98 protein-coding genes (2 of these 98 only partly in view) are annotated in these 115343 nt (G+C 71.9%); 47 read left to right on the forward strand and 51 right to left on the reverse strand.

What is annotated here, in order from left to right:
- From ACH4U8_RS02600 to ACH4U8_RS02615, 4 genes are all read right to left on the reverse strand, one after another.
- Positions 1 to 30, reverse strand: partial view of a hypothetical protein gene (locus tag ACH4U8_RS02600; protein WP_360310225.1) — the 5' portion only. 1119 nt of this gene lie to the left of the window's left edge; the window shows 30 of its 1149 coding nt (coding positions 1-30); the start codon lies at positions 28 to 30; its stop codon lies off the left edge, out of view.
- 135 nt (positions 31 to 165) lie between these two features.
- On the reverse strand, positions 166 to 1095 hold the full coding sequence (locus ACH4U8_RS02605) for a 3-oxoacyl-ACP reductase (RefSeq protein WP_360310227.1): 930 nt from the start codon (positions 1093 to 1095) through the stop codon (positions 166 to 168).
- Positions 1096 to 1243: 148 nt separating this feature from the next.
- Entirely contained in the window at positions 1244 to 2320 is a 1077-nt protein-coding gene (locus ACH4U8_RS02610; protein ID WP_360310229.1) for a Zn-dependent alcohol dehydrogenase, read from the reverse strand.
- A gap of 463 nt (positions 2321 to 2783) precedes the next feature.
- A complete protein-coding gene (locus ACH4U8_RS02615) occupies positions 2784 to 3644 on the reverse strand; it encodes a MaoC/PaaZ C-terminal domain-containing protein (protein ID WP_395775616.1) in 861 nt (286 codons plus the stop codon).
- 149 nt (positions 3645 to 3793) lie between these two features.
- Here ACH4U8_RS02615 and ACH4U8_RS02620 point away from each other — a divergent pair, with 149 nt between their 5' ends.
- Positions 3794 to 4495: a PaaI family thioesterase gene (locus tag ACH4U8_RS02620; RefSeq protein ID WP_360310233.1), complete on the forward strand. Its 702-nt coding sequence runs from the start codon at positions 3794 to 3796 to the stop codon at positions 4493 to 4495.
- 61 nt (positions 4496 to 4556) lie between these two features.
- Here ACH4U8_RS02620 and ACH4U8_RS02625 read toward each other — a convergent pair whose 3' ends face one another.
- The 4 genes from ACH4U8_RS02625 to ACH4U8_RS02640 all read right to left on the reverse strand — a co-directional run bounded on the left by ACH4U8_RS02625 (position 4557) and on the right by ACH4U8_RS02640 (position 7642).
- Positions 4557 to 6122: an ABC transporter substrate-binding protein gene (locus ACH4U8_RS02625; protein ID WP_360310235.1), complete on the reverse strand. Its 1566-nt coding sequence runs from the start codon at positions 6120 to 6122 to the stop codon at positions 4557 to 4559.
- Positions 6123 to 6525: 403 nt separating this feature from the next.
- Positions 6526 to 6639 carry a DUF397 domain-containing protein gene (locus ACH4U8_RS02630; RefSeq protein ID WP_360310237.1) on the reverse strand — a complete coding sequence of 38 codons (114 nt, stop codon included), beginning with the start codon at positions 6637 to 6639 and terminating at the stop codon, positions 6526 to 6528.
- Positions 6609 to 7340, reverse strand: a complete 732-nt coding sequence (locus ACH4U8_RS02635) for a DUF5753 domain-containing protein (RefSeq protein ID WP_395775990.1) — start codon at positions 7338 to 7340, stop codon at positions 6609 to 6611. The genes ACH4U8_RS02630 and ACH4U8_RS02635 overlap by 31 nt, the downstream gene beginning before the upstream one ends.
- A 5-nt stretch (positions 7341 to 7345) precedes the next feature.
- Positions 7346 to 7642 (reverse strand): hypothetical protein, encoded by a 297-nt coding sequence (locus ACH4U8_RS02640; protein ID WP_395775617.1) that lies wholly within the window; start codon positions 7640 to 7642, stop codon positions 7346 to 7348.
- Positions 7643 to 8021: 379 nt separating this feature from the next.
- On the opposite strand from ACH4U8_RS02640, the gene ACH4U8_RS02645 reads away from it, so the two are divergent.
- The gene (locus tag ACH4U8_RS02645; RefSeq protein ID WP_395775618.1) at positions 8022 to 8858 is read left to right on the forward strand and encodes a hypothetical protein; all 837 of its coding nucleotides are present in this window, start codon (positions 8022 to 8024) and stop codon (positions 8856 to 8858) included.
- 134 nt (positions 8859 to 8992) lie between these two features.
- Here ACH4U8_RS02645 and ACH4U8_RS02650 read toward each other — a convergent pair whose 3' ends face one another.
- Positions 8993 to 9607, reverse strand: coding sequence for a TetR/AcrR family transcriptional regulator (locus ACH4U8_RS02650; RefSeq protein WP_360310243.1), 615 nt, complete (start codon positions 9605 to 9607; stop codon positions 8993 to 8995).
- 536 nt (positions 9608 to 10143) lie between these two features.
- Between ACH4U8_RS02650 and ACH4U8_RS02655 the strand changes: the two genes are divergently transcribed.
- The 5 genes from ACH4U8_RS02655 (at position 10144) to ACH4U8_RS02675 (ending at position 13656) form a co-directional block, all read left to right on the forward strand.
- Positions 10144 to 11004, forward strand: a complete 861-nt coding sequence (locus ACH4U8_RS02655) for an SDR family NAD(P)-dependent oxidoreductase (RefSeq protein ID WP_395775619.1) — start codon at positions 10144 to 10146, stop codon at positions 11002 to 11004.
- 99 nt (positions 11005 to 11103) lie between these two features.
- Entirely contained in the window at positions 11104 to 12114 is a 1011-nt protein-coding gene (rarD, locus tag ACH4U8_RS02660) for an EamA family transporter RarD (protein WP_395775620.1), read from the forward strand.
- Complete coding sequence (gene merB, locus ACH4U8_RS02665; RefSeq protein ID WP_395775621.1) at positions 12111 to 12761, forward strand: organomercurial lyase; 651 nt, start codon at positions 12111 to 12113, stop codon at positions 12759 to 12761. Before rarD ends, merB begins: the two co-directional genes overlap by 4 nt.
- 267 nt (positions 12762 to 13028) lie before the next feature.
- On the forward strand, positions 13029 to 13394 hold the full coding sequence (locus ACH4U8_RS02670) for a type II toxin-antitoxin system RelE/ParE family toxin (RefSeq protein ID WP_395775991.1): 366 nt from the start codon (positions 13029 to 13031) through the stop codon (positions 13392 to 13394).
- Positions 13309 to 13656, forward strand: coding sequence for a helix-turn-helix domain-containing protein (locus tag ACH4U8_RS02675; protein ID WP_395775622.1), 348 nt, complete (start codon positions 13309 to 13311; stop codon positions 13654 to 13656). The genes ACH4U8_RS02670 and ACH4U8_RS02675 overlap by 86 nt, the downstream gene beginning before the upstream one ends.
- Positions 13657 to 13729: 73 nt before the next feature.
- Here ACH4U8_RS02675 and ACH4U8_RS02680 read toward each other — a convergent pair whose 3' ends face one another.
- Positions 13730 to 15412 carry a long-chain-fatty-acid--CoA ligase gene (locus ACH4U8_RS02680; protein WP_395775623.1) on the reverse strand — a complete coding sequence of 561 codons (1683 nt, stop codon included), beginning with the start codon at positions 15410 to 15412 and terminating at the stop codon, positions 13730 to 13732.
- Between the two features lie 193 nt (positions 15413 to 15605).
- On the opposite strand from ACH4U8_RS02680, the gene ACH4U8_RS02685 reads away from it, so the two are divergent.
- Positions 15606 to 16892 (forward strand): NYN domain-containing protein, encoded by a 1287-nt coding sequence (locus ACH4U8_RS02685; protein ID WP_360310480.1) that lies wholly within the window; start codon positions 15606 to 15608, stop codon positions 16890 to 16892.
- Between the two features lie 34 nt (positions 16893 to 16926).
- On the opposite strand, the gene ACH4U8_RS02690 is transcribed toward ACH4U8_RS02685, so the two are convergent.
- The 3 genes from ACH4U8_RS02690 to ACH4U8_RS02700 form a co-directional block, all read right to left on the reverse strand.
- The gene (locus ACH4U8_RS02690; protein WP_395775624.1) at positions 16927 to 17430 is read right to left on the reverse strand and encodes a hypothetical protein; all 504 of its coding nucleotides are present in this window, start codon (positions 17428 to 17430) and stop codon (positions 16927 to 16929) included.
- A gap of 306 nt (positions 17431 to 17736) precedes the next feature.
- Positions 17737 to 18939, reverse strand: coding sequence for a lipid-transfer protein (locus ACH4U8_RS02695; protein ID WP_360310259.1), 1203 nt, complete (start codon positions 18937 to 18939; stop codon positions 17737 to 17739).
- 76 nt (positions 18940 to 19015) lie between these two features.
- Positions 19016 to 21220, reverse strand: a complete 2205-nt coding sequence (locus ACH4U8_RS02700) for an acyl-CoA dehydrogenase (RefSeq protein WP_360310261.1) — start codon at positions 21218 to 21220, stop codon at positions 19016 to 19018.
- A 205-nt stretch (positions 21221 to 21425) separates the two neighbouring features.
- Here ACH4U8_RS02700 and ACH4U8_RS02705 point away from each other — a divergent pair, with 205 nt between their 5' ends.
- The 7 genes from ACH4U8_RS02705 (at position 21426) to ACH4U8_RS02735 (ending at position 29260) form a co-directional block, all read left to right on the forward strand.
- Complete coding sequence (locus ACH4U8_RS02705) at positions 21426 to 22064, forward strand: class I SAM-dependent methyltransferase (RefSeq protein ID WP_360310263.1); 639 nt, start codon at positions 21426 to 21428, stop codon at positions 22062 to 22064.
- 214 nt (positions 22065 to 22278) lie between these two features.
- Positions 22279 to 23541, forward strand: coding sequence for a hypothetical protein (locus ACH4U8_RS02710; RefSeq protein WP_379988399.1), 1263 nt, complete (start codon positions 22279 to 22281; stop codon positions 23539 to 23541).
- Positions 23531 to 24643, forward strand: a complete 1113-nt coding sequence (locus ACH4U8_RS02715; protein WP_395775625.1) for an N-acetylmuramoyl-L-alanine amidase — start codon at positions 23531 to 23533, stop codon at positions 24641 to 24643. Before ACH4U8_RS02710 ends, ACH4U8_RS02715 begins: the two co-directional genes overlap by 11 nt.
- 238 nt (positions 24644 to 24881) lie before the next feature.
- Entirely contained in the window at positions 24882 to 25874 is a 993-nt protein-coding gene (locus tag ACH4U8_RS02720) for a hypothetical protein (protein WP_395775626.1), read from the forward strand.
- A gap of 111 nt (positions 25875 to 25985) precedes the next feature.
- Positions 25986 to 26990, forward strand: coding sequence for a hypothetical protein (locus tag ACH4U8_RS02725; protein ID WP_395775627.1), 1005 nt, complete (start codon positions 25986 to 25988; stop codon positions 26988 to 26990).
- A gap of 180 nt (positions 26991 to 27170) precedes the next feature.
- Entirely contained in the window at positions 27171 to 28055 is an 885-nt protein-coding gene (locus tag ACH4U8_RS02730; RefSeq protein ID WP_395775628.1) for a hypothetical protein, read from the forward strand.
- A 191-nt stretch (positions 28056 to 28246) separates the two neighbouring features.
- The gene (locus tag ACH4U8_RS02735) at positions 28247 to 29260 is read left to right on the forward strand and encodes an LLM class F420-dependent oxidoreductase (RefSeq protein WP_379991970.1); all 1014 of its coding nucleotides are present in this window, start codon (positions 28247 to 28249) and stop codon (positions 29258 to 29260) included.
- Between the two features lie 82 nt (positions 29261 to 29342).
- Here ACH4U8_RS02735 and ACH4U8_RS02740 read toward each other — a convergent pair whose 3' ends face one another.
- From ACH4U8_RS02740 to ACH4U8_RS02755, 4 genes are all read right to left on the reverse strand, one after another.
- Positions 29343 to 31142 carry a serine/threonine protein kinase gene (locus tag ACH4U8_RS02740; RefSeq protein ID WP_395775629.1) on the reverse strand — a complete coding sequence of 600 codons (1800 nt, stop codon included), beginning with the start codon at positions 31140 to 31142 and terminating at the stop codon, positions 29343 to 29345.
- A gap of 504 nt (positions 31143 to 31646) precedes the next feature.
- Entirely contained in the window at positions 31647 to 32780 is a 1134-nt protein-coding gene (locus ACH4U8_RS02745) for a prenyltransferase (protein WP_360310279.1), read from the reverse strand.
- Positions 32777 to 33544: a class I SAM-dependent methyltransferase gene (locus tag ACH4U8_RS02750; RefSeq protein WP_360310281.1), complete on the reverse strand. Its 768-nt coding sequence runs from the start codon at positions 33542 to 33544 to the stop codon at positions 32777 to 32779. Before ACH4U8_RS02750 ends, ACH4U8_RS02745 begins: the two co-directional genes overlap by 4 nt.
- Before the next feature lie 65 nt (positions 33545 to 33609).
- Positions 33610 to 35025 (reverse strand): glycosyltransferase family 4 protein, encoded by a 1416-nt coding sequence (locus ACH4U8_RS02755; protein WP_360310482.1) that lies wholly within the window; start codon positions 35023 to 35025, stop codon positions 33610 to 33612.
- A 197-nt stretch (positions 35026 to 35222) separates the two neighbouring features.
- Here ACH4U8_RS02755 and ACH4U8_RS02760 point away from each other — a divergent pair, with 197 nt between their 5' ends.
- Positions 35223 to 35828 (forward strand): TetR family transcriptional regulator, encoded by a 606-nt coding sequence (locus ACH4U8_RS02760; protein ID WP_360310283.1) that lies wholly within the window; start codon positions 35223 to 35225, stop codon positions 35826 to 35828.
- Between the two features lie 54 nt (positions 35829 to 35882).
- Here the strand turns inward: ACH4U8_RS02760 and ACH4U8_RS02765 are convergent, their stop codons facing one another.
- Positions 35883 to 36113 (reverse strand): ferredoxin, encoded by a 231-nt coding sequence (locus ACH4U8_RS02765; protein WP_380017961.1) that lies wholly within the window; start codon positions 36111 to 36113, stop codon positions 35883 to 35885.
- Between the two features lie 81 nt (positions 36114 to 36194).
- Complete coding sequence (locus ACH4U8_RS02770) at positions 36195 to 37658, reverse strand: aldehyde dehydrogenase (RefSeq protein ID WP_360310286.1); 1464 nt, start codon at positions 37656 to 37658, stop codon at positions 36195 to 36197.
- A 311-nt stretch (positions 37659 to 37969) separates the two neighbouring features.
- On the opposite strand from ACH4U8_RS02770, the gene ACH4U8_RS02775 reads away from it, so the two are divergent.
- Complete coding sequence (locus ACH4U8_RS02775) at positions 37970 to 39010, forward strand: MBL fold metallo-hydrolase (RefSeq protein ID WP_395775630.1); 1041 nt, start codon at positions 37970 to 37972, stop codon at positions 39008 to 39010.
- Positions 39011 to 39124: 114 nt separating this feature from the next.
- Complete coding sequence (locus ACH4U8_RS02780) at positions 39125 to 40456, forward strand: prenyltransferase/squalene oxidase repeat-containing protein (protein WP_395775631.1); 1332 nt, start codon at positions 39125 to 39127, stop codon at positions 40454 to 40456.
- Between the two features lie 60 nt (positions 40457 to 40516).
- On the opposite strand, the gene ACH4U8_RS02785 is transcribed toward ACH4U8_RS02780, so the two are convergent.
- Both ACH4U8_RS02785 and adh read right to left on the reverse strand, forming a co-directional pair.
- Positions 40517 to 40948, reverse strand: a complete 432-nt coding sequence (locus tag ACH4U8_RS02785; protein ID WP_360310292.1) for a DUF779 domain-containing protein — start codon at positions 40946 to 40948, stop codon at positions 40517 to 40519.
- On the reverse strand, positions 40948 to 42465 hold the full coding sequence (gene adh, locus ACH4U8_RS02790; protein ID WP_360310294.1) for an aldehyde dehydrogenase: 1518 nt from the start codon (positions 42463 to 42465) through the stop codon (positions 40948 to 40950). Before adh ends, ACH4U8_RS02785 begins: the two co-directional genes overlap by 1 nt.
- A gap of 332 nt (positions 42466 to 42797) precedes the next feature.
- Between adh and ACH4U8_RS02795 the strand changes: the two genes are divergently transcribed.
- Complete coding sequence (locus tag ACH4U8_RS02795; protein ID WP_395775632.1) at positions 42798 to 45092, forward strand: collagenase; 2295 nt, start codon at positions 42798 to 42800, stop codon at positions 45090 to 45092.
- 64 nt (positions 45093 to 45156) lie between these two features.
- On the opposite strand, the gene ACH4U8_RS02800 is transcribed toward ACH4U8_RS02795, so the two are convergent.
- On the reverse strand, positions 45157 to 45435 hold the full coding sequence (locus ACH4U8_RS02800) for a hypothetical protein (protein WP_395775633.1): 279 nt from the start codon (positions 45433 to 45435) through the stop codon (positions 45157 to 45159).
- Positions 45436 to 45650: 215 nt separating this feature from the next.
- Between ACH4U8_RS02800 and ACH4U8_RS02805 the strand changes: the two genes are divergently transcribed.
- Positions 45651 to 45971 carry an antibiotic biosynthesis monooxygenase gene (locus tag ACH4U8_RS02805; protein WP_360310300.1) on the forward strand — a complete coding sequence of 107 codons (321 nt, stop codon included), beginning with the start codon at positions 45651 to 45653 and terminating at the stop codon, positions 45969 to 45971.
- Positions 45972 to 46012: 41 nt separating this feature from the next.
- Positions 46013 to 46216 carry a zinc ribbon domain-containing protein gene (locus ACH4U8_RS02810; RefSeq protein WP_395775634.1) on the forward strand — a complete coding sequence of 68 codons (204 nt, stop codon included), beginning with the start codon at positions 46013 to 46015 and terminating at the stop codon, positions 46214 to 46216.
- Between the two features lie 82 nt (positions 46217 to 46298).
- Here the strand turns inward: ACH4U8_RS02810 and ACH4U8_RS02815 are convergent, their stop codons facing one another.
- Positions 46299 to 46943, reverse strand: a complete 645-nt coding sequence (locus ACH4U8_RS02815) for a restriction endonuclease (protein WP_360310304.1) — start codon at positions 46941 to 46943, stop codon at positions 46299 to 46301.
- Positions 46944 to 47160: 217 nt separating this feature from the next.
- Positions 47161 to 47982, reverse strand: a complete 822-nt coding sequence (locus ACH4U8_RS02820; protein ID WP_360310306.1) for an SDR family oxidoreductase — start codon at positions 47980 to 47982, stop codon at positions 47161 to 47163.
- A 226-nt stretch (positions 47983 to 48208) separates the two neighbouring features.
- Here ACH4U8_RS02820 and ACH4U8_RS02825 point away from each other — a divergent pair, with 226 nt between their 5' ends.
- From ACH4U8_RS02825 to ACH4U8_RS02840, 4 genes are all read left to right on the forward strand, one after another.
- A complete protein-coding gene (locus tag ACH4U8_RS02825) occupies positions 48209 to 48514 on the forward strand; it encodes a GNAT family N-acetyltransferase (RefSeq protein WP_395775635.1) in 306 nt (101 codons plus the stop codon).
- Positions 48515 to 48543: 29 nt separating this feature from the next.
- Complete coding sequence (locus tag ACH4U8_RS02830; RefSeq protein WP_379991441.1) at positions 48544 to 49077, forward strand: hypothetical protein; 534 nt, start codon at positions 48544 to 48546, stop codon at positions 49075 to 49077.
- An 11-nt stretch (positions 49078 to 49088) separates the two neighbouring features.
- On the forward strand, positions 49089 to 49901 hold the full coding sequence (locus tag ACH4U8_RS02835; RefSeq protein WP_360310312.1) for a serine hydrolase domain-containing protein: 813 nt from the start codon (positions 49089 to 49091) through the stop codon (positions 49899 to 49901).
- A gap of 129 nt (positions 49902 to 50030) precedes the next feature.
- Positions 50031 to 50891, forward strand: a complete 861-nt coding sequence (locus tag ACH4U8_RS02840; RefSeq protein WP_395775636.1) for a hypothetical protein — start codon at positions 50031 to 50033, stop codon at positions 50889 to 50891.
- Positions 50892 to 51013: 122 nt separating this feature from the next.
- Here ACH4U8_RS02840 and ACH4U8_RS02845 read toward each other — a convergent pair whose 3' ends face one another.
- Positions 51014 to 51274, reverse strand: a complete 261-nt coding sequence (locus tag ACH4U8_RS02845) for a hypothetical protein (RefSeq protein ID WP_020554669.1) — start codon at positions 51272 to 51274, stop codon at positions 51014 to 51016.
- A 272-nt stretch (positions 51275 to 51546) separates the two neighbouring features.
- Between ACH4U8_RS02845 and trxA the strand changes: the two genes are divergently transcribed.
- Complete coding sequence (gene trxA / locus ACH4U8_RS02850; RefSeq protein WP_360310316.1) at positions 51547 to 51918, forward strand: thioredoxin; 372 nt, start codon at positions 51547 to 51549, stop codon at positions 51916 to 51918.
- Positions 51919 to 52267: 349 nt separating this feature from the next.
- Here trxA and ACH4U8_RS02855 read toward each other — a convergent pair whose 3' ends face one another.
- The 8 genes from ACH4U8_RS02855 to ACH4U8_RS02890 all read right to left on the reverse strand — a co-directional run bounded on the left by ACH4U8_RS02855 (position 52268) and on the right by ACH4U8_RS02890 (position 60118).
- Positions 52268 to 53434, reverse strand: coding sequence for a PrsW family intramembrane metalloprotease (locus ACH4U8_RS02855; protein ID WP_379991443.1), 1167 nt, complete (start codon positions 53432 to 53434; stop codon positions 52268 to 52270).
- Positions 53431 to 54018, reverse strand: coding sequence for a hypothetical protein (locus ACH4U8_RS02860; RefSeq protein WP_360310320.1), 588 nt, complete (start codon positions 54016 to 54018; stop codon positions 53431 to 53433). Before ACH4U8_RS02860 ends, ACH4U8_RS02855 begins: the two co-directional genes overlap by 4 nt.
- Before the next feature lie 152 nt (positions 54019 to 54170).
- Positions 54171 to 54626, reverse strand: a complete 456-nt coding sequence (locus ACH4U8_RS02865) for a tellurite resistance TerB family protein (protein ID WP_360310322.1) — start codon at positions 54624 to 54626, stop codon at positions 54171 to 54173.
- 172 nt (positions 54627 to 54798) lie between these two features.
- Positions 54799 to 55509 (reverse strand): hypothetical protein, encoded by a 711-nt coding sequence (locus tag ACH4U8_RS02870; protein WP_395775637.1) that lies wholly within the window; start codon positions 55507 to 55509, stop codon positions 54799 to 54801.
- Complete coding sequence (locus ACH4U8_RS02875) at positions 55464 to 56312, reverse strand: serine/threonine-protein kinase (RefSeq protein WP_395775638.1); 849 nt, start codon at positions 56310 to 56312, stop codon at positions 55464 to 55466. Before ACH4U8_RS02875 ends, ACH4U8_RS02870 begins: the two co-directional genes overlap by 46 nt.
- Positions 56313 to 56497: 185 nt before the next feature.
- Positions 56498 to 57553, reverse strand: a complete 1056-nt coding sequence (locus tag ACH4U8_RS02880; protein ID WP_360310328.1) for an Ig-like domain-containing protein — start codon at positions 57551 to 57553, stop codon at positions 56498 to 56500.
- A 414-nt stretch (positions 57554 to 57967) separates the two neighbouring features.
- The gene (locus ACH4U8_RS02885) at positions 57968 to 59536 is read right to left on the reverse strand and encodes a DEAD/DEAH box helicase (RefSeq protein ID WP_360310330.1); all 1569 of its coding nucleotides are present in this window, start codon (positions 59534 to 59536) and stop codon (positions 57968 to 57970) included.
- A 378-nt stretch (positions 59537 to 59914) separates the two neighbouring features.
- Complete coding sequence (locus ACH4U8_RS02890; RefSeq protein WP_020554660.1) at positions 59915 to 60118, reverse strand: cold-shock protein; 204 nt, start codon at positions 60116 to 60118, stop codon at positions 59915 to 59917.
- Positions 60119 to 60412: 294 nt separating this feature from the next.
- Here ACH4U8_RS02890 and ACH4U8_RS02895 point away from each other — a divergent pair, with 294 nt between their 5' ends.
- Positions 60413 to 60889 carry a hypothetical protein gene (locus ACH4U8_RS02895; protein ID WP_360310332.1) on the forward strand — a complete coding sequence of 159 codons (477 nt, stop codon included), beginning with the start codon at positions 60413 to 60415 and terminating at the stop codon, positions 60887 to 60889.
- On the opposite strand, the gene ACH4U8_RS02900 is transcribed toward ACH4U8_RS02895, so the two are convergent.
- Positions 60880 to 61638: a rhomboid-like protein gene (locus ACH4U8_RS02900; protein WP_395775639.1), complete on the reverse strand. Its 759-nt coding sequence runs from the start codon at positions 61636 to 61638 to the stop codon at positions 60880 to 60882. The genes ACH4U8_RS02895 and ACH4U8_RS02900 overlap by 10 nt on opposite strands.
- A 218-nt stretch (positions 61639 to 61856) precedes the next feature.
- On the opposite strand from ACH4U8_RS02900, the gene ACH4U8_RS02905 reads away from it, so the two are divergent.
- Together ACH4U8_RS02905 and ACH4U8_RS02910 are read left to right on the forward strand one after the other, a co-directional pair.
- Positions 61857 to 62819, forward strand: a complete 963-nt coding sequence (locus ACH4U8_RS02905) for a DMT family transporter (protein WP_395775640.1) — start codon at positions 61857 to 61859, stop codon at positions 62817 to 62819.
- An 18-nt stretch (positions 62820 to 62837) separates the two neighbouring features.
- Positions 62838 to 64493, forward strand: a complete 1656-nt coding sequence (locus tag ACH4U8_RS02910) for a tetratricopeptide repeat protein (RefSeq protein ID WP_395775641.1) — start codon at positions 62838 to 62840, stop codon at positions 64491 to 64493.
- Positions 64494 to 64550: 57 nt separating this feature from the next.
- Here the strand turns inward: ACH4U8_RS02910 and ACH4U8_RS02915 are convergent, their stop codons facing one another.
- Positions 64551 to 65036, reverse strand: a complete 486-nt coding sequence (locus ACH4U8_RS02915; protein ID WP_395775642.1) for a DUF1269 domain-containing protein — start codon at positions 65034 to 65036, stop codon at positions 64551 to 64553.
- An 80-nt stretch (positions 65037 to 65116) separates the two neighbouring features.
- Positions 65117 to 65620 (reverse strand): hypothetical protein, encoded by a 504-nt coding sequence (locus ACH4U8_RS02920; protein ID WP_395775643.1) that lies wholly within the window; start codon positions 65618 to 65620, stop codon positions 65117 to 65119.
- A gap of 212 nt (positions 65621 to 65832) precedes the next feature.
- Here ACH4U8_RS02920 and ACH4U8_RS02925 point away from each other — a divergent pair, with 212 nt between their 5' ends.
- Both ACH4U8_RS02925 and ACH4U8_RS02930 read left to right on the forward strand, forming a co-directional pair.
- The gene (locus ACH4U8_RS02925; protein ID WP_395775644.1) at positions 65833 to 67074 is read left to right on the forward strand and encodes a hypothetical protein; all 1242 of its coding nucleotides are present in this window, start codon (positions 65833 to 65835) and stop codon (positions 67072 to 67074) included.
- Complete coding sequence (locus ACH4U8_RS02930; protein ID WP_395775645.1) at positions 67071 to 67946, forward strand: YhjD/YihY/BrkB family envelope integrity protein; 876 nt, start codon at positions 67071 to 67073, stop codon at positions 67944 to 67946. The genes ACH4U8_RS02925 and ACH4U8_RS02930 overlap by 4 nt, the downstream gene beginning before the upstream one ends.
- Here ACH4U8_RS02930 and ACH4U8_RS02935 read toward each other — a convergent pair.
- The 4 genes from ACH4U8_RS02935 to ACH4U8_RS02950 form a co-directional block, all read right to left on the reverse strand.
- Positions 67937 to 68755 (reverse strand): AraC family transcriptional regulator, encoded by an 819-nt coding sequence (locus ACH4U8_RS02935; protein WP_360310348.1) that lies wholly within the window; start codon positions 68753 to 68755, stop codon positions 67937 to 67939. The genes ACH4U8_RS02930 and ACH4U8_RS02935 overlap by 10 nt on opposite strands.
- A 46-nt stretch (positions 68756 to 68801) precedes the next feature.
- On the reverse strand, positions 68802 to 69716 hold the full coding sequence (locus ACH4U8_RS02940) for a carbohydrate ABC transporter permease (protein WP_360310350.1): 915 nt from the start codon (positions 69714 to 69716) through the stop codon (positions 68802 to 68804).
- The gene (locus ACH4U8_RS02945; protein WP_379989634.1) at positions 69713 to 70579 is read right to left on the reverse strand and encodes a carbohydrate ABC transporter permease; all 867 of its coding nucleotides are present in this window, start codon (positions 70577 to 70579) and stop codon (positions 69713 to 69715) included. Before ACH4U8_RS02945 ends, ACH4U8_RS02940 begins: the two co-directional genes overlap by 4 nt.
- A gap of 184 nt (positions 70580 to 70763) precedes the next feature.
- Entirely contained in the window at positions 70764 to 72176 is a 1413-nt protein-coding gene (locus tag ACH4U8_RS02950; protein WP_395775646.1) for an ABC transporter substrate-binding protein, read from the reverse strand.
- A gap of 351 nt (positions 72177 to 72527) precedes the next feature.
- On the opposite strand from ACH4U8_RS02950, the gene ACH4U8_RS02955 reads away from it, so the two are divergent.
- Positions 72528 to 74318, forward strand: coding sequence for a beta-galactosidase (locus tag ACH4U8_RS02955; protein WP_395775647.1), 1791 nt, complete (start codon positions 72528 to 72530; stop codon positions 74316 to 74318).
- Positions 74319 to 74350: 32 nt separating this feature from the next.
- On the opposite strand, the gene ACH4U8_RS02960 is transcribed toward ACH4U8_RS02955, so the two are convergent.
- Positions 74351 to 75238: a LysR family transcriptional regulator gene (locus ACH4U8_RS02960; RefSeq protein WP_360310358.1), complete on the reverse strand. Its 888-nt coding sequence runs from the start codon at positions 75236 to 75238 to the stop codon at positions 74351 to 74353.
- A gap of 502 nt (positions 75239 to 75740) precedes the next feature.
- Between ACH4U8_RS02960 and ACH4U8_RS02965 the strand changes: the two genes are divergently transcribed.
- The 7 genes from ACH4U8_RS02965 to ACH4U8_RS02995 are packed head-to-tail and all read left to right on the forward strand — an operon-like array spanning position 75741 to position 93080.
- The gene (locus ACH4U8_RS02965) at positions 75741 to 82931 is read left to right on the forward strand and encodes an SDR family NAD(P)-dependent oxidoreductase (RefSeq protein WP_395775648.1); all 7191 of its coding nucleotides are present in this window, start codon (positions 75741 to 75743) and stop codon (positions 82929 to 82931) included.
- A 53-nt stretch (positions 82932 to 82984) separates the two neighbouring features.
- A complete protein-coding gene (locus ACH4U8_RS02970) occupies positions 82985 to 87973 on the forward strand; it encodes a beta-ketoacyl synthase N-terminal-like domain-containing protein (RefSeq protein WP_395775649.1) in 4989 nt (1662 codons plus the stop codon).
- A complete protein-coding gene (locus tag ACH4U8_RS02975) occupies positions 87970 to 88281 on the forward strand; it encodes a phosphopantetheine-binding protein (RefSeq protein ID WP_360310364.1) in 312 nt (103 codons plus the stop codon). The genes ACH4U8_RS02970 and ACH4U8_RS02975 overlap by 4 nt, the downstream gene beginning before the upstream one ends.
- Positions 88278 to 89153 (forward strand): alpha/beta fold hydrolase, encoded by an 876-nt coding sequence (locus tag ACH4U8_RS02980; RefSeq protein WP_395775650.1) that lies wholly within the window; start codon positions 88278 to 88280, stop codon positions 89151 to 89153. Before ACH4U8_RS02975 ends, ACH4U8_RS02980 begins: the two co-directional genes overlap by 4 nt.
- The gene (locus ACH4U8_RS02985) at positions 89150 to 90313 is read left to right on the forward strand and encodes a glycosyltransferase (RefSeq protein WP_395775651.1); all 1164 of its coding nucleotides are present in this window, start codon (positions 89150 to 89152) and stop codon (positions 90311 to 90313) included. The genes ACH4U8_RS02980 and ACH4U8_RS02985 overlap by 4 nt, the downstream gene beginning before the upstream one ends.
- Positions 90307 to 92181 carry a methyltransferase domain-containing protein gene (locus ACH4U8_RS02990; RefSeq protein WP_395775652.1) on the forward strand — a complete coding sequence of 625 codons (1875 nt, stop codon included), beginning with the start codon at positions 90307 to 90309 and terminating at the stop codon, positions 92179 to 92181. Before ACH4U8_RS02985 ends, ACH4U8_RS02990 begins: the two co-directional genes overlap by 7 nt.
- A complete protein-coding gene (locus tag ACH4U8_RS02995; protein ID WP_395775653.1) occupies positions 92178 to 93080 on the forward strand; it encodes a hypothetical protein in 903 nt (300 codons plus the stop codon). The genes ACH4U8_RS02990 and ACH4U8_RS02995 overlap by 4 nt, the downstream gene beginning before the upstream one ends.
- 44 nt (positions 93081 to 93124) lie before the next feature.
- Here ACH4U8_RS02995 and ACH4U8_RS03000 read toward each other — a convergent pair whose 3' ends face one another.
- Complete coding sequence (locus tag ACH4U8_RS03000) at positions 93125 to 94009, reverse strand: LysR family transcriptional regulator (RefSeq protein ID WP_395775654.1); 885 nt, start codon at positions 94007 to 94009, stop codon at positions 93125 to 93127.
- Between the two features lie 246 nt (positions 94010 to 94255).
- Positions 94256 to 94573, reverse strand: coding sequence for an Ig domain-containing protein (locus tag ACH4U8_RS03005; protein ID WP_395775655.1), 318 nt, complete (start codon positions 94571 to 94573; stop codon positions 94256 to 94258).
- Positions 94574 to 94863: 290 nt separating this feature from the next.
- Between ACH4U8_RS03005 and ACH4U8_RS03010 the strand changes: the two genes are divergently transcribed.
- From ACH4U8_RS03010 to ACH4U8_RS03030, 5 genes are all read left to right on the forward strand, one after another.
- On the forward strand, positions 94864 to 96348 hold the full coding sequence (locus ACH4U8_RS03010) for an alkaline phosphatase family protein (RefSeq protein ID WP_395775656.1): 1485 nt from the start codon (positions 94864 to 94866) through the stop codon (positions 96346 to 96348).
- Between the two features lie 115 nt (positions 96349 to 96463).
- Entirely contained in the window at positions 96464 to 97843 is a 1380-nt protein-coding gene (locus ACH4U8_RS03015) for an MFS transporter (RefSeq protein ID WP_395775657.1), read from the forward strand.
- A complete protein-coding gene (locus tag ACH4U8_RS03020) occupies positions 97840 to 98835 on the forward strand; it encodes a TolB family protein (protein WP_395775658.1) in 996 nt (331 codons plus the stop codon). Before ACH4U8_RS03015 ends, ACH4U8_RS03020 begins: the two co-directional genes overlap by 4 nt.
- Positions 98836 to 98920: 85 nt before the next feature.
- Positions 98921 to 99538, forward strand: coding sequence for a dihydrofolate reductase family protein (locus ACH4U8_RS03025; RefSeq protein WP_395775659.1), 618 nt, complete (start codon positions 98921 to 98923; stop codon positions 99536 to 99538).
- Between the two features lie 4 nt (positions 99539 to 99542).
- On the forward strand, positions 99543 to 100385 hold the full coding sequence (locus tag ACH4U8_RS03030) for an alpha/beta fold hydrolase (protein ID WP_395775660.1): 843 nt from the start codon (positions 99543 to 99545) through the stop codon (positions 100383 to 100385).
- Positions 100386 to 100418: 33 nt separating this feature from the next.
- Here the strand turns inward: ACH4U8_RS03030 and ACH4U8_RS03035 are convergent, their stop codons facing one another.
- The gene (locus ACH4U8_RS03035; protein ID WP_395775661.1) at positions 100419 to 101936 is read right to left on the reverse strand and encodes an amidase; all 1518 of its coding nucleotides are present in this window, start codon (positions 101934 to 101936) and stop codon (positions 100419 to 100421) included.
- A 499-nt stretch (positions 101937 to 102435) separates the two neighbouring features.
- Here ACH4U8_RS03035 and ACH4U8_RS03040 point away from each other — a divergent pair, with 499 nt between their 5' ends.
- Positions 102436 to 102756 carry a hypothetical protein gene (locus ACH4U8_RS03040; RefSeq protein ID WP_395775662.1) on the forward strand — a complete coding sequence of 107 codons (321 nt, stop codon included), beginning with the start codon at positions 102436 to 102438 and terminating at the stop codon, positions 102754 to 102756.
- A gap of 271 nt (positions 102757 to 103027) precedes the next feature.
- Here the strand turns inward: ACH4U8_RS03040 and ACH4U8_RS03045 are convergent, their stop codons facing one another.
- The 6 genes from ACH4U8_RS03045 to ACH4U8_RS03070 form a co-directional block, all read right to left on the reverse strand.
- Complete coding sequence (locus ACH4U8_RS03045) at positions 103028 to 103801, reverse strand: SDR family NAD(P)-dependent oxidoreductase (protein WP_395775663.1); 774 nt, start codon at positions 103799 to 103801, stop codon at positions 103028 to 103030.
- A 131-nt stretch (positions 103802 to 103932) separates the two neighbouring features.
- On the reverse strand, positions 103933 to 105447 hold the full coding sequence (locus ACH4U8_RS03050; RefSeq protein ID WP_395775664.1) for a M1 family metallopeptidase: 1515 nt from the start codon (positions 105445 to 105447) through the stop codon (positions 103933 to 103935).
- Positions 105435 to 109319 (reverse strand): Pls/PosA family non-ribosomal peptide synthetase, encoded by a 3885-nt coding sequence (locus tag ACH4U8_RS03055; RefSeq protein WP_395775665.1) that lies wholly within the window; start codon positions 109317 to 109319, stop codon positions 105435 to 105437. Before ACH4U8_RS03055 ends, ACH4U8_RS03050 begins: the two co-directional genes overlap by 13 nt.
- A gap of 411 nt (positions 109320 to 109730) precedes the next feature.
- A complete protein-coding gene (locus ACH4U8_RS03060) occupies positions 109731 to 110933 on the reverse strand; it encodes an NAD(P)/FAD-dependent oxidoreductase (protein ID WP_395775666.1) in 1203 nt (400 codons plus the stop codon).
- A gap of 155 nt (positions 110934 to 111088) precedes the next feature.
- Complete coding sequence (locus ACH4U8_RS03065) at positions 111089 to 111991, reverse strand: RNA polymerase sigma-70 factor (RefSeq protein ID WP_395775667.1); 903 nt, start codon at positions 111989 to 111991, stop codon at positions 111089 to 111091.
- A 134-nt stretch (positions 111992 to 112125) separates the two neighbouring features.
- Complete coding sequence (locus ACH4U8_RS03070; protein WP_395775668.1) at positions 112126 to 113007, reverse strand: sigma-70 family RNA polymerase sigma factor; 882 nt, start codon at positions 113005 to 113007, stop codon at positions 112126 to 112128.
- 236 nt (positions 113008 to 113243) lie between these two features.
- On the opposite strand from ACH4U8_RS03070, the gene ACH4U8_RS03075 reads away from it, so the two are divergent.
- The gene (locus tag ACH4U8_RS03075) at positions 113244 to 113921 is read left to right on the forward strand and encodes an NAD(P)H-dependent oxidoreductase (protein WP_360310402.1); all 678 of its coding nucleotides are present in this window, start codon (positions 113244 to 113246) and stop codon (positions 113919 to 113921) included.
- A 102-nt stretch (positions 113922 to 114023) separates the two neighbouring features.
- Here the strand turns inward: ACH4U8_RS03075 and ACH4U8_RS03080 are convergent, their stop codons facing one another.
- A complete protein-coding gene (locus tag ACH4U8_RS03080) occupies positions 114024 to 114689 on the reverse strand; it encodes a nitroreductase (protein ID WP_360310486.1) in 666 nt (221 codons plus the stop codon).
- A 286-nt stretch (positions 114690 to 114975) separates the two neighbouring features.
- Here ACH4U8_RS03080 and ACH4U8_RS03085 point away from each other — a divergent pair, with 286 nt between their 5' ends.
- Positions 114976 to 115343, forward strand: partial view of an isocitrate/isopropylmalate dehydrogenase family protein gene (locus tag ACH4U8_RS03085; protein ID WP_395775669.1) — the 5' end (the start) only. It continues 658 nt past the right edge of the window; only the first 368 of its 1026 coding nucleotides appear in the window; the start codon lies at positions 114976 to 114978; its stop codon lies off the right edge, out of view.

The raw sequence follows: 115343 nt of genomic DNA on the forward strand, positions 1-115343 counted from the left end.
GATCGGGAAATCGTCGGCGGAGGTCAGCACGGGGAACCCCTTCTCGATGCGGTACGGGGAGCGCTTGATGACCCCTGCGCGGGCCGCGTCCCGACACGTGTCAACGGTGTGGGCGAAAGGCGGGGCCGGGGGTGATCCGCCACCTCCGGCCCCGCCTTTCGAGAATCAGCGCGGGTCGCGCTTGAGGAAGAGCAGGTCGTCGGCGGTGTAGCCGGCGCCCAACTTCTTGTCCGCGTAGTGCGCGGAGAGCACCTGGTCCAGCTCGTCCGGCGTGAAGGTGGCCTGCTTCGAGTCGAACTTGGCCTGGAGCGTGGGGCGTTCGATCACCGCGACGAAGCCGCCGTGCACCACGAACGCCTGACCGGTGACCTGCTCGGCGGCCGGGCTGGCCAGGTAGGCGACCAGCGGCGCGACGTGCTCGGGCGCCAGCGGGTCCATCTCGCCCTCGGCGACGTTGTTCGCGCTCTCGCCGAACACGTGCGTGGTCATGCTGGTGCGCGCCCGCGGGCAGATCACGTTGGCCCGCACGCCGTACTTGACCAGCGCGTTCGCGGTGGACATGGTCAGGCCCACGATCGCCGACTTGGCCGCGGCGTAGTTGGGCTGTCCGGCGGAGCCCGCCAGCCACGCCTCGGACGCGGTGTTGATCACCCGTGCGTACACCGCGCCGCCGGTCGCCTTGGACTTCTCCCGCCAGTACTTCGAGGCGTGGTGGGTGGTGTTGAAGTGGCCCTTGGCGTGTACCGCCAGGACCGAGTCCCACTCCTGCTCCGTCATCGAGAAGATCATCCGGTCACGCAGGATGCCCGCGTTGTTGACCACGATGTCGATCGAGCCGAAGGTGTCGATCGCGAGCCGGATCAGCTTGCCCGCCGCGTCGAAGTCGGAGACGTCACCGCGGTGTGCGGCGGCCTTGCCACCGGCCGCGACGATCTCGGCGACGACGTCGTCCGCCGGGTTGGGGCTGCCTTCGGGGGCGAAGTCGTTGATCACGACGGCCGCGCCCTGCTTCGCGAGTTCGAGTGCTTCGGCGCGGCCGAGGCCGCGGCCGGCGCCGGTGACTACGGCGACCTTGCCATCCAGCGACGTGGTCATGCGGGTGCTCCCGTGGGGTCTCGGTTGATTGCTGCGGTGACGTGTCAGTCGGCTCGGGATGCGTTGCTCCCACCCGCCCACCCGTTGCGTCGGGTGGGCGGGTCGCGGATGACGACACCGCTTGTTGCGGGTCGGGGGTGCTGCTCGGTCAGAGGGTGACGATGGTGCGGATCGACTCGCCGCTCTTCATCAGGTCGAACGCGTCGTTGATGTTGGCGAGGGTCAGGCGGTGGGTGATCATCGCCTCCAGGTCGAGTCGACCGGCGCGCCACAGCTTGGTGATCCGCTCGTACTCGGTGACGATGTCGCCGCCGCCGTAGATGCTGCCGATGATGCGCTTCTGGTCGAAGAACAGCTCGAACATGTTGAACGAGACGTTGTCGTCCATCGCGCCCGCGCCGACGATGATCACGTCGCCGCCGCGGCGGGTCAGGTCGTACGCGCTGCGGGCGGTGAACGACTTGCCGACCACCTCGAACACGTAGTCGAAGCCCTGGCCGGCGGTCAGGTCGCGCTTGGCGTCCGCGGCCTGGTCCGGGGTGATCGCGTGGGTGGCGCCGAACTTCTTGGCCCACACGTGCTTGGACTCGGCCGGGTCGATGGCCACGATCTCGGCGGCACCGGCCGCGCGCAGACCCTGGATCACCGCGATGCCCACGCCGCCCGCGCCGATCACCGCGCAGGACGCGCCCGGCTCGATCCGCGCGCTGTTGAACACCGCGCCGACGCCGGTGGTGACCCCGCAGCCGATCAGCGCGGCGATCTCGTACGGCACGTCGTCGGCGACCTTGACCGCGCACGGCGCGGCGACCACGACCTCCTCGGCGAAGGTCCCGGTGCCGGTGAAACCGAACGACGGGGTGCCGCCGAAGGTGAAGTTCTGGGTGCCGGCGTTCATGAACCCGGCCAGGCACAGGTTGGACTGGCCGCCGCGGCAGTAGTTGCAGGTGCCACAGGGCGGCGCCCAGCAGATGATCACCCGGTCGCCGACCGCGACGGTGGTCACGCCGTCGCCGACCTCGACCACCTCGCCCGCGCCCTCGTGGCCGGGTACGAACGGCGCGGGCTGGGGCAGGACGCCGGTCATCGCGGACAGGTCCGAGTGGCACACGCCGGTCGCGTGCAGCTTGACCCGCACGCGTCCCGGGCCCATGCCCACGGCCTCGACGTCATCGCGGACGTCGAGCTTGTCCTGGCCGGTCTCGTGCAGAACCGCAGCGCGCATGGGGGCTCCCTCGTCTTTCCTCGAACCAATACTTGGCCCGGTCAAGAACTATAACTTGTTCTCGTTTTGACTCAAGACCAATGACACAGTCAAGGTATCTGCCGCCGAGGGAAGGCGAAAGCCATCCACCCCCGTACAGGGCAAGCTCACACCTCGGAACGTCGAACGCACGCGCCATCCGGGCGCGGACGGCACGATTGCGGGCGCGACGGCGGGCGAGAGCGCGGGGGCGGGCGCGCGGCTGCGGGGCATGCGGGCGGACAGGGCGGCGCCGGGAGCGCTTCACCGCGTGGGCCGGATGCTCGGCGCGGACGAAGGTCATCCGGCGATCGAGGTCACCCCAATGGCAACGGGGCCGCGCCCGCCGAGCGCGCCGGGCGGGGATACAGGCCGGGGAGCCTCGGGGTCGGGTGACCCCGGGGCTCCCCGGCCTGCCTTGCCGCTTCGGCGGCGGCGCGTGTCGTCAGGCGCTGTACTCGACCACCGTGTCGGAGAGCACGATCGCGTCGTCGCGCTCCACGGCGGAGGTGTTGATCAGCAGCTTGCCGTCCTCTTCCCAGACTCGGATCCGCATCGTCTCGCCCGGGAAGAAGATGCCGGCGAACTTGGTGCGGTAGCGCTTGACCCGCGAGACGTCGCCGCCCAGCACGTTGTCCACGACCGCCTTCAGCGTCAGGCCGTACGAGCACAGGCCGTGCAGGATCGGGGTGTCGAAGCCGGCCGCCTTGGCGAAGTCCGGGTCGGCGTGCAGCGGGTTCCAGTCGCCGGACAGGCGGTACAGCAGCGCCTGGTCCGCGCTGGTGGGCACGTCGATGGTGTGGTCGGCCGGCCGCTCGGGCACGTCGATCTTGGTCACCGGGCCGCGCTCGCCGCCGAAGCCGCCCTCGCCGCGCACGAAGATCTCGGCGCGGGAGTCGTACAGCTTGGTCCCGTCCTCGAGTTCGGCCGACGACTCCAGCACGATCACGGCGGCCTTGCCCTTGTCGTACACGTTCGAGACCCGGCTGGTGGCCTTGACACCCTTGGCCTTGGCCGGGAGCGGGTTGTGCACGACGATCTCCTGGCCGCCGTGCAGCACCGCGCGCAGGTTGATGTCGATGCCGGGCAGCGCGGAGAGGCTGCCGCCGACCTTGGTGCCGGCCACCGTCGCGAAGGTCGGCAGGACGTGCAGGTTCTTCTCGTACGTGTAACGCAGTTCGTCCGCGCCGGTGGCCGGGGTGCCCGCGCCCAGGCCCAGGTGGTAGAGGATCACGTCCTTGTTCGACCAGGCAATCTCACCCGTGCGGGGCTCGGCTCCGGTGGCCTTCGCGGCATCGATCGGCATGACGTCTCCTCTACTGTGACTGCGGTTCGGTACTACGACGGCGCCACCTGCGACGGCGGCCCGTCAAAACTAGAACTCGTTCTTTTTACATGCAATGATCGGCCATTCGCCCGGCTGAAGCCAGGGCCACTCCACCTCCGGGAGCCGTCATGACCGCCGCCGCCCCCGACCCCACGGACATCCGCGAGCCCGACGAGGCCCTCGCTCCGCCGCCGATACCGGCCGACGTGTTGCGCGAGTTGCGGCTGACCTGGACCCCCCGACCGGAGCCGGACAGCGCCGGACGCGCGGCGCGGCACCGGCTGGCCGAGGCGACCCGCCGCCTGATCGAGGCGGTGAAGTCGGTCGATCCGGAGGACGCCGAGAGCACGCTGGAAAGCGTAGCTGACGATGTATCAGATTTGGCCGATCGCATCGCCGCACTGGTTCGTGTGGGCGACCGCACACCGAACTCGCGCGATCTGGCCCTGCACGAACGCAGCCCGCTCGCGGGCGCGGCGAACCCGCTCGCGCCGCCGATGCAGATCACCGGCGACGGGCCGCTGGTCCGGGCGCACGCCACCTTCGGCGCCGCCTACGAGGGGCCGTACGGGCGGGTGCACGGCGGCTATGTCGCGGCTGCCTTCGACGAGGTGATGGGCTGCGCGCAATCCGGCTCCGGGGTGCTCGGGATGACCGGGTGGCTGACCGTGCGGATGCGTCGGGCGACGCCGCTGTACACGCGCATCGACTACGAGGCGGGCGTCTCGCGCGTGGAGGGACGCAAGGCGTGGGTCACCGCCCGGTCGTACGCCGAGGGCGAGCTGGTCGCCGAGGCCGAGGCGCTGTTCATCCGCCCGTCGCGGGCCTGACACGGCGTCAGGGACGCACGGTGGGTGCGTCCCTGACGTGGTGTCACTTTTCTGCCGGCGACTACTTGAGCGCGATCCGGTCGAAGAGGATCAGACCGTCCTCGAACAGCGACAGGCCCTCGATCTTGCTGTTCTTGCCCTGGACCGCCGCCGCGAAGGACTTCTCGTAGGAGAAGAACGGAACCTCCTTGACGATCTCCGCCTGCACGCTCTGGTAGGCGGCCTTGCGCACCGCCGGGTCATCGCTGTTGCGGGCGTCGTCGAGCGCCCTGTCCACGACGGGGTTGCTCCACTTGGTGCGGTTCTCCGAGCCCTTGGAGTGGGTGAAGTTGTACAACACCGGCTCCGGCTCGTCGAAGGTGATCACGAACTCCGAGGCCTGGAAGTCGTTGTTGATCAGCACCTTCTGGATGTAGGCCGCGCCCTCCAGGAACTCGGTCTTCATCGTGATGTTCTTCATGCCGTTGATCTGGGTGAGCCAGTACTCGGCCGTCATCCGCGCGCTCGCGCTGCTGTTGGTCGTGTAGGTGAAGCTCAACGGCTTGCCCTCGGCCGCCAGTTCGTCGAGCAGCTTCTGCCCCTCGACGCGGTTGTTGGTCGCGTACACCGCGTCCGGGTTGGCGAACGGCGACGCGGGCTGGAACCAGCTCTTCAGGGTCTGGCCCGGCGAGCCCTGGATGGTCTGGTTGCGGTCCTCCGGGTTCATGATCAACGCGAACGCGCGGCGCGCACGCGGATCGTTGAACGGCGGCTTGGACGTGTCGAACATGGTCATGAAGCCGCCGCTCTTGGGATCGAGCGTGACCGTCATGCCGTCCTTCCTGGCCTGCTCGGTCGACGGGAAGTGCGCCGTCGTCATGAGCTGGGCCTGACCCGAGGACAGCGCGGCCAGGCGCTGCTTCTGGTCCATCACCGGCTTGAAGATCAATTCCTTGAGCGCGGGCTTGCCCTGGCCCCAGTACGAGGCGTTGCGCTCCAGGGTGAGCTGCGAGTCGCGCATCCACGTCTTGAGCTTGAACGGCCCCGCGCCGACCGGCTTTTGCGCGAACAGCTTCGGGTCGGCCCGGATCGCGGTGGGCGATCCGATGAAGGCCAGGTTGTGCGCGACGACCAGGTCGAAGTGGGCGTTCGGCGCGGGCAGCGTGACCTTGACGGTCTGCGCGTCGACCGCGTCGAACTTCATCCCCTTGACGGCGGTGAACTGCACCGACTTGTTCGCCGGGTCGGCGTGCCGCTCCCAGTTGAACTTGACCGCCTCGGCGTCGAGCGCGGTGCCGTCGGAGAACTTGACGTTGGGCTTGAGCTTGATCGTCCAGACCGAGTTGCCCTCGCCGGCGGTCGCGCTCTCGGCGATCTGCGGTTCGGCCTTGCCGGTCTTGGGGTTGATCCAGAAGAGCATGTCGAACACGGCCGCGGCCTGGTTGCCGCCGGTGAGGGAGGACACCGTGGTCATGATCGGGTCGATGCCCTTGGCCTCCTGGGTGATGAGCACCGTCATCGAGCCGGAGGCTCCGCTGCCGGAGTCGTCGTCGCCACCACACGCGGTGGCGCCGAGCGTCAGGCCGACGAGGCCCGCCAGTACGCCGGAGCGGCGCAGCAGGCGGGTTTTGAAGGGTGTGGAGTTCACGGTTCGCACGGGACGCTCCTGCGTTCGGGAAGCACAAGGCACGCCGTCCCGGGAGCGGGGTGGCGTCGATTCCTTGATCCAGACGTGGATATACGGCCACGGTATGGAGAAATCTGACGGTCCGTCAAATAACAATTCGGCACCGTCCGTGACGGTACCGCAGCCCCAATCCCCAAAATCCACCGATCGAAGTGACGCTCCGTCAGGAAGCGTCCACCATGGGGGCTGGGGCGCGTCGCAGGGCTACCGGAAGCCGTTCGGGAGACTCACCGCAGCCACGTTGCCCTTACCTGTTCCCGGACACACCGAACGGACCGCCGTCGACACAAGGACCTTGTGAAGGTCCGACCATGGCCGACTGAACGTCCCGACGGTCGATCGAGGTCCACTCCGATGGTGTCGGTCAGCGGCCGGCGCGCTCTACAAGACGAGCCCACGCAGCCGCGTTGACGGTGATCACCGGTGAATCGGCGACTTTGCTGTCCTTCACTCCGACAGCGGCTCCCAGGGACGCCACCTCGACGCAGTCTTCTCCTCCGCTGTGACTGCTGATCTTCCATCGCCCGCGAGCATCCATGCCGTCTCCAATTCCGCGAGCCTCTGCGCAACACGTTGCATCGACTCATCCGCAGTAAGCGCTGCTGCTTGGAGTCGATCGTAGGCGAGCGAGTACGCAGCGAGACAGGCCGGCCGAGAAGACCACGAAGCCCCGGTAAGGGCCTCGACATACACCACGCGCCGATCCCCGAAGTCGAAGATCGTGAACGGCCCGGCCATACCCGGATGACCGCCGGCGGACAACGGCAGTACCTGAAGTTGAACATGAGGCAGCGCGGACACCGTGATGAGCAGATGCGCGAGTTGCTTTCGCAGGATCGCTTGGTTGCCCACGGGACGATGCAGGACAGGCTCGTCAATTATGTACAACAGCGCGCGTGATCCCTCGGGACGCGCTTGCAAGTCGCCCAGTCGTTCGGTGCGCCTTTGCGCTCGCTGAATCACCTCGTCCTCGGGCAGTGCGGGCAAATAAGCGCGAATCGCCGCTACCGCATATTCATAGACCTGAAGAGGACCAGGAATCAGGCTGGATGCGTATGCCCGCGTCACGATCGCCCGTTGCTCCACCCGGACGAGGCGATCGACGCGGGCACCGGAGCCTTCACTCGGGTCGGTCCGCCACCATCCGGACTGCTCGCCCTCGTGCAGGCCCTCGACCATGTCGATCACCTGTGCACTGGCAACCTCGTCCTCGAACCGGCGCGAGCCGACCGGTGCGAGAAGCCCAGCATGGTCAGCGGCAATCCGAACAGCGACTCCAGAACCGTTTGATAGTCGCTCGACGGCCACGGCGGCTCGGCACTCTCCCAGCGCCGCACCTGCCGCACGCTGACGGCGATGCGAAATCCGCATTCGGCGGCTCGCTGCTCGAACGCGTCTGCGAGCCGCTGTTGCGAGTGCCACCCACGCTGGTGCCGCGCGGCGACGAATACCGGATTGCCCGGCTGGATCGAACGTTTCACAACGCCCCCAAGGTGGTCACCAAACACACGGTAACAACCTTGATCGGCCGATTTAGTCGGTTCACGATATTTCACAGACGGCAGACGGTGACAATGCGCCGGCACGGCTCACCCAGAGCCGTTCCTCCCCTGCGTCGCCGCCCCGACCCATCCACCCAGCCCCTCATGGTCCGGACCCGGCTCCCTCGGCACGGCCAAGTTGCGGTCGTGCAGGGCCCGCGAAGCCCGGCGCCGCGCGACCTTGGCCGATCCGGTTCGTCCAGGCTGCGGCTTTGTCGCCCCCGCTGCGGACAGGTCGGCGGGCTCTCCGTTGGGCGTGAGCGTCGGTGCACGCGGCCGAGAGGTCGCGATCGCTCGCCGGTGGTCAGGGTCCGTCGTCGTGGACGCCGCCGAGCTCGACCGACGCTTTCGTACCTGCCGTGGCTGGATCCCGCCGGAGGTGGCGACGTTGCTCGTCGAGCACGGCCATCTCGGCGAAGTGCGCCGGCGTGCGGGCGACTGGGACTGGTATTGCGCGCGGGAGTTCGCGAACGTCCTGATCGGGCAGGGCCGGCGCGATGCCGGCCTGGAGGTCCTTGCGCCGTTCGTCCGCAGTGGCTGGTGGGAGGCGGTCGGGACCGCTGCCGGGCTCCTGGACGCATGGGGGCGTGCGGACGAGGCGATCGCTCTCGTGCGCCCACTCGTGGACGCACGGGACGGCCACGCACTGCGCCGACTGGCCGAACTACTGGCGCGGCGGGGGCGCGTCGACGAGGTGATCGCGTTGTTGGGGCCGCGCGCCGAGGACCGGAACATCGCCGAGGCACTGGTCGAGTCGACCGCAGGGTGTGGTCGGGACCAGGAGGTGGCAGCCCTCCTGCCCACCGTTGCCGCCGATACGTGGTCCACCCGGGGGTGGGAGGTCGTGGGTTCGGTGGCCCGGGTGCTGGAGCGACGCGGGCGGGTCGAGGAGGCGATGGCGCTACTGCGGGCCTACGTCCATCACGAGGGCGCCTTCTACCACGACGTGCTGGAGGACCTCGCCGACATGCTGGTCCGCCACGATCGATGGGACGAGTTGCGGGAGTTGCCGGAGTGCGACGACACGTGGGTTGCCTGGCGGATGGCCGACGCGCTGGAGGAACAGAGGCGGGTGGCCGAGGCCGTCGAGGCGCTGCGGCCGTTCGTGGCGCGAGGTGGGCAGTTCGAAGTGGCAGCTCGACGAGAGCGTACGTAGCCGCCCAGAGCGCGGCCCCACCCGGCATCCGGCCGCGCGGCGGACGAGCAGCCTCGACGGCGGCGTGGCCTTGGCCCGTCCCGCCGGCCCGTGGCGCGCCCTTGCCGGTCGTGGGTCGGCGGTTCGCGGGTCGGTCAGGGGCGCAGGGCCTTGAGGGTCAGGGCGACGAGGCTGTCGGCGTAGTCCTGGGTGAGGGGGCCGGAGCGGAGTAGCCAGCGTTGGTAGAGGGGGGCGTAGAGGAGTTCGAGGGCCAGATCGAGGTCGAGGTCGGGGGCGATCTGGCCGGCTCGTTGGGCGCTGCGGAGGCGTTCCTTTTTGGCTTCGTCGACGGGGGCGGCCATTTTCTCGTGGTAGAGCCTGGCGAGTTTGGGGTCGTTGATGATCTCGGCGTTCAGGGCGCGGATCGGGCCTTCGAACGCGGGGTCGGCGAACTCGGCGACGGTCTCGCGCATCAGATGCCTCAGGTCCGTCTCGACGTCGCCCGTGTCGGGCAGCACGATGCCCTCCCCCGGGTCGCTCAGCGCGAGGAACGCCTCGAAGACGACCTCGCCCTTGGAGCCCCACCACCGGTAGATGGTCTGCTTGCCGACGCCCGCGCGCGCCGCGATGGCCTCGATCGAGAGCTTCGCGAAGCCGACCTCGGAGACCAACTCGCGGGCGGCGGCCAGGATCGCGCGGCGGGACTGCTCGCTGCGGCGGGACGGGTTCGGCTTCGCGGCGGTGCCGGCATCGGTGTTGTCGGTGGTCATGGGCACAGCATAGCCGATCTGCGAGACGAACCGTCTCGTCTTGACTTGGAGCCGCGGACGGTGCATGCTGAATCTCGAAGCGAGACGAACCGTCTCGTCTCACTTGGCATTGATCCCGCATGGCGCACGTCATCGCATCTCCGAGGAGTTGTCGCTCTTGTTCCGCACCCCGGCCACCGCCGCACCGCTCACCACCTCCACCTCCACCACCACCTCCGCATCCGCATCCGACACGTTCTCCGTCGTCGACGTGCGCACCACCACCGGGACCGGTCTGCGAATCACCGCCGAGGCTGCCGCCGCCCGGGGCGTCGCCGTACCCGCAACACCCGCCGGGCCGCGCCCTCGGCGCGAAGGGCGGATCGCCGGGTCGCGGATCGCCGCCCCGCGACCCGTGCGGACCGACCACCGCACGGCGACCTCGTCCGGCTGTCGACCGAGGTGAGTGCGATCCCGACGACTTCACGAACCGTCTCGCCGACACCATCCGAACGCAGTGCCCGTTCCGACCCCGCAAAAGCACAGGAGCCCACCTCATGACCACCGCCACCCTCACCACAACCACCACCGACCCCACCGACCGCGAACCCCGCGTCTGGTTCGTCACCGGTGCGTCCCGGGGTCTCGGGCGCGCCTTCGCCGAGGCCGCGCTCGCGGCGGGCGATCGGGTCGTCGGCGCGGCTCGCGATGTCGGGCCGCTCGCCGACCTCACCGCCGAGTACGACGGCCGCTTCGTGGCCCTCTCCCTCGATGTCACCGATCGCGACGCGGTGTTCCGCACCGTGGCCCGCGCCGTCGCGGCCTTCGGTCGGCTCGACATCGTGGTCAACAACGCGGGCGTCAGCCTGATCGGGATGATCGAGGAGGTGACCGAGGAGCAGGCCCGGGCGCACTTCGACGTCAATTTCTTCGGCGCGCTGTGGGTGAGCCAGGCCGTGATTCCCCACCTGCGCGAGCAGGGTTCGGGGCACATCCTCCAGATCGGTTCGATGGGCTCCGCCGTCGGCTTCGCGTCCACGGGTCTGTACAGCGCGGCCAAGGCCGCCCTCGACAGCGTGACCGGCGCCCTGGCCATGGAGGCGGCGGGCTTCGGGGTGCACGTGACCCTGGTCCAGCCCGGTGGCTACGAGACGGCGCTGTTCACCCACGGCCTGACCATGACCACCGAGAAGGAGGCGTACGCACCGCTGCGCGCCGAACTGGCGCAGATCTGGGGCGAATCGAAGGACGCCGACCCGGCCAAGGCGGCGGCCGTCCTGCTGCGCGTCGTCGATCTGCCCGAGCCACCACGTCGGATCATCCTCGGCGGCGCGGCCTTCGACATGGTCGCCGACCTCGACCGGGCGCGCCGGGAGGAGTACACCCGATGGGAGGCGTTGAGCCGCGAGGGCGACTGAGCCCCGGAGCACGCCTCGGGGGCGCGCCCGGGCGTGGTGAATCCACTCATTCCGGATTGGCTCCTGACGGCAGGCCAATTCGCCAGTACGGTCGGCGGCATGGGTTCAGAACGACGCGGATTGCTCCTGGGCACGGCGGCCTACGCCATGTGGGGCCTCTTCCCGCTCTACTGGCCGCACGTCAAGCCGGCCGGCGCCGTGGAGATCCTCGCCCACCGGATGACCTGGTCGCTGCTGTGCATGGTCGTCCTGCTCGCCGCACTCCGCCAGTGGTCGTGGATCCGCGAGATCGTCCGCACGCCGGCCAAGCTGGTCACGGTCACGCTGGCGGCCGTGATGATCTCGATCAACTGGGGCGCCTACATCTACGGCGTGAACCACGACCAGGTCGTGGAGACCTCGTTGGGCTACTTCATCACGCCGTTGGTGCTGATCGGCATCGGTGTCGTGGTGCTCGGCGAGCGGTTGCGGGCGATCCAGTGGACCGCCGTGGGGATGGGCGTCACGGCGGTGGTGGTGCTGATCGTCGCCTACGGCCGGGTGCCGTGGATCGCGCTGACCCTGGCCTGCTCGTTCGCGACGTACGGCTACATCAAGAAGCGGATGAACCTGCCCGCGACCCACTCGATGACGATCGAGACGGCCGTGATGTTCCTGCCCGCGCTGGGCTACCTGACCTGGTTGGCCTGGACCGGGGAGGGCACGTTCGGGCACGAGGGCACGCCGCAGGCGCTGATGTTGATGACGGCGGGCCTGATCACCGTGATCCCCATGTTGTGCTTCGCGGTGGCGGCGAACACGGTGCCGCTGAGCACGATCGGCATGCTGCAATACCTGGCCCCGATCATCCAGTTCGGGATCGGAGTCGCGGTCTATCACGAGCCGATGCCCGCCGCGCGGTGGGCGGGCTTCGCCCTGGTGTGGACGGCGCTCGCCGTGCTCACCTACGACGCGATCCGCCAGTCCCGGCGCAATCGGGTCGCCACGATCCCGACCGCGCGGGTGCCCGAGGCCGCAGGCGCCGCCGAACCGGCCCCGAAGACTGCGGCCCCGAAGTCTCCGGCCCCGATCACGGTCGTGCCCGAGCCCGAGCGGGAGGTGGCCTCGTGAGCGTCGAGCAATTGCGCCTGGCGGTCTACCGAGGCTTCGCCGAGACCGGACGGGCGCCGTCCGACCCGGAGTTGGCAATGACCTTGGGGGTCTCCGAGGCGACCGTGCGGGCGGGGCTGTGGGCCCTGCACGAGCAGCGACACATCGTGCTGCGCGACGGCGCGATCGTGATGGCACACCCGTTCAGCGCGGTGCCGCTGGGCTTCTCGGTGATGGGTCCGCGCACGCTGTGGTGGGGCGGCTGCGCGTGGGACTCCTTCGCGGTGCCGCACCTGGTGGGCGAGGAGGTCCTGGTCGCGACCCGCTGCCCCGGCTGCGAGCGGGCCCTCGCCTGGACCGTCGGCACCGAACAACCGCCCAAGGGCGACGAGGTGGCGCACTTCCTGGTGCCGATCACCACGCTGTGGGACGACGTGGTGCACGCGTGCGGCAATCAACGACTGTTCTGCGACGAGGGCTGTGTGGACGACTGGCTCGCCCACACGGGCCAGACACGCGGCTACGTCCTGGACCTCACCAGGCTGTGGCGGCTGGCCGAGCACTGGTACGAGGGACGCCTGCACCGGGGCTACGAACGCCGCGACCCGGCCTCGGCCGCGACCTACTTCGCCTCGGTGGGCCTGGAAGGCCGCTTCTGGGGCCTGTGAGCGCACCCGGACGACGCCGCACCGCGCGACCCGGCTCCTTTCCGCCGTCGTCCGACGTCGCAGCCAGGACTCGATCATGATGGTGAGCGCGCCCGGCGCCCGGATTCACCCGGACGAGCGACACAAACCGAGCCGTTTATGTAGGATGCGTCATATAACTTCATCGTCATGGCTGCCCGGTATGACATCGGGATCGAGCCGAAAGTGCAGGCATGGCTCGCGCGCCTGACACCGGCCGAGTACGGTCACGTCGAACGCGCGGCCGACATGCTTGCCGACCGGGCCACAACACTCGGAGAGCCCTACGCCAGGCACCTGGGCGGCGGACTGCGTGAACTCCGCTTCCACCTCGATCGGCGGCCGATCCGCATCACATACCGGCTCGCGGCCGGGCGTCGAATCATCCTACCGACCGTGTTTGCCAAGACCCGGATAGTCGAACAGCTCAAGTGGAGCGCGCCCGGCGCGCCCTGCACGAATGCGAGACGACGCACAGTGCGGCAACGCACATCTACAGCAGGTAGGCCGGCGCTCAGGAGGACTGATCATGGAAGCCCGTCACGCGATCCGAGGTGGCCACGCCCGTTGGGAACGCGACGCCGAGCGCGATCCAGCCCAACAGGCGGCATATGACGCGGCCGGCGCCGCCTTCGCTCTCGGCCAGGCCGTCTACGACCGACGCACCGAACTGGGCCTCTCCCAGACGGCGTTGGCAGAACGCGCCGGGATGCACCAGGCGGCGATCTCCCGGGTGGAAGGCGGCGGCACCATGCCGACTCCCCCCGTGCTGCACCGTTTGGCCCGCGCTCTACAGGCGGACCTCAATGTCGTTTTCGGTATGGACGACTCCACCACCGCCGTCTTCGTCCCTCACGGCGACCTTCGAAGCGCCTGAGGCGTCTCGGGTCGTCGACCGCCTGCGGTATCCCAGGACGACACAGGACACTCCGACCGACCCCAGCCCGCCCCTACCCCTCCCGATCCAGCAGCGCCAGCACATGCGCCCGCCCCCGGTCGGCGAAGGCCGTCTCCAGGGTCTTGCGGTCCGCCTCGGTGAAGGGTCGGTACGGGCCGTCCTTGCCCTCGCGCCACCACAGTTCGTCGGATCCGGTGTACCAGGCCTGGCGGACCAGGACCCGGGTCAGGATCTTGTTCGTGCTGGTCTGCGGAAGCGTCGCGGCGATCCGGACGTAGCGCGGGTGCCAGGCCCCGGACAGGTCCGACTGCGCCGTCAACCACTGCGCGAACCGCGCCGGTTCGAAGCTCGCGCCCTCGCGCAGCACCAGGGCCGCCATCGCCTGGTCGCCCGCCGCCTCGTCGGCCACGCCGTACACCGCGGCCACCGCGACGTCCGGATGCCGGGACAGGATCCGGGTGACCGGCGCCGCGCCGAAGTTCTCCCCGGCGACGCGCAGCCATTCCCCGCTGCGGCCGGCGAAGAAGACCAGGCCGTCCTCGGTCCGGTAGGCCAGGTCGCCGCTCCAGTACCAGCCCTCGCGCATGCGCTGGGCGGTCGCCGCCGGGTTGTTGTAGTAGCCCTCGAAGGAACCCGCACCGCCGATGTTGACGAGTTCGCCGACCGCGGCCTCCAGGTTGGTCATCCGGCCCTCGGCGTCGAAGGCCGCCGGCGGGCACTCCTCGCGGGTGTCCTGGTTCAGGATCCGGATCTCGCCGTTGGGCCGCCCCAGCGCACCCGGCGGCATGCCCGGGACCGGCTGGAACGACAGGCCGCCCTCGGTCGAGCCGAACCCGTCGCGCACCGTGCAGCCGAACCGCCGGGCGAAGCGCTCGACGTCCTGCGGCCCGCCCTCGTTGCCGAACACCCGCGCCAGCGAGTTGTCCGCGTCGTCCGGACGCTCGGGCGTGGCCAGGATGTACGACAGCGGCTTGCCCACGTAGTTGGCGTAGGTGACCCCGAAGCGCCGCATGTCGGGCAGGAAGCCGGACGCGGAAAAGCGTCGACGCAGCACCAGTTCGGCCCCGGAGGCGACCGCCGGCGCCCAGCACGTGACGATCGCGTTGGAGTGGAACAGCGGCATCGCGCAGTACGCGACGTCCGCGCCGGTGAGCCGTTCCAGGTCCACCACGCTCGCCCCCTGCACGGCGATCTTGCCCTGCGAGCAGATCACCGCCTTGGGGTGTCCGGTGGTCCCGGAGGTGAGGATCAACATGAAGGTGTCGTCGGCGCTCGGCTGCTCGGCCGGCGGCTCGGCTCCCGCGTACGGCTCCAGCGCCGCCGCCCAGGACGCGTCGTCCACGCACAGCAGCCGGTCCGCCGGGAAGTCCGGCGCCGCAGTGCGGAGCTGCGCCAGGTGCGCGGCGTCGGTGATCACGAGCGAGCAGTCCGTGTGGTCGATGTCGCGGGCGAGTTCGGCGCCGACCCGGGTCGGATTGAGCCCGACGATCACCGCGCCGGACAGCGCCGCGGCGCCCAGCAGCAGCGGAAACTCCGGCACGTTCTCCAGCATCACCCCGATGTGCCACGGCCGACCCTCGACCCGCAGCGCGCGCAGCAGGGCCGCCCGCCGGGCCGACTCGGCGACCACCTCGGCCCACGACCAGACCCGGTCCTCGTGGCGGAGCCCGGGGCTCGCATCCGCGGCCCGCTCACGCAGTAGTACGTCCAGGGTGGTGCTCCAACGTCCGGACACGGCACGACTCCTGACGGACAGACACACGTACATGGCACGATCAAGCTTTCGCTTCGCAACCTAACCCGGGTGCGCGTGGATCGGAAGACGACCAAGATCGAAATCGGGGCGTAGGTGGTCTCGCTTGCCCACACGTGACGCGTCGGACAGATTGAAGCCGTACGCATCGGGGGAGGCAGGCATGGACATGAGTATGGATTCGGGCATACCAGGCAGAATTCGCAGCGCGCTTTTTCTTGACTTTGACAATATTTACAGCGGGCTGCGTGAGACGGATCGGGCTTCGGCGGAGATTTTCGCCCGTAAGCCCTCCCAGTGGTTGGAGTGGTTGGAGAACGAGGCGATCGAGCGTGGCCTGCGCCGATCCCTGCTTGTGCGCAACTGTTATCTCAACCCGGTCATGCACGACCGTTACCGGGCCTTCTTCACGCGGTCGGCCTTTCGCGTGATCGACTGCCCGCCGTTGACGGGGCGGGGCAAGAACAGCGCCGACATCCACATGGTGATGGATGTCCTGGATACGCTCCAGCACTCGACCCGTTTCGACGAGGTCATCATCATGAGCGCGGACGCGGATTTCACGCCCGTGCTGCTGCGACTGCGCAGCCACGATCGGCGCACCATGGTGATCGCCAGCGGCCCGGCCGCCCAGGCGTACGTCGCGGCGGGCGACGTGGTGATCAGCGACCAGGAGTTCATCGAACGGGCGCTGCGCGACGAGATCGACGTCGCGCCGGCCGACGAGGGCGTGCGCGAGCAGGTGATGGCACACGTGCGCGCGCAACTCGGCGGATCCGAGGAGCCGATCGTGCTCGCGACGCTGGCCCACTCGGTGCTCCAGCAGGTCGGCCGCGAACAGGTCACCCGCACCCGCTGGGGCGGGGCGGCCACCTTCTCGTCCCTGCTCGAACTGATGCTGGAGCAGGGCAGCGACGAGAAGCTGCTGATCAGCCGGGTGCCACCGGGTTACATCTACGACCGCACCCGACATCAGGCGCCCTCGGCCCGCCCCAACGGCCAGGGCCGGATGGACCACGTGCGCGAGCCGGTCCGCGACCTGATCGACCGGGTGGCCACGGTCACCGGGGCACCCCGGCTCTCCCCGGAGGAGTACCACGTGCTCTTCGAGGAACTGCACGCCGAGGTCAGCGAGAACGGCTTCCAGGGCAACCAGACCTCGGGCGCGGTCCGCGACCGATGCGCCGAACGCATGCAGACGATCGCCCGCAAGGCGATCGCGTTCGTGACCACCGGGCTGGTCTACTCCGGCTACTGGTCCTCCACCGCGCACCCGGTCGCCTCCGCCGACGACCTGGCCGACGCCTTCCTGCGCAACGTCGAAACCCTGTGCGCCAACGCCCGCCTCTACCTCAACGACACCGAACGCGCCCTTCTCACCGAGTGGCTGCACGGCACCCCCGCCGCCCCGACCCTGATCGCCCCCGACCTGACCACCGTCCCGGGCGTCAACGGCACCTGACCCCACCGACGGGTGCGGTCCCGCACCGCACCCGTCAGGACGTCGGAGCCGGCGGAACCGACGGCGAAACGGACGTCGAAACGGACGTCGGAGTCGACGACGAGCCCGACGACGGCACCGATGCCCCCGCCGCGGTGAAGCACGGCGACGTGACTTCGATCACGATCGCGTCGGACACCGGCCGATCCGGCGTAACGAGCGCCGAGAAGAGCCGAAGCCCATAGCCACTCTTGCGGTCACTCGCGTTCAGCACCGCAGCCGGTCCCGGTCCGCCCGCCCCGTCGAACCAGATGTCGATCCCGCGCGCCCGCATCCCGGCCCGCACCCGCTCGTAGGCGTCCGGGTGCGACGGGCCCGCAAGCGGCACCCGGAACACACTCTCGACCCCGGATCCGCCCGCAGCCCAGTCGTCGTAGCACTGCACCGGATCCGACCACACTTTCGTGGACACGGCCTCGAAGGGTCCGTTACCGATCCACCCCGTGATGTCCGACGCATATCCCGAAACGTTCCGCCGCATCTCCTCGACGTTGTGCACCGGCGCCGGCTCGGTCGACCGCTTCGGCATGTCGAACGCACTGCCCAGCCCACATCCCGCGCCGGAAACCATCAGCGCCGCTGCCAGGACCACCGCACGAACTCGCTTCGGGAACACGGGGTTTCACTTTCGTCGGGGCCTCGGGAACAGCTCCACCCTGGCTCTCGACGCCGCCCCGTCGCGTGAGCCCGCGTACTCAATCCCGTACCCGAGGCCCCCGGAACGACCCGACCGGGGCCGCCCCGGGAGCACCGTCCGCCGCCGTGACCGAGACGAACACGGTCACGGACGGCGGACCGGCAAGCCCTAGAACTGCCCGCGGCGGTACAGCCCCACGACCGCGGCGCCGCCGAGGCCGATGTTGTGCGTCAGACCGACCTTGGCGTCGGCGACCTGGCGACCCTCGGCGAGGCCGCGCAGTTGCCAGCTCACCTCGGCGGCCTGGGCCAGGCCGGTGGCGCCGAGCGGGTGGCCCTTGGAGATCAGCCCGCCGGACGGGTTGACCACCCAGCGACCGCCGTAGGTGGTGGCGCCGTCGGCGACCAGCTTGCCGCCCTCGCCCTCGCCGCACATGCCCAGCGCCTCGTAGGTGAGGATCTCGTTGATCGAGAAGCAGTCGTGCAGCTCGATCACGTCGACGTCCTCGATGCCCAGACCGGACTGCTCGAAGACCTGTCGACCGGCCGCCGCCGACATCGGCTTGCCGACCACGTCGATGCACGACTTCGAGGCGAAGCTCTCCTCGGTGTCGGTGGTCATCGACTGCGCGACGATCTCGATCGCCTGGTCCTGCAGGCCGTGTTCGCGCACGAAGCGCTCGCTGACCACGAGCGCCGCGGCGGCGCCGTCCGAGGTGGGCGAGCACTGGAGCCGGGTAAGCGGCGCGTGGATCTCCTTGGCGCCGAGCACCTCTTCGAGCGAGTACTCGACCTGGAACTGGGCGTACGGGTTGTTCACCGAGTGCCGGTGGTTCTTGACGCCCACGTGCGCGATCTGCTCGGCGGTGGTGCCGTAGCGGGCCATGTGCTCGCGGGCCGCGTTGCCGAAGATCTGCGCGGTCGGCGGCGCGGTCATCGAGAACCCGTGCGCGTCGCCCATGATCTTGTAGTGCGCGGCGACCGGCGACGTGGAAAAGTCGCCCTCGCCGCCCCCGCCCAGCGAGCCGCGCTTCATCTTCTCGAAGCCGATCGCGAGCACACAGTCGTTCAGCCCACCGGCGACGAACTGACGAGCCATCATCAGCGCGGACGAGCCGGTCGCACAGTTGTTGTTGACGTTGTAGACCGGCACCCCGGTCAGACCCAGCTCGTACACCGCACGCTGCCCGGCGGTGGACGCCTGGAAGCAGTAGCCGACCGGCGCCTGCTCGACCAGGTCGTAGCCGACGCCCGCGTCCGCCAGGGCCTTGTCGCCGGCCTCCTTGACCATGTCCCAGTACTGCCAGTCGCGGCTCTCCGGCTTCTCGAACTTGGTCATGCCGACGCCGACGATGAATGCCTTTTGTGCCATGTCGCGAACTCCCACTGAACGAATGCGGAACGAGGACGAGAGGAACGAGGACGAGAGGAACGAGAACGAAAACGGACTACTTCTCGGTGGGCTGCGGGTCCCTCGGCAGCCCCAGGATGCGTTCGCCGACCACATTGAGCTGGACCTGCGTGGTGCCGCCGGCGATGGTCAGGCAGCGGCTCATCAGGAACCCGAACGCGGCCTTTTGCCCCGCCCCCTCGTCCACCGCGCCCAGCGGGCCCAGCAGTTCGAGGGACAGCTCGGACTCGCGCTGCTGGTGCGGCGTGCCGACCAGCTTGCGCACCGAGGCACCGGCGCCCGGCTCCAGACCCGACAACCGGGCCAGCGTGGTGCGCAGTTCGATCAGCGCGAGCGAGGACGCCTCGGCCACCAGCGCGCCCAACCGCTCCCGGAAGCCGCCGTCCACGAACTCGCCCGCCGGCCCGTTCACCGAGGCGACCAGATTCGCGATGCCCGCGCCGAACGAGCTGCCCGCGCCCATGTGCACCCGCTCGTTGCCGAGCGTGTTGCGGGCCACCTGCCAGCCCTCGTCGACCTTGCCGACCACCATGTCGTCCGGCACGAAGAGGTCTTCGAGGAAGATCTCGTTGAACATCGCCAGGCCGCTGATCTCCTTGAGCGGCCGGATGTCCAGACCCGCCGCGGCCATGTCCACGATGAAGTAGGTCAGGCCCTCGTGCTTGGGCTTGTCCGGCGAGGTGCGCGCGAGCAGGATGCCCCACTGCGACTCGCGGGCCCGCGAGGTCCACACCTTCTGGCCGTTGATCAGCCAGCCGCCCTCGGTCCGGGTCGCCCGGGTGCTGATCGCGGCCAGGTCCGAGCCCGCGCCCGGCTCGGAGAAGAGCTGACACCACTGGATCTCGCCGCGCAGCGTCGGCGGCGCGAACCGCTCCTGCTGGGCCGGGGTGCCGTAGGCGATCAGCGACGGGATCACCCAGTTGCCCATGGTGATGTCCGGCAGCCGCACGCCGAGCGCCTTCATCTCCTGCTGGATCACCAGTTGCTCGACCGGCCCGGCGCCGATGCCGTACGGCTTGGGCAGGTACGGCGCGGCATAGCCCAGCGGGGCCAACCGGGCACGCTGCTCGGCGCCGGACTCGCCGGCCACCTCGGTCAGGATCGCCCGCGCGGTGTCGCGCAGGTTCTCCGCCTCCGCGGGCAGGTCCAGGACCAGCTCGCGGCGCGCCCCGGCGCTCGCCAGCTCGGTCACCCGCAGCCGCCAGAACGCGGCGGGCCCGGCGTACTGCCGCAGGGTCAGGCCCCGGCGCAGGTAGATGTGCGCGTCGTGTTCCCAGGTGAAGCCGATCCCGCCGAGGATCTGCACGCAGTCCTTGGTGGTGGTGAAGGCCGCCTCGATCGCGTACGTCGCCGCGATCGCCGCGGTCAGCGACCGGGTCGGCGCGTCCGAGCCCGCGTCGATCGCGCGCGCCGCGTCCCAGGTGACCGCTCGCGACTGCTCGACCCGCACCAGCATGTCCGCGCACAGGTGCTTGATCGCCTGGAACTGCCCGATCGGGCGGCCGAACTGCTCGCGCACCTTGGCGTATTCGGTCGCCGTGGTGAGCGCCCACTCGGCCACCCCGCAGGCTTCGGCGGACAGCAGTACGGCCGCCAGGTCGCGGGCCAGGTCCTCGTCCACACCGCCGAGCACCCGCCCGGGGGCGACCACGGTGTCCACGGTGACCTCGGCGCTGCGCCGGGTCGGGTCCACGCTCTTGAGCGCCCGGATGCTCACGGCCGCGGCGTCCACGACCACGTGGACCGACGTGCCGTCGGCCCGGCGCGCGGCCAGCACCAGCACGTCGGCGAGCGCACCGCCCAGGATCGGCGTGGCCACCCCGCTCACCCGCAGGCCGCCCGCCTCCTCGGCGGCCAGCACGGTGCCCGGGTTCGGGGCGACCGCGCCGATCAGGGTGCCGTCCACCAGTCCCGGCAGCAGTTCCTTGGCCGCGTCGCCGCCGTCCGCCTGGATCAGCGCCGAGGCCAGCACGGTGGGCAGGAACGGGCCGGGCAGCATGCCCTGGCCGGCCTGCTCCAGCGCGACGGCGGTCTCCACCAGGCCGTAGCCCGCGCCGCCGAACTCCTCCGCGACATGCATGCCGAGCAGGCCCTGCTCGGCCAGGCCGGCCCAGTGACCGGGCCGTTCCTCGGCCTCCGCCTCCAGCACCCGGCGCACCTCTCCGATGGGTGCAACACGTTGCACCCATCCGCGTACCGATTCCGCCAGGGAGCGATGCTCCTCCGTGATGCCGATGGCCATATCGCGCCTTCCATGACTTCCGTGACTCGGTCCAGTACTTGCGATAGTAGAACCCGTTTCAATTAATCGGGAGACCGAAGTCGGGTCGAGGACCTCGAATGTGGCCCCCGACACGGTGCCGCGACCCGGGCTGCGGCAGCATGGCCGCCCGGGGTCGCACCGACCCGGAGCGCCGCGCACGGCCTCGATCAAGGAGAACCCCAGGATGAGCACCATCGACCCCGCCGTGCGGGCCGCGTTCGAGGCCGCCACCGGATTCATGCCCGCGAACGAGGGCGACGCGCTGTACGCGGCGGCGGCCGAGGCCGCCAAGGTCGGCCCGCTGGTCGAACTGGGCAGCTACTGCGGACGCTCGACGATCCTGCTCGCCGCGGTCGCCCGCGACGCCGGCACCGTGGTGGTCACCCTCGACCACCACCGCGGCTCCGAGGAGCAGCAGCCGGGCTGGGAGTACCACGACCCGACCCTGGTCGACCCCGAGGTCGGCGTGATGGACACGCTGCCGCGCTTTCGGCGCACGCTGTACAAGAGCGGCCTGGAGCCGTACGTGGTGGCCCTGGTCGGCCACAGCCGGGTGGTCGCGCCGCTGTGGAACACCCCGGTGGGCCTGGTGTTCATCGACGGCGGGCACACCGACGAGCACGCGCAGGGCGACTACGAGGGCTGGGCGCCGCACGTGGCGGTCGGCGGACTGCTGCTGATCCACGACGTGTTCCCGGATCCGGCCGACGGTGGCCAGGCGCCGTACCGGGTCTACCTGCGCGCGCTGGCCTGCGGCGCCTTCGAGGAACTGCCCGGCGACGGGTCGCTGCGGGTGTTGCGGCGCATCGCGCCCGGCATCTGAGCGGTACGACGACCGAACGCCCGCGCGGCACGACGGCCGGCGGCACGACGCCCGAGCGCCGAGCGGCCACGTCGCCATGTCGACCAGGTGACGGCACATCCGGTCAAGATCGATTCGAGCCTGATTCGATTCCCGAAAGCAATCGGATCCGGTCCCGCGCGGGTCCGGTTTGCTGGGACAATGCCGATCCGGGGAAGGACGCGGGGGGATCTTGATGTCCGATCGACACCAGCACGACGACCGGCCCGGTGAACCCGCGGCGGACGGCGAACAGTTCGAGACCGTCTGGGACCGGTCCGCCAACGGCGGCGTGGGCGGCTGGGTGCGCCGCCGGGTCACCGCGGCCCCGACCGCGGTGAATCCGGACGTGCCGCCACGCCCGTACCACCAGCCGACCGCACACCTGCCGGCCGCCGGCCCGCCCCGACCGGGAGGGCAGCCCGGTCCGCCTGCTCCGCCGCAGGACCAGGACACAGTGGACAATCCGGCCGCCCGCGGCCTGCCCGCCGGCCCACCGCCGCCCGCGTGGCCGGTTCCCGCCCCGCCGGCGGCGCCCCGGCCGACCGAACCGCCCGGCGAGCCGGCGCCCGCCGACTGGTTCCAGCACGAGCGCGGCCCCTCGCCGCTGCCCCCGGGCGGCACCTTCGCCGACGCGGCGCACACGCCCGTGCACGGCTACGGCATGCCCCCGGCGCGCGACGTGCCTCCCGCGCCGGACTGGTATCGCGGCGCCACCCCGCCGCCGCCCGGCCCGCTGTCCCCGGCCCCGCCCGGCCCCTCGTTCGAACGCACGCTGCTGTTCATCGTGGTCGCCGTGGTGTTCGTCGCCGCGCTGGGCACGCTGTTCGCACTGCGACCGTGGGAGGACGACAAGAAGACGCCGGCCGCGCACGGCGCGACGAGCCCCGGGCAGTCCGCGCCCGGCTCGCCGATCCCCTCCGACGGCGGTTCGGGCGGGCAGCAGGGGCTGCCTCCGGCCACGCCCCCGTCGCAGAACCCGGTGGTGACCACCCAGCCGCCGACCAGCGCGCCACCGGACGCCCGCACGCAGGCCGCCGCGCTGGACTCGCTGCTCTCCCGCAGCGGTTCGTCCCGGCAGTCGGTGATCGACGCGGTGAACAACGTCGGTTCCTGCTCGGCGCTGGCCGCCTCCCGCACCGCCCTGCTCGACGCCGCCACCCAACGCGACCAACTGGTCGCCCAGTTGGACACGATGCGCTTCGACGGGGTGCCCCAACTGCAAGCCGCCGCGCCGACGTTGCGCACCGCGTGGACCGCCTCGGCCCGCGCCGACCGGGCCTTCGCCGCATGGGCGCAGTCGGCCGCCGACTCGGGCTGTCCGGGCACCCGTTCGTTGTACGACGACGGGGCCACGATCAGCGCCGAGGCGTCCGGCGCCAAGAAGTCCTTCGTCGACACCTGGAACTCCGTCGCGCCGCAGTACGGCCTCACGTCCAGGAGTGAACTTGACCTCTGACCGCCGCGACGACCGCGGCCGTCCCGACGACCCGCACGCCGCGCACTCCCGCGCCGCGGACGGCTTCTTCGGCCACTCCGCCTCGCACGAGGCCCGACTGGAGGCCGCGCACGACCGGTTGCGCCGGCGCCGACGGGTCACCCTGACCGTACTGGCGCTCGCACTCGCCGCCACCGGCATCACCACGATCGCGGTGGCCTGGCCGGACGGCTCCGACGCCCGGCACGCGAGCGCCGACCGGCCGACGGCGAGCGGCACGACCTCCGCCGTGCCGGGCTCCGGGCCCGATCCCGCGGCGGCCGGCGGTGCACCGGTCCCGGCGCCGACCACCCCGGCGGGTGGGCAACAGCCGTCCGCCGCACCGACGACCGCCGCCCCCGCCACCTCGGCCGGCCCACCCGCACCGCGCGCCGGAACCGCCGGACTGCCGCTCTCCGGGCGGGTCGTGATGATCGACCCGGGCCACAACCCGGGCAACGGTGCGCATTCCCGCGAGATCAACAAGCAGGTGTACGCGGGCGGGCTGACCAAGGAGTGCGACACCACCGGCACCGAGACCGACAAGGGCTACACCGAGGCCGAGTTCACCCTCGACGTGGCGCACCGGGCCAAACGCCTCCTGGAGGCCCAGGGCGCCACGGTGCTCTACACCTGGGAGACCGAGGCGTGGGGCCCGTGCGTGAACGAGCGGGCCGCGCGCGGCAACGCGGCCGCGGCGGACGCGATCGTGTCCATCCACGCGGACGGCGGGCCGGCGGGCGGACGCGGCTTCCACGTCATCCTGCCCGCCACGGTCAAGGACAAGAACGTCGACACCACCCCGATCCTGGCCTCCTCACGCGCGCTGGGCACCAACCTGGCCGCCGCCTTCCGGGCGGCGACCGGCACCGGCCCCGCGACCTACCTGGGCACCCAGGACGGTCTGGTCACCCGCACCGACCTCGGCGGGTTGAACCTCTCCACCCGACCCAAGGTGTTCATCGAATGCGGCAACATGCGCAACGCCACGGACGCCGCGCAGTTCACCGACGCGAACTGGCGCGAACGCGCCGCGTCCGGGATCGCGACTGGCATCACGGCCTATCTGCTGAAGGGGACGTGAGCCCCGAGTCGGCTGTCCCCTAGGGTCTTTCCGACCGTCCTCGTCGCCCCCGCGCCGCTGACGGTCCCCGGTTCGCGGCGCCCACGCGCGCCATGTACCACCGGACGGTTCCGGGTCGGGCAACGACCGCCGTGAACCGCACGATCGGGCCCGGCGCGAGCCGTCCACGCACCGCATGTCGTCCGGCGCGCCCCGCGCCGCCGACACACGTCCCCTCCGTACCTGTTAAGGAGAAACGTTGAACCGGAAAGGGATCACGAGGGGCGATGCGATCGTCATTCTCGCGATCGTCCTGATCTTCATCTTCTCGTTCTTCAAATACTACGAAATCAGCGAATCCCTGAGCAGCGACGACAGCGACAGTCCGTTCAGCGGGCGCAGCCGGAGTCAGGGCTGGAACGCCTGGACCGTCAACTTCTATCCGCTGATGCCCGCCGTGGTGCTGGTCCCGCTGCTGGCCGCGCTGCTCCTGGTGATCGGCCGCTTCGTGGCCCAGCCGGACCGGCAGGTGCTCGGCCTGGCCCCGCGCCAGTGGGCGATCGCGTTCGGCGTGACCGGCGCGATCAGCGGCTTCTTCGCCCCGTTCGGGGCGGGCGGCGTGATCGGCGACATCGTCAAGGGTTCGGACACGGTCGATGCCGGACCCACCGTCTTCGCCTGGTTGATGATGGTGGCCGGGCTCATCGCGGCGCTCTTCCTGCTCATCGGGGATCGCATCCCCAGCCTGGCCGCGCCGCTGTTCAGCCCGGTCCCGCAGCAGCCGTGGGGCTACCCGCCGAACGGCACGGGCGGCTACCCGGCCCCGGTCGACCCGAACACCGGCTACCCGCTGCCGAACGCCACCGGCGCCTACCCGGCGCCCGCCTACCCGGCACCGGGCACCGGCACGGGCGCGGGCGCGGGCGCGCCGATGGCGGGCGTGCCGGCGCACATGCCCCCGCCGGACGTCACCGGCGCCGCCGGCACCGGGACCGGCGTCGCGCCGGTCCCCGGACAGCCGGCTCCGGCCGCGACCGGGTCGAGCGCACCGGAGTTCGCCCAGTTCTGGTTCGCCGTCCCGGAGGCCCGGACGCTGGCGCCCGCCGAGGGGCTGTCCAAGGAACCGGTGGCCACACTGCAGACCGGCCAGTGGTACCTCGCGGTCGCCCCGCACCCGGGCGGCGTCCTGGTCGAGGTGGACGGTGTTCGAGGGGTCCTGAGCAACGTCTCCGGCATCCAGCGCGGAGAATGACGGTACGTCAACCGCCGGTGCCGGCGCGGGCGACCGCGCCGGCACCGGGGACGGTCCGGCCGCCGCACGGCAATTCCGAGCAGTACGAAAGCCCTGTCAGGGAGGAGCACGATGCCACGCAAGGGCGTCACCCGAGGTGATCTGATCGTCGCCGTGGCGGCGATCGGAGTTCTGGTCTTCTCGTTTCTCCCCTGGTACACGGTGACCGCCAAGGGCAAACAGATCGTCGGGGGAACCACCGACTACTCGGCCTGGATCGGCGACTTCACGCCGCTGGCGCCCGCGGTCGTGCTGCTGTCCTCGATCTCGCTGGTGCTGCTGCTGATCGGCCGCTACACCTTCCGGCCCGGATCGCCGCAGCCGACCGAGATCCAGTTCTGTGGGCTGGCTCTTCGGCAATGGGGCGTCGCGCTGGGCGTCGCGTCGGCGTGGAGCGCGGTGTGGGCCGTGTTCGGCGCGGACGGCGGCTACGAGAAGTTGGCGCGCTACGCCCAGGAGGTCGCCCGCGCCGGCGACCCGCAGGCGAGCGTGGACGCCGGACACGGCTGGGGTGCGTGGGGGTTGGCGGGCTTCGCCGTGCTCCAGGCCCTGTTGCTGTTGACCGTGGATCGCATCGGCGGCCTCAACGCCCCGCTGGTGCGCCCGCGCGAGAACAACTGGCAGGGCTACCCCGGCGGCGGCTTCCCCGGCGCTCCCGGCGGGTATCCGCCCGGCCCGCCCGGCACCGGTGGCTTCCCGATCCCGCCGCCCGTCGCGCCGCCGGTCTACGGGCCGTCGGGCAACACTCCCCCGCCGCAGACACCGCCGATACAGCCGATGCAGCCGCCCGCGGTCCAGCCGCCGGTACTGCTGTTCAAGCAGGACGACTCCCCGGAGCCCGCCGCCCTCGAACGCGAGCCGGAATCCGGCGACCCGGGCACGTTCGAGCAGTACTGGCTGGCCGTTCCCGAACCGAGGCCGCTGCACCCGCTGGACCACGCCGGTGACGCGCCGGCCACCCTGCATCCGGGCGTCTGGTATCTCGCGGTGGGTGTTCGAGACGGCGGCGTCGTCATCGATCTCGACGGACTACAGGGCCTGTTGACCGATCTGACGGGTGTTCAGCGCGGCGAGTAGACATCTTCGAGAAAATGCCCCCATACGGCGCGTCGTGTGGGGCCGGGACACAGATCGTTCCCTCGTCTGGCACAGTGTCCCCGGACCAATGCACCGAGGACGCGCGGGGGCGACGTCGGTGGCACGACATGGGTCGCCCCCGTACGCTGTCGGCGCCCATCCCCCTCGGGAGGAGTATTAGTGGACGTCAGAAAGCTTTCGCGTGGCGACGCGGTCATCGGGGTCGCCGCCGTGCTCATCTTCATCTTCTCGTTCCTGAACTACATCAAGTCGACGCGTTCGGAGGATGGTGTCAACGCGTGGTCGTCGCACCTCGCGCCGACCCTCTTCGCCGTGGTCCTCACGCCGATCATCGCGGCCGTCCTGTTCATCCTCGGTGGCCTGCTCCCGCAGCTCCAGGACAAGCAGATCCTCGGTCTGACCGCACGTCAGTGGGCGTTGCCGCTCACGATCCTGGCGCCGATCTCCGCGCTGTGGTCGATCGCGCAGGCGGACAGTGACCTCGGCATCGAGATGGGGATCGGTGGCATCTTCCTCATCCTGCTGGTCATCGTCCTCGTCGCGACGATGATCGCCACCACCGTGGCGCCCGCCCTCCAGGCGCCGCTGCTCGGCGCGGCCGGCCCCGCAGCGGCCCCGCAGGGTCAGTACGGCGGCCCGCAGGGTCAGCAGCAGCAGTACGGCGGCGCGCCCTTCGGCGGTCCGCAGGGCCCCCAGGGCCCCCAGGGCCCGCAGTCGTACGGCGGCGCCCCGCAGCAGGGCGGCTTCGGCGGCCCGGCGCCGCAGGGTCCGCAGGCCGGCTTCGGCGGCCCCGGCCCGCAGGGTCCGCAGGGCCCCGGCGGCATGCAGCAGCCCGCCCCCGGCGGCCAGGCACCCTTCCAGCCCTTCTGGTTCTCGGTGCCGGACTCGCGTCCGATGCTGGACGAGCACACCAACCAGGAGAAGGGCGTCCTGAACACGGGCGTCTGGTACCTGGCGGTGGCCGAGCACCCCAACGGCCTGCTCGTCGAGGTCGACAACGTGCGCGGCGTGCTCCAGAACACGATCGGCATCCAGCGCTCGTGACACCGGTGCTCCCGAGGAACCGGTAGTACCGAGACACCGCGACTCGGCAATACGACAGGGCGTCGTCCACATCGGACGGCGCCCTGTCGCATGCCCGGAGCGGGCGCCCGAGGGAGGCGGCCTCCCAGGAAAGTAAAACGTGTTCTAGTCTGCGGAGGCGATTCGCCGTGCTACTCCGTGGAGGTAACGCCATGAGGCTGGGTCTGACGTTCGGATACTGGGGCCGAGGCCCGTCCGCAGGCTTCGTCGAGTCGGCCCAAAAGGCCGAGCAACTCGGGTTCGACGCGGTGTGGACCGCCGAGTCCTGGGGCTCGGACGCCTTCACGCCGCTGACCTGGATCGCCGCCCACACCTCACGCATCAAGCTGGGCACGGCGGTGACCCAGATGACCGCACGCACGCCCACCGCGACCGCGATGCACGCGCTGACCCTGGACCACCTCTCCGGCGGCCGGGTGATCCTGGGCCTGGGGCTCTCCGGCCCGCAGGTGGTCGAGGGCTGGTACGGACGGCCGTTCCCGAAGAGCCCGCTGACCTTCACCCGCGAATACGTGGACGTGATCCGCCAGGTGTTGCGCCGGGAGGGACCGGTGGTCGCCGAAGGCCGCTACGCCCGCCACCCCTACACCGGCGAGGACGGCAGCGGACTGGGCAAGTCGCTCAAGTCGATCACCCACCCGCTGCGGGCCGATCTGCCGATCTTCCTCGGCGCCGAGGGGCCGAAGAACGTGCACCTGACCACGCAGATCGCGGACGGCTGGTTGCCCCTGCACTGGGCGCCGACCCGCCCCGAGGTGTACGCGGACGCCCTGCGCGACAAGCCGGCCGGCTTCCGGATCGCGCCGATGGTGCAGGTGGCCCTCGGCGACGACGTCGAACAGGCGATGTACCCGATCAAGGCGGCGATGGGCTTCTACGTCGGCGGCATGGGCGCGAAGAACAAGAACTTCCACGCCGACCTGATGCGGCGGTTCGGCTACGCCGACGAGGCGGACCGGATCCAGGAGTTGTTCATGGCCGGCAAGCGGGACGAGGCGATCGCCGCCGTCCCGAGCGCCTTCGTCGACGAGATCGCGCTGGTCGGCCCGGCGGCCCGAATCCGCGAGCGCTTCACCGCCTGGGCCGCCGACCCGCACGTCACCGACATGATCGTCACCACCCGCAACCTGGAGGCCCTCGAACTCCTGGCCGAACTCGCCACCTGAGCACCGGGAGCGGCCGGGCCGCCGATCCACCCGCCGGCCCCGCCGCTCCACCGCCCACCCCGGTCAGGGGCCCGGACAGGGCCTAGGGCAACGGCGCCATGCACAGTTCCTGATTGCGCGACGGCAACGGGTAGTAGACCGGCGAACGACCCGGGCAACTGGTCGCGTTCGTGGCGGCCAGCGGGTGCACCTCGTCGATCCGCAGGCGGCCCTGGCGATCCGGCGGGAGGGGGCCCTGGCACGCGACCAGCGAGGCCAGGAAGGCCCATTGCCGACCGTCGCGCGTCTCCGCGGGCACACACTCGCCCGGGTGGAAGACCCGCTCCAGGCACAGCGCGACCACGCCGGGGGTCGTCGGCCAGCGACTGCGCCCGTCGGTGCTCATACAGTCCGTCGTGCCGGCGCCGGCCGAGGTACGCGCCAACACCCGCTGCCGCGCCGCCGGGTCCTCGCAGGGCAAGGTGCGAAACGCGGCGGGTCGCCATCCCGGCGTGCCGTCGCTCGCGAAGTCCACACACGCGCCCACCGGGGCGCTCGCCACGAACGCGGCGATCGGATCGGTCGGCGCGCCGGAGGAACGAGCATCGGCCGCACCCGCCTTGCCCCGATCCCGGTCCTCGCGTCCACGCTCGTAGGCGACACCGCCGAACAGGCCGCCCACCAGGGCGATCACCACGAGCACGGCGACCAGCCACCAGCCGGCCCCGCCACCCTCGTGCGGCTCGGGTGGGGCGGGCAGGTCGTAGGTGTCCGGCCGATCGTCGCTGTCGTCGATGCGCGGCACCATCGCCTCGACGATCCGGGCCAGTTGCATCGTCTCGGCGACCGCCGGCTCGTCGGCCGAGGCCCCGGCCGGCTCCGCCGCAGCAGGCTTCGTCGACGCTCCCGCGTCCGCCGGTTTCGCCCCGACCGGCTTGACCGGGCCGACCTTGTCACCGACCGAACCCCCGTGCGCGGAACCGCCCTTCGCCTGGGCGTCGAGTCGATCGGCGAGCGGCACGGTCGGCGGGTCACCGACCAGGCGCCCGCGCCGGTGGTACGCGTCGATCAGCTCCAACGCGGGCCCCGGCAACCACGAGGCGGCGCCGTACGCCCCCCGACGATCCACCGAATCCGGTGAGTCCGGCGAATCCGCCGAACCCGGTGAATCCAGCGCCACCTCGTCGAGCAGCGCACGCGGGGTCGGCCGATCCGCCGGGTCCCGGGCCAGACAGGAGCGGATCAGCGCGATCAACTCTTCCGGCACATCGGCCAGTTCCGGCTCGCCGGTGGCCACACTGCGTCGGATCGCCGCCTCGCCGGTACCGGAGTGTGGGGGTCGCCCGGTCGCCGCGAAGCAGAGCAGCGCGCCGAGCGCGTAGACATCGGACGCCGGCCCCGGGTCCTCGCCTCGGGCCTGCTCCGGCGCGAGGTAGCCGGGCGCGGCGAGCGGACTGCCCGCGCCCTCGATCCCGAATCCGGTCACCCTCGGCCCGTCCGAGGCCACCACGATCTGCGCCGGTCGCAGATCTCCGTGCGTCAGCGACGCCTGATGAATCGTCACCAGCCCCTCGGCGATCCCGGCGGCGAGCCACCGCACCGCGTCCGGCGGCAGCGGTCCGCACGAGATCACCAGGTCGCCGAGCGACGGTGCGGGCACGTACACCGAGGCCACCCACGGATTGCGGGTCGCGCCACCGGCCGAGATCACCTCGATCACGCCGGGCCCGCGCACCTTCTGCGCCCGCTTGATGCCCTGCTGCTCGCCGTACAACATCCGCACGGCCATCGGCCGCCCGGCAGCGGTTCGCGCCAGATACACCCACCCGGGGCTGCCGGCGCCCAGCAATCCCACCACCGTGTAGGGACCTATTCGATCCCCCGGCTCCAACCCAGCCGCCATACCCACCCTCGTCACGCGAGTCGCCCAGCCCCCCACGCGAACCCTATTGCCGCCACGACCTGCCCCAACAACCGAGCACACCGCCCCCACTCGTCACCCAAGCAAGAACAGCCCACCCGAAGCCGGCAACCCAGCCCGCCCCCACTCAAGGACAAGCCCGCAAACCACCCCACACACCCCCAAGCCAAGCAAAACCAGCCCGCCCGACACCTGAGGACAAGCCCACACCCCGCCCCACGACACCCAAGCCAAGCAACTCCAGCCCGTCCGACACCTGAGGACAAGCCCGAAACCCGCCCCATCACACCCGAGCCAAACAACCCCAGCCCGTCCGACACCTGAGGACAAGCCCGAAACCCGCCCCATCACACCCGAGCCAAACAACCCCAGCCCGTCCGACACCTGAGGACAAGCCCGAAACCCGCCCCATCACACCCGAGCCAAACAACCCCAGCCCGTCCGGCGCCTGAGGACAAGCCCGTCCGGCGCTTGAGGACCCCCGACTCAGACCCCGTCCACACACAGCTCCGACCCACACCGCACCTGAGCCGGATCCAGCCCCACCGGCAGGAAATCCCCCTCGAACGCCGAAGCCGCCCCGCCGAACACCGCCGTCGTGGCCGGCTCCCCGCCCAGCACGGCGGTAGCCAAAATCATCGCGCCCGCCGTCCACGCGGTCCGCTCCACCGGCCAGATCGCATCGTCCTCGAACACGTACCCGGTCCAGTACAGCCCGTCCTCGTGCCGCAGCCGCTGGATCCACGAGACGATCTCCACCGCCCGGTCGCTCTCCCCCAACGCCCAGAGCGCGATGGCCAGTTCGCAGCTCTCCGCGCCGGTGACCCAGGGCCGGTCGGAGACACACCGCACGCCCAGCTCCGGCACCACGAAGGTGTCCCAGCCGGCCTTGATCCGCTCGTCCGCCGCCGGCCCCCGCAGCGCGGTGCCCAGGATCGGGTAGTACCAGTCCATCGAGTATCGGTTCTTGTCCAGGAACCGCTCGGGATGCGATACCACCGCATGGCCCAACCGCCCCGCGGCCAACTCCCAGTCCGGCTGCGGCTCGCCGAGGTGCTCGGCGATCGCCAGCGCACACCGCAGCGCCTGGTACATGCTCGCCGACCCGGTGAGCAACGCGTCCGGCACCGGCACGCCGTGTTCGTCGCGCTTCCAGCGGATCTCCCCGCCGGGCGCCTGGAGATCGAGGATGAAGCCCATCGCCGCGCGCAGCTTCGGCCACATCCGAACCAGGAACTCCTCGCTCCCGGTGAGCAGATGGTGGTGCCACAGGCCGACCGCCAGGTAGGCCGTGAAGTTGGCCTCCTTGTTGCGATCGGTCACCACGCCGTCCACGTACGCGGCGTACCACGAGCCGTCCCGCTCCTGCCGACTCGCCAGCCAGCGATACGCCCGCTCGGCCTCGTCGTGCCGGCCGGCCACGTCGAGCGCCATCGCGGCCTCGGTGTGGTCCCACGGGTCCAGGTGTCCGCCGACGAACCACGGGATCGACCCGTCCGGTCGCTGTACGGCGGCGATCCCGTCGATCGTCACGGCCACCTGGTCGAGCGTCAACACGCCTTCCAGGGCCAGCAGTTCGAGCGCGGGCTCGGAGCCGCGACGGCGGCCCGCGACGCTCACGCGCTCGCCCCGGCGAGGTCGCCGTCCGCGCCGGCCTCGGTCTCGCCGTGCGGCCGGGGCTTGGTCGCGTAGACCACCAGGCTCTTGCCGATCAGCGGGTCCAACGCCTTCTCCGCGAGGCGGGTGGCCAGCGGGCGCTTCATGATGTCCCACACCAGGAGCTTGTGCCAGGCCCGGACCGGGAGCGCCTTGTCGTTGTCCACGCCCACCGCGCACTTGATCCACCAGTACGGCGAGTGCAGGGCGTGCGTGTGGTGGGTCCCGTACGGCCGGAGCCCGGACTCGCGGATCCGGGCCGCGAATTCGTCGCCCTTGTAGATCCGGATGTGCCCGCCCTCGACCTCGTGGTAGGCGTCCGACAGCGCCCAACAGATCTTCTCCGGCCCGTAGCGCGGCACGGTCATCGCGGCCAGGCCGCCCGGCTTGAGCACCCGGAACAGCTCGTTCAACACGCCCTTGTCGTCCGGGATGTGCTCCAGCACCTCGGAGATGATCACCCGGTCGAAGCTGTCGTCCGGGAACGGCAGCGCCAGCGCGTCCCCGACGAGCGCCTCGGCTCGCGCACCCTCGGGAACCTCACCGGCGGCCAGCATCGAGGCGAACATCGCGTCCACCTCGGCGATGTCCTTCGCGTTCTGATCGAGCGCGACCACGTCGGCGCCGCGCCGGTACGCCTCGAAGGCATGCCGGCCGCCACCACAACCCATGTCCAGGACCCGATCCCCCGGGGCCAGGGGAAAGCGGGAGAAATCCACGGTGAGCAAGTCGGCGACTCCGTCTCGTATTGCGCGAACCGGTTGCGGGGGCGGCCGGCGGGGATGGGCTGTGGTCAGCGGTTTGCGGATCCGACGCCGTGCGACGCGGGCGGCGGCAGCCGGCGGCCGAACGGCGAGCGGCCGAGCAGTACATCGCTCGCCCGTTCGGTGAGCCCGCGTCTACCGGGGCCGGCCGTGGTCGGCGCGGTGGGACCGGCCGCGAGTGCGGCCCGGTAGCTCTCCACGGTACGCACTGCCGTGTTGCGCCAGGTGAACCGCTCCAGCACCCGGGCCCGGCCCGCCTCGGCCAGTCGGGCGCGCAGTTCGGGGTCCTCCAGCAACCGGGTGAGTGCGGCGCGCAGGGCCTCCGGGTCGCCCGGCGGCACCGCGAGGCAGGTCTCCCCGTCCGGGCCGGCGACCTCGGGGATCGCGCCGCCGGTGCTGGCCACGAGCGCGGTCCCGCAGGCCATCGCCTCGGCGGCGGGCAGCGAGAAGCCCTCGTAGAGGGAGGGCACGCAGGCGACCTCGGCGCTGCGGATCAGGTCGACCAGTTCGTCGTCGGTGAGTCCGGACACGAACCGGATCGCCGAAGTCAGGCCCAGCCGGTCGATCGCACGCAGCACCGGCCCGTCCCCCTTGGGACGGCCGACCACCACGAGTTCGACGTGGTCGTGGTCGGCGCGCAGCTTGGCGAGCGCCTCGACCAGGTGGATCAGGCCCTTGAGGGGGACGTCCGCGCTCGCGGTGGTGACGATCCGGCCGGGCACCTTGGCCACCGCGGGGTCCGGCGCGAACCGATCGGTGTCGGCGCCCACCGGGACCACGGTGACCCGGCTCGGCGAGACGCCGAGGTGGTCGACGATCTCCGCCTTGGAGGAGCCGGACACGGTGAGCACGTCGCTCAGCCGCGCGGACACCCGCTTTTGCATGGTGGTGAACCCGTACCAGCGGTGCAGCGTGGCCTTGCGCCGCAGCGTGGTGGCCTCGCCGATCTCCAGCGCGCGGTCCACCGTGATCGGGTGGTGGATCGTGGTCACCAGCGGGAACCCGAGTCGGGGCAGCGCGAGTTGGCCGTAGCCCAGCGTCTGGTTGTCGTGCACGATGTCGAACTCGCCGCGCCGGGCCGCCAGGTGCCGCCACGCGCGCAGCGAGAAGGTGAGCGGCTCGGGGAAGCCCGCGGTCAGCATGCCGCCGACCTCCAGGACGTCGATCCAGTCGCGGTATTCCTTCAACCCGGGCAGCCGGAACGGATCCGGGTCGCGATACAGGTCCAGGCTGGGCAGTGTGGTGAGCTTCACGCCCTCGTCCACGACCGCGTACGGCGGGCCGGAGATCACCTCGACCTCGTGGCCGAGCCGGGTGAGTTCGCGGGACAGGTGGCGGACGTAGACTCCCTGTCCGCCGCAGTACGGATCGCCGCGATACGCCAACAGGGCGATTCGCAGGGGTCGCTCCGGGGAGGTCCGCGCCGGGTCCACCCGGGCGTCCACGGCGGTTGCGGTCTCCCGGATCACGAATGGCCCCCTATCGCTGCCCTCGTCGGAGCATAGTAGTCGCGTAATCTAGAACAAGTTTCAGTAACTGCTCGTCGGAGACCAGCCAAGATACCGCCGGGTACCCACCGCGACGGGCACCGCGTGACCCGTAACACACCGGCCGGCGAACCGCCGCGCACCGAGAGGCTGACATGACGACGTATACGAAGGCCGACCGGGCGCCGCTCACCGAGCGGCAGGAGGCGCGCCGCCGGCGGATCCTGCGGGCGACCACCCAGCTTGCCGCCCGTGGCGGCTACGAATCGGTCCAGATGCGCGAGGTCGCCGAGCTGTCCGAGGTCGCGCTGGGCACGCTGTACCGGTACTTCCCGTCCAAGGTGCACCTGCTCGTGGCGACCATGTACGACCAGCTCGACCAGTTGCACGCCCAGCTTCGCCGACGACCGCCGCGCAGCGCGAACTCGCGCGAGCGGGTGGTGGACACCCTGCTGCGCGCGTTCAAGGGCATGCAGCGCGAGCCGCACCTGACCGAGGCGATGATGCGCGCGCTCCAGTTCGCGGACCGCTCGGTGGGCGCGGAGGTGGACACCGTCAGCCGGGAGACCACCACGATGATCCTGGAGGCGATCAGCGGCGACGAGCCGGCGGCCGAGCCGACCGCCGAGGACCTCGCGGTGATCCGGGTGATCACCCACACGTGGCACTCGTCGTTGATCGCGTGGCTGAACGGCCGCGCCTCGATCGCCCAGGTCCGTACCGACATCGAAACGGTCTGCCGGCTGATCCCGGAGGACTGAGCCCACGCCAGGGGCGGGCCGCTCCGACCCGCCCCGGCGTCGCAGCCGCCTCGCCTAGTCCGGCGGAAAAACGACCTTGCCCGAGCCCACCTCGATGATCGAGATCGCCTCGACCGGGCAGCTCTCGGCCGCCTCCAGGATCGCGTCCGAGGCGTCCATCTCCTCGGCCCTGGGATGCGACTGCCGACCCGCGTCCAGCTTGAAATCGGTCGGGGCGCTGCCGATGCACATGCCCGAACCGATACAGACGCCTCTGTCGACCTCGACGCGCCAGCGATCACCCATCAGGAACACCTCTTCTTGGCTCGGCCTCGCGGGGCCTGGAACCGCCGGCCCACCCGCGCTTGGGCGGGCCGGCGGCGACGGTCAGATCTGCGCGTCGTAGCCCGCGGGCAACGCGATCGACTTGGCCTCGGTGTACGCGCCCAGGCCCTCGATGCCGAACTCGCGGCCGATGCCGGAGTTCTTGAAGCCGCCGAACGGGCCGAAGAAGTCCAGGCCGAACGTGTTCACCGAGTAGGTGCCGGTACGGATCCGGCGGGCGACGTCGATGCCCTTCTCGGTGTCGTTGGTCCACACGCTGCCGGACAGCCCGAAGTCCGAGTCGTTGGCCAGCGCGATCGCGTGCTCCTCGTCGTCGTAGGCGATCAGCGCGACGACCGGGCCGAAGACCTCCTCCTGGGCGATCCGCATCGCGTTGTCCACGTCGCCGAACAGCGTGGGCTCGACGTACCAGCCCTTCTCCAGCGCCTCGGGCCGACCGCCGCCGGCGAGCAGCTTGGCGCCCTCCTCCTGGGCGATCCGGATGTAGTCGAACGAACGCTGCTGCTGCCGCTTGGCCACCAGCGGGCCGACCTGGGTGTCGGCCGCCATCGGGTCGCCGACCTTGAGCTCGCCGACCCACGCGGTGAAGCGCTCGGCGATCTCGTCGTAGCGGCTGCGCGGCGCCAGGATGCGGGTCTGCGCGACGCACGCCTGGCCGTTGTTCATGTACGAGTTGGGCAGCAGCGTCGTGGCGGTGTGCTCCAGGTCGGCGTCCGGCAGGATGATCGCCGCCGACTTGCCGCCCAGTTCCAGGGTGACCCGGGTGAGGTTGCGCGCGGCGACCTCCATGATGCGCTTGCCCGCGCCGACCGAGCCGGTGAACGCGACCTTGTCGATGCCGGGGTGGCCGACCAGGTACTCGCTGACCTCGCGGTCGGCGGCGACGATGCTCAGCACGCCGTCCGGGAGGCCGGCCTCCCGGCAGATCTCGGCCAGGATGTACGAGTCGAGCGGGGTCTCCGGGGACGGCTTGAGCACGATCGTGCAGCCGGCCGCGATCGCCGGCGCCAACTTGGCGGCGGTGACGAACTGCGGGACGTTCCACGGCACCACGGCGGCCACCACGCCGACCGGCTCGCGGCGGATCAGCAGCGGGTTGAGCAGGCCGGCCCGCTTCTCCTCCCACTGGTAGTCGCGGGCGATCTTGGCCACCGTGTCGTAGATCATCCCGGCGCCGATGGCCTGCGCGAACAGGCCCCAGCCGACCGGCGAACCGTTCTGCGAGCCGACCACCTCGGCGATCTCCTGCGAACGCGTCATGAAGCCGTCGCGGATCTTCTCCAGGATGGTGATCCGCTCGTCCAACGACATCCGCGGCCACGGGCCCTCTTCGAACGCCTTGCGCGCGGCGGCCACCGCGGCGTCCACGTCCGCGGTCGAGGCGTGCGGAACACGCGCGATGACCTCTTCGGTGTGGGGCGAGACGACCTCGATCGTGTCCTTGCCAATCGGGTCCACCAGCTTGCCGCCGATGACCAGTTGGCTGTGCTCCACGATATCCGTCATCACGGTCCTCCTCGGTGCGGGCGTGCACACACGCTGCGCGATACAGGGGCTTGCGGGCTATGAGCAGAACTCTGACTAGAACAGATATCAGTTTGCCGATGAGGGAACAACGCATTCGGGGCTCGAATGAGACTGGAGTCTCATCGGCTGACAGGTAAGGATCGTACGTGTCGGATCTCGATCTGACGACCCCTCAAGTCACCCGTGCGGTGGTGTATGAGAGAACGTGTTCTATGGTGATCAACGAAGCCGGGCGGGCATCCGGCCTTCGGCTGGCGCCACTTCGAGAACCGTCGAGAAGGAGGCCGCCCGTGACCACCGCGCCCGACCGCCCCATCCCACCCGCTCCCCGTGTCGCCGATCTGGGCAACGGAGTGTGGACCGTCCCGGTTCCGATCCCGAACAATCCGCTCGGTTGCACGCTCGTCTATGTGCTGGAAACCGACGCGGGACCGGTCCTGGTCGACTCGGGCTGGGACGACCCGGTCTCCTACCGGGCCCTCGTCGACGGCCTGGTCGAGGTCGGCACCTCGATCGAGGACGTGCACGGCGTCCTGGTCACCCACGCGCACCCCGACCACCACGGGTTGTCCGAGAAGGTGCGCGAGGTCTCCGGCGCCTGGGTCGCGCTGCACGCGGCGGACGCCGAGCAGGTCGAGCAGATCAACAGCGCGCCGCGCGCCGCGTGGCTGCGGCACCACCTGGAGGTGCTCACCCTCGCGGGCGCACCGCAGGAGGCCCTGGACGCGCTCACCGGCCTGCGCACCGCCGCGGTCGGCAACCGCCCGCGCCTGCACTACGCGGTGCCGGACCGCGAGTTGGTGCACGGCGAGCTCGCGCCCGTGCCCGGCCGCACGGTGCGCACGGTGTGGACGCCCGGCCACACGCCCGGCCACGTCTGCCTGCACCTGGAGGGCGGCGACGGGCGGTTGCTCTCCGGCGACCACCTGCTGCCCTCGATCACGCCGCACATCGGACTCTACGACGATGCCGAGGAGGCCGACCCGCTGGGCGACTTCCTGGCCTCGCTGACACGTGTCGCGCGGTTGCCGATCACCGGCGTGCTGCCCGCGCACGAACACGCCTTCGCGGACGCCGCGGGCCGGGCGGCGGAGGTGGCCGCGTTGCACGAGGTGCGGCTCGCGGCACTGCACACCCGGCTGCGCGCGGCGTCGCTGACCCTGTGGCAGATCGCCGAGGGCATGGACTGGAACCGGCCGTGGGCGCAATTGGGCGCGCAGAATCGGCAACTGGCCCTCAGCGAGGCCGCCGCGCACCTGCGTCACCTGGTCAAGCGCGGGCGGGCGACGGCCGAGTCCGGTGCCGACCCCGTGCGCTATACGGCCGTGTGACGCTCGGGGCCCGCGGGACACCCGGGTAGGGTGGCGAGGACTCTCGACAGTCGCCCCGCGGTGCGATCCGTGGGGCGCGGTGCGATCCGCACAGCGTTCAGCGAAAGGCCATGCATGCCCTCCCCCCGACGTCGCGGGCGCGCCGCGGCGGCCTCCGTGCTCACGACGGCGCTGTTGTGCTCGGTCTGGACGGGGGGTGTGGCCGGCGCCGCGCCGACGCCGCCGCCACCCGGCGGTGCGCTCGGGGCGGGCATGGGCGCCTCGGCGCCGCCCACGACCGTCTCCGGGTCCACCGTCCGGCCGATAGTGGCGCTCTCGCCCGTTCCGGCCCGCAAGGCGCAGTCCGGCCCCGTGCCGCCCGCGCTGTACGGGAAGAGCGATCCGAGCGCGGACGGGGTCTACCGGCAGTCGCTGGCGATCCTGGCGCTGGCCTCGACCGACAGCACGCCGGCCCCGACCGCGATCGAGTGGCTGCTCGGACAGCAGTGCGCGGACGGCGGCTTCACCGCCTACCGCGCCGATCCGGCCGCGCCGTGCGACGCCGATCGGGAGGACACCGTCGCCACGGCGACCGCGATGGAGGCGTTGCGCGCGCTGCGTACGTACGACACGCGGGTCGCCCGAGGGGGCGACTGGCTCCGGTCCAAGCAGCTCCCGGACGGCTCGTTCGCGGCCGTCCCCGGTCCGAACGCGATCGGCGATCCGACCGCGACGGCGGCGGCGATCAGCGCGATCGTCACCGCCGGCCGCTCGCCGGAGTTGCTCAAGTCGCCGCAGGGCCGCACGCCGACCGACGCGCTCAGGGCCGCCCAGTTGGGCTGCACCGCGCCGGAGCCGGACCGGGGCGCGTTCGCGGCGGGCCCGGGGGCACCGGTCGACCCGCTGCTGAGTGGCCGCTCGGTGCTCGCGCTCGGCTACGGGACCCAACCGGCGGTCCCCGCACCCTCGATCGCGATCACGCCGCCGGTGTGCCCCGGCGCCGAGCCGAACCGGCAGGCGGCGGCGCAGGGCGGCGCGGCGTGGCTGATCGCCAAGCTGAAGGCGGGCGGCAACCACATCGGTGGGCCGACCGACTTCGATGCCACGGTGGCCGCGGTGCAGGCGCTGTCGGCGACCGGGCACCCGGCCGAGGCGGGCGCGGCGGCCGACTGGCTGGCCGCCGGCGCCAAGACGATGGCGGGCAACGACCCGGTCCGGCTCGCGTCGCTGATCCTGGCGGCCGTGGCGACGAACCGCACGGTGACCACGTTCGGCGGCCTGGATCTGCCGAACCTGCTCGCGGCCACCGGCCCGGCCGCGACGCCGACCGCGGACATGACCAATCAGAGCAATCTGATCGACGGCCCGGAGGACCACACGCTGCGGGACACGGTGGGCGCGGTGATCGCGGTGCTGCTGGCCGCCACCTTGATCCTGGGCATGCGGCGGGGTCGCCGCGAGGACTGAGCGCCTGCCGGAACGGGGGCGGCCCGGCCGGGCCGCCCCCGTTTCGGTGTCCGGGTCCGCTCAGTGCCTGCGGCCCGGCGTCACCTCGTGCGTCTCCAGTCGGCGTGCCTCGTCGTCGGTGAACACCCGGGAGCGGATCAGGAATCGCCTGCCGGTGGGCGCCTCGACCGAGAATCCGCCGCCCCGCCCGGGCACCACGTCCACGGTCAGGTGGGTGTGCCGCCAGTACTCGTACTGCGCCGCGGACATGTAGAACGGCTGCTCCGCGACCCAGCCCAGCAACACGTCGGCGTCGCCGACCAGGAACTCCCCGCGCGGGTAGCACATCGGCGACGACCCGTCGCAACATCCGCCCGACTGGTGGAACAACAACGGCCCGTGTTCGGCCGCGAGTTCGGCCACCAGGTCGGCGGCGGCCGCGGTGATCGCGACCTTCTCCACCGAACCGGCCCACCCCTCGGGCCCGCTCGGCGTCCGCACCGGTTCGTCCATCAGAAGAATCCGAGCTTCTTCGCCGAGTAACTGACCAGCATGTTCTTGGTGTTCTGGTAGTGGCCGAGCATCATCCGGTGGTTCTCCCGACCCATGCCGGACGCCTTGTAGCCGCCGAACGCCGCGTGCGCGGGGTAGGCGTGGTAGCAGTTGGTCCACACCCGGCCGGCCTTGATCTCCCGGCCGAACCGGTAGGCCCGCGTCGCGTCCCGGGTCCACACGCCCGCGCCCAGGCCGTACAGCGTGTCGTTGGCGATCCGCAGCGCCTCGGCGTCGTCGCGGAAGGTGGTCACCGAGACCACCGGGCCGAAGATCTCCTCCTGGAAGATCCGCATGTCGTTGCTGCCCTTGAAGATGGTCGGCTCGACGTAGTAGCCGTCCTCGAAGCCCTCGACCACCTTGCGCGCACCGCCGGTCAGGATCTCGGCGCCCTCCTGCCGGCCGATGTCGAGGTAGGAGAGGATCTTCTCCAACTGGTCGTTGGACGCCTGCGCGCCGACCATGGTCGCCGGATCGAGCGGGTTGCCCTGCACGATCGCCCTGGTGCGCGCCAACGCGCGCTCGATGAACCGGTCGTAGATCGACTCGTGGATCAGCGCCCGGGACGGACAGGTACAGACCTCGCCCTGGTTGAGCGCGAACATCACGAATCCCTCGATCGCCTTGTCGAAGAAGTCGTCGTCCTGGTCGGCCACGTCGGCGAAGAAGATGTTCGGGCTCTTGCCGCCGAGTTCGACGGTCACCGGGATGATGTTCTGCGAGGCGTACTGCAGGATGAGCCGACCGGTGGTGGTCTCGCCGGTGAAGGCGACCTTGGCCACCCGGTTGCTGCTCGCGAGCGGCTTGCCGGCCTCGAAGCCGAAGCCGTTGATCACGTTGAGCACGCCGGGCGGCAGCAGGTCGGCGATCAGTTCGATCAGCACCAGGATGCTCACCGGGGTCTGCTCGGCGGGCTTGAGCACCACGCAGTTCCCGGCCGCGAGCGCCGGTGCGAGCTTCCACGTGGCCATCAGCAGCGGGAAGTTCCACGGGATGATCTGCGCCACCACGCCGAGCGGCTCGTGGAAGTGGTACGCGACGGTGTCCTCGTCGAGCTGCGAGATGGAGCCCTCCTGGGCCCGGATCACCCCGGCGAAGTAGCGGAAGTGGTCTATCGCCAGCGGCAGATCGGCGGCCAATGTCTCGCGGACCGGCTTGCCGTTCTCCCACGACTCGGTGACCGCGAGGCGTTCGAGGTTCTGCTCGATGCGATCGGCGATCCGCAGCAGGATCAGCGACCGCTCGGTGACGCTGGTCCGTCCCCACGCGTCGGCGGCGGCGTGTGCGGCGTCCAGCGCGAGTTCGACGTCCTCGGCGGTGGAGCGGGCCACCTCGCAGAACGGCTGTCCGGTCACGGGGGTGATGTCGTCGAAGTACCGGCCCTGCACGGGCGGCACCCACTTGCCCCCGATGTAGTTGTCGTACCGGGGTTCGAAGGTGACGATGCTGTCCGGTTGGCCGGGCTGACTGTAGACCACGCGAGCCTCCGCTTCCGTTGCCGTGCAGTGGGCATGACGGACCATCAGCGGCATTCACCCGGGCCGTGCCGCGGCTCGGGGCGCCTGCGGCCGACGCTAGTCGCTCGGGAGCCGGCGGTCACGGGTTCGCCGGGGGAATACCCGCTTCCGGCGCAGTGGTCGGTCGCCGATTCAACGCGTATCCATCTGGATGTCACGTGTGACATATGCCATTGTACTCGTCGTCGTGTTCTCACCGTGGACCACCGACCGTGGTCCACCCGTGCCCCGAAGGGCCGTACATGAGTGCTCACGTACGCCGGAGAAAGTGGTTTGCCACAAGCGTTCCCCTCTTGGCGCTGGCCGTCGCGGTACTGCCGATCGCAGTACCGGCGGCGGCCTCGGCCGCCCCCGTCCCGAGCGCGAACTCGCGGGTCGGGCAAGCGAACACGGCGACGGCGGCCGATCCGGGCGACGAGGTCGACCGGATCGGCTCGCCGCTCTCGCTCGGCCCCGACCGAGGTCCGGGGCCGGCCGACGCAAGCAACGCCGAGGCACCCGGCCGAGGCCCGTCCCCGGCGGACCTCCCGCTCGGCCCGCCCGCGCACCAGCGCGCCACGACCGCCGCCGCGGTGCCGGGGTGCACCCTCGCCGAGTTCTCCGCACTGTCCCCACCGGCGCTGGTCGACTTCCTCACCCGCGCCGACGTCGGACCCGATTGCCTGCGCGGCTTCCTGTGGACCTATACGCCCGAGTTGGGCCGGGTGCTGACGCCGGCTCACCTCCAGGCGGTACTGGCCCGGATCACCGCGCTGGCGCCCGGTTACGACGGCACCAACGGGTCGCACCTGTACGAACTCTGGTACTTCACGCACGCCGCGCTCTATCTCGACTGGGACAACCCGGCGATCGACCTGCGCGGACCGGCGGTGGTGGCGGCGATCAACACGGCGGCCGACGCCTTCCGCGCCGGGCCGCACGCGTTCGACGTCACCCCCACCTCGGGCGCGCTGCTGCGCGAGGTGCTGATCAGCGCCGACGTCGACGGCGTCCGTCAGCACCAACTGCCGCTGCTTACCCGGGTGTTCCGGGACATGGACGGCACCACCAACGCCTGGCAGAGCCCGAACCGCCCGGCCGCCACGCTGGCCGCGCAGAACATCGCCTACCACGGCATCTACAACCACGACGCGGGCTTCATCGCCGCCGTGCAGGCCGATCCGGCGTACCGGGCCGGGCTCAAGGCATTCGTCGGCTACCGGCACCTGAACACGCCGGGCACGTCGGGGCTGCTGCGCAACGGCGTGCTGGAGTACGGCCGACTCGGGCAGATCGGGAGCCTGACCGCGGAGACCGTGGCCGGCCTGGGCACGCTGCTCACCGACACGGAGGGTTGGTACGGCCGGTTCTCCGTGCCGTGGAGCGAGGTCGCGCACTGGCTGGAGAACTACGGCAGTTGCCATGCCGCGGGCGTGTGTCGGGCCGACGTCGAGGCGATGGTCTTCCCGAACACGTACACCTACGACCTGGGCGACATCGAGGTGCACACGTCCCTCGACCGGGCCACCGTCGAGCAGTTGTACTACGCGTCCAAGCAGGTCAAGGAGCAGTTCTTCCGCACGATCGGCAGCGACCTGCCGCTCGCCGGCGACCCGAACCACAAGCTGACGGTCCGGCTCTACGCGAGCATGGCCGACTACCACACCTACCAGCCGTTCCTGTACGGCTACTCGACCGGCAACGGCGGGTTGTACATCGAGGAGGGCGCGACCTTCTACACGTACCAGCGCGTCGTGCCGCGTGATTCCCTCCTCCAGTTGGAGGAGTTGTTCCGCCACGAGTACACCCACTACCTCAACGGCCGCTGGGCGGTGCCCGGTTCGTTCGGTCAGGGACCCTGGTACGCGGAGAACCGGACGACCGCCTTCGACGAGGGCATGGCCGAATACCTGGCCGGCTCGACCCGTGACCAGGGCGTGAAACTGCGCAAGTCACTGGTCACCAAGGTGATCTCGGACGTGCAGAAGTACGGCAGCCGCCCCACCGTCCGCGAGACCCTGCACTTCGAGTACGACGACGACGGCTACTTCTTCCGCTACTACGCCTACTCCGGTTCGTTCTTCTCGATGCTCGGCCGCGACCACCCCGACCTGCTCACCGAGATGTACACCCACCTGCGCGGCAACGACGTGGCCGGCTACGACGCCTTCCTGGACCGGGTCAGCGGACCGACCTTCCAGGCCGAGTTCGACACCTACCTCGACCGGCAGATCGCCGGCGTGGACAACCTGATCGTCCCGGTGGCCACGTATACCCCGACCGCCCGACTCTCGGCGACCGGGCCCGACTACATCCGCCAGGTCTTCCGCCAGGCCACCGCCAACGACCCGACCTCGTGCACCGCGACCCGGGAAGCCCAGCCGCGCTTCACCTGCAAGGGCTCGATCACCGCGAACATCGGCTCGACCGACCCCGGCCGCATGCACAAGGACATGGCCGCCACGGTCGACTACTTCATCCTCACCCGCGCCGGCGCGGCCCTGAACAACCTCGCCGACATGAACTGCCACTTCGCCCCACCGGTCCCCTGGCCCAACACCCTCGCCGCCACCTCCCCCTACACCTGCGAAGGCCCCCTCCGCCCCTGACCACACCCCCGATCGACGGCCCCGAGCGCTGCCCACCCCGCGCCCGGGGCCGTCCCACGCCCGATCAGGTGGAGGCGGTCCCGGACTGCTTCAAGCCGTCATAGGCGGCCCTGAGGTCGGCGGCCTCCGGCATACGGCGGCCCTCGACCACCTTCACGACTTCGAGCACCCGCCAGTGGCCGGACGGCACGACCCTGCGCGAGGAGATGGCGCGTCGGGCTGCGTCGCACGCCTCGTCGATTTTGCCGATGCCAGGCAGAATCAAGGCCAGGTCGAGATGCGCGACTGCGGCCCGGCGCACCAATTTTCCTTCCGGCTCCTTCGGTGCGAGCCGAGCAATCACCTCTCTGGCATATTCCTCGGCAGCCGGATCTCCGAGCGTACGTCTCGCGCGACAAACCCAGACGCGCGGATGCCCGACCCTCCTGGGCGGTCGCTTGGATGGCCACCCTGGAACCCCGGGGCCTGGCACGACCGTTCCGAATGACCGGCGATCCTTGAGCCGGCGCCACACCGGGCGGGGGCGGCACGCCGGCGCGTGTCGGGCACACTGGGGTCATGTCTGTGGTGAAGATCAACGCGCTGACCGTACCCGCCGAGATGCGGGAGACCCTGGAGCAGCGATTCGCGTCGCGCGCCGGGATGGTGGACTCGCAGGACGGCTTCGAGTGGTTCGAGCTGCTGCGCCCGGTCGAAGGGACCGACAAGTACCTCGTCTACACCCGCTGGCGCAGCGAGGAGGACTTCAAGGCGTGGATGGCCGGGAACATGCAGGCCGCCCACGCACAGGGCGACGGCGCCGAGCGCCCCAAGCCCGCCTCCACCGACTCGGCCCTGTGGTCCTTCGAGGTCGTGCAAAGCAACGGCCCGAAAGCCTGACCCGCTCCGCCGACGCCTGCCCCGGTACTAGCCTTGGCGCCATGCCTCGCTATGACTACCGCTGCCGCGCCTGTGGACTCACCTACGAACTCAACCGCCCGATGTCGGCGGCGAACGACCCCGCCACCTGCCCGGACGGCCACACCGACAGCACAAAGCTCCTGTCGACCGTCGCCGTGGCAACGGGCGCCTCCGCCCCCAGCACGGGCGGCGGAGGCTGCTGCGGCGGAGGTTGCTGCGCCTGACCTTCGGCCCGACCGACACATCGCGCCGAAGCCCTCGACGATCGGCACCGCCCGGCGGTAGGACCCACCGGGTGGACCACGCCTACGCGGCCAGGACCTCCGGGATCTCCTTGTCGCATTCCCAGTGGGCGAGGGCCGAGCGGTCGAGGAGGATCACCCCGGCGCCGGCCGCGAGGGCTTCGGCCTTGGTGGAGAAGCAGCCCGCCGTGGTCGCCAGGAGCAGTGGCCCCGGCCGCTTCGTGTCCGGGCCGGCGGCGAGCGCGGATACGAAGTCCTCGACCACCCCGCCCGCCACCGGGCCCGGGCCCTCCGCGCTGCGGCAGCGGAGCAGGGCAGGGGTGCCGTCGCCGCGCCTGGCGTGGATGTCCACCGCGTACGCGTCCTCGACCACGCGCACCGTCTCGACCTCGGCCAGCCCGTCCCGCTCGCACAGTTCGGCCACGTGCTCGGCCAGCCGGGTCGGGTCCATCCGGTCCAGGCGGGCCTTCGCGTCCCGCAGCGCGGTGTCGTCGCAATATTCGGCCGACTCCCCGGCCCGAGGCCGATATCCGACCAGCCAGATGACCGAACCGAGCACCGCCGCGGCCGCGACGTAGACCACCATCATGGCGTCGGACTGGTCGAACCGAAGACCCTCGAGGACGAACCAGATCCCGACGGCGAGGAGTTCGAGCCCGGCGACCAGGATGGCCAGATTGAGGTAGGCCCTCACCCTCGTACGTGCCATGTCCGTCGTCCCCCCGGTGACGCTTCGGCCGGTCGTGCACGTGGTCGTACTCATCGTCGTATTCGTGGTCGTGCTCGTGTCGTTCACGCCGTCCCGATCCGATCGGCGCGACCGACTCGGTCGGTCACACCATCGTTCCCCTATTGCTGTCCCGACGTTTGGGACACCTGCTCGGTTCCCGCCCCGAACAACAACCGGACACCCTACGAAATGCCACTCACGCACCATCCGGCAGGTTGGTCCACCCGCGACCGTCCGCCTTGCCGTACCAACCGCTCGCGGCGGTCGTACCGCCGTCCACCGGGATCAGATGACCCGTCACATACGACGATGCGGCACTCGCCAGGAAGAGCACAACCTTCGCGTAGTCATCGGGTTCGCCGAATCGCGCCATCGGCACCCACGAACCGATCAACTCGGGGTCACGGTCCCGCAATTTCGCCTCATATGTCGTCTGCGGCGTGTTCGCCATGTCCGGCGCGATCGCGTTGACCCGGACCCCCTTGCGCGCCACGTCCACCGCGAGGCTCTTGGTGAACGCGATGATCGCCGCGTTGTAGGCGGAGTACACCGGGCAGCCCGGGATGCCCCGCAGCGCCTCGACGGTGGACACGTTCACGATGCTTCCCGAGCCACGCTCGATCATCTGCGGCAGCACCGCGTGGGTGACCCGCAACACATGCTCGAAGTTGATCGCGTGCAGCGCCCGCCACTGCTCCTCCGTGCTGCGCAGGAAGGTGGTCGAGGGCCGATAGTCGCCGACGTTGTTCACGAGTACGTCCGCGCCGCCCGCCGCCGCGGCGGCGTCCCGCAGCCGTTCCACGGTGGCCGACTCGCGAATGTCGCCGAGCACCACCCGCACCCGGCCGCCGGCCGCCTCGATGTCCTTTCGGGCCTGCTCGGCCCAATCCGCGTCGATGTCGTTCAGCACCACGAGCGCACCCGCTCGGGCCAGCAGCCGGGAGACCCCGCCGCCGATGCCCGCGCCGCCTCCGGTGACGACCGCGACCTGACCGGCGAGGGGTTCGGGATCAAGCATGGATGGTGCCTCCTCGGCGAATATGACGATGCGTCAGATCTGCGCATGCTCTCCCAGGTCGCCCACGAGGTCAACGGCGGTGCCCGGGCAAACGATCACCGAAGTGCCGATCGACGCGGTACCGATCGACCCGGTCGCGACCCGCCCCGGTATACGTTCGAATGGATTCGAGAGACCGACGGGTCGGCACCCGCCGACCCCCACACCGACGCAGACGAGGGATCACATGGACATCACGGTCGAGGACGTCCCGGCACAGAACCGCTTCGAGGCCCGAATCGACGGCGACCTGGCCGGCTTCGCCGACTACATGACCACCGACGTCCTGATCGTGTTCACCCACACGGAGGTGGACCCGAGGTTCGAGGGCAAGGGCGTCGGCAGCGCACTCGTCCGCGGGGCACTCGATCGGGTACGCACTGGCGATCGCAAGGTCCTGCCGCTGTGCCCCTTCGTCAAGACCTGGATCGGCAGGCACCCCGACTACTTCGACCTCGTCTACGACGCCCCGCCGAGCAAGGTCACCGACTGACCCCGCACCCACGAGGCCATGATGTGCGGATGACCTCGCTGCTCTTCGTCTGCACCGGCAACGCCACCCGCTCGGTGATCGCGGGCGAGCTCGCCCGGACGGCCCGACCCGATTGGCCGGTGGCCACGGCCGGCACCTTCGTGGTCGAGGGCCTGGCGATCAGTTGGCGCACCCGCAGCGCCCTGGCCGAACTGGGCCTGCGGGCGCCCGGACACCGCAGCACCCAACTCACCGACGCGCACGTGGCCGCCGCCGACCTGGTGATCACCCAGGAGTACCAACAGGTCCAGTACATCCGTCGGCACCACCCGCACGGCGCCGCCCGCACCGCGACGCTCAAACGCCTGGTCCGCGACCTGCCCGCCGCCGGCCCGACGGACCGACCCCTGGCCCCTCGGCTCGCCGGGCTCGACCTCGCCTCGGTCGAACTCGAACCGGACTGGGAGGACGTGGTCGACCCGGGCGGCGGCGAGGTCGCCGATTTCGTCGCGTGTGCGCACGAACTGGCCGCCCTGATGCATGATCTGCTCCCTCGGTTGGGCGCCCGCGTGGGCTCACCGTAGGCTCGACTCCCGTGAACAGCCTGCGCATGATCGACACCTGGCCCGTCGGGAAGGCCGCTGCCGCCGTGATCACCCGGGACGGGGTGGTCAAGGGTGAGCACGGCCCGGTGGACGAGCCGTTCCGACTCGCCTCGGTGACCAAGTTGCTCACCGCGTACGCGGCGCTCGCCGCGATCGAGGAGGGCGCGATCGATCCCGGCGACGCGGCCGGACCACCGGGGTCCACGATCCGCCACCTCCAGGCGCACACCTCGGGCCTGGCCTTCGACGAGGACCGCGTCCTCGCCGGGCCCGGTCGCAAGCGCATCTACTCGAACACCGGCTTCAACCTGCTCGGGGCCACCATCGAGAAGGCGTGCGACATCCCGTTCGGCGAGTACGTCCGCCAGGCGGTCTTCGCGCCGCTGGGCATGACCGAGACCACGATCGGCGACTCCCCCGCGGCCGGCGGCATCTCCACCGTGCGCGACCTGAGCCGGTTCGCGGCCGAGCTGCTCGCCCCGCGCCTGCTCGCCCCGGAGACGGTGCGCGAGGCCACCGGTGTGGTCTTCCCCGGCCTGGACGGCGTACTGCCGGGCTACGGCACCCGGCGGCCCAACGACTGGGGGCTGGGCTTCGAGATCCGCGGCCACAAGTCGCCACACTGGACCGGGACCACCAACTCGCCCGCGACCTATGGCCACTTCGGCGCGTGCGGCACGTTCCTGTGGGTGGACCCGGAGCTGGACGCGGCCTGTGTGTGCCTGACGGACCGCGAGTTCGGCCCGTGGGCCGCCCAGGTCTGGCCGGTGCTCAACGACGCCGTGGTCGCCGAACTGCGCTGATCCGCCGATCCGGCCAACCGGGCGTCCCGGAGCGGCAGTTCGCTGCGCGGCGGCGGCCGCACGCCGAGTCACCCCTTCGCCCCGCCCGTCCTGCGCCGACCCGGACCCGGCGGCGCATACCGTCGAACCGTGTTGTTCTCCGTGCTCGCGGCGCTCGCCGCCGCGCTCTGTTACGGCGTCGCGACCGTATTCCAGGCCCTGGGCGCGCGGCGCACCGCGAGCACGAGCGGGCTCGACCCCAGGGTCCTGGTCCGGGCCCTGGGGCAATGGCCCTTCGTCCTCGGCATCGGACTCGATCTGGCCGGGTACGTCTGCCAGTTCGTCGCACTGCGCGAGCTGCCGATCTTCGCCGTCGAGGCCGCCCAGTCGGCCAACCTCGCGGTCACCGCGGTGCTGGCCGTCCCGGTCCTGGGCGCCCGATTGCACAGCCGCGAGTGGGGCGCCGTCGCCGCCGTCTGCGCGGGCCTGGCCCTGCTCGGCGTCTCCGCGGGACACGAGGGGCCCGCACACACCCACGCCGCCTTCCGCTGGTCGCTCCTGGGCTGCGTCGCGCTGCTGGGCCTGGCCGGGTGGGGCTGCGCGCGAGCGGGCGAACCCTGGCGCTCACGCCTGCTCGGCCTGCTCTCCGGACTCGGCTTCGGCCTGATCGCGCTGGCCACGCGCGTGCTCACCGACCTGTCCCCGGCCGCGCTGCTTCGCGACCCGGCCGCCTACGCGCTGCTCCTGGGCGCCGCACTGACCTTCCTGCTGTACACGGTCGCGCTGCAGAGCGGCGCGGTCACCTCGGTGGCCGCCGCACTCGTGGTCGGCGAGACCGTGCTGCCCGCCGGCGTCGGCCTGCTCTTCCTCGGCGACCACAGCCGCCCCGGCCCGTACGTCCCGCTCGCCCTGGCCGGCTTCGTGCTGGCCGTGGCCGGCGCGATCGCCCTGTCCCGATTCGCCGAGGGCGAGCCCGACGACGCCCACCCGCCCGACGAGTCGAATCCGTAGGGCCGGGCGAGCCACCACAGGCCGACGGCTCCCGCCGACCGTGCGACGGGAGCCGATCCGAGCCGATCCGAGCCGATCCGAGCCGAGACACCACGACCGGGCGGCGCCCGATCGCGGCCCGATCACTCCTCGGGTTCGATGATCTGGTAGTCCAGCTCACCGATCGAGTGCGCCAGTTCGGCCGGGGTGTACACGGCACCGTCGTAGACGAACGCGGGCTCGATCGCGGTCTCGGTCAGCCCCTCGGCGCTGGTGTCGAGCACGACGATGGCCCAGCCGATGACGGGGCACAGAACGGCCTCTTCGCCGGCCTTGGTCACCTCGACGTCCCAGCCGGGTTCGGCCGGGGCGAGACTGACGACGCTGCGGCGGGTGTAGCGCATGGCGGGACTCCTCGGCTGCACGGAAACCGGCGTTCGGCACCGGTCCGAACAAGCCTATGGTGCGGGTGTGACGGCTGGGATCACGGGGCGTACACAGCCGTATCGTCCGCGGCCCCGGCAGCTCCCGACGGACCCCGCCGCCTCGGCGCCGACTCGTGACCCGCTCCCGGAGTCGCTCGGTCGAGCCGGGGAAGGAGTCCAGGAATGCCCGCGCCCCCGCGCCTGTTGACAGGCACGTACCGCCGGACAGGCAACACACGGGGCACGAACGTTTGGGAGGACGCATGGCCACGGTCGCACTGACCAAGGAGAACTTCGAAGAGGTCGTATCCGGCGACGGGCTGACCGTGCTCGATTTCTGGGCGTCGTGGTGCGGGCCCTGCCGGTCGTTCGCGCCGACCTTCGAAAAGGTCTCGGAGGCGACCCCCGACGTGGTGTTCGCCAAGGTGGACACCGAGGCGGAAACCGATCTCGCGCAGGCGTTCTCGATCCAGTCCATCCCGACCGTGATGCTGGTCCGGGACGGCGTCGTGGTGTTCTCGCAGCCGGGCGCGCTCCCGGAGGCCGCACTCGTCGACCTGATCAAGCAGGCGCAGGGCCTGGACATGGACGAGGTCAAGCGCAAGATAGCCGCCCAGGGCTGACCCTCGCGCCCCGGCCGCGCCGGTGGCGGCCCGCGGCAGTGGGTCCGTAACAGCGCGGACAAGTAAATCGCCGACAACCCGGAAGCCCGTCGGACCGATGTCCGGCGGGCTTCCGTGTCGCCTGCTCCAGGTGACCGAGTCGTCGAACCGGGTCACCGACCCGCCCGGCCGCACAACCACGACGCACGACGAGGCGGTCGAGAGGGGCCCATCCACTTCTCGCGGATCCTGATTGCGCGGTGCGCGGCCCGATCTCGACCGCTCCTCCGCGTCTATCCGTATCGGACCCCTCTCGCTCCCTCAAGTAGAACTCCACCGCCGCGAACTTGCAAAGGCTCCCCGCACACCCTCACGGCCCCGGTGCCGCGCCGGGTGCGTCCGGGCCGGCCGGCCGGCCACCGGTCCGGGTCCCGCGCAGGTGCGAACGCAGGGTCGCGATCTCCACGCGCAGGTCCTCGGCCGGCGGTCGGGACGGCGGGTCCGCGCGTGCGATTCGGGCGGCCACGAGCGCGAGTTGGGCATCCTCGATCTCGCCGATCAGCACCCGCGTCGCGCGGGGACGCGGGCCGCCCCGGGCCTGTCGGCGACCGCGTCGGCGCGGCAACAACGCGGCCTCCTCCGGGCGGATCGCACCGGTCGCCGCCTCCTCGGCGGCCACCTCGCGGAACCGGGCCAGATAGTGCCGGCGGGCGGAGCGGTAGACCAACAGCGCGATCACCAGGTTCACCACGACCTTCAGCACCGTGCCGCGCCACCCGGGCAGGACCGGCGCGTTGAAGAGCCAGTGCATCCCCATCGCCGTCCCCCAGCAGCCGAGCGCGACCACCACCCGTCGGCCGAGCGGTCGACCGTCGCGGGCGACCAGGTAGCCGATACCGGTGCCGGCCACCGCACTCATCGCCCAGTGCGAACCCCACCCGGTGATCCCAACGCGCAGTACGAACGACGCGTTCACGGACGCGCCGGGATCGGTCGCACCGTCCAACAGGATGGCGTTCAGCGCGTACAGCAGGTTCTCCACCACCTGGAAGCCCAGGCCGACCAGCGCCCCGTACACCCACCCGTCGATCGGCGCGCGGATCACGCGCGAGGCGATCAGCGCGAGCATCAACACGCCGCACACCTTGAGCGTCTCCTCGTTGAACGGCGCGGTCGACGCGGCGCCCCACGCGTCGGCGAAGTCGACGCCCAGGGTCTTGGCCCAGATCCCGCCGAGCCCGCTGTTGGCCGGGATCGCGCACCCGGTCGCGGCGGTCATCCCCCAGCCGACGCAGACGAGCGAGGCCGCGTGCCCGGGCGCGACGACGGGTCGGATCCGCCGGGGCAACAGATAGCCCACGCCCAGGGTGAGCAGAAGCAGAAAGCCCGCGAGCGCGGCCGCCGCCGGGAACACCCGCACCACGTCGAGGTACTCGTAACCGATCACCGCGAGGCCGAACAGGCACCCGAGCAGCGCCACCGTCCCGGCGATCGGCGCCGGACGCTCGCCGGCCGGCCGGACCGGGACAGCGCTCACGCGGCCTCCTCGGTGAACGTCAGCGACCGCAGCACGTCCCGCACCGGCAACCATTGCGGGTCGGTGGTCCGTGCCGGCGCGAGCGCGAGCAGCCGGATCGCGAACGCGTCCTCGGGGCCCGGATAGATCACCGCCCGCCCGGTGTCGCCGCCCCGGATCAGCGTGCCGGCCATGCCCTGCGCCCCGGCGTCGGCGATCAACGGCGCCGGCGGACCGAGCCGGGCATGCGGGTCGCCGACCCGGATCGTCCTGCGCAGCCCGCTCCACAACGCGTCCGCGTCCTCGGCCCGGGGCAGTGAGATGTACGCGATCGACAGGTCCACGTCGCCGTGCCGCAGTACGAACACCCGCGAGGGCGTGGTCGCCGCCTGGTCCAACGTCCACCCGGAGCCGACCCGAAACCACGCGCGGTGCCCGTCCGGCCCGACCCGGAACACCGTGCCCGTCGTGATCCGCTCGTCCCCGGAGATCCACGACCCGATCAGCGGCCACCCGCCGGCGAGCAGTACCAACACGGCGGCAACCGCGAGCGGCCCCCACCAACGAGCCCGCCGCGGCCCGGAACGCATGCGGGCGTCGGTCATGTCTCCAACGTCCGACGGGCCCCCCGATTCCGCCCGACGAACATCGGCCGTCGGGCGGAATCGATCCCTCGAAAGGGTTGACGGGTGCGCACGCCCCGCCGGCGAACCCACCCGGAATCAGGACCCGAGCGGAATCGGGGGCCCGACCTGAATCAGAGCCCGAACTCGACCGGCGCGAGGTCGAGTGCGAAGCACGCGTCCCGCACGACGGCCTGCTCCGTCTTGTCGAAGTGGCCGTCGGCGCCGCCGATGACGATGCCGATCTGGACCACCGCACGCGCCTCGGTCGGCTTCTTCTTGACCTTCGCGATGTCCTGGAGCAGGGACACCTTGCCCAGCTCGAAGTCGGCGGTGAGCTTGGCCAGGTATGCCTCGAAACGCTGCTCCAGGTCGCTCGCGGCGAAGTTGCGCAGCACGTCGTTGGTGGTGATCAGCGTGGTGACCCGCTGCCGCTCGGCCGGGTCGATCGAGCCGTCGGCCGCGGCCACCAGCGCACAGATCGCCATGCTCGCGTCCCGGAAGCCACCACTCTTCAACTCGTTCTTCTTCGCCTCCAGTTGCCCCTGCATCGTCTGGGCCGACTGCTTGAACTTGTCCCACAGAGCCATCGGAGTCCTCTGTCTCTCGCACACGCAGGTACGCTTCGAGCCGTTGATCTACAGACTCGTAGAAGATACCTCTCCCCCACGACGGTTGCAGAATCCATTCGGCAATCCACCGGCGCCGCGCCGGACGACCGACCCGACGGCCGACCGCCGACCGATCCGGCCGGCGGCGCGCTCACACCCCGCCCAGCGTCGCGGCGAAGGTCCGGTTGTAGCTGTCGGTGGAGGCGAATTCGAGCGTCCCGTCGGCCACGATCGACAGGACCACGTCGTTGCGCGTGCAGAAGCCGAAGTTGTCCGGCCGAATGCCGCCGCCCGGCACGATCCGACCCCTGGTGTATTCCTTCAGGCTCATCGGCGCCTCGCACATCACCGAGTTGTAGCGGTTCATGTACGTGACCCGGCCGACCGGATCGCCGATCCGACCCTTGCTCATCGTGACCACGATCTTGAGCGGCACATTGGGGTCCTCGGTCGCCGGAAGGATCCCCTCCCACTTGTGCGCCAACTCGATCGGCAGTTCCAGCGGTGCCGAGACCTGCGGCTCCGGCGCCTTTCGCGCGGCCGGCTTGTCCTTCTTCCCCAGTCCCACGGTCAGGTACAACGCGCCGGCCGCGATACCCGCGCCGAGCAGCAGGATCAGCGGGTACTTCCACCACCATCCGCGCCGGCTCCCGCTCGGCCGCGCCGGGCCCGCCGGTGTCGACTCCGGGGCGAGTCGAGTCCCCTGCTCCCCCGCCACGCGCGTGGGCTCCGCGCCCGCCACCCGGGTCGGTGCGAGATCGGCGGCCGGCTCCGGCTCGGTCTCGATCTCCAGCAGGTCCACCGCCCGCCGGGCCATCACCTCCACCACGTCGCCCGGCAGCCAACCGGGCCCGAACAACACGCGCGGGTTCCCGTCGGCGCCGCGACGATCTGCTCCGGGGTCGGGCGCTGCTCCGGGTCCTTGTGCAGGCACGCCTCGATCACCAGGTGCATCGGGTAGGGCACCCGGGACAGGTTCGGCTCGTGGCCGATCACCCGGTACATGTGCGCCTGACCGTTGCCCTCGCCGAACGGCCCGACGCCGGTCGCCGCGTGCACGAGCACCGAACCGAGCGAGAACACGTCGCCGGCCGGCCCGACCTCCCGGCCGTCGGCCTGCTCCGGCGACATGAACGCGGGCGACCCGACGGACACCCCGGTGGTGGTCAGCGCGGTGGCGTCGGCGGCCCGGGCGATCCCGAAGTCGATCACCCGAGGACCGTCCAGCGTGAGCAGCACGTTGGAGGGCTTGAGGCCGCGATGCACCAGCCGGGCCTCGTGCACGGTCACCAGCGCGGCGGCGAGCCCGGCGCCCAGCGCCCGGACCGCCTCCTCGGACAGCGGTCCGTGCGTCCGGACCGCCTCGCGCAGCGAGGGTCCGGCGACGAACCGGGTGACCAGCCACGGCCGGGCCGCCTCCGGGTCGGCGTCGAGCACGGCCGCGGTCCACGGGCCGCTCACCCGCCGACCGGCCTCGACCTCGCGCCGGAACCGCACCCGGAACTCGGCGTCGTCGGCCGGCTCCGGCCGGATCACCTTGACCGCGACGAAGCTCCCGCGCTCGGAGCGACCGAGGTAGACCCGCCCCATCCCGCCCGAGCCGAGTTGCCGCAGCAGGCGATAGCCGCCGACTTCGACGGGTTCCTCCAGGACCGGCTCCCGCACACCGCACCCCCGCCGGAGCCGGACCACCCGCCCGAACCCCCCGCCCGAACAATACGTTCACCGAAAATCCACGGCCCGATCCGACGTCGCGACGAGCGTCGCGAGCATCCGGCTCGGTCGATGGTTCACCCGACGAGACGTCGGGGGCACGCCGATCGGTTCGGGAGCGGTTCGGCGGTCGGGGGTCAGCCCGCCAGGGCGCTCTTGGCCTTCCACTGGTCGTAGGTCAGCTGCCAGTTGCCGAAGCCGTTGCCGGGCTCGGTGGCCTCGGTGTTGGACGAGCCCTTGACCACGACCGGGTCGCCGACCTGGACCCGGTTGTAGAACCACTCGGCGTCCGGGATGGTCATCCCGACGCAGCCGTGGCTGGTGTTCGCGACGCCGATGTTGGCGGTGTTCCAGTCGGCCGAGTGGAAGAAGGTGCCCGACGAGGTGAAGTGCACCACCCACGGGACGTCCGGGAGCTTGTAGCTGTCGCCGAGGCCGACCGTGGTCGAGTCGAGCGTCTCCTTGGCGTTCTTGTTCAGGATCACGTGCGTGCCGCCGCGGGTGGGGAACTCGCTCGAACCGGCCGACATCTTGAGCGTCTTGACCGCGACGCCGTCCTCGACCACGGTCAGCCGCTTCTTGGTGATGTCCACCTCGACGACCCGGTTCGTGCCGACCGTGAAGCTGCTCTCGTAGTCGCGGGCGAAGTAGGTGCCCGGAGCGCTGGCCACACCCGCCAGGTTCGCGTTCAGAGTGACCTTCGTACCGCTGGGCCAGAACTCGCGCGGCCGCCAGTCGACCCGGTCCTTGCCGGACTGGTCCTTGGTCCAGCCCCACGAGCCCTCGACGTTCGTGCTCGTGGCCACCTTGAGGTTGCGCTCGACCTCGGCCTTGTCCTTGACCGCGTGGTCGAACATGATCGACACCGGCTGGCCGACGCCGAACGTGCCGCCGTTGGCCGGTCGCAGTGTGACCTTGTTCACGATGTCGGCCTTGAGGGTGCCGAACCGGGTGGTGGCCGAGGACTCCGCCCCCTTCTTGCCGCGCGTGGTGGCGGTCACCGTGTAGGCCGCGCCCGGCACGGTCCGGGTGGTCGAGGTCCAGGTCCGGCCGTCCGGCGCCACCGTGCCCTCCAGCGCCCGGTTGTCCGCGTCCACCACGCGCACCGAGGCCAGCGTGCCGGCGTCCGCGGTCACCGTGACCGGCTTGCCCGGCGCCACGCCCTGGGTGCCGTCCGCCGGATCCACGCTCACCCGCGCCGGTGTGTCCTTCGCCTCATTCGCCTCCGAGCCCGGCTTCGCCTGTGCCGCGTCCGACTTCGCCGCCTTGTCGGCCCCTCCCGAGCCACATCCCGCAAGCAGTACGGCAGCCGCCGCCAACGGCAGCGCAACCACACGAATTCCCTTGCGGGAGCCGGATATCAGGGGCTTTCGCACGTGCTGACCTCACGAATCTGGACGACCGGGAATCGTTCAACAGTAACAATGCGGAGCAATTCCCCATGCCCGGGCGGGGTGTGACGGTGTCGACACCGCCTGGATGCAACCGCCAAGCCCGGCACGGCACGAAGCCGCGCCCGGGAAAGAAATCCCGGGCGCGGCTTCGGAGTTGGTATTCGCTCACCGTGCGGAGTCGGCGATCGTCCGCCGCACGGGCGGCGAACGGCGCTACGCGGCGGCGGTGCGCCGGCGCGGGGCGCCGCCGCCGGCGGTGGTCCCACCGGTACGGGTCGAGGCGGCACCGGCCGCGGTGGACGGACGACGTCCGGTACCGCTGCCGCCACCCTGGCCGGGACGACGACCGCGACCGCGGCCACCGGCCGAGCCACCGCGACGCGGGGTCTCGGAGACCGGCGAGGAGATCACGACCGGGATGCCCGAGGGCACCTGGGCACCGGTGACGCGGGTGAGTTCCTCGTCGCCCGAGCGGACCTGGATGGTCGACGCCTCGATGCCGGCGATCATCATCAGGCGGGCCATCTCGCGGCGCTGGTTCGGCGTGACCAGCGTCACGACGCTGCCCGACTCGCCGGCGCGCGCGGTACGACCGCCGCGGTGCAGGTAGTCCTTGTGGTCGGTCGGCGGGTCGATGTTGACGACCAGGTCCAGCCCGTCCACGTGGATGCCGCGCGCCGCGACGTTGGTCGCGATCAGCGCGGTGACGTGCCCACTCTTGAACTGCTCCAGCGTGCGGGTGCGCTGCGGCTGCGACTTGCCGCCGTGCAGCGCCGCGGCGCGCACGCCGCTCTGCAACATCTGGCGGGTGAGCCGGTCCACCGCGTGCTTGGTGTCCATGAACATGATCACCCGGCCCTCACGCGCCGCGATGTGCGTCGCGGCGGTGTGCTTGTCGGCCTCGGTCACATGCAGCACGTGGTGCTCCATCGTGGTGACCGCGCCCTGCGAGGGGTCGACCGAGTGCACGACCGGGTCGGACAGGAAGCGCTTGACCAGGCGGTCGACGTTGCGGTCGAGCGTGGCCGAGAACAACATCCGCTGACCGTCCGGCTGCACCTGGTCGAGCAGCGCGGTGACCTGCGGCATGAAGCCCATGTCGGCCATCTGGTCGGCCTCGTCGAGCACCGTGATGCCGACCGCGTCCAGCCGCGCGTCGCCGCGGTCGATCAGGTCCTTGAGTCGGCCCGGGGTGGCCACCACGACCTCGGCGCCGTTGCGCAGCGAGCTGGCCTGCCGACCGATCGACATGCCGCCGACGACCGTGGTCATCCGAAGCTGGACCGAGTTGGCGTACGGCATCAGCGCGTCGGTGACCTGCTGCGCGAGTTCGCGGGTGGGCACCAGGACCAGGGCGAGCGGCTGCTTGCTCTCGGCCCGCCGACCGGCGATCCGGGCGAGCATCGCGAGGCCGAACGCGAGCGTCTTGCCCGAGCCGGTCCGACCGCGACCGAGCACGTCCCGCCCGACCAGCGCGTTGGGCAACGTGGCCGACTGGATCGGGAACGGCTCGGTGACACCCTGCCGGGTGAGCGCGGCCAACATCGGCTTGGGCATGTCCAGCTCGGCGAACGAGTTCACCGCGGGCAGCGACGGCGTGGTGCTTACCGGCAGCGCGAACTCGGCCACGGGAGCCGCGGTCATCGGCTTGCGACGGTTGCCCGACGGGGCGCCGCCGCGGCCTCGGCCGCCACCGGAGCCGCCGCCGTAGCCACCACTGCGGCCGGCGGAGCTGCCGCCGCTGCGGCTGTATCGGTCGTTGGAGCGGGGGGTGCGATTCATGGAGAACCTTCCTCGATGCGGCGCGTATCGAGGACGTCTCCGCGGCATGACGCCGCACAAGGAGTCGCAAGAACGAGCCGGACTAGCTGAAAAAGAACCGACGTGGTGACTCGGGATCACTCGCGTCGAGATAGTGCGCAACGGTCGGGCGCCTGCCGAAGAGCGGCGGCCGATGTGCCGGACCGTGCGAGGCCGCGCGACGAGGTCGCGTCGGGCAGGGTCCTGATCGGCGGACGTGGAGCATCCGCCTGGGGTGGTACACCGTGGCCTTCCCGATCGGAAGGACCGTCGCCCCGAAGGGCAGCCGGCCACGGGAAGGGCCCGCACCTTGCGGCGCGGGCCCTCGCTGCGCGGCCGAAGCCACGCCCATGAGACAGGTCAGACGATGTTGATGTTCTCCGCCTGCGGGCCCTTCTGGCCCTGCGTGACGTCGAAGGAGACCTTCTGGCCCTCCTGCAGCTCACGGAAGCCCTGAGCGTTGATGTTCGAGTAGTGGGCGAAGACGTCGGGGCCGCCACCGTCCTGCTCGATGAAGCCGAAGCCCTTTTCTCCGTTGAACCACTTCACGGTGCCAGTAGCCACGTATCTTCCCCTTCGGGGCAGTACCGGGATCTCGCACCCTGCGAAACCCGAATCGTTGCTGATTACCCCGCCCGGAGATGGACACCGGAAAAACAAAAGTGCACCTGTTGGCTACAACCAGCAGGCGCACAGAAAATTCCATGGGAACCACAGCAGCAATTAACGTTAGCACGCCGGAGGGCCCGGCCGGCGGGATCCTCCCGATCTTGTGCCGGCCGCACGCTCGGACACCGGGTGCGACCATGGACGCTCCGCCGGTCCCCGGCCACCTCCCAGCTTCCCCGAAGGGTTCGCGTGTCCTCCTCCGACTTCCCCGCGTCCGACGACTCGGCCCAGCCGATCTCCCTCTCCGCCATCGGCACCCCCCTCACCCTGGAGGACGTCAGCGCGACCGGTGGCTGCGGCGACGGCTGCGGATGCGCCGGTGGCGACATCGACATCGACGCCGACCTGCTCGACGCGTTCGTCACCGAGCAGGTGCTGGTGCGCCTGGAATCCGAACCCACCTTCGTCGCCCGGTCCATCGCGGCGCTCGCCGCCGGTGACGACATCGACGCCGAACTGGCCGAGGAGATCGAGGAGTTGGAGTCCGACCCGGTACTCCTCCTGGACGTGCTCGGAGCCACCCGGAAGAGCCTGCCGGAGATGGAGTCGGACGCGGTGGTGCTGCTCTTCCGCTACGTCATCGACCACGTGGCGCTCGGCCCGGCGGAACTGCCGCTGGAGGAGCGGGTGCAGATCGAGTGGCGGGTGCCGCCGGTTCAGGGCTGAGTCGAACGTGCCCCGTCCGGCTGCGCCGACCCGTTCCCGGCCTCCGGAAGCACGGTCGCAGCCGGCGGGAGCCCGACGTCGGCAAGCTCCGGCCGCGGCGCCGGCCGCAGCCGTCCGGAGAACAGGTAGCCGGATCCGAGCCCGATCAGCGCCGCCGAGACGTGCCCGATCGTGGTGAAGTCCGGCAACGCGCCGAACCACTCGACGGACGAGAACGGGTACAGCAGGCAGACGAGCGCCCACCAGGGCCGCAACCACCGGGACAGCAGCGGGGTGACCGCCGCTATGGCCGCCATCGAGGCGTAGCTCACCCCGTAGTCGAGCGAGTACCGGGTGTCCTCCGGATAGGTTCCGGCGTCGATCGCCACGGTCAGCACCACCGCTGTGACGAGCGTCGCACCCACGTGTCCGAGCACCGTGACGCCGACCGCGCGCAGCGTGCCGACCCGGTGCTCCAGGAACGCCATGCACACTCCGAGCCCGAACCCGATCGTCAGCACGTTGCCGAGCAGGGTGCCGTGTACGTCCGCGACCATCAGGCTGCCCGCCATCGCGCGCAGCGGATGGTGGTGCAGGTTGTCGAGGTTCGTGCTGATCTCGTCCAGGAGCCGATCTGCGGCGGTCTCGGACATCAGCCGGCCGACCACGACCCCGGTGATCGCGAGCAGGAACAGTACGGCGAAGGTCGCCGGGCTGCGTCGCGGATATCCGACGAGGCCGCGCAGTTGGCTCGCGGGGTTCCGACTCACGGTGCGACTCTCCTTGTGCCGGCGCGGGGACGCGGCGCGAAACCACCATGCTGCATCACCCGGCCGGGCCGCCGCGGCCCGGTCCCCGAATCGGACGGTCGACGATTCGGTGGGCACCGAAACGACCCGCCCCTAGCGTCGTGTTCGTCAGCGCGTCCGCCACCGGTGAACGCTTCGGCAGCGGCCCACCCGGGCCGCCGGCACAGGGGGTCCAAGCGATGTCGGAGACACGTCTTCGCCCGGCGACCGGCGTCGATCGGCGCGCCGTCGCCGCGGCGTGCGTCACGGTGGTGTTCTGGGCGTCCGCGTTCGTGTCCATCCGCAGCGCGGGCGCGCATTTCGCCCCCGGGGCGCTGGCCCTGGGGCGGATGTTCGCCGGTTCGCTGGTGCTCGGCACGATCGTGCTGGTGCGCCGTGAGGGTTTCCCGCCGCGCGCCGCGTGGCCCGGCATTCTGCTCTCCGGGGTGTTGTGGTTCGGCGTCTACATGGCGGTGCTGAACTGGGGCGAGCGCAAGGTGGACGCGGGCACCGCGGCGATGGTGGTCAACATCGGCCCGATCGCGATCGCGCTGCTCGGCGGTTGGTTGCTCAAGGAGGGCTTCGCGCCGCGCCTGCTCGCCGGCATCGCCGTCTCGTTCGCGGGCGCGGTCGTGGTGGGCGTCTCGATGTCGGACGGCGGCGGGGCGCCGCTGCTGGGCGTGGGCCTGTGCGTGCTCGCCGCACTGTCCTACGCGGCCGGCGTGGTCGCGCAAAAGCCCGCGCTGCGACACACCTCCGCGCTCCAGGTCACCGCGTACGGCTGCTTCATCGGCATGCTCTGTTGCCTGCCGTTCGCCGGGCAACTGGTCGAGCAGACCGCCGACGCACCGCTCTCGGCCACGCTGAACGTGATCTACCTGGGCATCTTTCCCACCGCGCTGGGCTTCACCACGTGGGCGTACGCACTGGCCCGGACCACCGCGGGCAGGATGGGCAGCACCACGTACGCGGTGCCGGCCATCGTGGTGCTGCTCGCCTGGGTATTCCTGGACGAGGTGCCCGGCCCGCTGACCTTCCTCGGCGGCGCGCTGTGCCTGGCCGGCGTCGCGGTCTCCCGGGGTGGTGCCCGCCGACCGGTGACCGGGTCCGACCCGAAGGGCGCCGAAGGGCCGCCGGTGCGGCAGGATCTCCCCGGACGATGACCGGACGAGGGAGATGTCGTGACAACGGTGGGTCGGGTCCTGGCGGATCGGTACGAACTCCTCGAACAGCGCGGTCGCGGCGGGCTCGGTCGGGTCTGGGCCGCGCACGACCGCACCGAGTCCCGCGACGTCGCGGTCAAGCTGCTGCACGGCCCGCCCGACGACGAGGCCGCGGCGCGGTTCGTGCACGAGGTGCGCGCCGCGGCGGCGCCGGCGCATCCGGGCCTGGTCGCCGTGCTCGACGTGGGGCGGGACACCGACGGCACGCCGTTCCTGGTCACCGAGTTGCTCACCGGCCGCGATCTGCGGGCGACGCTGGGCGCGGGTCTGCCCGAGCCCGCGAACGCGGTGGCGTGGGCGGCGCAGGTCTGCGCCGCGCTCGAACACGCGCACCGGGCCGGTCTGGTGCACGGCGACCTCAAGCCCGCCGACCTGTTCGTGGGCGAGGACGACCGGGTCCGAGTGCTCGACCTCGGCCTCGCCCGGCACCTCGCGGCGGTCGCCACGACCGGCACACGCCTGCTGGGGACACTCGCCTACACCGCGCCGGAACGACTGCGCGGGCAGCCCGCCGAGCCCCGCTCGGATCTGTACGCACTGGGCTGCGTGCTCTACGAACTGCTCACCGGCACACCGCCGTTCGGCACCGGCGACGTGGCCGCCACGGTCTACGCCCAGCTCGACGCGATCCCGGAACCGCCCGAGCGGCGCGGCGTGGACGTGCCGGCGCACCTGAGCAGGCTGGTCCTGGACCTGTTGGCGAAGGATCCCGCGCAGCGCCCGGCCGACGCGGCCTCGGTCGCCGCGCGGCTGACCGAGACGCCCCCGCCGCCCCCGGCGGACCGTCCCCGCCCGCCCGCCGCCCCGCCGCTGATGCCGGCTCCGCCGGTGCCGCCCCCGCCCGCCCCGCCGCAGCCCCCGCTCGGCCCGCCCGTGTTCCCGCCCCCCGTCGCGGCGGCCGCGGCGGCAGCCGACGAGGACGACGAGCCGCAACTCCGCCGGGCCGCGGCGTCCGGCGATCCGGACGCCGCCGTGCAACTCGCCTACCACCTCGCGGACACCGGCCGCGAGACCGAGGCCGAGGCGCTGTACCGCGAGGCCCTGGCCCGCAACCACCCGGAGGCCGCGAACGACCTCGCCGACCTGCTCGCGGCCACCGATCGAGCCGGTGAGGCCGAGGAGTTGTACCGCCGCGCGTTGGCGCAGGGCCACCCGGACGCGGCGAACAACCTGGGCCGACTGCTGGTGCGCCTGGGCCGGACCCCGGAGGCCGAGATGCTCTTCCGGCACGCCTCGGCCCACGGCCACGACGACGCCGCGAACAACCTGGGCCTGCTCCTGGCCGGCTCCGGGCGCCCGGACGAGGCCGAGCAGTTGTTCCGGCACGCCTACGCACAGGGCCACCCGGACGCCGCGGTCAACCTGGCCGGGTTGCTGGGCGCGCGCGGTCGGCTGAAGGAGGCGGAGAAGCTCTGCCGTCGTGCGTTGGTCGAGGGCCACCCGGAGGCCGCGATCGTGCTCGCCGGCCTGCTGGAGCGCCGCGGTCGCACCCGCGAGGCGGAGGAGATGTACCGGCGCGCCCTGGCCGAGGCACACCCGGCGGCCGCCGGCCAACTCGCCCGTTTCCTGGACGCCCAGGGCCGCGGCGGGGAAGCGATGTGGCTGCGCTCGTAGTGCCGCGTGGCCGGTGGGCGGACCCCCGGCGGGTCCGCCCACCGGCACGGACCGCCGTCAGTCCGCGAAGACCTCGCGGAGCTTGGCCTCCTGGTCGTTGGACAGGTTGCTGCGCACCAGTTCGGCCTGGGCCCCGCCGAACGCCTCGTGCACCCGGTCCACCACCACGTTCGAGGTCATCACGAACAGCGCGGAGGTGCCCGGGGTGATCTGCCGGCGCACCTCGGCGACGAACTCGTCGTCGATGCCGACGTCGCTCATGCTGCCGCCGAGCGCGCCCGCCGCGGCGCCGATCGCGGCACCCAGCAGCGGCACGAAGAAGATCAGGCCGAAGAGCATGCCCCAGAAGGTGCCGGACAGCGCGCCGATCCCGGTGAGGCTGTTGAGCTGCTTGGTCTTGGGCTTCTTGGCGTCCGCGGGCCACGACACCACGGCCGCGTCGTGCACCCGGACGAGTTCCTGCTTCTGCAGCGTGAGCAGCGTCTGTTCGGCATCGGCCGCGCCGTGCGCGGTGGGGAACTTCCAGACGGTGAGCGTGGACACGCAAGACCTCCGACATCGATGCGGACGAAGAGCCACGCACGGGCCCCGGGGGGTCCGTGCGTGGCGGGTGGTGTGGCCTGTTACTCCATCGGTCCCTCGTGCTCGGCGTCCCGGCGGTGCGCTCCGGTGCCCATGCGGCGGCTCTCGTCCCGGGCTCGCCACTCGGACACCGTCTCGTCCGAGTAGTAGCCCTGGGCGGCGTCCCAGCGCACGGTCAGCGCGAACAGGACCACCAGGTCCAGCGCGATCACGATGGTGGACCAGACCGGGTGCGCGGCCAGGAAGCCGATCTCACCGATGATGTTCAACATCACCAGGAACGTACCGACCACGCGGGCCCAGGTCGCACCGGTGAGCAGCCCCCCACCGACGAGCAGTTGCAACCCGCCGAAGATCAGCAGGATGACGCCCCACGTGTTGTAGTTCCACACCAGGAGATCACCGGAACGGGTGACGAAGTACCCGTCCGAGAACAGTGCCGTGAACCCCTGGAAGAGGTTGAGGACACCCAGGACGAGCAGGGTGCACCCGGCGAAAGCCACCCACCCGGACCAAGCACCCGACATGCGGGTTTTGCTGTTCATGGCCTACTCCCAACCCCGGCCCGGACGGCCGGGAAGGTTATGCCTCGTGCCGATTGCCTGCCGTCGCGGATGCCCGCGACCTTGCGAGTCGGCCTTCTCGCACCTTGGCACAGCTTGTCCTATTTTGCACCTTTTTCTAAAGACGAGTAGATACGCGGTTTTGATGGAACCCGCCCCGGGACACCTGGTCACGAGCGGGGAGGACTGCAGCGATGTCCCAGGCAGCATCCGAATCGGGCGAACGGACGAGGGGCCGGCACCGGTTGCGGCTCGCCCTGGCCTGCCTGTTCCTGGCCCTGGCCTGCGTACTCACCCCGGTCGCGGTGGCGGCCTCGTGGGCGGACGACGAGATCGGCGACACCGATCGTTTCGTCGCCACGCTGGCGCCGCTGTCCTCGAACCCGGACGTCCAGGCCGAGGTCGCCGATCGGGTGGCCGAGGCCGCCGTGCGGGCGGTGGACGTGGGCGGGTTGAGCGACGCGCTGCGCGAGGCCCTGGGCCTGGATCCGAACGACGCGTCGGGGCCGGTCACCGGATCGATTCGGAACCTGTTGCACGGCGTGGTGAACCAGGCCGCCCTCGCCTTCGTCGCGAGCGACGCGTTCGACGTCGTGTGGCGCGACGCGCTCCGCCTGGCCCACGCGTCCGCGTTGCGCGCGCTGGAGGGCGAGGACGACGGCGCGGTCACCTCGTCCGGCGGCGAGGTGGTGCTGGATCTGGGTCCGACGATCGACCGGGTCCGGCAGGGCCTGGTGGACCGGGGCTTCTCGATCGCGACCAACATCCCGAGTACCGACCAACGGTTCGTCCTGCTGCACCGCGAGGGGTTGCGCAAGGGTCAGGACGCGTTCCGGTTCCTGAACGCCGCGGGCACCTGGCTGCCGATCGTGGTGGCGCTGCTCTTCGTGGTGGGTGTGTGCGTCGCGCCCCGACGTCGTCGGGTGATCATGTGGACGGCCCTGGGCACCCTGCTCGCCCTGCTCGTGCTCGCGATCGGGCTGGCCGTCGCGCGCCGGTACTACCTGGACCGGTTGCCGTCGGAAATCTCCCGGGACGCGGCGGCGGCGACCTTCGACGCGCTGGTGCGGTTCCTGCGCGAGACCACCCGCACCCTGGCGATCATCGCCGCCGCGGTCGCGATCGCCGCCTTCGTGGTCGGCCCGGCGCGGCGGGCCGCGGCCGTTCGGCGGGTGCTGGCGGCCGGTCCGGACGCGGCGGGCGGCGCGCTGGCCCGGACCGGTCTGGGCACCGGGTCGGCGGGCCGCTTCGTGGCCGCGCGGCGGGGCCCGATCTACGCCGTGGTGGGCCTGCTCGGCGGGGTGTGGCTGGCCTGGTGGAACCATCCGACGGTGCCCGCGGTGCTGCTGGTCCTGTTGGTGGTGCTGGCCGTCGTGGCGGTCCTGGAGGTCGTGGCGGCGGCCGGAACCCCCGAGCCGGCCGGGGTCGATCGGTGAGTGTGCGGGCCCCGTCCCAGGGGGCGGTGACCCGACTGCGCGGCCGGGTCGAGGACATGCCGGTGATGGCGTTCGTGGGTCGGTTGACCACCCGGTTCCTGGTGGTCAACAGCGTCGAGGCGGCCACCACGTTGGCGGCGAAGGTGTTCCTCGCCGGTGTCCCGGCGCTGTTCGTGTTCGCCGCGTTCGCCCCCCAGGTGCTGCGCGACGAACTGCTCGACTCGCTGCGCGCGATCCTGGGCCTGCCCGCCGGCACGCTGGACGAGGTCTCCCGGGTCCACGACGCGGGCGAGCATCTGCGCCGGCAAACCGGTGCGGCCAGTGCGGTGTTCACCCTGTTGATGGCGGGCCAGGTGGCCCGGTCGCTGCAACGGTTGTGCCGGCGCGCGTGGTTCGTGCGGGCGGTCGGCTTCAGCCCGCGGCTGATCGGGCGCTGGTTGTTGGGGTCGTCGGTGTGGCTGGTCGCGCTGCTGTTCCAGGCGCAGTTGCACAACGGCTTCGGCGCCGGGCCCTGGCTCGGCGTGGTCGTCCTGTTCGTCGCCTCGGTGCTGCTGTGGTGGTGGACTCAGCACCTGTTGCTGGAGGGTCGGATCGGCTGGTGGCCGCTGCTGCCCGGCACGCTACTGGCCGCGCTGGGCACGATCGGCATGCAGTACGGCTCACATCTGGTGATGCCCAGGGCGGTGGCCCGCAGCGTGGCCGAGTTCGGCCCGTTCGGGCTGATGTTGACCCTGATGTCGTGGCTGGTCGCGGCCTGCGCGGTGGTGGTCTTCGCGATCACCATCGGCGCGTTCCTGGCCGAGGAGGAGCCGCTGCGCAGCCTGCTGGGCGCCCCCGAGGCGCCGCGGCACATCGACCCGCCTCAGGCCTGACCGGGGGTCTGCCCGGTGCGCCGGAACTCCGTCGGCGACTGCTGGACCCGGCGGGAGAACAGTCGGGCGAAGTAGGCGGGGTCGTCGTAGCCGACGTTGCGGGCCACCTCGTGGATGGACTGGTCGGTGGACAGGAGCAGGCGCTTGGCCCGGGACAGCCGGGTGCGCACGATGTACTCCTTGGGGGTGGTGCCGGTCGCGCGCTGCATCTCGCCGCGCAGGCCCGCCTCGTCCAGGCCCAGCCGGCGGGCGTGTTCGCCGACGGTGAGCGGCTCGGTGGCGTGCTCGTCGAAGTAGCGGACCACGCGCGAGCCGTCCTCGTCGACCCGGATCGTCTTCAGGTCGATGATCAACTGGTGAACGATCGCCGAGGTGACCACCTCGCGATTGGGCGCGCCCGGTTCCACCGCGGTCAGCAGCCGGTCGAAGCCTTGGCGCAGCGGCCGGACCCCGCCGAGCGACATCACCGGCTCGGCCCGGTCCAGGAAGCCCAGGTCCTCGTACGCCGCCGCGGTCGGCCCCTCGAACAGCACCCAGTGCTCGCGCCAGCCGGTCGGGTCCGGGCTGTACGCGTGGTACTCGCCGGGGAAGAGCAGGAAGGCGGCGGGCGCCTGGACCGGGATTCGCGGCGCGTGCCGGTTGCCGGAGCGGAACCAGCCCGATCCGCCGGTGATCAGGGTGAGTTGGTAGCAGCCCAGCACCCGGCCCTCGAACAACATCGCGTTGACCTGTTGCCAGCCCACGCCCAGGCACACCAGGCCGAGGGCCTGGTGCTCCTTTGCGGGCGTGAGATAGCGCGCGAAGATCATGGTGCGCCGATCGTACGGCGGCGGACGCCGGCTGCGCAGCGGTTGTTCACGCCTTCACCCCGCCCGCGACCAGGTCGGTGCGCCAGAACCGTTGGAGCGACCAGAACGCGGCGACCAGCGGGATCACCGAGACCAGTGCGCCGACCACGACCAGGTTGGCGTGCGGCTGGTTGGGGTCGCTGTTCCACGCGTTCAGGCCCAGCGTGACCGGCCACAGGTGCTGGTTGTTGAGGGTGATCAGCGGCAGGAAGAAGTTGTTCCAGACCGCGACCAGTTGGAACAGGAAGATGGTCACCAGCGCGGGCGACATGATCCGCAGGCCGATGGTGCAAAAGATCCGGAACTCGCTCGCGCCGTCCAGCCGGGCCGCCTCGATCAGTTCGTCCGGCACCGACGCCTCGGCGTAGGTCTTGGCCAGGAAGACGCCGAACGGGCTGACCGCCGCGGGCAGCAGGACCGCCCAGATCGTGTCGACCAGGTGCACCTTGGAGAGCATCAGGTAGATCGGCAGCGCGAGCATGGGAGTGGGGATGAGCACCGCGCCCAGGATCACCGAGAAGATCGCGCCCCGGCCGCGGAAGCGGTACTTGGCCAGCGCGTAGCCGGCCATCGCGGCCAGGAAGGTGGCGACCACGCCGCCGCCGACCGCGTACAGCACCGAGTTGAATACCCAGCGCAGGAAGATGCCGCCGTCCTGGTCGAAGAGTTGGCGCAGGTTGGCGCCCAGGTTCCAGTCGGCGAACCAGAAGCCGTTGCTGCCGAACAGGTCGCTGGAGGACTTGGTCGAGGAGACCAGCAGCCACCACACCGGCATCAGGAAGTAGGTGGCCACCAGGAACAGGAACGAGGTGGTCAGCACCTGCGAACGCATCGGCGTGGTGCGGCCCTTGCCCACCTTGCGCGCACGCGGCGGGGCCTGCTCGCGGACCGGGCTCGCGGGCGGGGTGGTCAGCGTCGTCACAGCGAGGACCTGCCGTTCGTGAGCCGGGCGGAGAGCTTGAGGACCGCGAAGGACAACACGCAGGTGCCCAGCGCGAGCAGCACCGAGATCGCGGCGCCCTGACCGTAGTCGTTGTTCTCCACGGCCTTGTGGTACGCGGACATGATCGGGGTGTAGTCCGCGTCCAGCGACGAGGTCAGCGGTCGCAACACGCGTGGTTCGGTGTAGAGCTGGAGGGTGCCGATCACCGAGAACACGGTGGTCAGCGCGATCGCCGGGGCGACCAGCGGCACCTTGATCCGCCACGCCGTGCGCCACGGGCCGCAACCGTCCAACTCGGCGGCCTCGTAGAGCTCCTGCGGGATCGCCTGGAGCGCGGAGTAGATGACCAGCATGTTGTAGCCGGTCCAGGTCCAGGTGACCACGTTCGCGATCGACCACAACACCGCGTCCTCGCCGAGGAAGTCGGACGGCAGGCCGACCGCGTCCAGCATGCTCACCACGGGGCTGGAGCGCGGCATGTAGAGGAAGGCCCACAGGATGGTGGCGACCACGCCGGGGATCGCGTAGGGCAGGAAGTAGGCGGTGCGGAAGAAGCCCTTGAGTCGGGCCGACTTCGCGTCCAGGAGCAGGGCGAGCACCAGTGCGAGGCCGAGCATCACCGGCACCTGGATCACGCCGAACAGCAGCACGCGGCCCACGCCGTGCCACAGGGCGTCGTCGTGCAGCGCCTTGGTGTAGTTCTCGAATCCCGCGTACACCCGCTTGGGCGGGGTCAGGCCCAGGCCGGAGCGTTGCATCTTGTGCAGGCTCTCGACGATCGCGTAGCCGACGGGGACGGCGTACATCGCGGCGAACAGCACGCCGAACGGCGCGAGGAACATCAGGGGCGCGGACCGCCGGCGCTTGCGCCGCGGGATCGGTGCGCTCAAGGGCGGGCTCCCGGTGGATGGAACGAGTGGGGGACGGGTGGGCCGACGGCGGCGTGCCCGCCGTCCCGCGCGGGTGACGCGCGGACGGCGGGACACGGTACGAACTGCCTGCGGCGTCGGGGTGGTGGACGGCGGGTCAGCCCGCGGCGGCCTTCAGGCCCTTGTCCTGGATGGCCTTGATCGTGGTGCCCTGGACGCCGGTCAGCGCGTCGGCGAGCTTGCCGTTGCCGGCGCCGGCCTTGCCCATCCGGTCGGTCAGGTCGGCGGAGACCTGGGTCATCGTGGGTCCCCACTGCCAGCCGGTCGGGGCCTGCGCGGCGGACTCCTTGAAGATGTCGTAGATCTTCGCGTTGCCGAAGTACGCGGAGGGCTGCTGCATCGCCTCCAGGCTCGCCCCGGCCGTGGCCGCCGGGTAGATGCCCGCGTCCTTGACCAGGGTGGTCAGGCTCCCGGTGTCGCTGCTCATCCAGTCCGCGAAGGTGACCGCGGCCTTGGTGTTCTTGCAGCCCTTGAGCACCGCCGTGCCGGAGCCGCCGATGTTGCCGGTGGCCTTGCCGTTCGCCTCCCACTGCGGCATCGGCGCCACCGCCCACTTGCCCGCCGCGTCCTTGTTGTTCTCCTCCAGCAGCGCGGTGAACCAGACCGGGCCGACGTAGCTGGCAACGCTGCCGTCACTCATGCGCTTGTACCAGTCGGGGGTGGAGGTCGGGTCGGCGAAGACGACCTTCCTGTCCAGGAGTTGTTGCCAGTACTGGGTGACCTTTTGGGTGCCCGGCTCGGTCAGCGAGACCTTCCAGGTGTCGCCCTCGGGCTTGAACCAACTGCCGCCGTTCTGCCAGGCCATGCCCGCGTACCACCACGGGTCGTTGCCGCCGAACGCCGAGTAGGACACCGCCGGGTCGGCCGCGTGCACCTTGTCCGCCTGCTGGGCGAACTCGTCCCAGGTCTTGGGCGGGGTGAGGCCGTTCCTGGCGAAAATGTCGGTGCGGTAGAACATCGCGACCGGGCCGGTGTCCACCGGGATGCCGTAGGTCTTGCCCGCGACGCTCATCTGCGACCAGGCGCCGGCCGAGTACTTGGACTTGACCCCGGCGGCCTCCTTGTCCACGTCCTGGAGCGCGCCCTCGACCAGGAAGCTGGGCAGGGTCTCGTAGCCCATCTGGGCCAGGCACGGGGCGTTGTTCGCCTTCACCGCGGCGAGCATCTTGGCGTAGCCGCCCTTGGAGCCCGGCTCGACCTTGTTGTAGTTGACGTGGATGTCGGGGTGCGCGGCGTTGAACGCGGTCACGGCCTTCTCGTAGGCCGGGTTCCATCCCCAGAAGTCGAGCTGGGCGGTGCCGCCGCCCTGGCCCCCGGGCGTCTTGTCGCCCTGTGCCGCCTTGTCGGTCTTGCCGCTGCCGGAGTCCGAGTCGGAGCCGCAGGCGGTGAGCGCGGTCAGGGCCGCGAGCGTGACCGCGACGGCGGCGTGGCGGGCCGTCCGGCGGCCTCGGCGCGAGGAACGCGAAGCGGCGCGCGGCGAGGGGCGCGAAGCACGGGTGCTACCCCACATGAGGTGGCCGTCCCTTCGGGAAATGGGCAGGGCTCGACGGAGCCCGGCAGGTGGTCGGAAGGCAGAGGAGGCTGTCTGGCCGCCGATCATGTGCCCTGCCCGACAAGGCGTCAACGGGTTGCCGGGCGGATCATGGTTTTGTCGAGGTGATCCGCAAGAAAAGTCCAAGTGTCCGGTCACCGAATGGCAAGGAGCGTGAACCAGAGAGTATCCATCCAGGTGAGAGCGTTGGAATCACGGGTCACCGGATGCGGAAAAGTCCACGATGCTGCTCAGAAGAGTGCATGTTCGGTTCGCGCGGGTCGGGCACGATGATCCGGACCCACCGCACGGATCTGCCCGAGGAGCGTCTTGACCACCCCCAGCCTCGTCCCGAGTCGAGACGGCTTCACCCTCGACGGCAGGCCGTTTCGCATGCTCTCCGGTGCCCTGCACTACTTCCGCGTGCATCCCGCGCAGTGGGACGACCGGCTGGCCCGGTTGCGCGGCCTGGGTCTGAACACGGTCGAGACCTACGTCGCCTGGAACGTGCACGAACCGATACCGGGCCGCTTCGACTTCACCGGCGGCAAGGACCTGGTCGCGTTCCTGCGCGCGGCCGAGCGCCACGGGCTCAAGGCGATCGTTCGGCCGGGCCCCTACATCTGCGCCGAGTGGGAGTTCGGCGGCCTGCCCGCGTGGCTGCTCAAGGACCCGGGGATGCGGCTGCGCTGTGCCCACCCGCCGTTCCTGGCCGCCGTGGACCGCTACCTCGACGCGGTGATGCCGCTGGTCGAGCCGCTGCTCGCGGAGCACGGCGGGCCGGTGATCGCGCTCCAGGTGGAGAACGAGTACGGCAGCTACGGCAACGACGTCGCGTATCTGCGGCACCTGGTCGAGGGGCTGCGCCGGCGCGGCGCGAACGGGCTGCTGTTCACCTCCGACGGGCCCACCGAGCCGATGCTCCAGGGCGGCACCGTGGCCGGCGTGTTGCCGACGGTGAACTTCGGCTCGCGCGCGGACGAGGCGTTCGCGACGTTGCGTCGCTGGTCGCCGGAGGGGCCGCCGGTGTGCATGGAGTTCTGGAACGGCTGGTTCGACCACTGGCGCGATCCGCACCACGTACGGGACGCGGCGGACGCGGCGGCGGTGTTGGAGGACATGCTCGCGGCCGGCGGTTCGGTGAACCTGTACATGGCACACGGCGGCACCAACTTCGGTCTGATGAACGGCGCCAACGAGCAGGACGGCGTCTATCAGCCGACGGTGACCAGCTACGACTACGACGCGGCGATCGGCGAGGCGGGCGAACTCACCGACAAGTATTGGGCCTTCCGCGAGGTGATCGGCCGCTACGCGCCGCTGCCGGTCGAACCGCCGCCGGCGCTGCCGGCGCGGATCAAGCTCGGCGAGGTCGCCCTGCCCTCGGCGGCGGCGCTGCTCGCGCACGTCGAGGACCTGTCCGCGCCGGTGTACTCGCCCGGCACGCTCACCATGGAGGAACTCGACCAGGCGTACGGCTTCGTGCTCTACCGGACCTGGGTCAGCGGTCCGCGCGAGGCGGCGCCGTTGCACGTGGACGGACTGGCCGACCGGGCCCAGGTGTTCCTGGACGGAGTGCCGGTCGCGGTGCTGGACCGCAGCGAAGGCGGCTCACCCTCCTGCGAGTTGGCCATTCCCGCGGGCGGTGCGCGGCTGGACCTGCTGGTGGAGAACTGCGGGCGGGTCAACTACGGCCCCGGGCTGCACGACCGCAAGGGCATCACCCGGGGGGTGCGGCTGGAGCGGCAGCACCTGTTCGGCTGGCAGATGTACCCGCTGCCGCTGGACGCCCCGGACGGACCGGTGCTGCCGGACGCCTCCGGGCCGATCCCGGCGGGTGTACCGGTGTTGCGCTCGGGCACGTTCGAGGTGGAGACGGTCGGCGACACCTTCGTCCGGCTGGACGGCTGGACCAAGGGCCTGGTCTGGGTCAACGGCTTCCTGCTCGGCCGCTACTGGTCGAAGGGGCCGCAGCGCGCCCTGTATGTCCCGGGACCGCTGCTGCGGGCGGGGACGAACACGGTGACGGTGCTGGAACTGCACGGTCCCGGCGGGGCGCAGGTGACGTTCACGGACACGCCCGACCTGGGCGAGCCGGCCGCGGCGCCGATGATCGACTAGGCCCGGTCCGGCGTCCCGCGGCGCGGCGCGCGTCAGTCGGCGTCCGGTTCACTGACGCCGTGCCGGCGGGCGAGGTCGATGAACAGGCGGGCGGAGCGCTCTCGGGCGTCTTCTCGGCAGAGCAGAATGATGCCGCGGCGCAGGGGCGGGTCGAGGGAGCGGATGCAGGCGGATTCGCCGAAGACGTCCTGTGCCACGTCGCGGTACCACAGCAGCGATCCCTCGCCGTTGAGGACCCCGGCGACCCAGTTGACCCGGTCGTCGTGTTCGCAGCCGGCGATCGGTCGGACGCCCATCTCGGCGAACATCGCCTCGAACTGGGAGCGGCGCTCGGTACCGCGTCTGGGCAGCACCATCCGCAGGCCGTCCAGCGCGGACCACGGCACCGGGTCGGGCAGCCGGGTGTCGAGTGGCGACACGAGCACCACCTCCGCCGCGGCGAGCCGGTAGGTGCGCAGGTCGCCGGGCCCGGGCGCGTCGGCCACCCCGATCGCGGCGGTGCCCGCGCGGACCGCGTTGAGCACTCCCCCGCGCCCGTCGTACCGGGTCACCTCGATCGGCGCCTCCGGGTGCTCGGCGGCGAACATCGAGACCATCCGGGCGACATGGCCGATCGCGAGGGTGGCGGTGGTGGCCACGGTCAGTGGGGGCTCGGTGACCGGGCCGGCCACCCGGCCGATGTCCTCGATCGCGCCGACGGCGTCCAGCACGGTACGGGCGATCCGCACCACCCGGGAGCCCTCGGCGGTCAGTCCCACCGTCCGGCCCTCGCGGACGAACAGCTCGGCGTCCAGCTCGTGTTCGAGGGCCTTGAGCGCCCGGGACAGGGCGGACTGGGCGACGTAGAGGGCTTCCGCAGCGGCGGTCATGGTGCCGAAGTTGGCGACGGCGACGAGGTAGCGGAGCTGCTGGAGGGTCACGCGCCGCACCATAACGGTCACGCCACCCATGCCGGCAGGGTCACGAAACGGGTAATTCACCGCCGGTGCCCGCGGGATCGCTCTCCTCGGGCGAATCACCCGGGCATCGGTATATGCCGTGCGGGCAAGGTTCGGCGTCGCGCCGGCCGTGATCCGGGGCCGATCGGGCCGTGTGCCGACTGGGCAGAGCGGCCCCGGGGGATTTTCGCCGGAGCTTTCGCGCGGCGGACCCGCGACCGGTTCGTCGTTGACACCTCGATGCCCGAAACCGACTATACGGCGCAGTGATTCGGCTGCGGGCGATATTTCGATTTCGCACCGCTTTCGAGCGTTTGACAATTCCTGACTTGGATACGTCCCGACATCGGCATCGATGCGGCGATTTCCCGTGCCCGGAACCGAAGTTCCCGAAAGCGCGGCGCCCGGTATCGCCTTCGCGCGCCCTTCGCACCGCACCGATCGTCGTCCCGCCGCACGGTTTCCCGGATGGAGGCACTCCCCCATGACGTCGCAGTCCCCGCGTCGCGATCAGGTCCTCGCAGTGAGCCCGCTGGGTCGTCCCAACGCCCGACTCGTGATCGCCGCGCATCGGGCCGGTGCGCTCGGGGTGCTCGACCTCGGCCGCGAGCGCGACGCGGCGCTCGACGCGTTGACCGAGGCATCCGGCTTGTCGTCCTTCGGTGTTCGGGTGCCGGTGGGTTGTCCGCTGCGTCCGGACGAGTTGCCCTCGCGGGTGCGGGTGGTGCTCCTGGCGCCGGACGCGCCGTGGTCGCTCGCCGCCGTCGGGCCGGGGCGGCGGGTCCTGGTCGAGGTCACCTGCGTCGAGCAGGCGCGTGCGGCGGTCGCCGCCGGGGCTGCGGGAGTGGTCGCGCGCGGCGCGGAGGGCGGTGGTCGATGCGGCGAGTTGACCACCTTCGTACTGCTTCAGCAGTTGCTCGCGGACGAGAGTGTTCCGGTGCCGGTCTGGGCGGCCGGTGGCATCGGTCCGCACACCGCCGCCGCGGCGGTCGCGGGCGGTGCCGCCGGCGTGCTGCTGGACACCCAACTGGCCCTGGTCGCGGAGAGCACCCTGCCCGCCGACGTCGCAGCGGCCGTGCGGGCGATGGACGGCAGCGAGACGGTCGTGCTCCGCGGGCATCGGGTCTACCGGCGGCCCGACCTGCCGATCGCGGAACTGGCCGAGCAGGCCGCCGACCTCGGCACCGCGCTGGGTGCGAGCGGGCTGCACCGCGAGTTGTTGCCGGTCGGCCAGGACGGCGCGTCGGCCGCCCGGCTCGCGGACCGGTACGGCACCGCCGGTCGGGTGTTGCGCGCGGTGCGCGAGGCGATCGTGGACCAGGTGGCCTCGGCCGCCCGGCACGGGGTGGGGCCGCGGCCGGCGCAGGGGCCGATGACGCGGGTGAGCGACCGGGCCGCGTTCGCGCACGCGGTGGCCCGGGAGGGCGGGCTGCCGTTCCTGGCGTTGTCGCTGCTGCGCGGCCCGCAGGTGGGCGCGCTGCTCGCCGAGACCGCCGCGCTGCTCGGCGACCTGCCGTGGGGGGTGGGCCTGCTCGGCTTCGCGCCGCCCGAGCTGCGCGAGGAGCAACTGGCCGCGGTGCTCGCGGCGCGCCCGCCGTACGCGCTGATCGCGGGTGGCCGGCCGGATCGGGCGGCGCCGTTGGAGGCCGCCGGGATCCGTACCTATCTGCATGTGCCCTCCCCCGGTTTGTTGACCCAGTTCCTGCGGGAGGGCGCCCGGCGGTTCGTCTTCGAGGGCACCGAATGTGGTGGCCATGTCGGGCCGCGCGCGAGTTTCCCGCTGTGGGAGGCACAGCTCGACGAATTGCTGACCTTCGCCGAACGACACGCGGACGCGGGCGAGTTGGACCTGTTGTTCGCGGGTGGGATCCACGACGCGCGTTCGGCCGCGATGGTGGCCGCCGCGGCGGCGCCCCTGGTCGATCGCGGTGCGTCGGTGGGCGTGTTGATGGGGACCGCGTACCTGTTCACCCGCGAGGCGGTGGACAGCGGCGCGATCGTGCCCGGCTTCCAGGCGGCGGCGGTCGAGTGTGCCTCGACCGCGCTCGTGCAGACCGCGCCCGGGCATGCCACCCGCTGTGCGGGCACGCCGTTCGTGGCCGCGTTCGAGGCCGCCCGGCGCGATCTGGAGGCGCGTGGCCTGCCGTCCCGGCAGGTCTGGGCCGAGTTGGAGCAGCTCAACCTTGGTCGGTTGCGGATCGCCGGCAAGGGGCTGCGGCGCGAGGGCGACGCCCTGGTCGAGGTGGACGCGGACGCGCAGCGCCGGGACGGGATGTTCATGCTGGGCCAGGCCGCGGTGTTGCGGTCCGCGCCGACCGATGTCGCCACACTGCACCGCGAGGTCACCATCGAGGCGGCCGCGTGGCTGGCCCGCAGGGTGCGCGAGTTGGGCGGGCCGGCCCGACCCGTTGCGGCCGGACCGCAGGATGTCGCCATCGTGGGCATGGCCTGTGTCCTGCCGGGCGCACCGGATCTGGCCGGTTACTGGCGCAACATCCTGGCCGGCGTCGACGCGGTGACCGAGGTGCCGCACGACCGCTGGGACGTGGACCGCTACTTCGCGGCCGACGCCGACCCGGGCGCGACCGCTCGCGGCTCGGTCCGCGGTGCCGCCCCCGGCGCGGTCCCGCCCGGGCGCACGCCGTCCAAGTGGGGCGGGTTCGTGCCCGCGATCGGATTCGACGCCACCGGGTACGGGATCCCGCCCGCCTCGCTGGCGGCGATCGATCCGGCCCAACTGCTCGCGCTGCACGTCGCGTCGGGGGCGCTGGCGGATGCCGGCTACGGACCGGGTCGGGCCTTCGCCCGGGAGCGCACCTCGGTGATCTTCGGCGCCGAGGCGGGCGCGGACCTGGCCGGCGCGTACGGCTTCCGCGCGTTGTTCCCGGGCTACTACGGTGCGCTTCCCGCCGATCTGGACCGGCAACTGCCGACCCCCACCGAGGACTCCTTTCCCGGCGTGCTGGCCAACGTGATCGCCGGCCGGATCGCCAACCGGCTCGATCTGGGCGGGGTCAACTACACCGTGGACGCCGCGTGTGCGGCCTCGCTGGCCGCGCTGGACCTGGCCTGCAAGGAGTTGAACACCGGCTCCAGCGATCTGGTGTTGTGCGGCGGCGTGGACACGCACAACGGGATCAACGACTTCCTGATGTTCTCCTCGGTGCGCGCCCTGTCGCCGACCGGGCGTTGCGCCACGTTCGACGCGGACGCGGACGGGATCGCGCTGGGCGAGGGCGCGGTGTGTGTGCTGCTCAAGCGACTGGCGGACGCCGAGCGCGACGGCGATCGGGTGTACGCGGTGGTCAAGGGCGTCGGCGGGTCCAGCGACGGCCGTTCGCTCGGGTTGACCGCGCCGCGCCCCGAGGGCCAGCGGCGGGCGCTGGAACGCGCGTATCGGGCGGCGGGCGTCTCGCCGGCCCGGGTCGGCCTGGTCGAGGCGCACGGTACCGGCACGGTGGTCGGCGACCGGGCCGAACTGGACACCCTCACCGCGGTGTTCACCGAGCACGGCGCGACCCCCGGCGACTGTGCGGTGGGCTCGGTGAAATCCCAGATCGGGCACACCAAGTGTGCGGCGGGCCTGGCCGGCCTGGCCAAGGCCGCGCTCGCGGTGCACTTCGGGGTGCGCCCGCCGACCCTGCACCTGCGCCGACCGTCGGACCCGGGGCCGTTCGTGTTCGACGACCGGGCCCGGCCGTGGCCCACGCCGATCACCGAACGCATCGCGGGGGTGAGTGCGTTCGGGTTCGGCGGCACCAATTTCCACGCCGTGCTGGCCGGTTCGGAGCTGTCCGGGGTGGGCGGGCCGGGGGGCGCGGACGCCGCGTGGCCGGCCGAGTTGTTCTGCTTCCGGGGCGCGGACCGTGCGGCGGCGCACGCGGCGCTGGACCGGGTCGCCGACCGGCTGGACGCGGCCGAGGACCTGCCGCTGCGCGGCCTGGCGGCGCTCGCCGCCGGGGAAGGCGCCGACGAAGTCCCGGTCTGGGTCGCCTTCGTCGCGAGCGATCACGCCGATCTGCGGATCAAGCTGATGCTGGCCCGGGCGGGTGCGGTCGATCCCGCCGGCGAGATCTTCCACCGGGGGGCGGAGGTGGGCGGGCAGGTGGCGTTCCTGTATCCCGGACAGGGCAGTCAGCGGCCCGGGATGCTCGCCGATCTGTTCGCCCGTTTCCCCGAACTGTGCGACGGGCTGCGGGACATCGACCCGGAGTGTGTGCGGGCCATGTTCCCGCCGGCCGCGTTCGGCACCGAGGCCCGGGCCGAGCAGGCGGCCCGGATCACCGACACCCGCCGCGCGCAGCCCGCGCTCGGGGTGGCCGCCGTCGCGCTGACCCGGCTGCTCGACCGGTTCGGGGTGTGGCCGGACCAGGTCGCCGGGCACAGCTACGGCGAGTTGGCCGCGCTGTGGTCGGCGGGCGTGTTGGCCACCCGGGACCTGGCTCGGCTCGGCGAGGTGCGGGCGGCCGCGGTGCTGGCCGCCGCCGGCAGCGAACCGGGCGCGATGGCGGCGGTACCGGCCGGCGCGGACCGGGTGGCCGAACTGCTGGCCGGCATCGACGGCGTCGTACTCGCCAATCGCAACACGCCGACGCAGACCGTCGTATCGGGCCCCGAGGCGGCCCTGACGGCGGCGATCGCGGCACTGGCGGCGGCCGGGCTGTCCGCACGCCGACTGCCGGTGGCGTGCGCGTTCCACAGCCCCGTGGTCGCGGCGGCGGCCGACACCCTCACGGCCGCCGTCGCCGACCTGGACGTGCGGGTGCCCAGGATCCCGGTGTGGTCCAACGCCACCGCCGAGCGCTATCCGGACGCGGCCGCCGAGGTGCGCGCGCTGATCGCCCGGCAGGTGGCCGAGCCGGTGCGCTTCGCCGAGCAGATCGAGGCGATGTACGCGGCGGGCGTGCGGATCTTCGTCGAGGCCGGGCCGGGTCGGGCGCTGACCGGCATGGTCCGGACGATCCTGGGCGACCGGCCGCACACCGCGGTGGCCTGCGACGTGCCGGGCGAGGACGGGGTGCGCCGGCTGCTCACCGCACTGGCCGAACTCGCGGTCGCCGGCGTGCCGGTGCGGGTCGCGGGCGGCCTGGCCGGTCGGGTACGGCCGGTGGACGTCGAGCCGGGCACCCGCCCGGCCTGGACCGTGGACGGCCACCTGGTGCGTACCGCCGACGGCAGGCCGGTGGCGGGCGGGCTGCATCCGGCGACCCCGGTGGCCGCCCTGTCGACCGCCGGCCCGGCGGGTGCGGCGGGGGCGCCGGCCGGGGACGCGCGGGACGCGGTGTTGCTCGAATACCTGGCCGGCGCCCGGGCCGCGGTCGCCGCCCAGCGCGAAGTACTGCTGGGCTACCTGGGCGTGCCGGGCGGGGTGCCGGAGGCGCCGGTTGTTGCGCCCGGGGCGGTGGCGGCGGGAGTTTCGCTCGGGGTGGGGCCGGGTTCCGTGACGGGGGCGACTTCGGTGGCCGGGGCGGGTGCTGTGGCCGGGCCCGGGGCCGTCGCGGCGGTCGTCCCGGTCGAGGAGCCGGGTGGGCCGCTCACCCGCGAGCACGTGTTGGCCGTGGTCCTCGACATCGTGGGTACGCGGACCGGTTATCCCGAGGACATGCTCGATCCGGCGCTGGATCTGGAGGCGGATCTGTCCGTCGACTCGATCAAGCGCACCGAGATCATCGGCGAACTGGCCTTGCGGCTGCGGCTGACGGGGGCGGTCGGGGCGGCGGGGGTGCTCGGTGCGGCGGGGGGCGCCGACGAGACGGTGATCGAGCGGCTGGCGAAGGTCAAGACGATCGACGCGATCGTGGCCGGGGTGCTGGCGGTCGACGCGGGGGCGGGCTCGGGGCCCGGCTCCGGTTCCGGCTCGGGGCCGGGCTCGGGGTCGGGGTCGGACTTGGGCTCGGGTTTCGGTTCCGGGTCGGACTCGGACTCGGACTTGGACTCGGACTCGGACTCGGGTTCCGGCTCGGGGCCGGTCCTGGGTTCCGGCTCGGGTTCGGGGGCCGGCTCGGGCGAACAGGTCGTGCCGGAGCCGCCGATCGAGCCGGTTGCCGACCGGCCCACGCGGCATCTGGTCGAGTGTGTTCCGATCGACGACCCGGTGCCCGCGGGCGAATCCGACCCGCCCATCGGCGAGGCGTTGCGTGGTCGCCGGGTGGTCCTGGTCGAGGACGGCGGCGGGATCGCCTGGGCGCTGGCCGACCTGCTCGCGCCGCACGGCGTCGTGGTCGAGACGCGCGCCCGGGACCGGGCCGAACCGGGGGACGATCGGCCGGCCCCGGCGTGGTCGCAGGTCGACACGCTGGTGCACCTGGCCGCGCTCGCCGACGGCCCGGACCCGATCCTCCCGGACGCCTTCGCGCTGCTGCGGGACGCGCTGGTGGGCGGCGTACGGCAGGTGTTCCTCGGCACCCCCGGCGGCGGCCACTTCGGCCGGGCGCCGGCCGCCACCGGGCCCGATCCGGTGCCGGGCGCGGGCCTGGCCGGGTTCGCCCGGTCCGCCGCCCTGGAGTATCCGGACCGGGTGCTGCGCGTAGTGGACCTGGATCCCAAGGAGGAACCGGCCCGCATCGCCCGGCGGCTCCTGGCCGAACTGGTCCGCACCGCAGGCCGGCCCGAGCCCGATGCGCCGGTGCTGCTCGGCCTGTCCGGCGACCGTCGGCTGACCCTGCGCACCCGCCCCGTGCCGCTCCCGGACCTGTCGCCCGCCGACCGGGACGCCCGATTGCGCGAGCGGATCGGGCCGGACGCCGTGGTACTGCTGACCGGTGGGGCACGCGGCATCACCGCCCGGGCCGCCATCGGCCTGGCCCGTGCCACCGGGTGCCACATCGAGTTGCTCGGTCGTACCGGTGACGACGGCGACCCGGAGCCCGCCGCGCTCGCCGAGGCGACCGACGTCCCCGCGCTCCGGGCCGCGTTGATCGCGACCGGGATGCGCGAGCCGGCCCGGATCGAGGCCGAGCTGACCCGGGTACTCGGTCGCCGCCAAGTCCGGGCGACGCTCGCCGAGTTGGCCGAACACGCGGCGTCGGTCCGGCTGCACGTCGCCGATGTCACCGACGCCGACGCGGTCCGCCGGACCCTGACCGGGATCGCCGAGCGACACGGCAGGCTGGACGGGATCGTGCACGGCGCCGGTGTACTGGCCGATCGGCTGCTCGCGGACAAGACCGCCGAGTCCTGCCGGCAGGTATTCGCCACCAAGGTGACCGGGGCACGGGCGCTGGTGGCCGCTCTGCGCACGCTGCGGCCGACGTTGGCACCACCGGCGTTCCTGGTCATGTTCGGCAGCGTCGCGGGGGTGTACGGCAATCGGGGACAGACCGACTACGCCGCCGCCAACGACGCGCTGGCCACGCTGGGTCGGCACTGGTCGGCGGGGTCCGAGGACACCCTCGCGCCGGTCGCGGAGCGGGTACTGACCATCGACTGGGGTCCGTGGGCGGCAAGCGGCGGCGGCATGGTCACACCGGAGTTGGCCCGCGAGTACGGCCGACGCGGCATCGCATTGATCGACCCCGAGCACGGCGTCCGGGCACTGCTCGACGAACTGATCTCGGGCCGGGACGAACAGGCCGTCTACGTATGCCTGCCGGCCTCCGAGTCGGCGCAGACCCCGACGCTCGGATCGACGCACGAGTCGATGTGGGAGTCGGAGCGCGGGTCGGTGTCCGGATGAGCGCCCGGATCGGGGGGCGCGGGCCTCGGCCCGACGATGCGGCGATCGTCGGGATGGGTGCGATCTTCCCGGGCGCGGCCGACCCGGGCGGCTTCTGGCGGTTGATCGAGTCCGGCGGCGACGCGATCACCGAGGTGCCGGCGAATCGCTGGGACCCGGCGCTCTACTACGCGCCGGGCACGGCCGGCGAGCCCGCCCGCAGCGACCGGTTCTACTGCCGGCGCGGCGGCTTCGTGGACGACCTGGCCACGTTCGACCCGGTGCGCTTCGGCATCATGCCCGCCGTGGTCGCCGGCGCCGAACCGGATCAACTGCTCGCGCTCCGGGCGGGCGCCGAGGCGATCGCCGACGCGGGCGGCGAGGCCCGGCTGCCGGACCGGTCCCGAGTCGGGGTGATCTTCGGTCGCGGCGGCTACATGGGCGTGGCCACCGCCCGGCTCGACCAACGGGTCCGTACCGCGCATCAACTCACCGCGCTGTTGGCCGAGTTGGCGCCCGAGCTGGGCCGGGCCAGGTTGACCGCGATCCGGGCGGCATTCCAGGACTCGCTCGGCCCCGAGCGGCCCGAAGCTTCGATCGGCCTGGTGCCGAGCTTCACCGCGTCCCGGATCGCCAATCGGCTCGACCTGGGCGGCCCGGCCTACACCCTGGACGCGGCCTGCGCGACCTCGCTGCTCGCGCTGGACCAGGCCGCCGCCGAGTTGCGTTCCGGACGCTGCGACGCGGTGCTCGCGGGCGCCGTGCACCACTGCCACATCGCGACGTTGTGGAGCGTGTTCACCCAGTTGCGCGCGCTCAGTGCGAGCGAGCGGATCCGGCCGTTCGACCGGGCGGCGGACGGCACGCTGATCTCCGAGGGCACCGGTGCGGTGTTGCTCAAGCGGTTCGCCGACGCCGAACGCGACGGCGACCGGGTGTACGCGGTGGTCCGTGGTGTCGGGGTCTCCAGTGACGGCCGGGCGGCGAGTCTGCTCAGCCCGCTGGTCGACGGACAGGTCAGGGCGCTGGAACAGGCTTGGCGGGTAGCCGAGTTGGATCCGACCGTACCCGGCCTGCTGGGTCTGCTGGAGGCGCACGGGACCGGCACGCCGGTCGGCGACGAGGCGGAACTGACCACGCTGGGCAAGGTCTTCGGGCCACGCTCGGGCAACAGCCCGGCCGATGTCGCGCTGGGCACGGTCAAGTCCAACATCGGCCACACCATGCAGGCCTCCGGAATGGCGGGCCTGATCAAGGCCACCCTCGCCCTGCATCACCGCACGCTCCCGCCGACCCTGCACGTGCGGAACCCGCATCCGGCCTTCACCGGCACCCGGATGCGTCCGCAGGACCACGCCGAGTCCTGGCCGGTCAACCCGGCGGGCAGCCGGCTCGCGGCGATCAACGCGTTCGGCTTCGGCGGCGTCAACGCCCACGCCGTACTCGAACAGCCGCCCACGGGACCGGCGGTCGCACTGCCGACCGAACCGGCCCGCGCACTCGCGCCGGCGATCGAGTCGGCCCGGACGGTCATACCGCCTGCCGGATCGGCCCGGGCGGTCACGCGGTCCGCCGATTCGGGGCGTGGGGTCGGGTCGATCGCCGAGTCGGACCGGGGGGTCGGGTCGATCGCCGAGTCGGACCGGGGGGTCGGGTCGATCGCCGAGTCGGACCGGGGGGTCGAGTCCGACGTGTTGACGCTGGCGGCCGGGTCGGTGGCCGAGTTGGGTCGGATGCTTGCCGAGGTTGCGGCCGGGCGGGCGGCGCCGGTGCCGCCCGGCACCGGGCCGTGTCGGCTCGCGGTCGCGAATCCGACGCGGAAGCGGCTCGCGTTGGCCGCGCGTGCGGTCGAGCGCGGTGTGCCGTGGCGCGGCCGGGCCGAGATCTGGTTCACCCCGCGCCCGTTGCTGGGCCCGTACGCGCCGAATCCCGGCCGGGTCGCGTTCCTGTTTCCCGGTCTGGAGCCGGAGATCTCACCGCGCCTGGACGACCTGGCCGACGCGTGCGGCCGGCCCCGACCCGAGCTGACCGGCGCCGAGGACCTGGTCGGCCGTGCGGTGGACGCGCTGACGGCGGGCCGCTTCCTGGCGGCCGAGTGGGAACGTGCCGGTCTGGTCCCCGATCTGCTGGCCGGGCACAGCATGGGCGAGTGGACCGCGATGGTGGTGGCCGGGATGTACCCGCGCGCTGCGGTGGACGGCTTCCTGTCCTCGCTGCGGCCGGATTCGCTGGCCGTTCCGGACCTGGTCTATGCGGCGGTGGGCTGCGGGGTGGCGGTCGCCCGACGCCACCTCGTCGGCGCCGACTCGGTGGTGGTCTCACACGACAACTGCCCGAACCAGAGCGTGTTGTGCGGTCCGGCCGAAGCGGTCTCCGAAGTGCTGGGCCGGTTGCGCCGGGAGTGCGTCGTGGGTGGCGAGCTGCCGTTCCGCTCCGGATTCCACACCCCGATGTGGGCGCCCTACCTCGGGCAGGTCGCCGACGCGTTCGAGCAACTCCCGCTGCGGGAACCTCGGATGCCGGTGTGGTCGGCGACCGGCATCGCGCCCTATCCGACGGAAGCGGCAGCCGTCCGCGAATTGACCGTGCGTCATCTTCTGGAGCCGGTCCGGTTCCGGGAGTTGATCGAGGAGCTGTACGCGCAGGGTGTGCGGGTGTTCGTCCAGCCGGGTGCGGGCAGCCTGGTCGGCTTCGTGCACGACACGCTGCGCGGCTGCGACGCGCTGGCCGTCGCCGCGCACTCGACGCTGCGGCCGGGCCTGGCGGGCTTCCGTCGCGCCACGGCGGCGCTGTGGGTGGAAGGCGCGGCAATCGACCCGGCCGGGCCGACGGACCCACGTACGTCCGCGATCGAGGTGACCGGCCGGGCAGGCACGCATGCGCCCACGAACCACTCGACCGGCCCCGCGAGCACGGAGCCGTCGACAAACCACTCGACCGGCCCCGCGAGCACCGATGCGCGCCGGCACCACCGAGCCGGCCCCGCGAGCACGCCCTCGCCCACGACCGAGGTACCCGGGCCGGCGCCCGCACGCGCGGCCGACCTCGCCGCTGCCCCCGCCCGCGTCCCCGCACCCGCCCCGGCGCCGTCCGGGGCGATGGTCCGGCTCGATCTCGGCTCGCCGGTGGTCGCGTTGGGCTCGGCCGCCGGGCCGCTGCGGCTGACCGATTCGGTGCGGTCGACCTCCTCGGCCGTCGCGCCCGCCTCCGGGCATCCGGTGCTCGCGGCCTTCCGCGCCGTGCTCACCGAGGCCGACCGCGCGGTCACCGACGTCGTCGGCCCGGGCCTCGCGGGAAACGAGGTCACCGACCGCCTGCACCTGCCGCCGACACCGGCACCCGCATTCGCCGACGCCGAACAGGGCCGCGCGTACCGCAGCCCGGGCCTCGCAAGGGCCGAGGTCTCCGGCCTCCCCCACCCGCCGCCGGCACCCGCATCCGCCGACGCCCGACAGCACCGCCCCTACCGCTTCTCTCTGGCCGAGTTCCCCTACGTCCGCGACCACTGCGTCTACGAGCAGCCCGACTGGTGGCCGGAACCGGCGGACCGGTTCCCGGTGTTGCCGATGACCACGCTGATTCTGCTGGCCGGCGAGGCGGCGGTCGCGGCGGACGGGCCGGGTCGGGTGGTCGCGGGGTACCGGGACGTGCGCTCGTTGCGCTGGTTGCCGGTGGCGCCGCCGACCGACACCGAGTTGGTCCGTACGCCGCTGACCGCCGAGCGGGTCCGGATCGAGTTCGGCCACCACATGTCCGCCGAGGTACTGCTCGCGGACCACCGGGCCCGCCCCGCGCCGCCCGCCGACCGTACGCCGCTGGCCGGCGAGGGCCCCGCACCGGTGTGCGCCCGGGATCTGTACCGCGATCGCTGGATGTTCCACGGCCCCGGCTTCGCCGGGATCGACCAGGTGCTGACCGTCGCCGACGACGGCATCCGCGGCCTCGTCCGAGCCCTGCCCGCACCGGGCGCGCTGCTCGATGCGGCCGGGCAACTCCTGGGCCACTGGATGCAGTTGCGCCTGGACACCGATCGCCTCGTCTTCCCGATGTCGGTCGCGGCGATCGACGAGTACGGGCCGCCACCCGCGCCGGGCGCGCAACTGCTGGCCACCGCGCGGATCCGGGAGGTTCGGCCGACCACCGTGCGCGGTGACGTCGAACTCGTGGACCCGGCCACCGGCGCGGTGCGGATCGTGGTGCGCGACTGGGTCTACCGCCGGTTCGCCGCCGACGAGCGGGTGTGGCCGATGAAGTTCACCCCGCACACCACCGGCATCGCCGAGCCGCAGCCCGAGGGTTGGTGTCTGCTGCGTACCCGCTGGCCCGACCCGGCAGCGCAGGACCTGGTGACCCGCCGTTACCTGGACACCACCGAGCAGGCCGAGTTCGCCGCCGCGGCGCCTCGGGAACGGCGGGGTCGGCTGCTCCGGCGGGTCGTGGTCAAGGACGCCGTCCGGCAGTACCTGTGGGCACGCGGACACGGCCCGCTGTATCCCGTGCAGGTCCGGATCGACTCCGACGACACGGACCGCCCGCTCGCGCACGTGATCGTCGAGCCCGGCACCCACGCACCGGCCCCGCCGCACGTGTCCGTCGCGCACAGTCGTCGATTGGCCGTCGCCGCCGCGAGCGCGGCACCGATCGGCATCGACATCGCCCTGCTCGACCCCGCCGCCGACGTCACGGCCCTCGAACACGACTCACTGACCGCCGACGAACGCCGGCTGCTGGACCGGCTCGTGGACCGCGAGCCGCAGGCGCGGCACGTGTGGCTGCTGCGTTTCCGGTGCGCCAAGGAGGCGGCCGGCCGGGCACACGGCACCGACCCGACCGGCCGACCGGCGCACCGGGTCGTGACCTCGGCCCACCCGACCGGCCCGCACGACGCCGAGGTGTCGGTGCGCACCGGCCCGCCCGACGGCGCCGAACACCCGGTCCACACCCGGGTCGTGGCGGATCCCGCCGGCGACCGGATCGACCGCTACGTGGTCGCGTGGACGAACGCCCGGCCCGACGAGCACCGCAACGGTTTCCCCACCACCTCACATGGGAGCACCCGATGAGCGCGGACCCGCATGCCGACCGGATCCTGGCCGAGGTCGCCGGGATGCTCGCCGAGATCGTCGGCGAGGAACTGCTGATCGCCGCCGAGATCACCCCGGACAGCGGCTTCGACGACGATCTGGCGCTGGAGAGCATCGAGTTCGTCGCCCTGGCCGGACGGCTCCAGGAGCACTACGGCGACCGGGTCGACTTCATCGCCTTCCTCGCCGACCTGGAGATCGAGGAGATCATGGCGATGACCGTCGGCCGACTCGTGGACCACATCGCGGCCCGCACCCGCACCGAGGCGCTGGACGGTGCCCGATGAGCGAGGTGCACGCGAACGGTTTGCGCTTTCACGTCCAGCGGCTGGGCCCGCCCGCCGACCGGCCCACGCTGCGCACGCCGGTGGTCTTCCTGCACGGGCTGGTCCTGGACAACCTCTCCAGCTTCTACTACACGCTGGCCGCGCCGATCGCCCGGGCGGGCTCCGAGGTGGTGCTGTACGACCAGCGCGGACACGGGCGCACCGAGCGGCCCCGGACCGGCTACGACCCGGACACCGCGGTCGCCGACCTGGCCGCGCTGCTGAAGGCGTGCGACGTGCCGACCCCGGTACACCTGGTCGGCAACAGCTTCGGCGGCCTGATCGCGCTGCACGCCGCCCGGACCCGGCCCGACCTGGTGGCGAGCCTGGTGCTGATCGAGGGACAGTGCCTGGACCTCCGCACCGACGCCGAACCCACCGGCACCGAGCCCACCGAAGCCGAGCCCTACGCAGGCGGCTGGGTCGAGGAAATGGCCAACACGCTCAACCTGGCCGCGCTCGGCCTGGAAGCGCATCCCGGCCCCGAACGCCTGCCCACCGGCCCCGCGCGCAAGGCGGCCCGGCTCCGGGCCGGCGCCGACGCGCTCCTGAACGGCACCACCCTGATCGAGGACGTCACCCTGCTGCGCGCCCCGACCGAGCCCGAACTGGTCGACCTGGCCTGCCCGGTCCTGGCCATCTACGGCGAACTGTCCGAACTGGCGCCACCCGCACGCCGGTTGTCCGAGTTGTTGGCGAACTGCACGCTCACCGTCCTGCCCGGCGTCGCGCACACCGTGCTGCGCGAGGCCACCGCGCCCGTGCTGGGCGCACTGCTCGACTGGCTGGTGCGGCACGAGCCGGCCGGGACGCGGTCCGGGGTCGGCCGATGAGATTCATGTTCGTGGTCCCGCCGTTCGCCGGACACGTCAACCCGACCGTCGCGGTCGCCGCGGCGCTCGTCGAGCGCGGGCACGAGGCGGTGTGGTGCGGGCCGCCCGAGGTCCTGGAGCTGCTCCCGCTCGGCGCCCGGTTGTTCGCCACCGGCGACGCCCCGGATCCCGCCGGCGGCTACTCCGCACTGCACGCGAATTGGCAACGACTGCGCGGGGTGGCCGCGTTGCGTTTCCTGGTCGAGGAGACCCTGGTGCCGCTCGCGCACGCGATGTTGCCCGGGGTCCGGGCGGCCGTTGCCGGCTACCGGCCGGACGTGATCGTGGCCGATCAGCAGACCTTCGCCGGCGCGTTCGCCGCGGTCCGGGCCGGCGTGCCGTGGGCCACCTCGGCGACCACCTCGGCCGAGTTCACCCGGCCACTGGTGGGCTTCCCGAAGGTGGCCGACTGGGTGCGGGCCCGGATCGCCGAGGCGGCGATCGCGGCCGGCGTACCCGCCGACTGTGATCCGCGTTTCTCCGCGCGGCTCGTGTTGATCTTCTCCACTCCGGAACTGGTCGGGCTGACCGAGCCGGTCCCGGCGCACCACTGCTACGTCGGCCCCGCGTTCGGTGCCAGGCCGGTGGCGGTGGACTTCCCGTGGGATCGGCTCGACCCGAATCGACGTCGGATCCTGGTCTCGCTCGGCACCCTCAACCGCGAGGCGGGCGACCGGTTCTATCCCGCCGTGGTGGCCGCCACCCGACCGCTCGCCGACCGACTCCAACTCATCCTGGCCGCCCCCGAGCGGCTGGCCGGCGAGCCCGCCGAGCACGTCCTGGTCCGCGAGTTCGTGCCCCAACTCGCGCTGCTCCCGCACCTGGACGCGGTGGTCACGCACGGCGGCCACAACACCGTGTGCGAGGCGCTCGCGTTCGGCCTGCCGCTGGTGCTCGCGCCGATCCGCGACGACCAGCCGATCGTGGCGCGCCAGGTGGTGGCCGCAGGGGCCGGGGTCCGGGTGCGCTTCGGCCGCGCGCACGTGCCCGAACTGCGCGCGGCCGTGACCGACGCGCTGGATCGTCCGGAGCTGCGCGCGGGTGCCCGCCGGGTGCGCGCCTCGTTCGCCGCGGCCGGCGGCGCCGGCGCCGCCGCCGACCGTCTGGAGAAGTTGTGCTGAACCCCGTCGCCGGGCCGTTCCCGTGGCTCGCCCTGCTGATCGGCCTCGGCCTGCTGGGCGGCACTCGCACGCTGCGCCGCCGACTGCGCGCACTGCCCTCCCTGCCCACCGCGCCCACCGACAACCGCGCGCCGGACGCCTGGACCTGCGTGGCCGCGACCGGGGTCCGCCCGGACGAGTCCACCATCCGCGACGCCGTCGCCCACGCCGAACTGCATCGACTGCTGCTGCTCGACCTGGTCCCCGGCGACCTGCCCGCCGACGAACTGCTGACCCTGCTCGGCCGGTTGGACCCGGAGCGCAACCGTCGCGACCCGCTCGCCCGGGCCCGAGGCGCGGGCCACGCGCTGCTCGTACACACGGACGTGCTGCGCCGCGCCGACGTCCCGGCCGCCGACCTGGTCGACCTCGACGCCGCCGAGTTGATCGAACTCGGCGCCCGCCTCAAACCGTTCGCCGCCCTGAGCACCGGCCACGCGGTCGCGCCCGGCCTGGTCGCGGCACCTACCGATCCCGCGCTGCGCAAGCGCCGGCTGCGGGCGCTGGGCGTGCCGGTGTGGCCGACCATGATCGGCAACCTGGGCGAGGCCGCCGCCTACACCGGGGCGTGTACGGCCACCCCGTTCTGGGGCGCCTGGGCCCTGCTGGCCATGTGGGTCCAGCCGTACGCGGTGGTGGCCGGCCGCTCGCCGGTGCGTCCGCGCGACCTGGGCCGGGCCACCGCACTGCGGCCGATCCTGGCCGGATGGCGCTGGGTGCGCGCGGTGTCCGGGCCCCGCCCGGCCCGGGCCGCCACCCCGGCGGTGGACCCGGCGAAGCTGCGCCCCGCGTACGCGCGCAGCGTCGCGAACGGCCTGGACGCCTTCTTCGAGGACCGCCGGGACACCTGCCCGTGGTGCGGCTCCACCCGGCTCGCGGTGCGCAGTCGGGTCGGCGACCACCTCCAGGGCAAACCGGGCCGGTTCACCCTGGAGCGCTGCCGGGACTGCGCTCACGTGTTCCAGAATCCCCGCCTGTCCCCGGCCGGACTGGACTACTACTACCGGGACTTCTACGACGGCCTCGGCGGCCCGGGCGCCGAGGCGCTGTTCGGCACCATGTCGCGCACCTACCGGGCCCGCGCCGACCTGGTGCGCCGGCACGTGCCGGCGGACCGCCCCCCGTGCGCCTGGTTGGACGTGGGCACCGGGCACGCGCACATGTGCGTGGTCGGCAAGACCGTGCTGCCGGACACCGTCTTCGACGGCCTCGACCTCGGCGACGGGGTCGGGCAGGCCGAGCGGCGCGGCTGGATCCGGACCGCGTATCGCGGCCAATTCCCGGAGCTGGCGGACGAGTTGGCCGGCGGTTACGACGTGGTCGGCATGCACCACTACCTGGAGCACACTCGCGATCCCTTCGCCGAGCTGGATGCCGCCGCCAAGGTCCTGGTACCGGGCGGCCGGCTGCTGATCGAACTGCCCGACCCGGACTGCACGTACGGCCGACTGCTGCGCGGCCTGTGGTTGCCGCAGTTCCAGCCCCAGCACCAGCACCTGATGCCCTGGCGCAACCTCGAAGTCGCGCTCAACGCACGCGGGTTCACCGTGCTCGCGCGTGAGCACGGCCGGGCCCACCAGGGCAACGACTTCATCGGCGCGGTGTCCCAGGCCCTCACCGCGCTCGCGCCGAACCCGGCAATGCCGTGGATCGCCGGCGGGCCGACCCCGCTGCGCCGGATCCGCCGCGCCGTGCTGGTCGCCCTGTCCGTCCCGTGCTTCGTGGTGGCCGTACTGCTCGACGCGGTCGCCCTGCTGTTCGCGCACGTCGCCGGCGAGCACGGCGGCAGCAACGCCTACCGTCTCCTCGCCCGAAAGGACCCGGGATGACCCGCCCGTCGACCACGCCGACCACGGCGGCGGCACTGCCCACCACACGCGGTGCGGCGCCGGTGCTGCGCCTGGTGCCGTTCGCGTTCGCGCAGGCTTTCGGCCGACCGCCGGCCGGGGTCTGGTCCGCGCCGTACGTGCTGCGCCTGTCGGGTTCGCGAGGGAGGTCGGGCACCGCGGTGGCACTGTCCTGGCGGGTGGTGGTGGCCGCCGCGCCGCGCACGGACGGTGTGCTGCGGGTGGGCTCGATCGACCGCCCAAACGAGGGGGTGGAGTTGGACCCAGCGGGCGAGGTCGGCCCGGTCCCGGACTGGGTCCGGCCGGTGCTCGCCGGCACCACCGGGGCGGGTGGGCTGGATCTGCTGGTGCACACCGACCTGCCGGACAGCACCGGTCTGTCCGCGTCGATCCCGCTGACCTGCACGGCCGCACTGATCGAGGCTGCCTTCCACGACCCGGTGAAGAGCGCCGGCCGGCGGGCCCGGATCCGGCTCGCCGATTTGCCGTTGGGCGCGGTCGCGCTGTTCGGCCGGCCCGGCCACGTCGCCCTGATCGAGGACCGCGCGGGCGAGCCGACCCACGTGCCGTTCGATCCGGATCGGCTCGGCCTGCGGATCGTGCTGGCGGTGCCCCGCCGGCCCGCCGGCGACGCCGACCCGGCCGGCGGCGCGGCCGTCGACCGAACCGCCCACCCGTCCCCGCCGGCGCGCAACGCACTGGCCGCGGGCGCGATCGAGGCCCGGCCGCTGGGTGCGGGCGGGTCCACGATCGCGGTGGTGCCGGGCGCGGCGCTGGCCGCTGTACGCCGGGCGTTGGTGGACACCTACACCCGGGCCGGCGAACCGGCGCCGCGGGTACTCAGCGCCTGGGTCGGGTCCCCCTGCACCCGGGTGGCGTAGGGCGGGCCCGGCCGGTCCTCAGCCGCGGTCGAACGCGCCGACCCTCACACGTACTCCATCTCCTGAACGCCCTGGCGTCGGGTGTAGTCGAGCAGCGCCCGCACCTCCCGACTGATCGGCCCGCGCCCGCGCACCAGGCCGACCGTCCGGATCAGCCGAGGACTCATCGACCGCACGGCGACACTCGACGCGAACGGCTGGGCCAGGTCGGCGTACCACAACACCGAGCCGTGCCCGGCCACCACGCACGGGATCCAGGCGCCACGATCGTCGGTCTCCATCGCGACCGTCGGCCGCGCCCCGGCCGTGGCGAACAACATCTCGAAGTCGGCCCGCCGCGCGCTGCGCCGGGGCGGCAGGATCATCGGCAGCCCGTCCAGGTCCGTCCAGGAGACCGGATCCGGCAGTCGGGTGTGCTTCGGCGAGACCAACACCACCTCGTACGAGCGCAGCGGCAATACCTCGAAGCCGCCGGGCGCGGGCAGATCCACCAGCGCGATGTCCGTCTCGCCGGAGCGCAGCGACGCGAACAGCGCGTCGCGGCTGTCCTGTCGGTCCACCACGATGTGCAACTCCGGGTGCAGCTTGGCCAGACCGGGGAGCAGGCCACTGGTGCACTCGATCGCCAGCGTGGCGGTCGCGGCGAGGTGCACGGTGTCGCGGTAGGTCGGTTCCTCCGCCTGCACGATGTCCTTGATCGCCTGCACTCCGCGCAGCACCTTGCGGGCGAGATTGACCACCTGCGCGCCGGCCGCCGTCGGCACCAGGCCGCGGCCGACCCGGGTGAACAGGACCACGTTCAGCTCGCGTTCCAGGCTCTGCAACGATCGGGACAGGGCCGGCTGGACCACGAAGAGTTCCTGGGCGGCACCGGTCATGCTGCCGTGTTCGGCCACGGCGATGAGGTAGCGCAACTGTTGGAGGGTCACGGGGTATCGCCGCCTTGGCCCGGGCCCCGGGCCGCGAAGGTTCGATCATGCGCTCGGATCCGGCTTGGCTCTCGGTGTGCCGCACGGTGGCTGTCGACCATGGTGTTCCTCCAAGGTGTGCCGTGGTGCCGGGGGGCGAATGAAGAGGTGACGCGGTGCGGCCGGGCGGGCCGCGCGGCGCCCGAGGCACATGCCCCGAGCGCCGAGCCGACCGGCCCGGCGGAAGTGGTGCGCTTCGACTGTGGGTCAGAACCAGCTAACGGTCCAGGGGAACGACGCGGTGGTTTTGGCCCCGCTGGAGTCGGTGGCGGTGACCTCGACGGCGAACGTGCCCACTCCCCACGCCCGACCCGAGACCACACACGAGAGCGGATTCAGGAACAACCCCGCCGGGAGACTGCGCCCCGCACACGAATACGGTCCGCTCCCACCGGAGACCCGAAGCGTCAGGTCCACCTGCTGGTTGAACTTCGACCGGGTGAGCCGATCGGGGGACGAATCCTCGGCCGGTTTTCGGAATGTGATCTGTTCATGTTTCCAGGAGATGAGGCCGATCTCACCCACGTCCAATACCGGTCCGGCATGCATTCATGACGGACGGACATGTGTGCGCCGGCACCGCACCGCTTGGGCATCGGTGCATGAGCGCTGGTTCTGAGTGCGACCGGGCGCACCCGGGCCGGCCGGCTCGGCCGGCGCCGTTCCCGGCCAGTTCAGGCCCGGCAGCGCCCCGGTGGCGGGCCCGGCGGACCGCGGTGCCGGCCGTTCCGTTACCCGCGACGGACGTTGATTCCGCAGGTCACCGCATCCACGCTGCGATTCCGCTTCGTCCACGCCCAAGGAGGCGCCAGGTCATGTCCGACTCCGGATCCAGGTCCCGGTCGACGGCCCGGGGCAAGCCCCGATCGGCCAAACTCGTCGCGTTGTCCGTCGGGTTCGCGCTCGGCGCGATCGCCGGCGTCACCGCTCCCGCCTCGGCCGGCCCACCCGACCGGGCACCGGCGGCGGTCGCCGCCGCGATCCCGCGCTACGACCACGTGGTGGTCGTCGTGCACGAGAACAGCAACTACGAGGAGATCATCGGAAGTTCGCAGGCGCCCTACCTCAACCAGTTGGCCGCCGGCGGAGCCTCCCTGACCGACTTCCACGGCGAGACCCACCCCAGTCAGCCCAACTACCTGGCGATGTTCTCCGGTTCCACGCAGGGCGTCACCGGTGACGAGTGTCCGCCGCCCGGCGCGCCGTACACCGCGGACAACCTCGGTCGGCAGCTCATCGACGCGGGTGTCACGTGGGGCAGTTACAACGAGGACTGGTCGGCGGCGAACCCGGGGGTGTGCACGAGTGGTTCGTACGCACGCAAGCACAACCCGTGGTTGTCCTTCTCGAACGTGCCCGCCGCCACCACCTATCCGGTCACCGCGTTCCCGACCGACTACAACACCCTGCCCACGGTCTCGTACGTGGTGCCCAACCTGTGCAACGACATGCACGACCGCCTGTTCAACTCGGCCTGTGGCATCTCCACCGGGGACACCTGGACCCGGAACAAGCTGAGCGGCTACGCGGAGTGGGCGAAGACGCACAACAGCCTGCTCGTGGTCACCTGGGACGAGGACAACTTCCGCAGCGAGAACCGGATCGCGACCATCCTGTACGGCGCGCACGTCAAGCCCGGCCAATACCCGGGCCGCAAGGACCACTACAGCCTGCTGCGCACCTTCGAGGACATGTACGGCACCCGGCGCTCCGGCCAGGCCGCGACCGCGACCCCGATCACCGAGATCTGGCAGGACGGCAATCCGTCGTCGGTGTCGGTGGTGAGTCCGGGTGCGCAGGCGGGGTCGGTGGGTGTGCCGGTGTCGTTGGCGGTGCAGGTGTCGGGTGGTACGGGTCCGTACACGTGTGTGTTCCAGGGGTTGCCGGCGGGGTTGGCGGCTTCGGGTGGCGGGTGTGTGGTGTCGGGTTCGCCGACCGCGGCCGGGAGTTCGCAGGTGTCGGTGACGGCGACGGACAGTGCCGGCGCGGTGTCGGCTCCGGTGTCGTTCGGGTGGACGATCTCGTCGACGCCCTCGGGTGGGGTGGTGATCGCGAGTCCGGGGCCGCAGGTGTCGAAGTTCAACCAGCAGGTGAATCTGACGCTTCGGGTCTCCGGTGGGAGCGGACCGTATTCGTGTGGGGGGCGCAATCTCCCGGCGGGGTTGTTCCTGAATCCGCTCTCGTGTGTGGTCTCGGGTCGGGCGTGGGGAGTGGGCACGTTCGCCGTCGAGGTCACCGCCACCGACTCCACCGGCGCCAAGGGCACGGTCGCGTTCCCCTGGACCGTGAGCTGGTTCTGATCGTTCGACGCATCGTCGAATAGGCCCGCCGTCGTGGGTGTCGAAGGCCCGAACCCGGCCTCGACACCCACGACTTCCGCCCTTCCCCGTGCCGAACCGCAGCCGGAGGCCCACGATGTATCTGTCGTCCAGCCGTTCCGCCGACCTCGCGTCCGGTGCGCGCGGCGGCCCGGGTGCGCAGGCACCGCCGCCGCCGACCGGGCGCGGCGCCCGGCGGGTCGCGCCCGTCGTACTCACCCTCGGCGTGGTCTCGCTGGTCACCGACGTGTCGGCGGAGATGGTCACCGCGGTGCTCCCGGTCTACCTCGTGCTCGGACTCGGGCTCTCGCCCATGGCGTTCGGCATGCTGGACGGCCTGTACAACGGCGCCACCGCGCTGTCCCGGTTGCTCGGTGGGCTGGTCGCGGACCGCTTCCGCCAGCACCGCACGGTCGCCGCGATCGGCTATGGGATCTCCGCCGGGTGCAAACTGCTGTTGCCCGCGGCCGGCGGGGTCTCGGCGATCGGCGGGGTGCTCGCGGCCGATCGGGCGGGCAAGGGGCTGCGTACCGCGCCGCGCGACGCGTTGATCTCGATGGCCGCGACGCCGGCGGAGCAGGGTCGGGCGTTCGGCGTGCATCGGGCGATGGACACGGCGGGCGCGTTGTTCGGACCACCGGTCGCGCTCGCGGTGTTGTGGGTTACGGCCGACGCGTACGACGCGGTGTTCGTGCTGAGCTTCTGCTTCGCCGCGTTCGGGCTGTTGGTACTGCTGCTGTTCGTCCGCGACCCGACGCCCGGGGGCGTCACGACCGGCGTGGAGAGGGGCGTGGACGCAGCCGCCGGCGCGGGCCCTCGCGCGGGGCAGGCGGCGGACCGCGCGCCGGTGCGACTGCGTGACGCGGCGGCGGTGTTGCGGGTGCCGGGCTTCGCCCGGGTGTGTCTGGCCGCGCTGGTGCTGGGCGCGACGACCGTCGGTGACGCGATGCTCTACCTGCTGCTGCAGCGGCACACCGACCTGTCACCGCACCTGTTCCCGCTGTTGCCGCTGGGCACAGCGCTGGTCTTCCTGCTGCTCGCGGTCCCGGCCGGCGGTGCCGGGGATCGGTACGGACGCGGCCGGGTGTTCCTGGCCGGCCATGTCGCGCTGCTCTGCGGCTACCTGGTGTTGCTCGCGCCGCTGCCCGACGGCGCGCTGATCGTGGCGATCCCGGGTCTGCTCGGGCTGTTCTACGCGGGCACCGACGGCGTGCTGATGGCGCTCGCGGCCCCGGCCGCACCGGCCGCGCTGCGTGGTGGAGCGCTCGCGCTGGTGCAGACCGGGCAGGCCGGCGGGCGGGCGCTGGGGGCGGCCGGGTTCGGCACGGCGTGGACGCTGTACGGCCCGCACACCGCCGGCATCCTGGCCGCCGCCGGGTTGGCCCTCGCGCTGCTCGCCGCCGCCGTGCTGTTGGCCGGCGGCACGCTGACTCCGGGCGGCACCCGCCCGACCGGCCCGAAAGGGGCATCCCGATGACCCGAACCACGCGCCTGATCGTGCTGACCGTGGTCACCACGCTGCTCGTCGGCCTCGCGGTGGTGTACACGCTGCGCGCGGCCGGCGACGCGGAGGCGGGCCGGAACGGCGACTACACGACGCTGAGCCTGGATCGCCCGGGGCGGATCCTGTTCCGCAGCACCGCCGCCGACGCCGGCCGGGACCACCTCGCGGCGGTCGACGCGGCGCGTCCGGGCGAGCGGGAGGTCGCCGCGCGCAGTTGCCTGGTCTTCCACGCCGCGCACGGCACGGGGGTGTGCCTGCAACCGGCCCGACTCGCGCTCGGCACGTACGACGCGGTGCTCCTGGACGCGAACCTGCGCGAGAAGGGTCGGCATGCGCTGGCCGGGACGCCCTCACGCGCCCGGGTCTCACCGAGCGGACGGCTGGTCGCGTGGACGTCGTTCGTGAACGGCGAGTCGTACGCGGGCCTGAACTTCGCCACCCGGACCGCGATCCTGGACACCCGGACCGGCCGACTCGACGACAATCTGGAGTCGTACGCCCTGCACCGGGGCGACGAGTCGATCCATTCCCCCGACGTCAACGTCTGGGGCGTGACCTTCGCCGCCGACGACAACACCTTCTACGCGACGGTGGCCACGGGCGGACACACCTGGCTGGCCCGCGGCGACGTGGCCGCCCGCACGCTGCGCACGGTGCGCGAGAACGCCGAGTGCCCGTCGTTGTCCCCCGACGGCACACGCGTCGTGTACAAGAAACGTGCCCCCGGCGCGGACCCCGACCGCCCCTGGCACCTCTTCGCCCTCACCCTGGCCACCAACACGGAAAGCCCCCTCGCCGAAACCCGAACCCTCGACGACCAGGCCGAATGGCTGGACAACGACCGCGTCGTCTACAGCCTCCCCGGCGACCTCCGCGCCGACATCTGGACCACCGACGCCGACGGCTCGGGCCACCCCACCCTGCTGATCCCGCACGCCCTGTCCCCGGCGATGCTGCGCGGTTGAGCCGATCCGGAGTGCGCGCGGCGCCGAAGGCCATCGACCCCACGCGGCGCGATGAGTTCGGGCGGCGGATCGGGTCTACCTTGACATGACTCGAATCATCGCCGACATCTCCGTGTCCCTCGACGGCTTCGTCACCGGGCCCGATCCCGGCCCGGACAACGGACTGGGCACCGGCGGCGGGGCCCTGCACACGTGGGCGTTCTCCGACGACCCCGACGACCACCGGATCCTGCGCGAGGGGACCGTGCGCTCGGGCGCCGTCGTCCTCGGCCGCCACCTGTTCGACCTGGTCGACGGGCCGAACGGCTGGGACGACACGTGCGGCTACGGAGCGGGCGAGGTCGGCAAACCCCCATTCGTCGTCGTGACCGGCTCGCCGCCGGAGTCGGTACGGACGACCGACCTCGACTGGACGTTCGTCACCACCGGCCTGTCCGACGCCGTCGCCGCCGCGCGCAAGCGAGCCGAGGCGGCGTCGGCGGCCGGCGGCCGGGACCTCGACGTCGTCCTCATGGGCGGCGGCGCCACGATCCGCTCGGCGCTCGACGCCGGGCTGGTCGACGTACTGATCCTGCACCTCGCCCCCGTCGTGCTGGGCGCCGGCACACCACTGTTCACCGGTGGAACGCCGCGCACCCTGGTACAGCGGAGCGTGGTCGCGACATCGACCGCGACCCACCTCGCCTACGACGTCTCCCGGTGACCCGATGACCACTGTCGAAGCCAATGAAATCGCCCTGGGCATCGAGTCGTTCGGTGCCGACGACGCGCCGCTCGTCCTGCTCGTGGGCGCAACGACGATGCTCTCCTGGCCCGACGCGCTTTGCGCGCGCCTGGCCGCCGGCGGGCGCCGGGTGGTGCGCTACGACCTGCGCGACAGCGGGGAGTCGACGACGAGGGACCCGGAGGCGCCCACCTATACCCTGCGCGACCTCGCCGACGACGCGGCGGCCCTTGCCGACGTGCTCGGCGGAGGGCCCGCGCACCTCGCGGGGATCGGCGTCGGCGGGATGGTCGCCCAGGTGGCCGTGCTCGACCATCCGGGCGCGTTCTCGGCGCTCACCCTGGTCGGCACCCGCGCGGTCGCCCCCGGCCCGCCCGACGACGACCTCCCGGACCACGACCGGGCGACGATGGGCCGGCTGTTCGCGCGGGCGCTTCCCGACTGGAGCGACCGCGAGGCGGTTGCGGAGTTCTCCGCCGCCGGCGCGGAGATCCTCGGCAACGACCCCGTCGCCGCGCGCGCGGTCGCCGCGCGCATCTGGGATCGCACGCCCGGCACGGCACCACCGGTCCAGACCGCCAACCAGATGGGCCTGGTGTTCTCCAGGCTCGACTGCAAACCCCGCTGGCGCGAACGCCTGCCCGAGATCGCGGTCCCCACGCTCGTCGTCCACGGCCGCCGCGACCCGTTCTTCCCCAGCGGCAACGGCGAGGCACTCGCCCGCGAGATCCCCGGCGCCCGCCTGCTCGTCCTCGACGAGGCCGCCACCACCATCCCCGACACGGCGATCGCCGAGGTCGCCAAGGCGATGCTCACCCTCGGATAGAAAACGGCGCGTGCCGCGTCGGCACCGAATCCGTTACGCCGCGGATCCGGCCGCGACGGCCGCCGTACCTCGTCCTCGACGGGTATCCGGCACGACGCGTTGCTTCGGTGCCCGGAAGCCGCCGATCTGCTGTTCGAGCAGTTCGGCCAGCCGCAGTGGGGTGCGGTCCTCGAACATCGGACCGATGAGCTGCACTCCCACCGGCAGGCCCTCGGCGGACCGGCCCGCCGGTATCGCGGTGGCGGGCAGGCCGGGCATGGTGGCCAGACCGGCCCAGACGAGCTGGTCGAAGAACGGGTACTCGACGCCGTCGATGTCGATCCGGCGTGCCAACAGGTCGGGGTTGTGGTCGTGCGGGAACGCGGGAGTCGGCGTGATCGGGCACACCACGGCGTCGAACTCGGCGAACAACTGCCGCCAGCCGTGGCGGTGGAGCTCGCGACGGTTGTTCACCTCGACCCAATCGCGGTGGCTCAGCACCATCCCGCGCAGCCGCGCCGCGTCCAGGCTCCGGTCGTCCGCGCTCAATCCGGCGGCGCGGGTTTGCAGCCGCTCGTACTCTTCGACGGGAAAACGCGCAACGGAACCCGAGAACAGCAACTGCGTGTAGATCAACGCGGCTTCGGCCGGGTCGGGCAGCAGCGGACTGTGCCGTTCGACGTGGGCACCGCCGGCGACGAGTGCGTCGGCCACCCGGTTCACACCGGCCCGCACCGCGGACCCGGTCGGAATCAACGGATGCTCGTCGAGGACCAGGACCCGGAAGTCGCCCAGCCGTTGGTGGCGTGCGGGCGGCAGGTTCAGGTCGTGCGCCACGCCGAACGTCAGCGGGTCCGGCCCGGCCATGACGTCGAGCAGGAGCGTGAGGTCGCGGGCGGTGCGCGCCATCGGGCCGACGACGGCGAGGTCGAGGTCGATTGGGAATGCCGGCGTGGCCGGCGGGACCATGCCGCGGTTCGCCACCAGCCCGAGTGTCGGCTTGTGCGCGTGGACACCGCAGAAATGCGCGGGGGTGCGCAGCGAGCCGCCGATGTCGGAGCCGATGGACAACGCACCGAACCCGGACGCCAGGGCCGCCGCCGATCCGCCGGAGGACCCGCCCGCCGTACGACCGTGATCCCACGGGTTGTTGGTGGTGCCGTAGATCTCGTTGAAGCTCTGCAGATCCTGCAGACCCAGGGGCACATTGGTCTTACCGAGCACCACCGCGCCGGCGGCCTTGATCCGCGACACCTGTACCGCGTCCTCGGCGGGCACAAAGTCCCGGTACTGCGGCATGCCCCAGGTCGTGGGCAACCCGGCGATGTCGTAGGACTCCTTGACCGTCACCGGAATACCCAGAAGCGGCCGATCCTCGCCCCGGCCGAATGCCCGGTCGGCATCACGCGCAGCCGCCCGGGCTCGATCGAAGTCGGACACACAGATCGCGTTGATCACGCCCTCGTCCCGCTCGATCCCAGCGATCGCCGCCTCGGTCAATTCCACCGAGGACACCTCACCGGCACGCAACGCAGCCGCCGACTCTTTGGCCGACCGAAAATTCCAATCCATGATTCCGACGCTAACGGACCGCCGCGGAAGCCATAAAACTCCACTTCCCACAACGGAAAAGTCCGCGAAGAATCGCCGTTCGGGGGACAGGCCGACTTGGTTTGGCCGGCTCGGGCGGGAGGGCCGGCGTCGCGGGAGGGAATCCCTGCCTGGGCGGGTGCGCTCAGCTCGGCCCGGACTCACGCCCAGAGCGATGCTCGGGCGCAGCGAAGGCGCCCGGCAAAACGCCGCCGTCTCCCCCGATGGAGTTGCGACGATTCCCGGCATGGCGCGCCGCACCCACCACTGCCGTTCGAGCGTTCGTCACCGGGGCAACAGCGGAAGCGAAAGCGCGGGACCTCCCCGACCAAGCCGAACGGTGGACCTCGCTACTCGCGCGGTGACGGCCTGGCCGTGACCCACAAGTGAAAGCCCCGGCGACCGCTGGAACGGTCCCGGGATCGGCCGACAGCTTTCGAGGAGCCGACGACGTGACCCACTTCATCGCTGCCATTTTCGGATGGCTGTGCCAACCGCGCACCCCTCCGAAGTCGGCCGGCAAGCACGCCCGGACCGCCGAACCGAAGCGGCCCCGGCCGAGTCGACCCACCAGCCCAAGCCGCAAACCCACCCCCGGTGGCGCGACTTCGTACCGCCCGCCCCCGCCGCCGACGATCCGCCGATCCACGACTCGGCCACGGTCGTCCCGCCCTACCTGACGACACCCGAGGAAGTCGCCCAGCGACGCCGCAAGGTCGCCGAAGCCACCCGACAAGGCCGCCTCGCCGCGATCGCCACACCCGATTCCCGCCGGCCCGCGCAGCCCGTGGCGCGGGGGTGACCGCGTGATCCTCGCCCTGTCCTACCGCCACTCCTGCCGCTGCGAGCAACACGACGGGCTCGTCCCGGTGCAGGTCATCGACTCCGGCCGTGGCGCGTCCGGCCGGACCCTGTGGGCCTGCCCCGAGCACGCCCCGGCGTTTCCGCCACTTGCCCGACCCGACGCCGACGCCGACACCGACTCGCTGCCGCCGGTCGCACGCGCGTCCCGGCTCCGCTCGGCCCCGGCCGGTCATCCGGCACCGGACGGGGGCGGCCCGAGCGCGAATCGCTCACTCGTGCCGGAACACCACGCGCGCCGATGTCTGGTCCCGCGCCAGCACCATCATCGAGTCGATGTTCACGTGCGGCGGCCGAGTCGCCACCCAGCCCACACATTCCGCGATGTCCCGGCCGACCAGCGGCGTCATCCCCGCGTAGACCGCCGACGCGCCCTCCGCGTCGCCGCCGAGCCGGTTGAGGGTGAACTCGGTCTCCACCATGCCCGGATCAATCTGGCACACCCGCACCGGCTGTCCACGCAGTTCCAGCCGCAACACCCGGGTCATCGCCGTCACCGCGTGCTTGGCCGCGTTGTACCCCGCGCCGCCCTCGTACGGCTCGCGCCCGGCCACCGAGCCGATGGTGATCACCTGACCGTCGCCGGAGGCGATCAGCAACGGCAGGAACGCCTTGGTCACCCGCAGCGTGCCGAGCACATTCGTCTCGTACATCGCGGTCCACGCCGCCTCGTCGGCCTCGGCCACCGGTTCGGTGCCCCGCGCGAAGCCCGCGTTGTTGACCAGGAGGTCACAGCGCTCGACGGCGGCGGCGAACGCGGTCACCGAGTCCGGGTCGGCCACGTCCAGCGGCAACGCCCGGCCGCGCCCGGCGCACCCCGCGACCACCTCGTCCAGCCGATCCTTGCGCCGCGCGCCGAGCACGACGTCGTAGCCCAGACTCGCCAGATGCACGGCGGTCGCCGCGCCGATCCCGCTGCTGGCGCCGGTGACCACCGCACAGCCTCGGGACGGGGTCGTGGGGGTCGCGCTCTCGCCCTGGGTCATCGCGGGATTCCTCTCGTCCGTGCCATCCGTGCCGCGGGCACCACATACCGCCCGTGCGGATGTCGGTGACCACGGTGCCGATCCTCCCGCACCGTACGACGAACCGACGCGGCCCCGATCGCCGCCCCGCCTCAGTCCGAGCCGCTGCCGTGCCCCGACGCCCAGGGCCACCCGAGCCGCCCCCGCCGCGGGGCCGGCGAAGCGGGCGCGGACGGCGCGGGCCGGGCGGCCGGCAACGTCGGCAACGGCGGCAACACCTCGCGGTACAACCACGCGTCGAACAGCTGCTGCAACGACCCGGCGGCGTACCGCGCCGCGTGCGCGACGAAGTCGTCCGTGGTGACCACGCCGTGCCGGTGCGAGGTGACCCAGTCCCGCAACATCGTGAAGAACGCCGGGTCGCCCAGCGCGCACCGCACCGCGTGTACCGTCAACGCGCCCCGGGCGTAGATGCGTTCGTCGAAGATCAGCTTCGGGCGCGGCGCCCCGAGCAGCAGATCCTGCGGCGCACCGCCCAGTCGGGTGTGCTCGACGGCGGCCTGCACGGCGGCGGGGCGCCCGCCGGAGCGCTCGGCCCACAACCACTCCGCGTAGCGCGCGAAGCCCTCGTTGAGCCAGATGTGCCGCCAGTCCGCCAGTCCGACGCTGTTGCCGAACCACTGGTGCGCCAATTCGTGCGCGACCAGCCGCTCGGCCCCGCGCGCGCCGTCGACGTGGTTCGCCCCGAAGGTGGCCAGCCCCTGGGCCTCGATCGGGATGTCGAGATCGTCGTCGGTGACCACCACGGTGTATTCGTCGAACGGGTACGGCCCGAACAACTCCTCGAAGAGCGTCATCATCTCCGGCTGCCGGGCGAAGTCGACCAGGAAGCGCGGGACCAGCCGGCCCGGCAGGTGGGCGAACTGCGGCACGCCCGCGTTCGGCTCCAGCGGCCCGATCGTGTCGTAGCGGCCGATCGAGACGCTGACCAGGTAGCTCGCGGTGGGCGCGGGCTGCTCGTAGACCCAGGTCGAGGTGCTGCCCCGGGTGCTGCGGGTGAGCAGCGCGCCGCTGACCACCACGGTGTAGGCCGACGGTGCGGTGACCGAGATCTGGTAGGCCGCCTTGTCGTCGGGCCGGTCGTTGCACGGGTACCAGGACGGTGCGCCGATCGGTTGGCCGGCCACCAGCGAGCCGTCGGTCAATTCCTCCCAGCCCACCCCGCCCCACGGGCTGCGCACCGGCTTGGGATTGCCGACGTAGTGCACCTCGACGGTGAACGCGGCCCGCGCAGCGATCGCCGCGCCCGGCCGCACCCGCAGCTTGCCCGCGCGGTGCGTGTAGCGCGCCTGGCGGCCGTTCACCAGCACTCGGCCGATCCGGAATTCGCCCAGGTCGAGCGCGAACTCGGTGAGCGGCCGATCGCCGGCCACCGCGCCGATCCGGGCGGTGCCGGCCAGCCGATTGGGGCCGGGGCGGTAGTCCAGGTCCAGCTCGTAGCGATGCGCGTGATAGCGCGGATCGCCGTGGGTGGCGAAGTACGCCTCCCCGGCGGCCGAGCGCGGCCCGTGGTCGATCACCGATTCGTGCTCCGTCCCCGTCGCGCCCACCGTCGCGGGACGGGCCGTGTCCCGCGACGCCGTCTCGAAACGCATTACCGTCGCCATGCCTCGATCGGATTGCCCAGCCAACCGGTGTCCTCGGGGACCGTCTCGCCGCGCATCACCAGCGAGGCGGGACCCAGCGTGCTGCGTGCCCCGATCGTGCTGCCCGGCAGCACGATCCCGCGCGGGCCCAGGGTGGCACCCTCGCGAAGGATCACAGTATCCATCCGCATGATCCGGTCGTGGAAGAGATGCGTCTGGAGCACACAGCCGTGCCCCACGCTGACCGCGTCCTCCAGGGTGACCAGGTCCGCCTCCGGCAACCAGTAGCTCTCGCACCACACGCCGCGGCCGATGGACGCCCCGAGCCCGCGCAACCACACGTTGAGCACCGACGTACCGGGCACCCGGCCGATCAGCCACGGCACCGCCAGCACCTCGACGAAGGTGTCGGCCAACTCGTTGCGCCACACGAAGCCGCTCCACAGCGGGTGCTCGACCGGCTTGAATCGGCCGACCAGGAGCCACTTGGCCGCGATCGACACGACGCACGCGAGCACGCCGCAGCCGAGCAGGACCAGGCCGGACAGCAGCGCGGCCAGGATCGGCGAGTGCGCGCCCAGCCAGGCCAGCGTGGCCAGGGTGAGCACGGCCAGCGCGGCCGAGCACAACACCGGCACCACCCGGCACACCTCGACCAGGCCGCGAGCCCAGCGCAGCCGGGCGGGCGGGTCGTAGGTCAGGCCCTGGTCCGCGACGTCCGCCGAACGCGGCAGTCGCATCGGCGGCATGCCCAGGTACGAGCCGCCCTTCTTGGTCTTCTTCGGCGTCGCGGACAACACGCCGACCAGGCCGCGGGCGGGCACCGAGCGGCCCGGCGCGGTCATCCCCGAGTTGCCCAGGAAGGCCCGCTCGCCGATCCGCGCCTCGCCGATCCGGATCCGGCCGCCGCCGAGTTCGTAGGAGGCGATCAGCGTGTCGTCGGCCAGGAACGCGCCGTCGCCGACCGTGGTCAGGCTCGGCAGCGCGAGCACCGTGGACGCCTCGACGCCCTTGCCCACCTTCATCCCCAGCGCCCGCAGCCACACCGGCGTGAACAGGCTCGCGTACAGCGGGAACAACTTGTCCCGGGCCAGGTCCATCAACTGGGTGACGGTCCACGCCTGCCAGCCGATCCGGCCGTGCAGCGGGTGATAGCCCGGTCGCAGCCCCAGGCTGAGCAGGCGTACCAGGAGCACGATCGACAACGCGTAGACCAGCGCGAACGCGGCCACGGCGGGCACCAGGGCGAGCATCGCGCCGGCGAGCGCCGCGCCGAGGCCCTCGCCGGGGCGCACGAACACGCCGAGGATCGGCAGTACCGGCAACACGGCCAGGATCGGCAACAGAGTCGGCAACAACCCGCTCAGGCCGTACAGCACCGCCCAGTGCGTCCTGCGCGGCGGACGCTCGCCGAACCGGCCCCGGTCGACCTTGCCGAGCCGTATCGCCGGCACCCCGCCCCAGCGGCGCCTCGGCGGCACGTTCCCGGTGACCGCGGAACCCGCCGCCACCTCGGCCGAACGACCGATCCGAGCCCCGGGGAAGAGCGTGCTGCGGGTGCCCACGATCGCGCCGGCGCCGACCTTGATCGCGCCGATCTCCAACCGGTCGCCGTCCAGCCAGTGGCCGGACAGGTCCACCTCGGCCTCCACCGCGCAGCCTCGGCCGAGCTTGAGCAGGCCGGTGACCGGCGGCAGGGTGTGCAGGTCGACGTCCGGGCCGATCCTGGCGCCGAGCGCGCGGGCGTAGCGCTGCAACCAGGCACCGGAGAGCGCGGTCGCGCCGGCGGCGTCGGCCAGTTGTTCGGCCGCCCACAGCCGGATGTGCACGCCGCCACCGCGCGGATAGGTGCCCGGGCCCACTCCGCGCAGCAACAGCCGGGCGCCGCCGGCGGCGATCGCCACCCGGCCCGGCGGGCTGAACAACACCGCCCAACCGGCCGCGACCCACCACCACGAAGCGGTCGGCGCCCACGGGTACTCGCCGAACCAGGCGGCGACGTTGCCCAGCGCGAGCAGGCCGACCGTCCAGCGCAGGCCGATCAGGGTGAACAGCGGGATCAGCAGGAACAACTGGGCGATCCGGGCCCGGGTGGGCGTCGGGGCGACCTTGCGCACCGCGCCCGCGCCCTGGGCCGAGCGCTCCAGCCGGCGGGCCAGTTTGCGCAGCGTGGGCTGCTGGTAGATGTCCGCGACCGCGGCGGCCGGGTACCGCTCGCGCAGCAGCGTGGTCAGCCGGGCGGCGGCCAGGCTGTTGCCGCCGATCGCGAAGAAGTCGTCCTGGGCGGTCTCCGGGGCGATGCCGAGCACGTCGGTCCACTGCTCGGCGAGCCAGGCCTCGGTGCCGTAGAGCTGCTCGGTGGGTCCGGCGTCCTCCGCGTCGGTGAGCGGCCACGGCAGCGCGTCCCGGTCGACCTTGCCGGAGGTGCGGGTGGGCAGGTCGGCCACCGGGGCCAGCCGGGGCACCAGGGCCGCGGGCAGCTCGGCGCGCAGCCGGTTGACCGCCTCCTCGCGGTCCCAGCCCTCGCCGGTCACCAGGTAGCCGACCAGGAGCTGGTTGCCGCCCTTGACGGTGCGTACGGCGGCGGCCGCGCCGACCACGCCCGGCAGGGCCTGCAGGGCCGCGTCGATCTCGCCGAGTTCGATCCGCCGGCCGCCGAGCTTGATCTGCTCGTCGCCGCGGCCGACGAAGACCAGGCCCTCGTCGTCGGCGCGCACCACATCGCCGCTGCGGTAGGCGCGGTCCCAGCCCATCGACTCCAGCGGCGCGTACTTCTCCGCGTCCTTGGCCGGGTCCAGGTAGCGGGCCAGGCCGACGCCGCCGATCACCAGCTCGCCGGTCTCGCCCATCGCGACGGGTCGGCCGGTCGCGTCGACCACGGCCAGTTCCCAGCCGTCCAAGGGCAGCCCGATCCTGACCGGGCCCTCGCCGGTGAGCAGCGAGCCGCACGCGACCACGGTGGCCTCGGTCGGGCCGTAGGTGTTCCACACCTCGCGGCCGTCGGCGACCACCCGCTCCACCAGCTCGGGCGGGCACGCCTCGCCGCCGAAGATCAGCAGTCGTACGTCGAGCAGCGCCTCGGTCGGCCACAGCGCGGCGAGCGTGGGCACCGTGGAGACCACGGTGATCTCCTGCTCGGCCAGCCACGGCCCCAGGTCGGCACCGGAGCGCACCCGCGAACGGGGCACGGTGACCAGGCACGCGCCGTACCGCCAGGCCAGCCACATCTCCTCGCAGGACGCGTCGAAGGCGACCGACAGGCCCGCCATCACCCGGTCGCCGGGGCCCAGCGGCTCCTCCCGGAGGAACATGCCGGCCTCGGCGTCCACGAAGGCCGCCGCGTTGCGGTGGGTCACCGCGACGCCCTTGGGCTTGCCGGTGGAGCCGGAGGTGAAGATGATCCAGGCGTCGTCGCCGGGGCCCGGGCGGGCGGGGGCGACGGGCTCGCCGGCGCGGGTGACGCGCAGTTCGCGCTCGGCACCGAGCACGGCGCGGACGCCCGCCTCGCCGAACACCAGGTCGGCCCGCTCGTCCGGGTCCTCGGCGTCCACCGGGACGTAGGCGGCGCCGGCGGCCAGCACGGCGAGGATGGCGATGTACAGGTCGTTGCTGCCGGAGGGCACCCGGATGCCGACCCGGTCGCCGACGCCGATCCCGGCGTCGGCGAGTCGGCGGCGCAGCGTGTCCACCTCGGCGGCCAGGGCGCGGTACGTCAGCGTCCGCCGGCCGTCGTCGAGGGCGGGCTCGTTCGGATGGTCCCGGACGGTGGCGTCCAGGATGTCCACGAGGGTGCGTGGCGCGGGAGCGGGGCGCCCCGGGTAGACGGCCGGGGTCGGCGTCGGTGCGGTGCCGGACGGGTCGTCCTGGGCTCGTACTGGTAGCGCGATGGCCATGAGGTCCTCATCATCCCTGGTCCCCGCTACAGCCCACTGGAAGGCTTCCGGGGAGGTGTCGCGGTCCCCGGTCCTGGCCGGCCGGGTCGCTGCTGGAGCGTGGCAACCCGACCGACACTAGCTCTGTTCGACGCACAACGACGACCCGTGATGCGATCAACTTCCTTTAGGACAAAGGGATCTGACGAACCGTCAGATATGAATTGACGACCCGTCAGATATCATCTGCCCCTGAAATGAAGCTTTTTGACGTCCCGTCAGCCCAGAACTCGACTTGGACACCACCACTCACTCCTGTGACCCACACAACACCGTAAGCCCGCCCCGAGCCCGCCGCCCGACCGGCTCGGCCGGACGGATGACGCCCCCGAGGGCTTGGCGGACCGGGGCTCGGCGGCGTTTCGGGCGCCGCTACCTGCTCGACTCGCGGTCGGCGGCGGGCCCGGTGCCGGCCTCGGGGCGGTGCGTCGGCCCGGTGCGGCGCGGCCGCAGGACCGGGCCCGGATGGCGGAGCGCGAACACGGTGGCCCGGGTGACCGTCTCCTTCAGGCGGGCCGAGGAACGGCCGGTGAGCACGGCGGCGCCCAGTGCCGTGTCGTCGGCCCGGACGAACTGGGTCACGCCGTCGCGGCGACCGAGGCTGATGTTCTGCCACGCGTAGCGCAGCCGCAGTGGACCGGGCGTACGTCCGGTGAGCAGGTCGGCGATGCCGTTCGCGACGTGGAAGCCCATCGGCAGCGCGGTCTGGCAGGACATCCGCGAGGGACGGCCGTCCGGGCCGAGCGCGGCGGCCGCGTCGCCCACCGCGTACACCTCGGGGTGCGAGGTCGAGCGCTGCCGGTCGTCGACCGTGATCAGCCCGCGCCCGTCGACCGCGAGACCGGATTCGGCCGCGATCGGGGACACCCCGAAGCCCGCCGCCCAGACCGTGAGTGCGGCGGGCAGGTCGCTGCCGTCGGCCAGCTCCAGGCGATCCGCGCCGACCCGGACGACCCGGGCGTGTTCGCGGACCGGCACGCCGAGCCGGTCCAGCCCGAGGCGCAGCCGAACCCGCCCGCGCTCGGACAACCCCGCGCCGAGTTCGCCTCCGCTGACCAGCAGCGGGCGCGGCCCACCGGGTGCCTCGGCCAGCTCCGCCACCAGCTCGATGCCGGTCAGCCCACCGCCCACCACGACCACCGGCCGATCCGGCGCCGCCGAGGCCAGCCGCCCGCGCAGCCGCACGGCGTCGTCGTGGCCGGCCACCGCCGACGCGTGCTCGGCCGCGCCCGGCACCGAAGCGGTCTCGGCCACACTGCCCAGGGCGTAGACCAGCGTGTCGTACTCGAGCACGTACGGCGCCGTGTCGATGCGCACCGTCCGCGCCCCGGCGTCGACCCCGGTCACCCGGGCCGGCACCAGCTCGACCCCGGTGCCGGCCAGCAGATCGGCCAGCGGCAGGTCGCGCAGCCGCTGTCCGGCCGCGAGCTGATGCAGTCGAACCCGCTCCACGAACCGGTCGCCGGCGTTGACGAGCGTGACGCGGGCATCGGTGTGCCGCAATCGCCGGGCCGTGCGCTTGGCGGCCATCAGTCCGGCGTATCCGGCGCCCAGCACCACGATGCGATGAGTCATGGTTCCTCCCGTTCGAATCGGTCCCTCTCGGTCCCTCTTGAACCGGGCGGCGGGCGGATCCGTGACGGCCTCGAAGGTGAGCCGGGTCACACCTGCCGGGTCGCACTCGTCGGGGCGCGCTCGCCGGGGGCGCTCCCCCGATCACGCTCCCCGAGTCACGCTCCCTGCCCGGCGACGAAGGCCAACTTGTCGGGGTTGAGGATCAGCCGCACACAGGTGATCAAGCCGTCGGTGATCTCCGGTACGACCACCGCGGCGAGCGTGTCGCCGAGGTGGATCAACATGGCCGATTCGCCGTTGATCTCCGCCGGGGCCAACCCGATCGGCCCGCCCTCCAGCCGGGCACCCAGGCCGAACAGGTAGCGCAGCACCTTCTCGCGGCCGACGATCGCCCGGCGCGCCGCCGTCATGTTGCCGCCGCCGTCGGCCCACGAGACGACATCCTCGGCCAGGAGCCGTTCCAGCCCCGCGACGTCCCCGGCGATGGTCGCGGCGAAGAACCGTTCCACGATCCGGGCCCGCTGCGCGGCGTCCACCGCGTAGCGCCCACGCGGCTCGCCGACCCGCAGCCTGGCTCGGCGATGCAGTTGCCGCGAGTGCTCCTCGCGCACGTCCAGGATCTCGGCGATCTCCCGATGGCTGTACCCGAACGCCTCGCGCAGCACGAAGACGGCCCGCTCGGCGGGGGTCAACTCCTCCAGCAGTGTCAGCAGCGCGAGCGAGACCGACTCCCGCTGCACGGCGGTCTCCAGCACGCCGAGCACCTCGCCCCGGTCGGTCCGCACCGGCTCGGGCAACCACGGCCCGACGTACGACTCGCGCCGCGCCCGCGCGGAGGCCAGCCGGTTCAGGCAGAGGTTGGTCAGCACCTTGGTCAGCCACGCGGCCGGCACCAGCACGCCCGCGCGGTCGGCCCCGTTCCAGCGCAGGTAGGTGTCCTGCACCGCGTCCTCGGCCTCGCTCACCGACCCGAGCAGCCGATACCCGACCGCGAACAACCGAGCCCGATGCGCCTCGAACTCCCGCGCCGCCGACTCCGCGTCCCCACCGGTTTCCATCGTCACTCCTTCAGCATTCCAGCCCACCTTGAACACCGGGCACGGCGCACACCCGGGCGACGGCGCGCGGGTGGCAGGCGGCGCGCGGGCGGGATCCCGGACCGGCGATCCGCGCCCGCAGGTTCCGCCTCGGGTCAGATTCCGGTTACCGCGAGGGGGAGTTCGGCCAGCCGGGCGGGGTCGGCGATCACCTCGATCCGGGTGATTCGGCCCGCCTCGATGGTCAGGCGCAGGGCGGCGAAGAGTCGGCCGTTGGGCGCGATCACGATTCCGGGTCGGCCGTCCACGAGGGCCGGCTCGCCCACTCGGGCCCGGTGCGCGAAGATCCGGGTCTCCTCGGCGACCGCCCGCGCGCCCCGCACGTCGCGGGTGACCCCGTCCGGCACCGCGAAACGGTCGGCCACGCGGACCACGTCCGGCGCGAGCACCCGGAGCAGGGTGTCCAGGTCGCCACCGCGCGCGGCGGACAGGAACGCGTCGACCACGCCGTAGTCCTCGGCCCGCTCGGCCTCGTCCGGGGTGACCGGCCCGCGTACCCGCTCCCGGGCCCGGCTGGCCAACTTCTTGCTCGCCACCGTCGTGCGGCCCACGACCGGCGCGATCTCGGCGAACGGAACGGCGAACAGGTCGTGCAGGACGAAGGCGACCCGCTCGGCGGGGGTGAGCCGGTCCAGCACCACCAGCAGGGCCCGGCCCACCGACTCGGCCAACACCGCCTCCTGCTCGGGTTCGATCCCGCCCGGCCGCTCCAGCACCGCCTCCGGGATCGAGGTGAGGGATTCCTCGCCTCGGGTCCGCCGGATCCGCAACATGTCCAGGCACACCCGGGCAACCACGGTGGTCAACCACCCGGCCAGGTTTTCCACCCCGTCCACGCCCGCCCGGTCGACCCGCAACCAGGCGGCCTGTACCGCGTCTTCGGCGTCGTCCAGCGAGCCGAGCATCCGGTAGGCGACCCCGCGCAGGTGGTCGCGGTGTGCCTCGAAACGCGTGGCCAGGCCCTCGGGTCCGTTCATGGTCACCTTTTCGGTCGAGCATCGGTCAAAGGGGAGACGACCACTCCGCACGATGCCGACGGCAAGGAGACAACAGGCGAGTTTACCGTCGCCGCACCGCGCCGGGCCTGGCGCGTGCCACCCGGCCACACCCACCCGAGCCGCCCGCCGAACCGGAACCGACCCGGTTCGCGCGGCATCCCGTGCTGCCCCGAGCGGCGCTTCCGGCCGCCCGATCCGTACCAAGGAGAAGCCCGATGAAGTTCTTCCGACTCGACTCCAGCATCCGCGTCGACGACTCGGTCAGCCGCACCCTCGCCGACCTGGTCGAGGCCGAATGGCTGCGCGCCTTCCCGGACGCCGAGTTCGTCCGCCGCGACCTGGGCCGCCGACCGCTGCCCGGCGTCTGGCCCGTCGCCGAGGCGAGCCGGACCACCGAGGAGTGGGCCCGGACCGACGAACAGCGCGCGGCGACCGCGCTCGCCGCCGAACTCACCGACGAGCTCCTCTCCTGCGACGCCTTCCTGCTGGCCGTGCCGATGTACAACTTCGGCGTCCCGCAGCAGGTCAAGCAGTGGTTCGACGTGGTCATCACCGACCCCCGGGCCGCCGACGTCAGCCGGCCGATCCTGCCGGGGAGGCCGGCCGTACTGGTCGAGGCCCGAGGCGGTGGCTACGCGCCCGGGACTCCGCGCGCCGGCTGGGACCACGCCACGCCGTACCTGAACCGCATGCTCACCGACGTCTGGGGCCTCGACGTGGTCACCGCCCGAGCCGAACTCACCGCCGCCGACGTCAACCCGGCGATGGCGGAATTCAGGCCGCTCGCCCACCGCCTCCTCGCCGAGGCCCGCGTCGCGGCGACCGAACACGCCCGCGCGGTCGCCGCGCGACTGCGCGCCGTCCCGAACACCCGCACCCCCACACCCGCCTGACCCCCCGCCCGCGCCCCGCGTCGGCGTGGGGCGCGGGGGCACGGGTCGACGCCGCCTTCCCGCGACCGGGCCTTCGGTGCGGCGCCCGACGGAGTGCGGTGGTCAGTCGGCCATGAAGGTGGTGGTCTCCGGGATCGGGGCCCGGTCCGTGCGCACGGGGTGCGTGTCCAGGTCCTCGAAGCCGATCGACATGCCGCAGAACAGGAGCAGGCCGTCGGGCGGCGAGACGACCTCCGCGACGGTCGTGCGGTAGACCGACCAGGCCATCTGTGGGCAACTGTGCAGGCCCTCGGCGCGAAGCAGCAGCATGACCGTCTGGAGGTACATGCCGACGTCGGCCCACTGGGCCGCGCCCATCTCGCGGTCGATGTAGCAAAAGAGCGCGGCGGGCGCGCCGAAGCAGTCCCAGTTCGCGGCGACGGCCGCCGAGCGGGCCTGCTTTTCCCCGCGCGAGATGCCGAGCGCGGCATAGCGCCGCTCGGCGGCGGCGAACCGCCGCTCGCGGTAGGGCGTGCGCAACTCGGGCGGGTACATCGGGTACTCCCGCTCGTCTCCGGGGTCGCCCGCGGCCACCCGCTCGCCGGTGCGCTTCTTGAGCCGGTCCAGCGCGGGGCCGGTGAGCACGTAGGTGTTCCAGGGTTGGAGGTTCGCTCCCGACGGTGCCCGGGACGCGGCGGACATCACCCGTTCGAGTACTCCGCGCGGGATTCGCTCGTCCGCGAAACCGCGTACCGCGCGCCGACTCGCCACAGCCTCGTACACGTCCAAGAACATGTGCCTCTCGCATCCGATCTCGTCGCCCCTGGGCCGTCGTCTGCGGCGCCGACGGGGCTCCTTCCGCATTTCTGACGATCGGGAGGGCGCGGAGGTGACGGCAAAACACCCGCAACGGGCAACCCGGGCGTCGGGCGGGCGGCGTCGGGCGGCGACTGAACCACGACAGATCCGGTCGCCGGTCGGCCGCGGAACCCTAGCCTTGAGCCCTGCCGCAGGCCGCGACACCGCGACGGTCCGTCCGCGCCCGGCAACCCTTCGGCCCGGCGAAAGGCGACCCGTGAGCACCATCACCGTCATCCCCGGCGACGGCATCGGCCCCGAGGTCGTCGACTCCGCGCTGCGGGTCCTGACCGCGCTCGACCTGGGCCTGTCCATCGACGTGCTCGACCATGTCGACGCGAACGGATACACGCCGGGCAGCGGTGCGCTCGACGACGCGGACCTCGCGCGCATATCCGCGAGTTCCGCGCTCCTGCTCGGGGCGATCGGCCGGCCCGATCTCGACGAGACCGACTACACCCGCAGCGTGCTGCTGCGCATTCGCCAGGAATTCGACCTGTACGCCAACCACCGTCCGGTCAGGCTGTGGCACGACCGGCTGAGTCCGCTCCGGAACGCGGCGAGGCGCACGATCGACTGCGTGAT

Source organism: Embleya sp. NPDC020886 (genome assembly GCF_044333915.1).
GTDB lineage: Bacteria > Actinomycetota > Actinomycetes > Streptomycetales > Streptomycetaceae > Embleya.

What these genes read in the sequence shown, in the direction of transcription:
- ACH4U8_RS02620 (WP_360310233.1), top strand. Translation starts at nt 3,794, where the DNA reads ATGACCGCCGCCGCCCCCGACCCCACGGACATCCGCGAGCCCGACGAG.
- ACH4U8_RS03040 (WP_395775662.1), top strand. Translation starts at nt 102,436, where the DNA reads ATGGCTGTGCCAACCGCGCACCCCTCCGAAGTCGGCCGGCAAGCACGC.
- ACH4U8_RS02710 (WP_379988399.1), top strand. Translation starts at nt 22,279, where the DNA reads ATGTCCGATCGACACCAGCACGACGACCGGCCCGGTGAACCCGCGGCG.
- ACH4U8_RS02635 (WP_395775990.1), bottom strand. Translation starts at nt 7,340, where the DNA reads ATGGTCGAGGGCCTGCACGAGGGCGAGCAGTCCGGATGGTGGCGGACC.
- ACH4U8_RS02970 (WP_395775649.1), top strand. Translation starts at nt 82,985, where the DNA reads ATGGGTGCGATCTTCCCGGGCGCGGCCGACCCGGGCGGCTTCTGGCGG.
- ACH4U8_RS03070 (WP_395775668.1), bottom strand. Translation starts at nt 113,007, where the DNA reads ATGAACGGACCCGAGGGCCTGGCCACGCGTTTCGAGGCACACCGCGAC.
- ACH4U8_RS03015 (WP_395775657.1), top strand. Translation starts at nt 96,464, where the DNA reads ATGTATCTGTCGTCCAGCCGTTCCGCCGACCTCGCGTCCGGTGCGCGC.
- ACH4U8_RS03025 (WP_395775659.1), top strand. Translation starts at nt 98,921, where the DNA reads ATGACTCGAATCATCGCCGACATCTCCGTGTCCCTCGACGGCTTCGTC.
- ACH4U8_RS02925 (WP_395775644.1), top strand. Translation starts at nt 65,833, where the DNA reads ATGTCCCAGGCAGCATCCGAATCGGGCGAACGGACGAGGGGCCGGCAC.
- ACH4U8_RS02905 (WP_395775640.1), top strand. Translation starts at nt 61,857, where the DNA reads ATGTCGGAGACACGTCTTCGCCCGGCGACCGGCGTCGATCGGCGCGCC.
- ACH4U8_RS03020 (WP_395775658.1), top strand. Translation starts at nt 97,840, where the DNA reads ATGACCCGAACCACGCGCCTGATCGTGCTGACCGTGGTCACCACGCTG.
- ACH4U8_RS02815 (WP_360310304.1), bottom strand. Translation starts at nt 46,943, where the DNA reads ATGGCACGTACGAGGGTGAGGGCCTACCTCAATCTGGCCATCCTGGTC.
- ACH4U8_RS02950 (WP_395775646.1), bottom strand. Translation starts at nt 72,176, where the DNA reads ATGTGGGGTAGCACCCGTGCTTCGCGCCCCTCGCCGCGCGCCGCTTCG.
- ACH4U8_RS03075 (WP_360310402.1), top strand. Translation starts at nt 113,244, where the DNA reads ATGAAGTTCTTCCGACTCGACTCCAGCATCCGCGTCGACGACTCGGTC.
- ACH4U8_RS02770 (WP_360310286.1), bottom strand. Translation starts at nt 37,658, where the DNA reads ATGACGGATATCGTGGAGCACAGCCAACTGGTCATCGGCGGCAAGCTG.
- ACH4U8_RS02670 (WP_395775991.1), top strand. Translation starts at nt 13,029, where the DNA reads ATGCTTGCCGACCGGGCCACAACACTCGGAGAGCCCTACGCCAGGCAC.
- ACH4U8_RS02605 (WP_360310227.1), bottom strand. Translation starts at nt 1,095, where the DNA reads ATGACCACGTCGCTGGATGGCAAGGTCGCCGTAGTCACCGGCGCCGGC.
- ACH4U8_RS03050 (WP_395775664.1), bottom strand. Translation starts at nt 105,447, where the DNA reads ATGGCGACGGTAATGCGTTTCGAGACGGCGTCGCGGGACACGGCCCGT.
- ACH4U8_RS02655 (WP_395775619.1), top strand. Translation starts at nt 10,144, where the DNA reads ATGACCACCGCCACCCTCACCACAACCACCACCGACCCCACCGACCGC.
- ACH4U8_RS02760 (WP_360310283.1), top strand. Translation starts at nt 35,223, where the DNA reads ATGACGACGTATACGAAGGCCGACCGGGCGCCGCTCACCGAGCGGCAG.
- ACH4U8_RS02805 (WP_360310300.1), top strand. Translation starts at nt 45,651, where the DNA reads ATGTCTGTGGTGAAGATCAACGCGCTGACCGTACCCGCCGAGATGCGG.
- ACH4U8_RS02975 (WP_360310364.1), top strand. Translation starts at nt 87,970, where the DNA reads ATGAGCGCGGACCCGCATGCCGACCGGATCCTGGCCGAGGTCGCCGGG.
- ACH4U8_RS02695 (WP_360310259.1), bottom strand. Translation starts at nt 18,939, where the DNA reads ATGGCACAAAAGGCATTCATCGTCGGCGTCGGCATGACCAAGTTCGAG.
- ACH4U8_RS02995 (WP_395775653.1), top strand. Translation starts at nt 92,178, where the DNA reads ATGACCCGCCCGTCGACCACGCCGACCACGGCGGCGGCACTGCCCACC.
- ACH4U8_RS02935 (WP_360310348.1), bottom strand. Translation starts at nt 68,755, where the DNA reads ATGATCTTCGCGCGCTATCTCACGCCCGCAAAGGAGCACCAGGCCCTC.
- ACH4U8_RS02610 (WP_360310229.1), bottom strand. Translation starts at nt 2,320, where the DNA reads ATGCGCGCTGCGGTTCTGCACGAGACCGGCCAGGACAAGCTCGACGTC.
- ACH4U8_RS03065 (WP_395775667.1), bottom strand. Translation starts at nt 111,991, where the DNA reads ATGGAAACCGGTGGGGACGCGGAGTCGGCGGCGCGGGAGTTCGAGGCG.
- ACH4U8_RS02920 (WP_395775643.1), bottom strand. Translation starts at nt 65,620, where the DNA reads ATGAACAGCAAAACCCGCATGTCGGGTGCTTGGTCCGGGTGGGTGGCT.
- ACH4U8_RS03030 (WP_395775660.1), top strand. Translation starts at nt 99,543, where the DNA reads ATGACCACTGTCGAAGCCAATGAAATCGCCCTGGGCATCGAGTCGTTC.
- ACH4U8_RS02825 (WP_395775635.1), top strand. Translation starts at nt 48,209, where the DNA reads ATGGACATCACGGTCGAGGACGTCCCGGCACAGAACCGCTTCGAGGCC.
- ACH4U8_RS02700 (WP_360310261.1), bottom strand. Translation starts at nt 21,220, where the DNA reads ATGGCCATCGGCATCACGGAGGAGCATCGCTCCCTGGCGGAATCGGTA.
- ACH4U8_RS02985 (WP_395775651.1), top strand. Translation starts at nt 89,150, where the DNA reads ATGAGATTCATGTTCGTGGTCCCGCCGTTCGCCGGACACGTCAACCCG.
- ACH4U8_RS02845 (WP_020554669.1), bottom strand. Translation starts at nt 51,274, where the DNA reads ATGCGCTACACCCGCCGCAGCGTCGTCAGTCTCGCCCCGGCCGAACCC.
- ACH4U8_RS02980 (WP_395775650.1), top strand. Translation starts at nt 88,278, where the DNA reads ATGAGCGAGGTGCACGCGAACGGTTTGCGCTTTCACGTCCAGCGGCTG.
- ACH4U8_RS02885 (WP_360310330.1), bottom strand. Translation starts at nt 59,536, where the DNA reads ATGAATCGCACCCCCCGCTCCAACGACCGATACAGCCGCAGCGGCGGC.
- ACH4U8_RS02965 (WP_395775648.1), top strand. Translation starts at nt 75,741, where the DNA reads ATGACGTCGCAGTCCCCGCGTCGCGATCAGGTCCTCGCAGTGAGCCCG.
- ACH4U8_RS03035 (WP_395775661.1), bottom strand. Translation starts at nt 101,936, where the DNA reads ATGGATTGGAATTTTCGGTCGGCCAAAGAGTCGGCGGCTGCGTTGCGT.
- ACH4U8_RS02780 (WP_395775631.1), top strand. Translation starts at nt 39,125, where the DNA reads ATGCCCTCCCCCCGACGTCGCGGGCGCGCCGCGGCGGCCTCCGTGCTC.
- ACH4U8_RS02735 (WP_379991970.1), top strand. Translation starts at nt 28,247, where the DNA reads ATGAGGCTGGGTCTGACGTTCGGATACTGGGGCCGAGGCCCGTCCGCA.
- ACH4U8_RS02865 (WP_360310322.1), bottom strand. Translation starts at nt 54,626, where the DNA reads ATGGCTCTGTGGGACAAGTTCAAGCAGTCGGCCCAGACGATGCAGGGG.
- ACH4U8_RS03060 (WP_395775666.1), bottom strand. Translation starts at nt 110,933, where the DNA reads ATGACTCATCGCATCGTGGTGCTGGGCGCCGGATACGCCGGACTGATG.
- rarD (WP_395775620.1), top strand. Translation starts at nt 11,104, where the DNA reads ATGGGTTCAGAACGACGCGGATTGCTCCTGGGCACGGCGGCCTACGCC.
- ACH4U8_RS02765 (WP_380017961.1), bottom strand. Translation starts at nt 36,113, where the DNA reads ATGGGTGATCGCTGGCGCGTCGAGGTCGACAGAGGCGTCTGTATCGGT.
- ACH4U8_RS02725 (WP_395775627.1), top strand. Translation starts at nt 25,986, where the DNA reads ATGCCACGCAAGGGCGTCACCCGAGGTGATCTGATCGTCGCCGTGGCG.
- ACH4U8_RS02740 (WP_395775629.1), bottom strand. Translation starts at nt 31,142, where the DNA reads ATGGCGGCTGGGTTGGAGCCGGGGGATCGAATAGGTCCCTACACGGTG.
- ACH4U8_RS03055 (WP_395775665.1), bottom strand. Translation starts at nt 109,319, where the DNA reads ATGGCCATCGCGCTACCAGTACGAGCCCAGGACGACCCGTCCGGCACC.
- ACH4U8_RS02685 (WP_360310480.1), top strand. Translation starts at nt 15,606, where the DNA reads ATGGATTCGGGCATACCAGGCAGAATTCGCAGCGCGCTTTTTCTTGAC.
- ACH4U8_RS02705 (WP_360310263.1), top strand. Translation starts at nt 21,426, where the DNA reads ATGAGCACCATCGACCCCGCCGTGCGGGCCGCGTTCGAGGCCGCCACC.
- ACH4U8_RS02615 (WP_395775616.1), bottom strand. Translation starts at nt 3,644, where the DNA reads ATGCCGATCGATGCCGCGAAGGCCACCGGAGCCGAGCCCCGCACGGGT.
- ACH4U8_RS02810 (WP_395775634.1), top strand. Translation starts at nt 46,013, where the DNA reads ATGCCTCGCTATGACTACCGCTGCCGCGCCTGTGGACTCACCTACGAA.
- ACH4U8_RS02945 (WP_379989634.1), bottom strand. Translation starts at nt 70,579, where the DNA reads ATGTTCCTCGCGCCGTTCGGCGTGCTGTTCGCCGCGATGTACGCCGTC.
- ACH4U8_RS02860 (WP_360310320.1), bottom strand. Translation starts at nt 54,018, where the DNA reads ATGACCGACGCCCGCATGCGTTCCGGGCCGCGGCGGGCTCGTTGGTGG.
- ACH4U8_RS03010 (WP_395775656.1), top strand. Translation starts at nt 94,864, where the DNA reads ATGTCCGACTCCGGATCCAGGTCCCGGTCGACGGCCCGGGGCAAGCCC.
- ACH4U8_RS02675 (WP_395775622.1), top strand. Translation starts at nt 13,309, where the DNA reads ATGGAAGCCCGTCACGCGATCCGAGGTGGCCACGCCCGTTGGGAACGC.
- ACH4U8_RS02830 (WP_379991441.1), top strand. Translation starts at nt 48,544, where the DNA reads ATGACCTCGCTGCTCTTCGTCTGCACCGGCAACGCCACCCGCTCGGTG.
- ACH4U8_RS02650 (WP_360310243.1), bottom strand. Translation starts at nt 9,607, where the DNA reads ATGACCACCGACAACACCGATGCCGGCACCGCCGCGAAGCCGAACCCG.
- ACH4U8_RS02820 (WP_360310306.1), bottom strand. Translation starts at nt 47,982, where the DNA reads ATGCTTGATCCCGAACCCCTCGCCGGTCAGGTCGCGGTCGTCACCGGA.
- ACH4U8_RS02785 (WP_360310292.1), bottom strand. Translation starts at nt 40,948, where the DNA reads ATGGACGAACCGGTGCGGACGCCGAGCGGGCCCGAGGGGTGGGCCGGT.
- ACH4U8_RS03045 (WP_395775663.1), bottom strand. Translation starts at nt 103,801, where the DNA reads ATGACCCAGGGCGAGAGCGCGACCCCCACGACCCCGTCCCGAGGCTGT.